Annotated in this window: 111 protein-coding genes, 1 tRNA gene and 2 pseudogenes (2 of these 114 cut by a window edge); 52 read left to right on the top strand and 62 right to left on the bottom strand. The window is 66.3% G+C overall.

The window, feature by feature from the left end; translation table 11 throughout:
- Positions 1-1,635: the 3' portion of a polyadenylate binding domain-containing protein gene (locus ACZLZQ_RS17945; protein ID WP_472950529.1), read on the top strand. 738 nt of this gene lie to the left of the window's left edge; the window shows 1,635 of its 2,373 coding nt (coding positions 739-2,373); the start codon falls outside the window, past its left edge; its stop codon occupies positions 1,633-1,635.
- A 316-nt stretch (positions 1,636-1,951) separates the two neighbouring features.
- On the opposite strand, the gene ACZLZQ_RS17950 is transcribed toward ACZLZQ_RS17945, so the two are convergent.
- Positions 1,952-2,308 carry a hypothetical protein gene (locus ACZLZQ_RS17950; protein ID WP_472950530.1) on the bottom strand — a complete coding sequence of 119 codons (357 nt, stop codon included), beginning with the start codon at positions 2,306-2,308 and terminating at the stop codon, positions 1,952-1,954.
- Between the two features lie 824 nt (positions 2,309-3,132).
- On the opposite strand from ACZLZQ_RS17950, the gene ACZLZQ_RS17955 reads away from it, so the two are divergent.
- Both ACZLZQ_RS17955 and ACZLZQ_RS17960 read left to right on the top strand, forming a co-directional pair.
- Positions 3,133-6,249: a helicase-related protein gene (locus ACZLZQ_RS17955; protein WP_472950531.1), complete on the top strand. Its 3,117-nt coding sequence runs from the start codon at positions 3,133-3,135 to the stop codon at positions 6,247-6,249.
- A gap of 197 nt (positions 6,250-6,446) precedes the next feature.
- On the top strand, positions 6,447-6,962 hold the full coding sequence (locus ACZLZQ_RS17960) for a LysR substrate-binding domain-containing protein (RefSeq protein WP_472950532.1): 516 nt from the start codon (positions 6,447-6,449) through the stop codon (positions 6,960-6,962).
- Positions 6,963-7,024: 62 nt separating this feature from the next.
- Here ACZLZQ_RS17960 and nagA read toward each other — a convergent pair whose 3' ends face one another.
- The 12 genes and pseudogenes from nagA to ACZLZQ_RS18020 all read right to left on the bottom strand — a co-directional run bounded on the left by nagA (position 7,025) and on the right by ACZLZQ_RS18020 (position 19,843).
- Positions 7,025-8,245, bottom strand: a complete 1,221-nt coding sequence (gene nagA / locus ACZLZQ_RS17965) for an N-acetylglucosamine-6-phosphate deacetylase (RefSeq protein WP_472950533.1) — start codon at positions 8,243-8,245, stop codon at positions 7,025-7,027.
- Positions 8,245-9,270 (bottom strand): annotated as a pseudogene (locus ACZLZQ_RS17970) (SIS domain-containing protein). The gene nagA and the pseudogene ACZLZQ_RS17970 overlap by 1 nt, the downstream one beginning before the upstream one ends.
- Positions 9,271-9,336: 66 nt before the next feature.
- Positions 9,337-10,431 (bottom strand): ABC transporter ATP-binding protein, encoded by a 1,095-nt coding sequence (locus tag ACZLZQ_RS17975; protein ID WP_472950534.1) that lies wholly within the window; start codon positions 10,429-10,431, stop codon positions 9,337-9,339.
- A 5-nt stretch (positions 10,432-10,436) separates the two neighbouring features.
- The gene (locus ACZLZQ_RS17980) at positions 10,437-11,249 is read right to left on the bottom strand and encodes a carbohydrate ABC transporter permease (protein WP_472950535.1); all 813 of its coding nucleotides are present in this window, start codon (positions 11,247-11,249) and stop codon (positions 10,437-10,439) included.
- Positions 11,249-12,121, bottom strand: a complete 873-nt coding sequence (locus tag ACZLZQ_RS17985) for a carbohydrate ABC transporter permease (protein WP_472950536.1) — start codon at positions 12,119-12,121, stop codon at positions 11,249-11,251. Before ACZLZQ_RS17985 ends, ACZLZQ_RS17980 begins: the two co-directional genes overlap by 1 nt.
- Before the next feature lie 67 nt (positions 12,122-12,188).
- Positions 12,189-13,484 (bottom strand): ABC transporter substrate-binding protein, encoded by a 1,296-nt coding sequence (locus tag ACZLZQ_RS17990; RefSeq protein WP_472950537.1) that lies wholly within the window; start codon positions 13,482-13,484, stop codon positions 12,189-12,191.
- Between the two features lie 41 nt (positions 13,485-13,525).
- A complete protein-coding gene (locus tag ACZLZQ_RS17995) occupies positions 13,526-14,539 on the bottom strand; it encodes a Gfo/Idh/MocA family protein (protein WP_472950538.1) in 1,014 nt (337 codons plus the stop codon).
- Positions 14,536-15,243, bottom strand: a complete 708-nt coding sequence (locus ACZLZQ_RS18000) for an N-acetylmannosamine-6-phosphate 2-epimerase (protein WP_472950539.1) — start codon at positions 15,241-15,243, stop codon at positions 14,536-14,538. Before ACZLZQ_RS18000 ends, ACZLZQ_RS17995 begins: the two co-directional genes overlap by 4 nt.
- Positions 15,244-15,342: 99 nt before the next feature.
- Positions 15,343-16,233, bottom strand: a complete 891-nt coding sequence (locus ACZLZQ_RS18005) for an N-acetylmannosamine kinase (RefSeq protein WP_472950540.1) — start codon at positions 16,231-16,233, stop codon at positions 15,343-15,345.
- The gene (locus ACZLZQ_RS18010; RefSeq protein ID WP_472950541.1) at positions 16,217-17,083 is read right to left on the bottom strand and encodes a MurR/RpiR family transcriptional regulator; all 867 of its coding nucleotides are present in this window, start codon (positions 17,081-17,083) and stop codon (positions 16,217-16,219) included. The genes ACZLZQ_RS18005 and ACZLZQ_RS18010 overlap by 17 nt, the downstream gene beginning before the upstream one ends.
- Positions 17,080-18,219 carry a GNAT family N-acetyltransferase gene (locus ACZLZQ_RS18015; protein ID WP_472950542.1) on the bottom strand — a complete coding sequence of 380 codons (1,140 nt, stop codon included), beginning with the start codon at positions 18,217-18,219 and terminating at the stop codon, positions 17,080-17,082. The genes ACZLZQ_RS18010 and ACZLZQ_RS18015 overlap by 4 nt, the downstream gene beginning before the upstream one ends.
- 364 nt (positions 18,220-18,583) lie before the next feature.
- Complete coding sequence (locus ACZLZQ_RS18020; RefSeq protein ID WP_472950543.1) at positions 18,584-19,843, bottom strand: DUF2254 domain-containing protein; 1,260 nt, start codon at positions 19,841-19,843, stop codon at positions 18,584-18,586.
- 203 nt (positions 19,844-20,046) lie between these two features.
- Here ACZLZQ_RS18020 and ACZLZQ_RS18025 point away from each other — a divergent pair, with 203 nt between their 5' ends.
- Positions 20,047-21,450 carry a chloride channel protein gene (locus tag ACZLZQ_RS18025; RefSeq protein ID WP_472950544.1) on the top strand — a complete coding sequence of 468 codons (1,404 nt, stop codon included), beginning with the start codon at positions 20,047-20,049 and terminating at the stop codon, positions 21,448-21,450.
- A 461-nt stretch (positions 21,451-21,911) separates the two neighbouring features.
- Here the strand turns inward: ACZLZQ_RS18025 and ACZLZQ_RS18030 are convergent.
- The 3 genes and pseudogenes from ACZLZQ_RS18030 to ACZLZQ_RS18040 all read right to left on the bottom strand — a co-directional run.
- Positions 21,912-22,157 (bottom strand): annotated as a pseudogene (locus ACZLZQ_RS18030) (tyrosine-type recombinase/integrase); the annotation flags it as partial.
- Positions 22,157-22,561 (bottom strand): hypothetical protein, encoded by a 405-nt coding sequence (locus ACZLZQ_RS18035; RefSeq protein ID WP_472950545.1) that lies wholly within the window; start codon positions 22,559-22,561, stop codon positions 22,157-22,159. The gene ACZLZQ_RS18035 and the pseudogene ACZLZQ_RS18030, both read right to left, overlap by 1 nt.
- 82 nt (positions 22,562-22,643) lie before the next feature.
- Positions 22,644-22,733: transfer RNA gene (locus ACZLZQ_RS18040), tRNA-Ser, on the bottom strand.
- 353 nt (positions 22,734-23,086) lie between these two features.
- Between ACZLZQ_RS18040 and rplU the strand changes: the two genes are divergently transcribed.
- The 14 genes from rplU to ACZLZQ_RS18110 all read left to right on the top strand — a co-directional run bounded on the left by rplU (position 23,087) and on the right by ACZLZQ_RS18110 (position 35,751).
- A complete protein-coding gene (rplU, locus tag ACZLZQ_RS18045; protein WP_472950546.1) occupies positions 23,087-23,560 on the top strand; it encodes a 50S ribosomal protein L21 in 474 nt (157 codons plus the stop codon).
- 192 nt (positions 23,561-23,752) lie between these two features.
- A complete protein-coding gene (gene rpmA / locus ACZLZQ_RS18050; RefSeq protein ID WP_472935590.1) occupies positions 23,753-24,022 on the top strand; it encodes a 50S ribosomal protein L27 in 270 nt (89 codons plus the stop codon).
- Between the two features lie 130 nt (positions 24,023-24,152).
- Positions 24,153-24,725, top strand: a complete 573-nt coding sequence (locus tag ACZLZQ_RS18055; protein ID WP_472950547.1) for a GNAT family N-acetyltransferase — start codon at positions 24,153-24,155, stop codon at positions 24,723-24,725.
- A 5-nt stretch (positions 24,726-24,730) separates the two neighbouring features.
- On the top strand, positions 24,731-25,315 hold the full coding sequence (locus ACZLZQ_RS18060) for a DUF3833 family protein (protein ID WP_472950548.1): 585 nt from the start codon (positions 24,731-24,733) through the stop codon (positions 25,313-25,315).
- A 151-nt stretch (positions 25,316-25,466) separates the two neighbouring features.
- Positions 25,467-26,522, top strand: a complete 1,056-nt coding sequence (gene obgE, locus ACZLZQ_RS18065; protein WP_472950549.1) for a GTPase ObgE — start codon at positions 25,467-25,469, stop codon at positions 26,520-26,522.
- Positions 26,519-27,667: a glutamate 5-kinase gene (proB, locus tag ACZLZQ_RS18070; RefSeq protein ID WP_472950550.1), complete on the top strand. Its 1,149-nt coding sequence runs from the start codon at positions 26,519-26,521 to the stop codon at positions 27,665-27,667. Before obgE ends, proB begins: the two co-directional genes overlap by 4 nt.
- A gap of 10 nt (positions 27,668-27,677) precedes the next feature.
- Positions 27,678-28,958 (top strand): glutamate-5-semialdehyde dehydrogenase, encoded by a 1,281-nt coding sequence (locus tag ACZLZQ_RS18075; protein WP_472950551.1) that lies wholly within the window; start codon positions 27,678-27,680, stop codon positions 28,956-28,958.
- 14 nt (positions 28,959-28,972) lie between these two features.
- Entirely contained in the window at positions 28,973-29,593 is a 621-nt protein-coding gene (locus tag ACZLZQ_RS18080) for a nicotinate-nucleotide adenylyltransferase (RefSeq protein ID WP_472950681.1), read from the top strand.
- 43 nt (positions 29,594-29,636) lie between these two features.
- On the top strand, positions 29,637-30,092 hold the full coding sequence (gene rsfS, locus ACZLZQ_RS18085; RefSeq protein ID WP_472935584.1) for a ribosome silencing factor: 456 nt from the start codon (positions 29,637-29,639) through the stop codon (positions 30,090-30,092).
- Positions 30,093-30,199: 107 nt separating this feature from the next.
- Positions 30,200-30,682: a 23S rRNA (pseudouridine(1915)-N(3))-methyltransferase RlmH gene (rlmH, locus tag ACZLZQ_RS18090; protein WP_472950552.1), complete on the top strand. Its 483-nt coding sequence runs from the start codon at positions 30,200-30,202 to the stop codon at positions 30,680-30,682.
- A gap of 262 nt (positions 30,683-30,944) precedes the next feature.
- Positions 30,945-32,501, top strand: a complete 1,557-nt coding sequence (locus tag ACZLZQ_RS18095; protein WP_472950553.1) for a murein hydrolase activator EnvC family protein — start codon at positions 30,945-30,947, stop codon at positions 32,499-32,501.
- Entirely contained in the window at positions 32,491-33,834 is a 1,344-nt protein-coding gene (locus ACZLZQ_RS18100; protein WP_472935581.1) for a S41 family peptidase, read from the top strand. Before ACZLZQ_RS18095 ends, ACZLZQ_RS18100 begins: the two co-directional genes overlap by 11 nt.
- A 147-nt stretch (positions 33,835-33,981) precedes the next feature.
- Positions 33,982-35,163 (top strand): divergent polysaccharide deacetylase family protein, encoded by a 1,182-nt coding sequence (locus ACZLZQ_RS18105; RefSeq protein ID WP_472950554.1) that lies wholly within the window; start codon positions 33,982-33,984, stop codon positions 35,161-35,163.
- A 72-nt stretch (positions 35,164-35,235) separates the two neighbouring features.
- Positions 35,236-35,751, top strand: coding sequence for an RNA pyrophosphohydrolase (locus ACZLZQ_RS18110; RefSeq protein WP_472935579.1), 516 nt, complete (start codon positions 35,236-35,238; stop codon positions 35,749-35,751).
- Between the two features lie 109 nt (positions 35,752-35,860).
- Here ACZLZQ_RS18110 and ACZLZQ_RS18115 read toward each other — a convergent pair whose 3' ends face one another.
- From ACZLZQ_RS18115 to ACZLZQ_RS18150, 8 genes are all read right to left on the bottom strand, one after another.
- A complete protein-coding gene (locus ACZLZQ_RS18115; protein WP_472935578.1) occupies positions 35,861-36,265 on the bottom strand; it encodes a F0F1 ATP synthase subunit epsilon in 405 nt (134 codons plus the stop codon).
- On the bottom strand, positions 36,258-36,467 hold the full coding sequence (locus ACZLZQ_RS18120; RefSeq protein WP_472950555.1) for a glutathione S-transferase: 210 nt from the start codon (positions 36,465-36,467) through the stop codon (positions 36,258-36,260). Before ACZLZQ_RS18120 ends, ACZLZQ_RS18115 begins: the two co-directional genes overlap by 8 nt.
- A complete protein-coding gene (gene atpD, locus ACZLZQ_RS18125; protein WP_472935577.1) occupies positions 36,467-37,924 on the bottom strand; it encodes a F0F1 ATP synthase subunit beta in 1,458 nt (485 codons plus the stop codon). The genes ACZLZQ_RS18120 and atpD overlap by 1 nt, the downstream gene beginning before the upstream one ends.
- A 28-nt stretch (positions 37,925-37,952) precedes the next feature.
- Positions 37,953-38,831, bottom strand: a complete 879-nt coding sequence (locus tag ACZLZQ_RS18130; protein ID WP_472935576.1) for a F0F1 ATP synthase subunit gamma — start codon at positions 38,829-38,831, stop codon at positions 37,953-37,955.
- 44 nt (positions 38,832-38,875) lie between these two features.
- The gene (gene atpA, locus ACZLZQ_RS18135; protein WP_472935575.1) at positions 38,876-40,405 is read right to left on the bottom strand and encodes a F0F1 ATP synthase subunit alpha; all 1,530 of its coding nucleotides are present in this window, start codon (positions 40,403-40,405) and stop codon (positions 38,876-38,878) included.
- On the bottom strand, positions 40,405-40,965 hold the full coding sequence (locus tag ACZLZQ_RS18140; RefSeq protein WP_472950556.1) for a F0F1 ATP synthase subunit delta: 561 nt from the start codon (positions 40,963-40,965) through the stop codon (positions 40,405-40,407). The genes atpA and ACZLZQ_RS18140 overlap by 1 nt, the downstream gene beginning before the upstream one ends.
- 244 nt (positions 40,966-41,209) lie before the next feature.
- Positions 41,210-41,611: an AGROH133_08824 family phage infection protein gene (locus ACZLZQ_RS18145; RefSeq protein ID WP_472935573.1), complete on the bottom strand. Its 402-nt coding sequence runs from the start codon at positions 41,609-41,611 to the stop codon at positions 41,210-41,212.
- A 148-nt stretch (positions 41,612-41,759) separates the two neighbouring features.
- Complete coding sequence (locus ACZLZQ_RS18150; RefSeq protein WP_472950557.1) at positions 41,760-43,970, bottom strand: primosomal protein N'; 2,211 nt, start codon at positions 43,968-43,970, stop codon at positions 41,760-41,762.
- Positions 43,971-44,161: 191 nt separating this feature from the next.
- Here ACZLZQ_RS18150 and fsa point away from each other — a divergent pair, with 191 nt between their 5' ends.
- Positions 44,162-44,812 (top strand): fructose-6-phosphate aldolase, encoded by a 651-nt coding sequence (fsa, locus tag ACZLZQ_RS18155; RefSeq protein ID WP_472935571.1) that lies wholly within the window; start codon positions 44,162-44,164, stop codon positions 44,810-44,812.
- 71 nt (positions 44,813-44,883) lie between these two features.
- On the opposite strand, the gene ACZLZQ_RS18160 is transcribed toward fsa, so the two are convergent.
- The 4 genes from ACZLZQ_RS18160 to ACZLZQ_RS18175 form a co-directional block, all read right to left on the bottom strand.
- A complete protein-coding gene (locus ACZLZQ_RS18160) occupies positions 44,884-45,993 on the bottom strand; it encodes an NAD(P)/FAD-dependent oxidoreductase (protein ID WP_472950558.1) in 1,110 nt (369 codons plus the stop codon).
- A gap of 90 nt (positions 45,994-46,083) precedes the next feature.
- Complete coding sequence (gene dps / locus ACZLZQ_RS18165) at positions 46,084-46,605, bottom strand: DNA starvation/stationary phase protection protein Dps (protein ID WP_472950559.1); 522 nt, start codon at positions 46,603-46,605, stop codon at positions 46,084-46,086.
- A 190-nt stretch (positions 46,606-46,795) separates the two neighbouring features.
- Positions 46,796-47,575 (bottom strand): succinate dehydrogenase iron-sulfur subunit, encoded by a 780-nt coding sequence (locus ACZLZQ_RS18170; RefSeq protein WP_472935568.1) that lies wholly within the window; start codon positions 47,573-47,575, stop codon positions 46,796-46,798.
- Positions 47,576-47,742: 167 nt separating this feature from the next.
- Positions 47,743-48,309 (bottom strand): hypothetical protein, encoded by a 567-nt coding sequence (locus ACZLZQ_RS18175; RefSeq protein ID WP_472950560.1) that lies wholly within the window; start codon positions 48,307-48,309, stop codon positions 47,743-47,745.
- 209 nt (positions 48,310-48,518) lie between these two features.
- On the opposite strand from ACZLZQ_RS18175, the gene ACZLZQ_RS18180 reads away from it, so the two are divergent.
- The gene (locus ACZLZQ_RS18180) at positions 48,519-49,373 is read left to right on the top strand and encodes a cycloisomerase (protein ID WP_472950561.1); all 855 of its coding nucleotides are present in this window, start codon (positions 48,519-48,521) and stop codon (positions 49,371-49,373) included.
- A 90-nt stretch (positions 49,374-49,463) separates the two neighbouring features.
- Here the strand turns inward: ACZLZQ_RS18180 and sdhA are convergent, their stop codons facing one another.
- The 5 genes from sdhA to leuC form a co-directional block, all read right to left on the bottom strand.
- Complete coding sequence (gene sdhA / locus ACZLZQ_RS18185; protein ID WP_472935565.1) at positions 49,464-51,329, bottom strand: succinate dehydrogenase flavoprotein subunit; 1,866 nt, start codon at positions 51,327-51,329, stop codon at positions 49,464-49,466.
- A gap of 3 nt (positions 51,330-51,332) precedes the next feature.
- Positions 51,333-51,710 carry a succinate dehydrogenase, hydrophobic membrane anchor protein gene (sdhD, locus tag ACZLZQ_RS18190; RefSeq protein WP_472935564.1) on the bottom strand — a complete coding sequence of 126 codons (378 nt, stop codon included), beginning with the start codon at positions 51,708-51,710 and terminating at the stop codon, positions 51,333-51,335.
- A gap of 11 nt (positions 51,711-51,721) precedes the next feature.
- Complete coding sequence (gene sdhC / locus ACZLZQ_RS18195) at positions 51,722-52,111, bottom strand: succinate dehydrogenase, cytochrome b556 subunit (protein ID WP_472935563.1); 390 nt, start codon at positions 52,109-52,111, stop codon at positions 51,722-51,724.
- A gap of 214 nt (positions 52,112-52,325) precedes the next feature.
- Positions 52,326-52,793, bottom strand: coding sequence for a GNAT family N-acetyltransferase (locus ACZLZQ_RS18200; RefSeq protein WP_472935562.1), 468 nt, complete (start codon positions 52,791-52,793; stop codon positions 52,326-52,328).
- A 222-nt stretch (positions 52,794-53,015) separates the two neighbouring features.
- Positions 53,016-54,425: a 3-isopropylmalate dehydratase large subunit gene (leuC, locus tag ACZLZQ_RS18205; RefSeq protein ID WP_472935561.1), complete on the bottom strand. Its 1,410-nt coding sequence runs from the start codon at positions 54,423-54,425 to the stop codon at positions 53,016-53,018.
- Between the two features lie 319 nt (positions 54,426-54,744).
- Here leuC and ACZLZQ_RS18210 point away from each other — a divergent pair, with 319 nt between their 5' ends.
- Positions 54,745-55,137: a GFA family protein gene (locus ACZLZQ_RS18210; RefSeq protein WP_472950562.1), complete on the top strand. Its 393-nt coding sequence runs from the start codon at positions 54,745-54,747 to the stop codon at positions 55,135-55,137.
- 225 nt (positions 55,138-55,362) lie between these two features.
- Positions 55,363-56,289, top strand: a complete 927-nt coding sequence (locus ACZLZQ_RS18215; protein ID WP_472935558.1) for a manganese catalase family protein — start codon at positions 55,363-55,365, stop codon at positions 56,287-56,289.
- A gap of 343 nt (positions 56,290-56,632) precedes the next feature.
- On the opposite strand, the gene ACZLZQ_RS18220 is transcribed toward ACZLZQ_RS18215, so the two are convergent.
- The 4 genes from ACZLZQ_RS18220 to rimM all read right to left on the bottom strand — a co-directional run bounded on the left by ACZLZQ_RS18220 (position 56,633) and on the right by rimM (position 59,514).
- Complete coding sequence (locus ACZLZQ_RS18220; protein ID WP_472950563.1) at positions 56,633-57,454, bottom strand: class I SAM-dependent methyltransferase; 822 nt, start codon at positions 57,452-57,454, stop codon at positions 56,633-56,635.
- Positions 57,455-57,532: 78 nt separating this feature from the next.
- The gene (rplS, locus tag ACZLZQ_RS18225) at positions 57,533-58,069 is read right to left on the bottom strand and encodes a 50S ribosomal protein L19 (protein ID WP_472935556.1); all 537 of its coding nucleotides are present in this window, start codon (positions 58,067-58,069) and stop codon (positions 57,533-57,535) included.
- 189 nt (positions 58,070-58,258) lie between these two features.
- Entirely contained in the window at positions 58,259-58,942 is a 684-nt protein-coding gene (trmD, locus tag ACZLZQ_RS18230; RefSeq protein WP_472950564.1) for a tRNA (guanosine(37)-N1)-methyltransferase TrmD, read from the bottom strand.
- A complete protein-coding gene (gene rimM, locus ACZLZQ_RS18235) occupies positions 58,939-59,514 on the bottom strand; it encodes a ribosome maturation factor RimM (protein WP_472950565.1) in 576 nt (191 codons plus the stop codon). Before rimM ends, trmD begins: the two co-directional genes overlap by 4 nt.
- Positions 59,515-59,710: 196 nt before the next feature.
- Between rimM and ACZLZQ_RS18240 the strand changes: the two genes are divergently transcribed.
- On the top strand, positions 59,711-60,019 hold the full coding sequence (locus tag ACZLZQ_RS18240; RefSeq protein WP_472950566.1) for a BrnA antitoxin family protein: 309 nt from the start codon (positions 59,711-59,713) through the stop codon (positions 60,017-60,019).
- A 110-nt stretch (positions 60,020-60,129) separates the two neighbouring features.
- Here the strand turns inward: ACZLZQ_RS18240 and rpsP are convergent, their stop codons facing one another.
- Together rpsP and ffh are read right to left on the bottom strand one after the other, a co-directional pair.
- Positions 60,130-60,597 (bottom strand): 30S ribosomal protein S16, encoded by a 468-nt coding sequence (gene rpsP / locus ACZLZQ_RS18245; protein ID WP_472940723.1) that lies wholly within the window; start codon positions 60,595-60,597, stop codon positions 60,130-60,132.
- Between the two features lie 60 nt (positions 60,598-60,657).
- Entirely contained in the window at positions 60,658-62,229 is a 1,572-nt protein-coding gene (gene ffh / locus ACZLZQ_RS18250; RefSeq protein WP_472950567.1) for a signal recognition particle protein, read from the bottom strand.
- Between the two features lie 398 nt (positions 62,230-62,627).
- On the opposite strand from ffh, the gene ACZLZQ_RS18255 reads away from it, so the two are divergent.
- Positions 62,628-62,945: a helix-turn-helix domain-containing protein gene (locus tag ACZLZQ_RS18255; protein ID WP_472950568.1), complete on the top strand. Its 318-nt coding sequence runs from the start codon at positions 62,628-62,630 to the stop codon at positions 62,943-62,945.
- Between the two features lie 47 nt (positions 62,946-62,992).
- Here the strand turns inward: ACZLZQ_RS18255 and ACZLZQ_RS18260 are convergent, their stop codons facing one another.
- Complete coding sequence (locus ACZLZQ_RS18260) at positions 62,993-63,862, bottom strand: LysR family transcriptional regulator (protein WP_472950569.1); 870 nt, start codon at positions 63,860-63,862, stop codon at positions 62,993-62,995.
- Between the two features lie 106 nt (positions 63,863-63,968).
- On the opposite strand from ACZLZQ_RS18260, the gene ACZLZQ_RS18265 reads away from it, so the two are divergent.
- The 5 genes from ACZLZQ_RS18265 (at position 63,969) to ftsY (ending at position 69,512) form a co-directional block, all read left to right on the top strand.
- Complete coding sequence (locus ACZLZQ_RS18265) at positions 63,969-64,193, top strand: hypothetical protein (RefSeq protein WP_472950570.1); 225 nt, start codon at positions 63,969-63,971, stop codon at positions 64,191-64,193.
- A gap of 82 nt (positions 64,194-64,275) precedes the next feature.
- Positions 64,276-65,361: an MBL fold metallo-hydrolase gene (locus ACZLZQ_RS18270; protein ID WP_472950571.1), complete on the top strand. Its 1,086-nt coding sequence runs from the start codon at positions 64,276-64,278 to the stop codon at positions 65,359-65,361.
- 82 nt (positions 65,362-65,443) lie between these two features.
- On the top strand, positions 65,444-66,346 hold the full coding sequence (gene dapF, locus ACZLZQ_RS18275; protein WP_472950572.1) for a diaminopimelate epimerase: 903 nt from the start codon (positions 65,444-65,446) through the stop codon (positions 66,344-66,346).
- A gap of 16 nt (positions 66,347-66,362) precedes the next feature.
- Positions 66,363-67,619, top strand: a complete 1,257-nt coding sequence (gene mtaB / locus ACZLZQ_RS18280) for a tRNA (N(6)-L-threonylcarbamoyladenosine(37)-C(2))-methylthiotransferase MtaB (RefSeq protein WP_472950573.1) — start codon at positions 66,363-66,365, stop codon at positions 67,617-67,619.
- Between the two features lie 102 nt (positions 67,620-67,721).
- Positions 67,722-69,512 (top strand): signal recognition particle-docking protein FtsY, encoded by a 1,791-nt coding sequence (gene ftsY / locus ACZLZQ_RS18285; RefSeq protein ID WP_472950574.1) that lies wholly within the window; start codon positions 67,722-67,724, stop codon positions 69,510-69,512.
- A 9-nt stretch (positions 69,513-69,521) separates the two neighbouring features.
- On the opposite strand, the gene ACZLZQ_RS18290 is transcribed toward ftsY, so the two are convergent.
- Positions 69,522-69,860 (bottom strand): addiction module antidote protein, encoded by a 339-nt coding sequence (locus tag ACZLZQ_RS18290; RefSeq protein ID WP_472950575.1) that lies wholly within the window; start codon positions 69,858-69,860, stop codon positions 69,522-69,524.
- A gap of 4 nt (positions 69,861-69,864) precedes the next feature.
- Entirely contained in the window at positions 69,865-70,164 is a 300-nt protein-coding gene (locus tag ACZLZQ_RS18295) for a type II toxin-antitoxin system RelE/ParE family toxin (RefSeq protein WP_472950576.1), read from the bottom strand.
- Between the two features lie 213 nt (positions 70,165-70,377).
- On the opposite strand from ACZLZQ_RS18295, the gene ACZLZQ_RS18300 reads away from it, so the two are divergent.
- Entirely contained in the window at positions 70,378-71,043 is a 666-nt protein-coding gene (locus ACZLZQ_RS18300) for a septation protein A (RefSeq protein ID WP_472950577.1), read from the top strand.
- A 122-nt stretch (positions 71,044-71,165) separates the two neighbouring features.
- Entirely contained in the window at positions 71,166-71,981 is an 816-nt protein-coding gene (locus ACZLZQ_RS18305) for a tellurite resistance TerB family protein (protein WP_472950578.1), read from the top strand.
- Positions 71,982-72,035: 54 nt separating this feature from the next.
- Here ACZLZQ_RS18305 and ACZLZQ_RS18310 read toward each other — a convergent pair whose 3' ends face one another.
- The 8 genes from ACZLZQ_RS18310 to ccmA all read right to left on the bottom strand — a co-directional run bounded on the left by ACZLZQ_RS18310 (position 72,036) and on the right by ccmA (position 76,291).
- The gene (locus ACZLZQ_RS18310) at positions 72,036-72,599 is read right to left on the bottom strand and encodes an NUDIX hydrolase (RefSeq protein ID WP_472950579.1); all 564 of its coding nucleotides are present in this window, start codon (positions 72,597-72,599) and stop codon (positions 72,036-72,038) included.
- 4 nt (positions 72,600-72,603) lie between these two features.
- A complete protein-coding gene (locus tag ACZLZQ_RS18315; RefSeq protein ID WP_472950580.1) occupies positions 72,604-72,897 on the bottom strand; it encodes a type II toxin-antitoxin system RelE/ParE family toxin in 294 nt (97 codons plus the stop codon).
- Positions 72,894-73,145, bottom strand: coding sequence for a type II toxin-antitoxin system ParD family antitoxin (locus ACZLZQ_RS18320; RefSeq protein WP_472935538.1), 252 nt, complete (start codon positions 73,143-73,145; stop codon positions 72,894-72,896). The genes ACZLZQ_RS18315 and ACZLZQ_RS18320 overlap by 4 nt, the downstream gene beginning before the upstream one ends.
- Positions 73,146-73,211: 66 nt before the next feature.
- Positions 73,212-73,826, bottom strand: coding sequence for a DsbE family thiol:disulfide interchange protein (locus tag ACZLZQ_RS18325; protein WP_472950581.1), 615 nt, complete (start codon positions 73,824-73,826; stop codon positions 73,212-73,214).
- Entirely contained in the window at positions 73,823-74,005 is a 183-nt protein-coding gene (ccmD, locus tag ACZLZQ_RS18330; RefSeq protein WP_472950582.1) for a heme exporter protein CcmD, read from the bottom strand. Before ccmD ends, ACZLZQ_RS18325 begins: the two co-directional genes overlap by 4 nt.
- A gap of 14 nt (positions 74,006-74,019) precedes the next feature.
- Positions 74,020-74,775, bottom strand: coding sequence for a heme ABC transporter permease (locus ACZLZQ_RS18335; RefSeq protein ID WP_472950583.1), 756 nt, complete (start codon positions 74,773-74,775; stop codon positions 74,020-74,022).
- 182 nt (positions 74,776-74,957) lie between these two features.
- Positions 74,958-75,617 (bottom strand): heme exporter protein CcmB, encoded by a 660-nt coding sequence (ccmB, locus tag ACZLZQ_RS18340; protein ID WP_472950584.1) that lies wholly within the window; start codon positions 75,615-75,617, stop codon positions 74,958-74,960.
- Positions 75,614-76,291: a heme ABC exporter ATP-binding protein CcmA gene (ccmA, locus tag ACZLZQ_RS18345; RefSeq protein WP_472950585.1), complete on the bottom strand. Its 678-nt coding sequence runs from the start codon at positions 76,289-76,291 to the stop codon at positions 75,614-75,616. The genes ccmB and ccmA overlap by 4 nt, the downstream gene beginning before the upstream one ends.
- 426 nt (positions 76,292-76,717) lie before the next feature.
- Here ccmA and acnA point away from each other — a divergent pair, with 426 nt between their 5' ends.
- From acnA to ACZLZQ_RS18360, 3 genes are all read left to right on the top strand, one after another.
- Entirely contained in the window at positions 76,718-79,468 is a 2,751-nt protein-coding gene (acnA, locus tag ACZLZQ_RS18350; protein WP_472950586.1) for an aconitate hydratase AcnA, read from the top strand.
- Positions 79,469-79,850: 382 nt separating this feature from the next.
- Positions 79,851-80,615: a DUF1223 domain-containing protein gene (locus tag ACZLZQ_RS18355; protein WP_472950587.1), complete on the top strand. Its 765-nt coding sequence runs from the start codon at positions 79,851-79,853 to the stop codon at positions 80,613-80,615.
- A gap of 343 nt (positions 80,616-80,958) precedes the next feature.
- Positions 80,959-81,282 carry a DUF2794 domain-containing protein gene (locus ACZLZQ_RS18360; protein WP_472935606.1) on the top strand — a complete coding sequence of 108 codons (324 nt, stop codon included), beginning with the start codon at positions 80,959-80,961 and terminating at the stop codon, positions 81,280-81,282.
- 48 nt (positions 81,283-81,330) lie between these two features.
- Here the strand turns inward: ACZLZQ_RS18360 and ACZLZQ_RS18365 are convergent, their stop codons facing one another.
- The 5 genes from ACZLZQ_RS18365 to ACZLZQ_RS18385 all read right to left on the bottom strand — a co-directional run bounded on the left by ACZLZQ_RS18365 (position 81,331) and on the right by ACZLZQ_RS18385 (position 88,458).
- Complete coding sequence (locus tag ACZLZQ_RS18365) at positions 81,331-81,903, bottom strand: GNAT family N-acetyltransferase (RefSeq protein WP_472950588.1); 573 nt, start codon at positions 81,901-81,903, stop codon at positions 81,331-81,333.
- Between the two features lie 107 nt (positions 81,904-82,010).
- Entirely contained in the window at positions 82,011-82,775 is a 765-nt protein-coding gene (locus ACZLZQ_RS18370; RefSeq protein ID WP_472935529.1) for a Bax inhibitor-1/YccA family protein, read from the bottom strand.
- A 251-nt stretch (positions 82,776-83,026) separates the two neighbouring features.
- A complete protein-coding gene (locus tag ACZLZQ_RS18375) occupies positions 83,027-84,949 on the bottom strand; it encodes a methyl-accepting chemotaxis protein (protein ID WP_472950589.1) in 1,923 nt (640 codons plus the stop codon).
- 177 nt (positions 84,950-85,126) lie between these two features.
- Positions 85,127-87,718 (bottom strand): ABC transporter permease, encoded by a 2,592-nt coding sequence (locus tag ACZLZQ_RS18380; protein ID WP_472950590.1) that lies wholly within the window; start codon positions 87,716-87,718, stop codon positions 85,127-85,129.
- Positions 87,715-88,458: an ABC transporter ATP-binding protein gene (locus ACZLZQ_RS18385; protein WP_472950591.1), complete on the bottom strand. Its 744-nt coding sequence runs from the start codon at positions 88,456-88,458 to the stop codon at positions 87,715-87,717. The genes ACZLZQ_RS18380 and ACZLZQ_RS18385 overlap by 4 nt, the downstream gene beginning before the upstream one ends.
- A gap of 81 nt (positions 88,459-88,539) precedes the next feature.
- Between ACZLZQ_RS18385 and ACZLZQ_RS18390 the strand changes: the two genes are divergently transcribed.
- Positions 88,540-89,199 carry an arylesterase gene (locus tag ACZLZQ_RS18390; protein WP_472950592.1) on the top strand — a complete coding sequence of 220 codons (660 nt, stop codon included), beginning with the start codon at positions 88,540-88,542 and terminating at the stop codon, positions 89,197-89,199.
- A 32-nt stretch (positions 89,200-89,231) separates the two neighbouring features.
- Here ACZLZQ_RS18390 and ACZLZQ_RS18395 read toward each other — a convergent pair whose 3' ends face one another.
- Positions 89,232-89,897 (bottom strand): GNAT family N-acetyltransferase, encoded by a 666-nt coding sequence (locus tag ACZLZQ_RS18395; protein WP_472950593.1) that lies wholly within the window; start codon positions 89,895-89,897, stop codon positions 89,232-89,234.
- A gap of 190 nt (positions 89,898-90,087) precedes the next feature.
- Between ACZLZQ_RS18395 and thpR the strand changes: the two genes are divergently transcribed.
- The 7 genes from thpR (at position 90,088) to ACZLZQ_RS18430 (ending at position 95,050) form a co-directional block, all read left to right on the top strand.
- Complete coding sequence (thpR, locus tag ACZLZQ_RS18400; RefSeq protein WP_472950594.1) at positions 90,088-90,681, top strand: RNA 2',3'-cyclic phosphodiesterase; 594 nt, start codon at positions 90,088-90,090, stop codon at positions 90,679-90,681.
- A gap of 128 nt (positions 90,682-90,809) precedes the next feature.
- Positions 90,810-91,193, top strand: coding sequence for a YkvA family protein (locus ACZLZQ_RS18405; protein WP_472935522.1), 384 nt, complete (start codon positions 90,810-90,812; stop codon positions 91,191-91,193).
- 327 nt (positions 91,194-91,520) lie between these two features.
- Positions 91,521-92,027, top strand: a complete 507-nt coding sequence (locus ACZLZQ_RS18410) for an invasion associated locus B family protein (RefSeq protein WP_472935521.1) — start codon at positions 91,521-91,523, stop codon at positions 92,025-92,027.
- A gap of 258 nt (positions 92,028-92,285) precedes the next feature.
- Positions 92,286-93,452 carry a dual-specificity RNA methyltransferase RlmN gene (rlmN, locus tag ACZLZQ_RS18415; RefSeq protein WP_472950682.1) on the top strand — a complete coding sequence of 389 codons (1,167 nt, stop codon included), beginning with the start codon at positions 92,286-92,288 and terminating at the stop codon, positions 93,450-93,452.
- Between the two features lie 25 nt (positions 93,453-93,477).
- Positions 93,478-93,951, top strand: coding sequence for a hypothetical protein (locus tag ACZLZQ_RS18420; RefSeq protein ID WP_472935520.1), 474 nt, complete (start codon positions 93,478-93,480; stop codon positions 93,949-93,951).
- Between the two features lie 55 nt (positions 93,952-94,006).
- Positions 94,007-94,252 carry a BrnA antitoxin family protein gene (locus tag ACZLZQ_RS18425; RefSeq protein WP_472950595.1) on the top strand — a complete coding sequence of 82 codons (246 nt, stop codon included), beginning with the start codon at positions 94,007-94,009 and terminating at the stop codon, positions 94,250-94,252.
- A gap of 141 nt (positions 94,253-94,393) precedes the next feature.
- Positions 94,394-95,050, top strand: a complete 657-nt coding sequence (locus ACZLZQ_RS18430) for a glutathione S-transferase family protein (protein ID WP_472950596.1) — start codon at positions 94,394-94,396, stop codon at positions 95,048-95,050.
- Between the two features lie 15 nt (positions 95,051-95,065).
- On the opposite strand, the gene ACZLZQ_RS18435 is transcribed toward ACZLZQ_RS18430, so the two are convergent.
- Positions 95,066-95,707, bottom strand: a complete 642-nt coding sequence (locus ACZLZQ_RS18435; RefSeq protein ID WP_472950597.1) for a LysE family translocator — start codon at positions 95,705-95,707, stop codon at positions 95,066-95,068.
- Between the two features lie 188 nt (positions 95,708-95,895).
- On the opposite strand from ACZLZQ_RS18435, the gene ACZLZQ_RS18440 reads away from it, so the two are divergent.
- From ACZLZQ_RS18440 to ACZLZQ_RS18455, 4 genes are all read left to right on the top strand, one after another.
- Entirely contained in the window at positions 95,896-96,828 is a 933-nt protein-coding gene (locus ACZLZQ_RS18440; RefSeq protein WP_472950598.1) for a phosphatase PAP2 family protein, read from the top strand.
- A gap of 155 nt (positions 96,829-96,983) precedes the next feature.
- Positions 96,984-98,204 carry an argininosuccinate synthase gene (locus ACZLZQ_RS18445; RefSeq protein ID WP_472950599.1) on the top strand — a complete coding sequence of 407 codons (1,221 nt, stop codon included), beginning with the start codon at positions 96,984-96,986 and terminating at the stop codon, positions 98,202-98,204.
- Positions 98,205-98,369: 165 nt separating this feature from the next.
- Positions 98,370-98,519: a lmo0937 family membrane protein gene (locus ACZLZQ_RS18450; protein ID WP_472935514.1), complete on the top strand. Its 150-nt coding sequence runs from the start codon at positions 98,370-98,372 to the stop codon at positions 98,517-98,519.
- Between the two features lie 205 nt (positions 98,520-98,724).
- A complete protein-coding gene (locus tag ACZLZQ_RS18455; RefSeq protein ID WP_472950600.1) occupies positions 98,725-99,735 on the top strand; it encodes an LLM class flavin-dependent oxidoreductase in 1,011 nt (336 codons plus the stop codon).
- 171 nt (positions 99,736-99,906) lie between these two features.
- Here ACZLZQ_RS18455 and ACZLZQ_RS18460 read toward each other — a convergent pair whose 3' ends face one another.
- Positions 99,907-100,407: a MarR family winged helix-turn-helix transcriptional regulator gene (locus tag ACZLZQ_RS18460; protein ID WP_472950601.1), complete on the bottom strand. Its 501-nt coding sequence runs from the start codon at positions 100,405-100,407 to the stop codon at positions 99,907-99,909.
- Between the two features lie 198 nt (positions 100,408-100,605).
- On the opposite strand from ACZLZQ_RS18460, the gene ACZLZQ_RS18465 reads away from it, so the two are divergent.
- Both ACZLZQ_RS18465 and typA read left to right on the top strand, forming a co-directional pair.
- Positions 100,606-102,639 carry a M3 family metallopeptidase gene (locus tag ACZLZQ_RS18465; RefSeq protein ID WP_472950683.1) on the top strand — a complete coding sequence of 678 codons (2,034 nt, stop codon included), beginning with the start codon at positions 100,606-100,608 and terminating at the stop codon, positions 102,637-102,639.
- 228 nt (positions 102,640-102,867) lie between these two features.
- Complete coding sequence (gene typA / locus ACZLZQ_RS18470) at positions 102,868-104,691, top strand: translational GTPase TypA (protein ID WP_472935511.1); 1,824 nt, start codon at positions 102,868-102,870, stop codon at positions 104,689-104,691.
- A 74-nt stretch (positions 104,692-104,765) separates the two neighbouring features.
- On the opposite strand, the gene ACZLZQ_RS18475 is transcribed toward typA, so the two are convergent.
- Positions 104,766-105,260, bottom strand: a complete 495-nt coding sequence (locus ACZLZQ_RS18475; protein WP_472950602.1) for a GNAT family N-acetyltransferase — start codon at positions 105,258-105,260, stop codon at positions 104,766-104,768.
- A 196-nt stretch (positions 105,261-105,456) separates the two neighbouring features.
- Here ACZLZQ_RS18475 and ACZLZQ_RS18480 point away from each other — a divergent pair, with 196 nt between their 5' ends.
- Together ACZLZQ_RS18480 and ACZLZQ_RS18485 are read left to right on the top strand one after the other, a co-directional pair.
- Complete coding sequence (locus tag ACZLZQ_RS18480) at positions 105,457-106,308, top strand: polysaccharide deacetylase family protein (protein WP_472950603.1); 852 nt, start codon at positions 105,457-105,459, stop codon at positions 106,306-106,308.
- A 194-nt stretch (positions 106,309-106,502) separates the two neighbouring features.
- Positions 106,503-106,964 (top strand): DUF3828 domain-containing protein, encoded by a 462-nt coding sequence (locus tag ACZLZQ_RS18485; protein WP_472935508.1) that lies wholly within the window; start codon positions 106,503-106,505, stop codon positions 106,962-106,964.
- A gap of 305 nt (positions 106,965-107,269) precedes the next feature.
- On the opposite strand, the gene ACZLZQ_RS18490 is transcribed toward ACZLZQ_RS18485, so the two are convergent.
- Complete coding sequence (locus ACZLZQ_RS18490) at positions 107,270-108,919, bottom strand: flavin monoamine oxidase family protein (protein WP_472950604.1); 1,650 nt, start codon at positions 108,917-108,919, stop codon at positions 107,270-107,272.
- A gap of 134 nt (positions 108,920-109,053) precedes the next feature.
- On the opposite strand from ACZLZQ_RS18490, the gene ACZLZQ_RS18495 reads away from it, so the two are divergent.
- Together ACZLZQ_RS18495 and ACZLZQ_RS18500 are read left to right on the top strand one after the other, a co-directional pair.
- On the top strand, positions 109,054-109,437 hold the full coding sequence (locus ACZLZQ_RS18495; protein WP_472950605.1) for a PH domain-containing protein: 384 nt from the start codon (positions 109,054-109,056) through the stop codon (positions 109,435-109,437).
- 144 nt (positions 109,438-109,581) lie between these two features.
- A complete protein-coding gene (locus ACZLZQ_RS18500; RefSeq protein ID WP_472935505.1) occupies positions 109,582-110,088 on the top strand; it encodes a GNAT family N-acetyltransferase in 507 nt (168 codons plus the stop codon).
- 93 nt (positions 110,089-110,181) lie between these two features.
- Here ACZLZQ_RS18500 and ACZLZQ_RS18505 read toward each other — a convergent pair whose 3' ends face one another.
- Entirely contained in the window at positions 110,182-110,754 is a 573-nt protein-coding gene (locus ACZLZQ_RS18505) for a DUF2585 domain-containing protein (protein ID WP_472950606.1), read from the bottom strand.
- A gap of 136 nt (positions 110,755-110,890) precedes the next feature.
- Positions 110,891-111,093 carry the 3' portion of an L-serine ammonia-lyase gene (locus tag ACZLZQ_RS18510; RefSeq protein WP_472950608.1) on the bottom strand. Its footprint extends 1,168 nt past the window's final position, so the window shows 203 of its 1,371 coding nt (coding positions 1,169-1,371); the start codon falls outside the window, past its right edge; the stop codon is at positions 110,891-110,893.

The following is a 111,093-nucleotide window of genomic DNA, read 5'->3' on the forward strand; positions in this document are numbered from 1 at the left end:
CTCGACGCCTACCGCTACATCCTAACCAGTTGCGACAATTCCGGCGAGCGGCTGGCGACGATGCAGATGGCGGTCCAGCGCCTGACGCGGCCGGCGGTCGGAACCCTTCTGGCGCTGGAGCGAACGGGCCCTGACGGCATCGGCGAGTTCGCTTCCGTGCGTTCCGACGTCGCCCGGCAGGCGGTGACATTGGCCGCCGACGATGCGACGTTGGTGACCGATCCGAGTGATCTCGCGGCGCTTGAGAAGCTCGCCTCCGAGGGTGGGCTCGCGGCGGACCAGATGCTGCTCGGCTGGTATTTCTTGAAGCGCGCCGATCCGAAGGTGGCCGAGGGTTGGTTTCGCAAGGCGCTTGCCCATGAGCCCTCGGCCGAAGCCTCGCAAGGACTGGCGCTGGCCCTGTTGGCACTGAAGCAGCCGGCAGAGGCGGAAACGCTGATGCGGCCCTTTGCGTCCACCTCGGACGATGCGCGGTCGATCTATCTCGCGGCGGGCACCAATCTTCTGGCTGTGCAGCCGCAGGTGATGCTCGCGCCGACGGTCATCGCCGAGATCGTCAATCAGGCGGCGGCGGCAAAGGCGCCTGATGCCGCGCAACTGCTCGGCTGGTACTCCTACAATCTCAATCAGTTCGTCACTGCCGGCCAGTGGTTTGCGACGGCCCTGGCGTGGAAGCCGGACGAGGAAATGTCGGCCTTCGGACTGGCGCTGACCCGCCAACGGCTTGGCAATGCCGCCGGCCTCCGCCAGCTGCAAGCGGCCTGGGAGGGACGCTCACCGCGCATCGCCATGGTCGGCCGCGAGGCGGCACCGGGTACGGTGGTGGCAGAACAGCAGGCGATGGTGCTGCAGCGGAATGGGCAAATGCAGGCCATGGGTCAGCCGCAGACCAAGCCGGCCCCCTCGACGATACAGCGCCAGCCGGCTTCACAGATGAACACGGATCAGCCGGCGGGCCAGCCGGCCCCCGTCCAGCCGCTGTCCCAGCCCGCGCACCGGACGCCCGCAAGGCAGCTGTTGCCCTCCGCCGGCGCGCGGGAGCCACGGGAAGAGCGCTACGGGCAGCCTTCGCCCCGCGTCGCTTCGGCCCGCTCCGGCGGGTCATCGACCGTCGGCTGCCGTATCCCCGTCTCGCCGACCACGCTGTCGGCACAGTCGGCCCTGGACCGTGGCTGGTGCCTCATGGGTCTTAACCGACCGCTGGAAGCAGCCCCGGCTTTCGAAGTTGCGCTTCAGGGCGGCACGGCGGCGATACAGAAGGAGGCCGCCTACGGGCAAAGCCTCGCCTATCTGCGCGTTGGCCTGAACAACAAGGCCGCCGTTTCCGCTGCGCGATCGCCGCAGCCGCGGGCACGCCGGGTCGAAATCAGCACCGCGCTCCTCAGCGCGCAGGCCACCACCGCCTTCGAGGCGAAGCGCCCGGTGGAGACGCTGATGGCCCTCGATCAACTCGCGCAACTGGCGCCCGAGCGTCTCGACCTGATGGTGCTGCGTGGATACGCCTACATGGAGCTACGCCGGTATGGCGATGCTCAGCGGGTCTTTTCCGCAGCGGCGGCCGCCGGTAGTTCCGCCGGCCTTAAAGGCCTCAACGACCTGCGCTTGGCCACGGGACAGTTCAAGAGCGACGGTTAGAGCCGTGACACGCCCAAGTCGCTACACGACTACACACGATCATCGGCAGTTAGTTTGAGCGTAGCTCCATCAGCGTATCGGGCGGGTGCTGCAAAACCACTTTGAACGATTTATGACCAGACGAACTCGTGGGTAGGCTCGATTGCTTCGTCCGCTTTCAGATGAAGGCGAGCTTTACTTGGAACGTTAGGATTTGGTGGGTAGCTGCCTGTCCGCTTCGGACAAAGCTGGTGAGTAAGCAGACATCCCGACACTGCGAAAATGTCTGCCGTACATGGGTTGCATCCTCTTCGCGTACCCCTGCTGACTACGCGCCCTAAGAACATTGGCAAGTTTGGGCAATTGCAACGATGTCCGCGGCCACGGCTTCGCCTTGCATAAAGATTGCGCTTTCCTCAAATCCTACGACATCGACTTTTTGCGGCGCCGTAGCACCAAACCACTCGATCATCCGATCGACGGCCTCGGCTGGAAGGGGATCGCTGACGATCGTGTCAGGGGGTCCGAGAGCCACCGCTCGCATACCCAAGTCAGATATCTGTTGATCAATGCCGTTGATAAATATGGTTGCGTCTTCCCGACGCTCGACCTTCAGGCGCTCCCGCCCGCCTGGCAGTTCAGTCACCATAACGAGATGAAGACGTTGGTCCGACGCGCAGACAAGCGACAGCATGCTTCTTCTCCAAAGCCACCCGTCACCAGCTAACTCAAGCCTGGTTTTCGCGGCGAAGGGCATATTCTTGGCATCGCTCCAGTCAACTTCACCGCACCCCGAAACAGCGAGGCAACTGAGGATCCAGGTTGGAACATGCCAGAGCCGCACTGGTGCCATCGAAACCATTCTCTCATTCGTCGACATGGATTCTGTACAATATCACCGCCGGATCCGCGCATAACCCCGACAACATTGGCCGGAAATCCAAAGCTTCATGCTCGGCCCGCGTCAGATGCCACTATTGCCGGAGAAATGTCCGGTCATGAGCAGTCGGTATCAAGGCGTAGACGTCCGCACCGGGTCGAATGCGGAATGGCAGCTATTCGCGAGGTCGCCCCGGAAGAGGAAGGGCCGCTTTCGACCCGCTTCGGACTTCCAGCGACCTTCAACAACAATAGTTTAGCGGACGTTTAACCGACGGCGTCGACCTGTACAGGCCGAGAGCAGCATCTTGGTTATTGAGGTCAACGGCACCCAGAACCTCGATCACGGTGTCGAGGATGCGGCAGAGATGTATGATGTGTCGATCCGGTTGAAGAAGTGGTTCGTTGATAAGCTGGATCGCGCTGAACCACTTATCCGCTGCCCGACGCCGCTCAGCATAATCTCCGCGCTAAACGGTACGGCTCGGTACGCTTGCGATCGGGGAACCGGGTACTGGCATCCAGCTTATTCGGGTCGGATCGCAGAACTTCCCGGACATTCCGTCCTATCTGCCGCGGCGAACTCCACTGCCGCAGGATGACGGTTCATGTTGAGGGCATTGGAAGGCCGACATACGCATGGGTCTAGCATTGATAAATGGTCTTCTCGCGATCGCCGATGTGATCGGGAAAGGGCCTGTGCTCTATATCGCTGCGACCGAACAAAGCGCTGAACGCCTCAGCCGACTGGCCCGCGCCGCTTTTTCAGACGTAACCGTGCTGTTCTGTCCCTCACCCGATGCGATCCCGGGTGAAGTCGCACCGTCCTCGGCAGCCAATGTCGGCGCGCGGGTTGCCGCTTTGAGGGCGCTTGCCGTGGCCTCGAACAAGACGTCCGTGCTGATCGCTTCGGCAGAAGCAACCGTCTACCGCTACGCACCCCCATCGACCTTTACGGCGAAACCGCCCGAGGTAAACGTCGGCGCAAAAGTCGATCTCGAGGCGTTACAGCAGGAACTTCTCGCGGTCGGCTACCACATCGACGAGCGTATCGACGAACCTGGGGAAGTCGGCGTTCCTGGGAGCGTGCTTGATGTCTTTCCGGCAGACGCCGATCGCCCCGTGCGGATCGAGGCAGAGGAAGGCAGGATTCGCTCGATCCGCAGCTTCGATCCGATCTCACAACGCAGCAGGGGCGAGATTGAACATTTGGCGCTCGGCCGTGCCACCGAACCCGAATTCGGCGATGCCGGCGTCTCACTGCTTTCCCACATTCCAGATGCCGTCGTGTTCATGGAAGCCGACGCCGCCGCTCGACGCGAGCGGACGGTCAAGCTGATCGTCAGCCTGCAAGATCGCAAACGACGCCTCGACCCCAAGCATTTTGTGGACTTGACGGTGTGGGAACGCGAGCTGGCAACGCGGTCGGTTATGACCCCGCAGGCGTTTCCGGCCGTACCCCGATTCATAACGGAGCGGCAGCCCAGCCGCGCGTTTGCCCGCTTTCTCGACGAGCAGGGCCAGGACAAGAGGTCGGTGCTGATCGCCGGAAGCGAACGCGATACCCGCTTTCTCTCGCGCCGGCTCGCCCGCGACATGAAGCGAGACGGAATGGTCCATCGCGATCTGCGCACTGCGTTGGCCGAAAAGGCCGCGCTCTCTTTCGTCACCATTCCGCTCGATGCGGGAGCGAGCACGGAGGATGTTGCGATCATCGCCGCAGCTGATCTGATGGGTGGACGGGCCGATCGCGACGATCGCTTCAATGTCAGTATCGGCAGCGATCTCCTCAATGCCGAGCTCCGGGTCGGCGATGCCGTCGTGCACGAGGACCATGGCGTCGCGGTCCTGAAGGGACTGCGCGCCTTGGCAACGCCGGACGGCGGTTCGGGTGAGACGATCGAACTCGAATATGCCAAGGGCGGGATCCGGCAGGTACCGCTGGCCGACGCTGCGAAGCTCTGGCGCTATGGCGGCGAACCCGATGCCGTGCGTCTCGACACGCTCGACGGCAAGAGTTGGGCGAAGCGCCGTCCGGCGATCGACGCCGCGATCGTTGAGACGGGACGCGCCATCCGCGCTCTGGCGCGCGAGAAGGCAAAGGCCGAAGCCCCGGTTCTCGAGGTACCCGCTGCCGACATGGAGCGGTTCGTTGAAGGATTCCCCTTTCAGGAGACCGCAGACCAGTGGAAAGCCTTCGAGGCTGCACGCAGCGATCTCAATTCCGGCAAGCCGATGGACAGGCTCGTGGTGGGCGACGTCGGCTTCGGCAAGACCGAAGTGGCGCTGCGCGCGGCCGCGCAGGCGGTGCTTGCCGGCAAGCAGGTGGCGCTGATCGCGCCAACAACGCTTCTGGCTCGGCAGCACTTCGAAACGTTCGGCCAACGCTTCAAGTCGCTTGGGATCAAGGTCGCCATGCTCAGCCGGCTTACCAGTACAGCCGAGACCAAAACGACGAAGGCGGGGCTCGCGGACGGAACGCTGCGTCTTGTCGTCGGCACGTCGGCACTCGCCTCGCCGAGCGTGACCTTCAAGGATCTGGCCCTTGTCATCATCGACGAAGAACAGCGGTTTGGCGGCGCGCAGAAGGACAAGCTGGCGCGCATGGGCGCCGGTCACGTGATGCGGTTGTCGGCCACACCGATCCCGCGCACGCTCCAGACGGCCCTTATCGGCCTCAACGAAATATCGGTCATCGCGACGCCGCCGGCGCGGCGGATGCCAGTGCGTACGAGCCTCGGGATCTTTGACGAGGCTACGATCCGCGCCGCGCTTCTGCGCGAGCACGGCCGCAGCGGACAATCCTTCGTCGTCGTTCCACGGATCGAGGATGTCGATGGCACGCAGGCCATTCTGGCTCGCCTCGTACCCGGTCTGACGGTCGTTACCGTCCATGGCAAGATGAAAGGCGACGAAGCCGAAGCGGCACTAGTGGCCTTTGCGCGGGGCGATGGCGACGTGCTGCTCGCCACCAGCATCATCGAAACGGGCCTCGACGTTCCGCGTGCGAACACGATGATCGTTCTCGATGCGCAGCGCTTCGGCATCGGACAGCTCCATCAGCTTCGCGGGCGTGTCGGACGATCCAGCCGCCGCGCGGCGCTCCTGTTGATGACCCCCGCCGACCAAGAACTGCCAAACCGAACCAGAACCCGCCTCCAACACATGAGCGCGCTCGATTCGCTGGGTGCCGGCTTTGCCGTCAGCGCCCGCGATCTTGACATGCGCGGGGCGGGCGATCTCGTCAGCAACGACCAGTCCGGCCATATGAAGCTGGTTGGGATCGAGCTCTACCAGCATCTTCTCACCTACGTGTTGCGGGAACTCGCTGGCGAGACGCCGCCGTCGCAGCTTCCCCGGATCGAGGGAGCCGCGGGCGGCTGTTTCCCGGCGGAGTGGATCGTCGACGCGGATCTGCGTATTGCCGCTTATATCCGCCTTGCACGGGCCGCTTCGGCTGACGATCTCGACATGCTGTGCGACGAACTGGAGGATCGCTACGGCGCGCTGCCCAACGCCGCCGCAACCTTGATAGAGGACCGGCGCATGGGGCTTCGCGCACGTGCCCTTGGGATCGAGCGGGTGCAGGTTGGCCCCGGCGGCGTAGCACTTACTCCGGTCAAGGGAACAAAGCTGCCTGACGCCGCACCGCTCGAAGTCAGCGGGGATCGATGGTTGCTGAAATTCGATCCCGTCAGCGAAGCTGACGCACGCGCGAAGGCCGGGGACCTCTTGGAAGAAATGCTGGCGCTCTGAACGACAGAGGCTTCTTGGTCGCTTGAGACGAGAGAATGTTCGTGACGAGGGCACTGCCGTCCGTTTGGGGGGCAATGTTGACTCGCCAGCAGATCTAAAGTCATGGCGCCTCGGCAAAAAACACGACGCCGCTTTTCATTCCGCTTTCCAAATGCGGCACATGTGGACACGGCGTCGGCCAAGAACTTTCGAATAACATGTTGCGTGGCGCATCGATGGGCGCGAGACCAACACTCGTCGCGTCGCCTGATTATCTTCGCGAGCGACCGAAACCGCGTCTTCCTGTCGATCTGCTCGACCACCGCGCGGTAGTGTGCCGTAGTGAGATCACGGGCCTTGTCCTGCCGTGGAACCTGCATTCCGGCGATGAGATCATGCAGATCGTCCCGCCTGGAGCAACGATAGTCCACGATCTCGCGTCTCAAATTGATCTCACCGTCAGAGGACTTGGGATCGTCAGCGCGCCAGCGGCATCCGTGTCCAGCCTCGTCGGCGCAGGCAAGCTAGAACGTGTTCTTCCCTCATGGTTTTCTTCGATAGAGCCGGTCTTCCTCTATTTCCCGAGCAGCCGTCATCAATCAGCGGCGTTGCGTGCATTCGTCGCGTACCTGAAAGCGTCTTCTGCCCCTTCGTTGATGAATGGCAACGGCCAAGCCAAACCCACCGCTCGAAAGCCGGCACAGGCTATCATGATGGGACAAAACTTATACTAGGTCGATATGATCGTTAGATCAGAATATATTCTATTAAAACATTGTATAGGCGTTATATTAATTTAGTTTTTCCGTGCGCTACCTAAATATTCGGCAATTATATTGCTTTGATTGCCAGACTTTCTTTTTACCAATCCCAAGATTGACCGCCCGGCAACCCAGACATCGTGAAGCAGCAGATTTTCCGGATCGATCCAGACCATGTCGGCTTGGCTTCCAGCACAGATGATACCGCGGATTCCCGAAGACCGCAGAAAAGTCGCGGGATAGAGCGAGCACGTCCGCAAGGCCTCCTCCAGATCGAAGCCTACCTTGCGCACGAGAAAGCGAAGCGCATCCATCATATTCAAATCGGAGCCTGCGAGCGTTCCGTCGGATAGAGTGAGAAGACCATCACGCCGCGTCACGGTACGTCCGTTCAGTTCGAAGGTATCTTCGGGACTGCCGACGGTCGGCATGGCATCGGTTACGGCGATCAGCTTGCCAGTCCCGTCCTTGGAACGGCGTGCGGTATCGATCAAGGCCGGGTGGACATGATGGCCGTCCGGTATGATGCCGCACCAGATGTCGCGGCGGAAAAGAGCGGCCCCGGCGACGCCCGGATCGCGGGGACCGATCTGGCTCATTGCGTTGAAGAGATGCGTGGCGCCCCGAGCCCCCGCTTCGAACAAAGCGTCTGCGGCTTCGAAGGAAGCGTTGCTGTGCCCGATCGACACGCTGATGCCCGCCTCGACGAGGGCTGCCACCTGTGCGCCGTCGACGCTCTCCGGTGCCACGGTCAGAAGAAAGGGTCTGACCGTCGATCCGCAGATCAACCGAAGGTCGTCGTCGCCCATCCGGCGGATGAGAGCCGGATCATGCGCGCCTTTGCGGGAGGGCGAGATGAACGGGCCTTCGACATGGATGCCAAGACATCCGGGCACCCTGGCAGCCAATGCCTGCTCGGCAGCGCGAATGGCGGCCCATGTGACCTCTGGACGATCGGTAATCACCGTCGGCAGCAGTGCGGTAGATCCGAAATGGGAATGCGCAGCGCAGATGCGGCGTATCCCTTCGACAGTCGGATCATCGTTGAAGAGCGTGCCCCCGCCACCATTGACCTGAATGTCGACAAATCCCGGCGCGAGCAGACCGCCGTCCAGCACGATCGTTTCCAGCCCGTTGGGCAGATCACCAACCGGACGGATATCTGCCACGAGCGTGTCTTCAACGATCACGGCCATGCCGGACCGACGCAGCGTGCCGTCGAAGACGTCGGCTCCGGTCAAGGCGAAGCGAGCCATCAGGTCGTCTCCGTCACCTTCAGCAGTCCGCGCGGGCGATCCGGATCATGGCCCCGGGCGATGGAAACGGATTCAACGAAGCGGTAGAACGACACCAGCATCGACAGAGGCTCCGTCAACGGATGGCCTGTCGCGGTGTGCGGCAGTTCGATCCCGTGTCCGGTTCTGCCCACACTGAAGAGCACCGCGCCAGACTCGACCAACCTGCCGCAAATGGCGGAGAGGCCCGGGAGAGCGGCGTCCGCCGGCGCGAAGGCCAGCACCGGAAATCCCTTCTCGACGAGCGAGACCGGCCCGTGCGGGACTTCGGCGCCGAATTAGGCTTCGGCATGCAGGACCGAGGTCTCCTTCAACTTCAGGGCAGCCTCCGCCGCCACCGCGAACGACGGACCGCGGCCAAGGGTAAAGAGCGAGCGGGCCCCTTGGCAGGTGGCCAGAGCCGACGACCAGTCGTGTTGGAGGGCACCACGCGCATGTTCGGGAAAGGCGGCGAGTGCCTGCCGGAGTTCCCGGTCTTCCGTCCAGCCAGCAAGAACGGCTAGGGCAGCCAGCACCGAACAGACGAAGCTCTTCGTCGCAGCAACGCTGAGTTCCGGCCCGGCCGACAAAGTGATCGGCCACTGCGCGGCTGTCAGCAACGGCGATCCTTCGACATTTCCGACGGCGATCGTTTCCGACCCGCCGGCCCGCGCAGCAGTCAGCAGGGCGACGATGTCAGGGCTTTGCCCGGACTGCGAGATGGCCAATGTTGCCTGCCCGGCCAACCGCAAGCGCGTTCCGTAGACCGAAACGACCGAGGGTCCGAGCGAGGCGACCGGACGCCCGGTGGCGAGTTCTGCCGCGTACTTGAAGTAGGTCGCGACGTGGTCGGACGACCCTCGGGCGACCGTCGTCACGACCTTCGGGTCCAACTCGCGCAATCGGGCTCCGACTGACGCCGCCGCATCGAAAGAGGCGTCAAGAAAACGCGCTGCGGCTTCGGGAATATCGTCGATTTCCCGGCGCATTTGGCTTTGGGACCGCATCGGATACCTCGTGTCGGTGGAAGAAAATGCCGCTCGCGAAGTCGGCTGGAAAAGCGAGAGGGCTGGTCAGAGCAGCCTGGTTCCCGTGCCGGGCTCGAAGAGCATTGCCTTGCCCGCATCAAGGGACAGACCCAGCCGACCGCCCTCCTTCACCTCGCCGGCCGGACGCCGGACGATCACCGGCTGGCCGCCGATCTTCAAAGTGACGATGTCCTCGGGGCCCGTCGGTTCGACAAGATCGACCTCAGCGACGACCGACGCCTCCGACACGGGGACGATCCGCCAATTCTCGGGTCGCACGGCCAGGAGGAGTTCGTCGGAGTTGGCGGACCCCGCTCTACCCTTACCCGAAAGCCCGATTTCGCCAGGCGGGCTGGCGTCGCCGCCGTCGATGACGAAGCGCTCCGACGGCCCGCTCGAGACGATCCGTCCGCGCAGCAGCGACATCGCGGGCGACCCGATAAATTTCGCCACGAAGAGGTTGATCGGATCGTGATAGATTTCCGAAGGCGTTCCGACCTGCTGAACGACGCCCCGGCTCATGATTACGATCTTTGTCGCCAGCGTCATGGCCTCGATCTGGTCGTGCGTGACATAAAGCATCGTTCGGCGGATCGTCTGGTGCAGCCGCTTGATCTCGGTGCGCAGGTCGGTGCGAAGCGCGGCGTCGAGATTGGAGAGCGGTTCGTCGAACAGGAAGAGCTTCGGGTCGCGGACAAGCGCTCTGCCGATCGCAACCCGCTGCCGCTGCCCGCCCGACAGCTCGCGCGGACGGCGCGCTAGCAGCGGCTCGATCTGCAGCAGTTTCGCGACGTCGTCGACCTGGCGTGCCGCTTCGGCCTTGCCCAGTCCCCGCATCTTCAGCGGGAAGGCGATGTTTTCGGCAACCGTCATCGTCGGGTAGAGGGCGTAGGACTGGAACACCATCGAAACGTCGCGCTCTCGGGCCGGAAGCGTCGACACGTCCCGCCCGCCGATCACAATGCTGCCCGTATCGATCGGATGAAGACCCGCCACGGCGTGCAGCAGGGTCGACTTTCCGCAGCCGGACGGTCCGAGGAGGACGACGAACGCGCCCTCCTCCACCTCGATGGAGATATCGTCGAGGACACGGATCGCCCCGTAGGATTTTGAGACCGATCTGATCGAGAGCTGTGCCATGTCCGTCATCCCTTCACGCTGCCGAGTGTCATGCCGCGGACGATCTGCCCCTGGACCATGAGGCCGAGCACGATCATCGGAAGCATGATGAGACTGGCCGCCGCCGTCAGCGCCCCCCATTGAATGCCCTGAAATGTCAGGAAGGACGTGATGCTGACCGGAAGCGTCTGCGTGTTCCTGCCGGTCAAGACCAGGGCGACAAAGAACTCGTTCCAAGTGAAGAGGACGCAGAAGATCATCGTGGCGACGATGCCGCCCTTGGCCGCCGGAAGGAAAATCCGGGCAAAGACCTGGAACTCGCGTGCGCCGTCGACACGCGCCGCATCGCGCAGCTCCCGGGGGATATCGCCGAAGAAGGTGATCAGCAGGGATATCGCGAAGGGAATGTTGATGAAGGCGTAGACGACGATCAGCAGCCAATGCTGGTTCAACGCGCCGAGGCGCGTCGCCAGGAAATAGACAGGGATGACGAAGAGCAGCGCCGGCGCGATGCGGAGGGAGAGGATGAACTTCTCCTGCGAGCGGCGGTAGGGCGCCTCCTGGGCCGCCAGGCCGTAAGCCGCTACCGCACCAATCGCGACGGCTATAGCACTGGAGAGGATGGAGACGATGAAGCTATTGGCGAAGGCGCTGAGGAAGGTGCGGTTCGCCAGGACCTTCCGGTAGTTGTCGAGCGTGGGCTCGAAGAACCAGACGGGCGGGATCGCAAAGGCATCGCGGGTCGTCTTGAACGACGTGACCACCACCCAATAGAGCGGAAAGAGCACCGCGAGCATCAAGGCAATGAGCGCGGTGTAGAACAGAATGCGCCGCACCATCACCGGTCTCCCGACTTGGGAAACAGGACGCCGTACATGGCCAGCAGCGCGACGTTCGTGAAGACCGTCAGGAGAATCGCGATCGTAAGGGCGTAGGAGATGTCGAAGTTGGTAAAGGCTGCGACATAGCCGTAGAAATTCAACGTCTCGGTCGAGAGCGCCGGACCGCCGCGCGTCATGATGTAGAAGAGGTCGAAGGCCTTGATGCTATCGATGGTGCGGATCAGCGCGACCACGGCTAGCGCCCGCCGGAGCATCGGCAGCAGCACGTACCAGGTCACCTGCCACTCGCGCGCCCCATCAATGCGGGCGGCATCCATCGGATCAGTCGGCGCTGATTCCAGTGCCGCCATCACGAGCAGGATGACGAAGGGCGTCCACTGCCAGACGTCGGCGATGAGCACAGAAAAGAAGGCGACCTGCGTACTGCCGAGCCAGTCGATCTGAGCGAATCCAAGAAGGGACATCAGGTAGTTCGCCATGCCGGACGCCGGATCGAAGATGAAGCGCCATGTCAGCCCCACCACCACCGGCGTCATGATGATCGGCACGAGCAGCAGCGTGCGCACCAGACGCTTCAGCACGAAACTACGGTCGAGGAAGAGAACGATCGCCAGGCCAAGGCCCACTTCGATGGCGGTGGCTAGACAGGTGAAGGCGATCGTGCGCCACAGCGCCGCCATTGCCCGGGGATCGGAAAAGAAACGGGTGTAGTTGTCGGTGCCGACGAAGACGTCGCGCCCGGCGCGCATCAGCGAGAGGTCGCGGAACGACAGCCAGACGACATAGGCCGTCAGGATCACCGAGGTCGCGCCGAGGGCGGCGACAATCGGCCGGTGGAACAGGCGGGTCGGGTCGGCAAGCGATGTCACGGTATCGGCTCCGGTGGGAGGGTGGAGCCCTGCGGCGGGTGTTGCCTGCCGCAGGGCGACAAGGAGCCTAGCGTGCCAAGGCCGCGTTGTTGGCCGTGTCCGCCTCCTTCAGCGCTTCTTCAGCGCTTGCGGCGCCGGCGAGAGCCTTAGAGACCGCAATGCCGGTATTGTTGATGACCTCGTTCGCCTTCTCGATCGTGGGCAGGTATTGCGGGTTTCCGGCCTCGATGGCGGCGAGCATGGCGTCCTTGAAGGCGCCGTACCGGGAGACGAAGCTTTCGCCGTTGAGGGCGGTCAGCGACGTCACGCCCGAATTCGGATCGCTCTCCATCGACTTCAGCTGCTGCTCCTTGGCCGTCGCCCAGGCGACGAAGAGGGCCGACGCCTCCTGGTTCTGCGAGTCCGCCGAGACGTACAGGCTGTGGACGGCAAGCGACGACGAGCCGCCCTTCGGCGAGGAGGATTTCATGGGCACCGGGACGTAGCCGACCTTGCCGACGACCGACGAGACCGCGGGATCCTCGTTGTAGGCGCCGTTCACTGTGGCATCGAGCGTCATCGCCGCCTTCCCCTGCTGGAAGAGAAGACGGTTCTCCTCCCAGCCGAAATTGGCGACGCCAACCGGACCGTAGTCCTTGAGAATCTTGGCAAAGGATTCGAGCGACGCGATGCCCTCGGGCGTCGCCAAGGCGGACTTGCCCGCAGCGTCGAGGAAGGAACCGCCGAAGCCCCAGAGGTATGCGGCCCAGACATAGACGCCCTCGATCCCCTGCCGGCCCCGCATCGTAATGCCCGCCACCTGCTTGTCCGATTTCTCCGAGACCGTTCTAGCCGCTGTCTCGATGTCATCGAAACTCTTCGGCTCCGACAGCCCGTACTGCTCGAAGAGATCCTTGCGGTACATCAGGAACGTGCTCTCGCCGTAGACCGGCAGACCGTAGGTCTTCCCGTCGAGGACGTTCGTGTTGAAGTAGCCAGGCACGAAGTCGGCCTTGTCGTAGTATTGGGCCTGCTTGGCGAGCCCCTCGTCCAGCGGCACGATGAAGCCCGAGGAGACGAAGCCAGGTACGTAGATGATGTTGTTTTCGACGATGTCGTAGCGCCCGGACTTGGACGAGAACTCCAAGAGAATCTTCGCGGTGATGTCCTGCTCTGGCACCACTTCGAGCGCGACGTCGATGCCGGTCGCCGCGGTGAAGTCGGGGAGCATTTTCTGGATGGCGTCCGTGGTCGGATGGCCCTCCATCAGCACGGACAGCTGTACGCCGTCAAAGGGCTTTTCCTGCGCCGCGGACGGCGCTGCGAACGTTGCTGCAATTCCGGCCAAGGCCGTGGCCGCGAGAAGGCTGCGTCTGCTGATCATGGTCACGCTCCGGAATGAGGCGGCATCGCCGCGGTTGAAGGTCATGCGAGCCGGACGACGTCTCCCGTCTCGGCCGATCGGATCATCGCCAGCGTCAACTCGAGCGAGGATATCGCCTCCTGCCCGCTGGCGATCGGAGATGGCCCCCCATCCAGCCAGTCGAGCACACCCTCGAGCTCCCGCTTGAGGTCGCCTTCGACCCGGCCGCCGATGGTCGGCCAATGCTGCGTATCGATCTCGCGGGAGGATCGGGCGTCGGCGAAATAAAGGCCGCTGTCGCCGCACTGGATCTCGAAGGATCCTTCCGTGCCGATCAGCTCCAGCCGTGCATCGATCATGTGCCGGGCACCGGAAGGCAGCGACCAGGCACTTTCGAAATTGACGACCGTGCCCCCGGAGAACCGCACAATGGCGGCAATGCTGTCCTGCGTGCCGGAGGCACCGAGCAGGAGGTCGGACTGCTGCGCATAGACCGAGACCGGTACCTGTCCCTTGAGCATCCAGAGCACGAGGTCGACATCGTGGACCGTGACGTGCAGCGCGAGCGGCAGCTTGCCGCCGTAGCGTTTTGGTCCTTCGGTGCGGGCGCTGTTACGGCGAGCGTAAAGGTAGGTCGGCGTACCCGTCTGCCCAGATTCGATCATTTCCTTGGCATGGCTGTAGCGCGGGTCGAACCGCAGGAGATAGCCGATGCCCAGCTTCGTTCCCGCCGCCTCGCATGCCGCGACGATGGCGCGGGCATCCTCGATGGTGGAGGCGATCGGCTTCTCGATGAACAGGTGGATGCCCTTCTGTGCCACGGCGAGCGCCGGCGCGCGATGAAGGTTGTCGGGCGTGCAGATGCTGACGAGGTCGAGCCGCTCGTGCGCCAGGAGCTCCTCGTGGCTGGCATATACCGCGCAGCCGCCGAGATCCGCCGCCAGCTTTTCGGCCAGAGTGGTGTTGGGATCGACGATGGCTGCGAGCTCGCATCCTTTGAGCCTGGCGAAGATCGATGCGTGCATCGAGCCCATGAAGCCGGCGCCGATCACGGCAATGCGGGGATTGGCGGTCATCGGAAGCTCCTCCGGTCGATGTCTGGGGATGCGGTCTCGGCCATTGTCCGAAGGAAGCGCCGGGTGATGGCATCGGGCCGCGTAATGGCGCTGCCGACCACGACGAAGGTGGCGCCGAGATCGAGGCATCGGCGTGCGTCGTCGGCTGTCCAGACCCGCCCCTCAGCGACAAAGGGGACGCCGGCCTTCGCCAGCTCGGACATCATTTCGAAATCGGGCCCTTCGAGCTGCCGGGAATAGGGGGTGTAGCCGGACATGGTCGTGCTGACGATGTCAGCACCGGAGGCGATGGCCGCCTCGCCTTCCCTTGCCGTGCTGACATCGGCCATCGAGAGCCGTCCGGCCCGCCCAACTGCCGCAGCGAGCGTCGCGACCTCGTCGGGTCGGGGCCGATCGGTCCCGTCGAAGGCCACGATGTCAGCGCCGGAAGCGATGACGGCTTCGACGTCAGCCAAGGTCGCGGTGATGTACACGTCGCTTCCGGGCACGGCCTTCTTGATGAGGCCGATCACCGGACGGTCGGTAATCGGCCGGACCGCCCGAAGATTTGCTTCACCTTCAATACGAAGGCCGGCGGCGCCGCCCAGGAGAACGGACTTCGCAAGGGCCTCGATGTGCGAGGGATGGTCGAGTGGCAGACCGCTTTCGGCCTGACAGGACACCACCACGGCGCCGGCGAGGAGGGAAATGATGGAGGAGGTCACGTCGGCCTTCGATCTTGAAGCGGCCACGGGGCGCGCATGAATCAAAATTAGGCTTGAAGAAATAATCTGTCAATTATTTTATGGTGAAGAAATAATCCTTCATATTGTGTGCGAAGCAAAATCCGCCACCCCGAGCAGGCCGGCGTCCGGACCTGCCGACGCCGTGACAAGACCGCATCGGAACTTCGACGGCAGCGCTTCCATCGCTAAACCAACCCGCTCGATGAAGCCGACCGCCAGACCAACGCCACCGCCAATCGTCACGGTGTCGACGTCGATGATCGCTTTCAGGTTTCCCAGGGAAAGCGCGAGGTGTCGCGCACTGTCGCCAATGAGCCGTTCCGCCTCTGGGGCGCCCGCTGCAGCCATCGCGAAAACGTCCTGGGACGTCATAGGCCGCCCAAACAGAACCGTGCCTATCCGCGCGATTGCGCTCCCAGAGGCGACCGCTTCGAGGCACCCGCGCCGACCGCAGCCGCAGGCGGGACCGGATGGATCGGTGACGGCATGACCGAGGTGGCCTGCAAGCCCCTGCTGGCCGACCAAAAGCGTGCCGTCGGCGACGATTCCCGCCCCAACACCGGTAGAGATGGTGACGAAGGCGAAGTTTCTGGATCCGCGACCGGAACCCAGACGGTATTCGCCCCAGGCTGCGGCTTGCGCGTCGTTGATCAGAAGGGGCCGCTTGCCGATAGCGTTCTCGATGGCAAGCGAAAGGGGAAATCGGTCTTCGATCGGCAGGGTTTGCGGATTGAGTGCCGTCAGGCATCCGTCGAGCACGATGCCGGTGGTGGCCACAGCGACGCGGGGGGCGACCGGGAGCCCACTCGCCGCCTGGGCAATCGCCAGGACGAGATCTTCGCCCCTCCCCGTGCGCGGTGTCGCGAACTGACGCCGATCTCTGAGGACACCCCGTTCGACAATCCCGAGCGAAACTTTTGTGCCGCCGATGTCGATCGCGAGCACAGAGCCCTCAGAAACTTCGGTCACTGACCACCTCCGCCGTTTGCGCGGCCATCTCCAGACAAGCCGGGTCCTGACGTCCCATCTCCCCGACCAGCGCGTCGATGATCAACAGCTGGCTGATCTTTGAGGGGAAGGCACCTCCGGTCAGCGGGGTTTCGGGCCAGGAAGCAATCAGCGTGACGTCGCAGGCGGCCACGAGCGGGCTCTTCGCGCGGTTGCTGATGCCGATCACGAAACTGCCGCGCGATTTCGCAAGCTCCGCCACGCGCACGGCATCGATCGTTGATCCCGAGCTTGAGATGACGACGAGGGCCGATCCGGGACGGGCGGTCCCTGCCGCCATCGCCGCAAGATGGGCGTCGCTAAAGGCGCGGGACGTCTGCCCGATCCGGGTCAGTTTGTAGGCAAGGTACTCAGCCGTGACGAAGGAGGCGGCGACGCCGAAGCAATCCACCATGCCGGACGCCAGCAGGCGTCGGGCCACCGTTTCGACGTCCTTGCGAACGATCAGTTGCTCGGTTTCGCGAAGCGCGATGACGGCCGTCTCCACCAGCCGCTGGATCTCGTCGGTCGGCAACCCCGACCCCGCACCGCGCTCGTCCGTCGCCAATTCCTTCGCCAGCGAGAGCTTGAAGTCCTGGAAACCGGTGAAACCCAGATCCCTGCAAAACCGCATGACACTTGCTTCGGAGGAGCCGGAAACTTCCGCCAGCTCGGTCACGCTCTGGTAGATCGTCGCGTCCGGCTGCGCGAGAACTGTCTCGGCGACTTTGGCAAGAGCCGGCGTCATGTCGCTGGCCAGCGAACGAAGGTTCGCGATGAGGTTCTGTTTCAAGGCCGTCCTGTCTCCCTGCACCATCTTCGCGATGCTCATACGTGTTCCGCGAGCCAGGGGGGAGGTCCGCAGAAAAGGAGATCGCCCCGACGAACGGCTTCGGCATCGCCTTCCACGAGGCCCTGCCGGGAGAGGCGCGAGATGCTGCGGAACCCTGTGAAGGCGGTCGCGAACGTCGACCGGTCGAGGCGGAGCGTCGGCAGATCCTCCACCCCCCCGTCCCGGACCGTTGGAACACCCGCGGCGACATCAAGAACGAGGTCCGACACCTGCCCGTCCGGATCAGCGATCGACAGGCCGAGCGACGCGTCCGCTTTCGGGTAGCCCCGCGCGGCGAGCGCCTTTGCCGGAGCGACGATCCGCGCCAGCCACTCCTCCTGGTGGAAGAGCCGCCAGCCCTTGTCTGGCATGGCAGAGACGAGTTCGTCGTGCGGCCCGCCATGCCAACGGACAACCGGAAAGACGCTCCGGAAGCGGCCGAGGAACGCAAGGATACCTCGGGCCGCCTTGGCGGTCGGCGCAAACCAGTCACGAACGACAAGGCAGGTCTCGTCCGAGGTGTCGACGACGACGTAGGCCGCGAGTTTGCTGTCGCCAACGCCATAGGCCGCAAGTCCATGCCGTGGATCGCGCAGGAGTTCCCGCCACAATCCGTCTGAACGGTCGAGGAGCCCGGCCTCAACCAGGGTTTTGGCGTCATAGGCTTCACGGATACGGTGATCTTCCAAGGCAATCCGACCGAAGTCGAGGTCGGTCCTGACCGGCAGAGCGGATGTCTGCGCCTCGTACACCATCTCGCTGCCCGCCAGTTCGAATCCTGCCTTCCGATAGACGGGGCGCGCCGAGGCGAAGAGGGTAACCATGGCGGCGCCACGGGAAAGGGCTTTGGAGCAGAGGCTGTCGACGAGCGGGATCGCTAGACCTCGCCCCCGCGCCTCGGGTGCGACGGCCACATGTGCGATCGCGGCCGACGGAATCCAGGCGCCGCCGAAACGCTGTCGGGTCTCGAGCAATGACGCACATGCCGCCAGCTTCGAACCCTCGCGAACAACGAACAAAGACGGCAAGCCAACGTTCGCCAAGTACTCTGATGCACGACCAAAGTTAAAGCCGAAAGCCAGGGCAAGCAGTTCCCTCACCTCCTCCAGATCCCGGATATCAGCGGCTTCCAGCATTTGGTCCCCTAAAGTTTTATTTCACTGATTATGAATCTATGAAATTTCACTTCACATCTTTTGCGCCTGCTGGTCAACGTGTCTCGTGATCTGAACGGACGAGACGCACTGCGCGATACCCTTCACCGGCAACGCTTTCGAACTTGGTCGGCCTTAAACGGACGGCCCTAATGCGGGACGCTGTCGCAGATAAACTGCCGTTCTGCTCATGACCGAACGTAGACGCAGATCGGGCCATTGGCTGAACTGCAATCGGACATTCGAGCTTTCAAAGCGCTAATTTGCCAGCAAGTCCCCGAGCAAGCCGATGGGAGAGTTTAGGCTGGTCTCACGTCCGTGGCGGACGAGGTTGGTGCAGAAAGATTTATGGACCGCCCAGCAATGGCTTGGCAGCCTCGCGAACCTTGGCCTTATCGCTTTCGAGAGCGAGGCCAATCTCGAACCTTTCGAGTGATCGCCGGGAGTGAAGGGCCGCCTGTTCGGCAAAGCCGCCGGCATCAAGACGAGCCAGCGTCGCCAGTGCCTTTTGCAAACGAACGCCGATTTCCACCAGTGTGGCACCATCCCGTGCGATCGGGATGTACAGATCGTCGAAGAGATCGCCGAGGTTGAGGCCTGGAACGAAGACGCGGGAGTGTTCTCCCTCGGCATCTTCCTCGACGGGCTCCGCCAGCACAGCGAGGACGCGGACGGTCCGACCGATGACGTCGATGGCGGTCCCAAGGTCGTTGGTCGCCGGCGAGAGTGCGCGGCTGGCAATCTCGGCCAGCACAGAAACTCCGAAACGCGGATCCTGGTCGAAGGAGCGGACATCTCCGATCGTGAAGCATTCGCGGACTCGATCAGCGAGACCCTCACCACTCAGTCCCGTGAACTGTGCGATCGGAGACGTCGGGTCGACAAAATCACCCGGAACGGCCCGAACATAGATACGCCCCACATCGCCCGCGAGCGTCGAGAGCTCGTCCACGTCGACATGCTGCACGTAGCCGATTTTCGACGTCGAAACTGAACGAGCGTCTGCTGTGATTTGAGTGTCGGGGTCGACCAATGCCTGACCGCCAAGGAAGGGGTTTTGGTGTCGATCTCGAAGCGCGCTGGAAGCAGCCTCTTCCACGCGCTGCGTGGTTTCGGTGACGCGGCCGAGGCGCGAAAGGTGGTCGATCCAGCGCAGCAACGTCGCCACGATGAACATGATCACGAGGATCGTCACCCCGAACAGCACAACCCGTCCGCTCTCCCCGTACAGCCCGGTGGAAAGGGCGATGATCCCGACGAGACTGAACAGGAAGGACCCGATGAAGGTCGCAAGGACGTTCTGTGTGGTGGTGTCCTCCATCACCAGCTTCGTCGCCCGGGGCGTGACGTTGCTCGTCGCAGCCGAATAAGCACCGACCATGGTCGACAAAGAGAAGGTCGTGACGGTCAGCATCGACGAGGCAATAATGCCAAGGATGTTGTCGACCGCATTGGCGCCGATCTGCGTGGGGAGATCGTTAGGGATGTAGGGGCTTACGACAACCGCAACCAAAGCCGTTGCCACAGCGGCCAGCGAGAACAAGGTCGCCCGGAACCAGATACGGCGTGTGAGCTGTCGAAGCCGCCAGACCACGCGCGACGTCATTGCGATGCTCCTGACGGCCGCTGGCAGGCGTAGCACAGAGCGGGTGAGATCATGACATCTGACATGAGGGATGGCCCTTCCGGCGGGAGGGATCGTCCTCGCGAACCCTGCGTGTTAGGTGGTGAACTCTCAAGCGAGACGCCCACAGGGCTGCCTCGTTCCAGGCGGGCAACCGTAAATCGGCGGGGCGCTGGCCCCTGGGAATGAACCGGATGCAAAAGCCCACCTTCTCCGGCACCCGAACCCGCCTCCGCAATACCCGGATGCTCCGCCGTTCCCGAAAGGTCTGGGCATCGCCAAAGTCATGGCGCCCCCGCCTGGTCTTCTGGGCAGGGGCTCTCGCGATCGGCCTCGTCAGCGTCGCCTTCGCCTTCCTGGCGGACGAGGCGCAGCAGGCTTTTGCGTCGCTCCGCTCGACGAGCGGTTTTGGCCTTGCCGCAATGCTGATGCTACCGCCGGCGGGTTTTGCCCTGTCGGCCTATCTTGCCCTCACTTTTTTCCCGAACGCGCAGGGCAGCGGGATCCCTCAGGCGATCGCGGCACGTCACCTGTCGGAGGACACTGATCGGGGCCTTCTCCTGTCGCTCCGGATCGCCGCCGGGAAGATCCTGCTGACATTGCTCGGCCTCCTGTCCGGTGCCTCGATCGGCAGGGAGGGACCGACGGTACAAGTGGGCGCGGCGATCATGCTGGCGGCCGGGCGCTTGGGTGGCATGGCGCAGGCCCGCGGGCTTATCCTGGCAGGATCGGCGGCCGGGATCGCGGCAGCCTTCAACACGCCGCTGGCCGGGATCGTCTTCGCCATCGAGGAGATGGGACGGGCCTACGAGGCGCGCACAAATGGCCTGGTTCTGTCCGCCGTGGTGCTCGCCGGCCTGGCCTCGGTCGGGCTGACTGGCAACTACACCTACTTCGGTGAGAGCGATGCCGTCGCCTCCACCCCGATGCAGTGGATCCTGGTTTTCGCTTGCGGGATCGTCGGCGGAGCCCTCGGGGCCGTCTTCAGTGCCGCGGCGCTCCGCCTGCTGCGTCGGATCAAGCGCTGGTCGGTGATAGCGCCGCGTCGCCGTGCGGTGGCGGCCGCGGCTTTCTGCGGCATGGTGGTCGCCCTGATCGGGATCATGAGCGATGGCGCCACCTACGGTACGGGCTACGAGCAAGCGAGGAGTGCCATCGAAGGATCACCGCTGCCGATATGGTTCTTCGCCGAGAAGTTCGCTGCCAGCCTGGTCTCTATGGTGTCAGGTATCCCCGGCGGGATTTTCGCCCCCTCGCTAGCGGTTGGGGCCGGCCTTGGCTCGACGATCGGCTTGCTCTTCGGCACCGGCTCGGGTCTTGCGGCGACGCTTGGCATGGCTGGCTATTTCGCCGGGGTCGTCCAGGCCCCCATGACAGCCTTCGTGATCATCCTCGAGATGACCGGAAACCACGACAATATCATTCCGCTGATGCTTGCATCGCTTCTCGGTTTCGGCACGGCGCGTCTCGTTTCGGGCGAGGCGCTGTACCACAGCCTGTCGCGCAACTTTGTCGCCGACGTCCTCCGGGTTCGGAGAGCACAGGACTCTCAGCGAACGAATGCAGCACGCACTGAGGCCCGCTCTTAAGGGCCATCATTTCTTTCGCTTCCGGATGGTCGGGTGTCGAATGACGGACATTGGTCTTAGGTTCTGTCAAAGCCGTGTGCAGCGGTCGCTGCTGGGCCTCCCCGGAGCGCCGACGGGCAGGTTTCGAGCCCAACGCGGCAATGGGCGACGGCGAAACCCGGCCGCGGCAAGCTGCCACCCGTCTACCAGAACCTCTGATTATGTTCCCTATGCGCTCCCTTCAGGTGGATGGAACACCTACAATCACTGCAAGTAGGTAGCGCAAACCTGCCTTTTACGGGGGGTCCTGACAGGTCCGATGATCCTTTTGCAGGGTAGGCATGAAACCTAACATTGAACGGCAGCTACCGACGACAGTCCGCCCAAAGCTGCCTGACGGCTTCCCACCCCGCCTTGCTGTTGGAACGGCCGCTAGGGATGCTCCGAAGCGGCCGTTCCTGTGGATGCGCAGGAGGCTGCTGCTACACCCCAGTGCCCTCAGCGAGTGCCAAGTCATCCTCTACATCAACACCGAGGTAGCGCACCGTGCTCTCAATCTTGGTGTGTCCGAGCAGGATCTGCACGGCCCGAAGGTTGCCAGTTGCCTTGTAAATGATCGACGCCTTTGTCCGTCGAAGCGAATGGGTGCCGTAGTCCTCCTTGCGAAGACCGATTGCCGTTACCCATTCATCGACAAGCCGGGCGTACTGGCGCGTGCTCAGATGAGCTAAAGGGTCCATGCGTCGCCGGAAAAGAGCGGTTCGACGTCGACGCTGCCATCGGCGTTCGCCGCCCCTGGCTTGTCGGTCCTGTCGCCACTCATCGAGCGCCTGCCGATCTCGTCAAAACGCGTGCGGGCGGCTGCCGCCAGCAGGTCAGCGATACGCCGGGCGTCTGCCGCAGGGCGGGCCCCGATGCCGAGCCGCACGAGCGAAGAGCCGCGCCCACCGCCGAGCGTCTTTGGAATGCGGATCTGGAAAAGATAGCTCGTTCCGGTCCGGACGAGATGCGGCCCCGCCCCGCGGGGACGATCGCCCGTGCGATTCGATCCGGTGCTGGCGAACGCGGCCGGAGGCTCTCCGAACGATACACCACGCGATACACCACCCAATTCACGGTCGAAACTTTCCATTCCCAGACACCCGCTTGGGGCGCTCCGAGCCTAGAATACCGGAAAACATGGGGTTTGAAATTGGCGGAGTGTGCCAGTCAACTGGCGGAGAAGGGGGGATTCGAACCCCCGATACGGTCACCCGTATGCCGCATTTCGAGTGCGGTGCATTCGACCACTCTGCCACCTCTCCGGGGCGGACCATATCGTGGAAAGCGGGCGGCTTGTCTAGGGATTTTATCGCGCGGTGTGCAGGTTTTTGCCGCCGCCTCGCACCGTGACGATGCAGATCGCCTGTCGGCAAGGACTTTGCGGCCTGGTTAGTGCCGCCTCCGGAAAGGCAGACCCGGCCCTGCCGCCTTGACGTTTTGCCCCTTCTCGTTTAAGGACGCGCCCGATGGACGTGGGTTACCACGTTCTCTCGGCGGCATGTCCGGCTTCGGCCACGGCATCGCCGGACAGACCCGGTCCAACGACCGGCACGACCCAAGAACAACAAGAAGACGGCCCGGCAGCGTCCGAGGCTCGATCGCAGAAGGAAAATCCATGTTCGCAGTGATCAAGACCGGCGGCAAGCAGTACCGCGTCGTCGCCAACGACGAATTCGAGATCGAGCGCGTCCCCGGCGTCGCCGGTGATTCCGTCACCTTTGCCGAGGTGCTCATGCTCGGCACGACGATCGGCGCGCCCTTCGTGGCCGGCGCCACCGTCACCGGCGAGATCGTCGAGCAGACGCGCGGCCCGAAGGTCATCTCGTTCAAGAAGCGCCGTCGCCAGAACTCCAAGCGCACCCGCGGCCACCGCCAGGACCTGACGCTGATCCGCATCGGCGAGATCCTCGCCGCGGGCCAGACCGCATCGGAAAAGCCGGCCCGCGCCGAGACGCAGGTCTCGTCGGAAAAGCCTGCCCAGGCCGAGACCGCAGCGACCGGCGACGAGAGCGCCGAGGCGCCGAAGAAGGCGAAGGCCCCGGCCAAGCCGCGCGCCAAGAAGGCCGCCGAGGACACCTCGGCCGAGTAATCCCGATCGGCCCCTTTGGTTCGCGCCGTGGCATGGCCACGCAGTCGGATCATCGGGGCCGGCAGATTGATCGTCGCACGGCCCCTTGAGGGATGGCAGAAGCCTGAAGACTTTCGGGCCGGCACCGTGCAAGACTAGAACAAAAAGCCCGAGCAGCCCGAAGCGGCGGCGAAAGGCGACAGGAGAAGTTCCATGGCACATAAGAAAGCAGGCGGCTCGTCCCGCAACGGTCGCGACTCCGAGTCGAAGCGCCTCGGCGTGAAGAAGTCCGGTGGCCAGGCGGTCATCCCTGGCAACATCATCGTGCGTCAGCGCGGCACCCAGTGGCACCCGGGCGCCGGCGTCGGCATCGGCCGCGACCACACGATCTTCGCGACCGTCGACGGCATCGTCACCTTCCAGACCAAGGCCCAGGGCCGCGCCTATATTTCGGTCATGCCGAAAGCCATCGCCGCAGAATGACCGGAGCCGATCGCGCGCCGGTGTCCCACGACCCCGGCGCTGCGATCCGACCTTGACGGTCGAAGGTCCTAGCGAGATCAGGGGAGATGGGCCGCCATCTTCCCTTTTTTCGTTCGCAAGGACCGATGCCGTGGACCACCCGCTGGACAGCCTGCTGGAAGAACCCCTCGAACCGATCGTCACCCCGCGCCTGCGCCTGCGCCGCCCGGTGATGACGGATGCGCCCGAGATGGCGCGGCTTGCCGACGATCCGGCGCTCGCGCGCATGATGGCGCGTCTGCCGCATCCCTATACGATCGAGCATGCGCACGCCTTTCTGGAGAACGTGGCGGGCGAGATGGTGTTCGCCGTCACCGACGGCGCGACCGGCGCCTTCCTCGGCCTCTGCGGCCTCCGGCCGACGCGGCGGCTGCGCGCGGTCGACCTCGGCTACTGGATCGGCCAGCCGCACTGGGGCCAGGGCTTCTGCACCGAAGCCGTCCAGGCGATGGTGGACCTTGCCTTCACCCGGCTCGATATCGATCAGGTGTGTGCCGACTGCCGGGTCATCAACTTGGCATCGCGGCGGGTGCTGGAGAAATGCGGCTTCCAGCACCGCGGCACCGGCACCTTTGTCTCGGTCTCGGCCGGGCGGGTGGCGAGCGAGGATTTCCACCTCGATCGCCGGGCGTGGAAAGCCTTGAAGGCATGGGGACGGGCATGACGGCAATGAGACGCAATCGCCTGGCGAAATCGCTGCTGGTGCTGGTCGTGCTCGGGCTCGGCTGGCTTGGGCTGAAGGCCGTGGCTGGCGGCGCTTTCGCCGAGCCGCCCGCGGCCGATCCAGGCGGCAGCTTTGCCCTCGAGCAGTTTTTCGACGGATCGAGCCAGAGCCAAGGCGAGATCGATACCGCCTATGTCTCGGCCGAGCCGTTCACCGCGGGCTTCACCGGCACCGCGACGGAAGAGAGCCTCGCCCTCGACGAGCGGTTCCATTTCGCCAAGGGCGACCGGCTGCAGCGCTGGACCCTCGCCGTCCGTCCCGGCGGCCGCTATGAGGGAACAGTCGAGACCGAGAGCGGCAAGGGCGTCTTGAACGCGCCGGTGCCGGTCAGCGGCTACAAGACGGCGGACGGCGTCGTGCTGGACTATGACGGCTACGCGCCGGGCGGCGGATCGCTCGTCCTGCATTTCCGGCACGTCATGCAGGCGCAGCCGGACGGCACGGTGCTGAACAAGGTGCAGGTGTCGAAGGCCGGGATCCCGGTCGCCGGCGCCCGCGTCGTCTTCTCCAAGCCGCCGACCGCGCCCTGATCGGCGGCAGACACCGGTCGGTGCACTGCGCCACTCGCGGGGCGCCAATACGAGTTTCATGAGGACGGGCCTTCGCGCCGGCCCTCGTTTTCAGTAGAATAAAGCCGGCCCGGTGACCTCACCCCTGCCGGGACGCGCGGAAAGACATGCCATGAAGTTCCTCGACCAGGCCAAGGTCTACATCCGATCGGGCGACGGCGGCGCCGGCGCCGTCTCGTTCAAGCGCGAGAAGTTCATCGAGTTCGGCGGGCCGGACGGCGGCGATGGCGGCAAAGGCGGCGACGTCTTCGTCGAGGCCGTCTCCGGGCTCAACACCCTCATCGACTATCGCTACCAGCAGCATTTCCGGGCGAAGACTGGCGTTCACGGCATGGGTCGCGACCGCGCCGGCGGCAAGGGCGACAGCGTGACGCTGAAGGTGCCGATCGGCACCCAGGTCTTTGCCGAGGACGGCGAGACGCTGCTCTGCGACCTCACCTTCATCGGTCAGAAGCACCGCATCGCCGCCGGCGGCAATGGCGGCTTCGGCAATGCCTATTTCAAGACCTCGGTGAACCAGGCGCCGCGCCGCGCCAATCCCGGCATCGAGGGCGAGGAACTGACGATCTGGCTGAAGCTGAAGCTGATCGCCGATGCCGGCGTCGTCGGCCTGCCGAATGCCGGCAAGTCGACCTTCCTCGCCAGCGTCACCGCGGCCCGGCCGAAGATCGCCGACTATCCGTTCACGACGCTGCACCCGAACTTGGGCGTCGCGACCGTCGACGGCGCCGAGTTCATCCTCGCCGACATTCCCGGACTGATCGAGGGCGCGCATGAGGGCGTCGGCATCGGCGACCGCTTCCTCAGCCATGTCGAGCGCACCCGCGTGCTCTTGCACCTCGTCTCGGCCACCGAGGACGATGTAGGCTACGCCTACAAGACCGTCCGCGCCGAGCTCGAGGCCTATGGCGGCGGCCTCACCGACAAGCCAGAGATTGTTGCGCTGTCGAAGATCGACGCGCTGACGCCCGAGGACAAGAAGGCCAAGCTGAAGCAGCTGGCCAAGGCCTGCGGCCGTCCGCCGCTGCAGATCTCCGCCGTCAGCCGCGAGGGCATGACCGAGGTGCTGCGCCAGCTGCGGCGCGAGATCGTCGGCATGGACGAGGAAGAGGAAGAGGTCGACGAGACCCGCTGGGACAGCCTGCCCGAGGGCGCCGACCCCAGATGACCGCTGCCTTAACGCTCGATGCTTCCCGCCGGCTCGTCGTCAAGATCGGCTCGGCCCTCCTCGTCGACCGCCAGACGGGCCTGCGGCAGGATTGGCTGACGGCGCTCGTCGCCGACGTGGCAGCCCTTGCCGCCGGGGGCCGCGAGGTGCTGATCGTCTCGTCCGGCGCCATTGCGCTCGGCCGCAAGATCCTGAAGCTGCCGCCGGGCACGCTGAAGCTCGAGGAGAGCCAGGCGGCCGCCGCCGTCGGGCAGATCGCGCTGGCGCGGGCTTATGCCGAGCGGCTCGGCGACCACGGGCTCGAGGCCGGACAGATCCTCCTGACGCTCGGCGATACCGAGGAGCGGCGCCGCTACCTCAATGCGCGCGCGACCGTCGGCACGCTGCTGCAGTTCGGCGCCGTGCCGGTGATCAACGAGAACGACACGGTGGCCACCGCCGAGATCCGCTACGGCGACAATGACCGGCTGGCGGCGCGCGTCGCCACCATGATGTCCGCCGATCTCCTGGTGCTGCTCTCCGACATCGACGGGCTCTACACCGCGCCCCCCGCCCTCGACCCTGAGGCCCGGCACATCCCGCTGGTCGAGCGCATCACGCCGGCGATCGAGGCGATGGCCGGGGTCGCCGCGTCGGAATATTCGCGCGGCGGCATGAAGACCAAGATCGACGCCGGCAAGATCGCGACCGCCGCGGGTGCCGCCATGATCATCACCGCCGGCGACCGGCTGAACCCGCTGGCGGCGATTGCCCGCGGCGAGCCGGCGACGCTGTTCCTGCCGACCGCCAACCCCGTCACCGCCCGCAAGCGCTGGATCGCCGGGCATCTCAATACCTCCGGCCGGCTGATTGTCGACGACGGCGCCGTCCGCGCGCTGATGTCGGGCAAGAGCCTGCTGCCGGCGGGCGTCAAGGCGGTCGAGGGTGATTTCGGCCGCGGCGATACCATCGTCGTGGCGGCAGAGGATGGCAGCGAGGTCGCACGCGGCCTCGTCGCCTATGACGGCGCCGAGGCGCGCCTCGTGGCGGGGCTCCGGTCCTCGGCGATCGAGGCGGCGCTCGGCTACGCCCCGCGCACGGCGATGATCCACCGCGACGATCTCGTCCTGGAACGCCAGTTCCGCGACGCCGGCGAAATCGCCTGAGGAAGAAGACATGCTGGACACGGTCCATTCCAACGACATCGAGACGCTGATGCTGGACATCGGCGCGCGTTCCCGCCGGGCGGCGCGCACGCTCGCGCTCGCCCCGACTGCGCAGAAGAACGCCGCGCTCGACGCGATGGCAAAGGCGGTGGAAGCCCGCGCCGACGCGATCCTTGCGGCCAATGCGCAGGATTTGGCGAGAGCGGAAGCGGCCGGCATGAGCGGCGCGCTGGTCGACCGGCTGACGCTCGACGCCGCCCGCGTCGCCGGCATTGCCAGCGCGATCCGCGACATCGCGGCGCTCGCCGATCCCGTCGGCGCAGTGATCGCCGAATGGGAGCGGCCGAACGGCCTGCACATTTCCCGCGTGCGCACCCCGCTCGGCGTCATCGGCGTCATCTACGAGAGCCGCCCGAACGTCACCGCCGATGCCGGTGCGCTCTGCCTCAAGGCCGGCAACGCCGTCATCCTGCGCGGCGGCTCGGACTCGGCGGCGTCGTCCGCCGCGATCCATGCCGCCCTCGTCGAAGGCCTCGAAGCCGCCGGCCTTCCCGCCGGCGCCATCCAGATCGTCCCGACGCCCGACCGGGCGGCGGTCGGCGAGATGCTGACCGGCCTTGACGGCGCCATTGACGTCATCGTGCCCCGCGGCGGCCGTTCGCTCGTCGCCCGCGTCCAGAAAGAGGCGCGCGTGCCGGTCTTCGCCCATCTCGAGGGCCTCTGCCACGTCTATGTCGACGGCGCGGCCGATCTTGCCATGGCCGAGGCGATCGTCGCCAACGCCAAGATGCGGCGCACCGGCGTCTGCGGCTCGGCCGAGACGCTGCTCGTCGACCGCGCCGTCGCCTCGACGCATCTGGTGCCGCTGCTGACGGCACTCACTGCGGCCGGCTGCGAGATCCGCGCCGACGAGGCCGCGCGGGCGCTGTTCCCGGCCGCCCGCCCGGCGACCGCCGAGGACTGGGACACCGAATATCTCGATGCGATCATCACGGTCGCGCTCGTCGACGGCATCGACGGCGCCATCGCTCACATCGAGCGCCATTCCTCGCACCACACCGAGGCGATCGTCACGGACGACGCGGCGACGGCGGCGCGCTTCCTGTCCAGCCTCGATTCGGCGATCCTGCTGCACAACGCCTCGACGCAGTTCGCCGATGGCGGCGAGTTCGGCATGGGGGCCGAGATCGGCATCGCCACCGGCAAGATGCACGCCCGCGGCCCGGTCGGGGTCGAGCAGCTGACGAGCTTCAACTACCGCGTCTCCGGTACCGGCCAGATCAGGCCGTGACCTTCACTGAGGGCATGCCGGCGGTGCCGCCCGCGGCGCTGCGCCTGCCGCACACCGAGCGCGGCATGCGGATCGGCTTGTTCGGCGGATCGTTCAACCCGCCGCATGACGGCCACCTCCTGGTGGCGGAAACCGCGATGCGCCGCCTAAAGCTCGACCGTCTCTGGTGGATCGTCACCCCCGGCAATCCGCTGAAGCATCCGGGCATCCTGAAGCCCCTGGCCGAGCGCATCGCCGCCTCGGAGCGGCTGGCGCGCGATCCGCGGATCGACGTCACCGCCTTCGAGGCCGCCCACCATCTGCGCTATACCGCTGATACCCTGGCTCTGGTCCGGCGGCTGAAACCCGGCGTGCGCTTCGTCTGGATCATGGGCGCCGACAGCCTCGCCTCCTTCCACCGCTGGCAGGCCTGGCGGCGGATCGCCGCGACCTATCCGATCGCCGTGGTCGACCGCCCCGGCGCGACGCTCGCGCTCCTCTCCTCGCCGATGGCGAAGACCTTCGCGCCGATGCGGCTGGCCGAGGAGAACGCCGCCGCGCTGCCCTTCTGCGAGGCTCCAGCCTGGGTCTTCCTTCATGGACCACGCTCGTCGCTGTCCTCCAGCGCGCTCCGCGCCGGAGGACCTGCGTCTTGAAACTGCCACCGAACCCTGCCTATCTTCAAAGAGGCGCCGGGACATGACGTCCCCTCCCCGCCCAGACAAAGGAACAACGACGCTGACACCTGCCCCAAAGACGGAGGACGCCCTCGCGAGCGCTCCTGCCGAGGCTGCCACGAGCGAAACCAAGCTCGGCCGGACCGCCATCGACGTCGTGATTTCGAGCCTTGAGGACTCGAAGGGCGAGAACATCCTGAGCATCGACCTGAAGGGCAAGTCCGCCCTTGCCGACCATCTGGTGATCGTTTCCGGTCGCTCGAACCGCCACGTCTCGGCCGTCGCCGACCACGTGCTGCGCGACCTGAAAGAGGCCGGCCACGGCATGTGCAAGGTCGAAGGCCTGCAGAATGGCGACTGGGTCCTGATCGACGCCGGCGACATCATCGTCCACATCTTCCGCCCGGAAGTGCGTGCCTTCTACAATCTCGAAAAGATGTGGTCGGTCGGCGATGCCGGAGATGCGACGGTCCATTGACCGTCGCAGAAGCGCTCCGTGCCGATCGCTGGCCGCGGCCAGCCGGCAAGGCGTAGACCATTGAACGCGTTCAACTATTCAAGCCCGCCAACCTGGCGGTTGCTGCCGTGCGCCTGACGATCGCGGCGATCGGCCGGATGAAATCCGGATCGGAACGCGAACTCGCGAACCGTTATCTCGAGCGCCTCGCCAAGAGCGGCGCGCCGCTGGGGCTCGACTATGCTGGCCTTGGCGAGCATGCGGAATCGCGGGCCGCAGGGGTCGCCGAGCGTAAGCGCGACGAGGCCGCTCGGCTTGTCGCGCCCTTGCCCGACAAGACCGTCCTGATCGCCCTCGACGAGACCGGCAAGGCGCTGTCGTCGGAAGAGTTCGCGGCCGAACTCGGACGGCTGCGGGACGAGGGGATCCGCGATATAGCCCTTCTGATCGGCGGACCGGACGGGCTCGACCCCGACTTGCGCGGCCGCGCGCGGCTCGTCCTGTCGCTCGGCCGGATGACCTGGCCACACCAGATCGCGCGCATGCTCCTCGCCGAGCAGATCTACCGCGCCACGACGATCCTCGCCGGACACCCCTACCACCGGTCCTGATCCGGTCCGCCATTCCCGCGACATATCGGCAACAACGCTTAGCAGAAATTGATAGCCTGGCATTTATTCGCGTTGAGACGTTTGTCCGCCACGACCTTGCCGTGGTCGGGGGTGAGCCTCTGCACGGACAGGGCGACCTCGCCATGGTTGATGCATTGTTAAGGAGGCGGCGCTATCGTGCCGCGTCCTCTGGCCGAAAGGTCGAGGATGCCGACCCCGGCCGTGCCGGTCCACGCAGTCTCTCAGGCGATCAAGGACGCTCTTGCAGGCCAAAGCCGCACACGACAGGCGACCGCATGCATCCCGCCGGCTTCTGGCCGCCGCGGCGCTTTGCCTGACGCTGGTCGCGCCGGGGCTGAGCCTTGCCGAGAGCGAGCCGCCGGCGCCGACGGGCGACATCGTCGGCAGCATCAGCCGCGTGCTGATCCTCGAAGGCGAGCGCAAGAAGAATGCCGAGGAACTCGCCGGCATTTCCAACAGCATCCAGCTGAGCCAGCAGAGCGTGCAGTCGCTCGATGCTGAGATCGCCGCCCTCGCCGAGGACCGCGGCCGTATCCGCGATGCCATGATCGCTGCTGCCGCCCAGCAGCAGGCCATCGAGAAGGAAATCGCCGCCACTGAGAAGCGCATCGACGCCCTGGCCGGCGACGAGGCAAGCCTGAAAGCCTCGCTCCGCGAGCGCCGCGGCCTTCTGGCGGAAGTCCTCGGTGCTCTCGAGCGGATGGGCCGCAAGCCGCCGCCGGCGCTGCTGGTGAAACCGGACGATGCCCTCGGCTCCGTGCGCAGCGCGATCCTCCTCGGCGCCGTCGTCCCGGGCATCCGCAAGGAGACCGAGAAGCTTGCCGGCGACCTGAAACAGCTTGCCGCCGTCAAGCGCGACATCGCCACCGAGAAGCAGCGCTTCGTCGACGGGCGCACCCGGCAGAAGGAAGAAGAGGCGCGGCTCGCCCGGCTGTTCGAGGAGAAGCAGCGGCTGGAGACTGACAACCGCAGCCGGCGCGAGGCCGAACGCGCCCATGCGGCCGAGCTGGCCGCCAAGGCGAACAGCCTGCAGGAGCTGATCGCCTCGCTGGAGAACGAGACGGCCAGCGCCCGCGCGGCGGAGGCGGCGTCCCAGAAGGTGGCGGCCGCCAAACGCGCCGCGGAGGCGGAAGCCGCCCGCATCGCCGAGGTGGAGCGCGAGAAGGCCGTGCGCGAAGCCGCCCGCGCCGTCCCCGAGACCGAGGGACCCGCCCAGCCGGACCAGCCAGCCTCGACCCCGCCTGCTCCTGTCGTGGCCGAACAGACGCCAACCTCAATGCCGGAAACCGAGAAGAGCTATGACATAGCGTCACTTCGCCGTGACATGGCGCACATCGAACCGGTCGCCGCATTTTCGACAATGAAAGGCCGTCTGACAGCACCTGTATCCGGTGCCCTTCAAGTGGCCTATGGCGGCAGCGACGGCATCGGACGGCCTTCGTCGGGGGTCTCCTTCTCGGCGCGTCCGGGTGACCTCGTAACTGCCCCTGCGGATGGCCGCGTGCTCTATTCCGGACCCTTCCGGTCCTATGGACAGCTCTTGATACTTGACGCTGGCGATGGCTATCATGTTGTCCTTGCGGGCATGAACGAGATCGACGTCGAAGTCGGCCAATTCGTGCTATCGGGAGAGCCCGTCGCGGTCATGGGTGCGCGAAGACTGGCCAGTGCGGCCGGAGCGGAGTTCGGCGCAGAAGAGCCGGCGCTCTATGTGGAATTTCGCAAGAACGGGAAACCGGTCGATCCGACTCCTTGGTGGACGGTGGGACCTTCTGGAAGGACGAGGAATGATTCGTAAGCTCTCGATACTCTTCGCCGGCGCGCTCATGGGTGCGACCGCGATGACCGTGTTCGTCGGCCAGCAGTCGGGTGTCGCCAATGCGGCGGGCTCGGATACCTATCGCCAGCTGGCGATCTTCGGTGACGTGTTCGAGCGCGTCCGCGCCCAGTATGTCGACGTTCCCGACGACCAGAAGCTGATCGAGACCGCCATCAACGGCATGCTGACCCAGCTCGACCCGCATTCGAGCTACATGAACGCCAAGGAAGCGGCTGACATGCGCACCGAGACGCGCGGCCAGTTCGGCGGCCTCGGCATCGAGGTCACCATGGAGAACGAGCTGGTCAAGGTCGTCTCGCCGTTCGAGGGCACGCCCGCCGACAAGGCCGGCGTTCTCGCCGGCGACCTGATCGCCGAGATCAACGGCGAGCAGGTGCGCGGCCTGACGCTCGCCCAGGCGGTCGAGAAGATGAAGGGCGACATCGGCACCTCCGTCGCCCTCACCATCGTGCGCGAAGGCGCGGCCAAGCCCGTCCGCCTGTCGATCAAGCGCGACGAGATCAAGGTCCCCTCGGTCCGCCACACGGTCGAGAACGACGTCGGCTACATCAAGCTGTTGAAGTTCAACGAGCAGACCACGGTCGGCATGGAAGAGGCGATCGCCGACATCGAGGCGAAGATCCCCGCCGACAAGCTGAAGGGCTTCGTGCTCGACCTGCGCCGCAACCCGGGCGGCCTGCTCGACGAGGCCGTCAGCGTCTCCGACGCCTTCCTCGAGAATGGCGAAATCGTCTCCACCCGCGGCCGCAACGCCGAGGAAACCCGCCGCTACAACGCGCGCGGCGGTGACGACATCAAGGGCAAGCCGCTGGTCGTGCTCGTCAATGGCGGGTCCGCCTCGGCGTCCGAGATCGTCGCCGGCGCGCTGCAGGACCAGCGCCGCGCCACCGTCGTCGGCTCGCGCTCGTTCGGCAAGGGCTCGGTACAGACCATCATCCCGCTCGGCGCCAACGGCGCGCTGCGCCTGACGACGGCGCTCTACTACACGCCGTCGGGCCGCTCCATCCAGGGCCGCGGCATCGACCCCGACATCACCGTCGCCCAGCCGCTGCCGGACGACATCAAGAAGCAGATGGGCCTCGACACCGAGGACGAGGTCGTGCGCGGCGAGTCCGGCCTGCGCGGCCACATCACCGGCAACGAGGAAAACGCCGAGGGCTCCGGCTCGCTCGACTACGTCCCGCCGGAGGCCAAGGACGACTTGCAGCTGAACTACGCCTACGAGCTGCTGCGCGGCACCAAGACCGACGCCAACTTCCCGCCGAAGGGCGACAAGCGCGCCGCCAAGTAGCGCCCGCTTCCACCCGGCGACTAGACCCACCCCGGCGCCCCAGGCGCCGGGGTTTTTCTTTGCCTGGCCGCCGCCCGCCTCCCCCGCAGCCCGCCCGCCCGCGGGGCCAAGCGAGCCCCGGTCCAGCTTGCCGCGCTAGGTCCGGCTATGTTCGACGATCTCGACCGGCCGCTCGGGCGCGACAGGCCTCCGCGCAAGACATTGAGGCGCCCTGCCCGGCGCACGGTTCTCTGCGCCGCCGGGTTCCTTCTCCTCGCGGGCGCCTCGGCCGCCACCGTCCTCACCCAGCCACGCCTGCGCCAGGTCGACGTCTTCGCCGAGCGCGAAGCCCGGCAAGCGGCCGAGGCGGAGCGCCTTGCCACCGCCGCCCCGGCGCCGCTGATGCCGCTGCCGCGCACGCCGAAGATCATTGCCGCACCCCTCGCCGATCCCACCTTGCCGACCATCACCTATCCGCCGGACGAAACCGGAATGGCCGGCCAGCTGATCACCGTCGATGCCGCGGGCTCGCTGCGCCAGCCGGCGACCATGGCAGCAAACCCCGACGACGCGCTCCTTGAGCCGAGCGATGCCGGCCCGCTGCCCGTGCGCGGTCCCGACGGACGGCGGCCCTTCGACGTCTATGCCGCCACCCCCAGCAGCGACGTCGGCGTGCGCATCGTCCTCGTCGTCGGCGGCCTCGGCATCAGCCAGACCGGCACCCAGGCCGCCATCCGCACGCTGCCCGCGGGCGTCACTTTCGGCTTTGCCGCGGCCGGCAACAGTCTTAACCGCTGGATGCAGGATGCGCGCCGCGGCGGCCACGAGCTGGTCCTGCAGGTGCCGATGGAGCCTTTCGGCTATCCCCAGACGACGCCCGGCCCGCATACCGTCACCGCCGAGGACGCCAGCGCCGGTCGCTTCGACGCGCTGCTCTGGTCGCTCGGGCGCACCACCAACTATGTCGGCGTGATGAACTACATGGGCGCCCGGCTCAGCGCCGATCCCGCCGCCATCAGCGGGCTGCTCGGCGAACTCTCCCGCCGCGGCCTGATGTATCTCGACGACGCGAGCTCGCCCCGCAGTCTCGCCAAGGACGCCGCCCGCGAAGCCGGTACGCCGTTCGCCGCGGCCAGCATTCTCCTCGACGCCGTGCAGCAGCGGGGTGCCGTCGAGAAGCAGCTTGCCGCCCTCGAGCGCATTGCCCGTGCCGACGGCAGCGCCATCGGCATCGCCTCGGCCTTCGACGTCTCGACCGCCGCGATCGCGGCCTGGATCGCGGAAGCCGAGACCCGCGGCGTCCGGATCGTCCCGCTCTCGGCCCTCGCTGTCGACCCCGAGAGGCGATGAGGCTCGGTTTCCCCTTGCCTCATCAGCCCTGCGCCCGATAACCCGGTCAGAGATCTCTGCCGGAGCGCTGCCATGAAGCCGATCGACTTCCACAACCTTCCCTATCGCCCTTGCGTCGGCATCATGGTGCTGAACGCCGCCGGCCACGTCTGGGTCGGCCGCCGCCTGGTCGAGGACCAAGGGGAGATGGAAGGTGCCACCGCACTCTGGCAGATGCCGCAAGGCGGCATCGACGAGGGCGAGGAGCCGCTGGATGCAGCCCGCCGCGAACTCTACGAGGAGACCGGGATCCGCTCCGCTGAACTGCTCGGCGAGTCCGAGGGCTGGATCGACTACGACCTGCCGCCGGCCCTCGTCGGTATCGCCCTCAAGGGCCGCTACCGCGGGCAGACGCAGAAATGGTTCGCCTTCCGCTTCACCGGCGAAGAGAGCGAAATCGCGATCAACCCGCCGCCCGGCGGCCACTCCGCCGAGTTCGACGAATGGGCCTGGAAGCCGATGGACGAGGTGCTGTCGCTGGTCGTGCCCTTCAAGCGCGGTGTCTACGATCAGGTCGTGGCGGGTTTTCGCAATTTCGAGCTGGTGTAGGCGAAGGGCGAGCACCGAGCGCTCGCTCATCCCATTGGCCGGCCATCTCGGCCCCAGACAGAAAAAAAGCCGGCTCGCGCCGGCTTTCGTCATTCAAGGGGCGTGAAGCCTACATGCCGAGCGCCGACCGCGCATCCTTCAGCGCGGAGAGCTGCTGCTCGGCCTTGGAGCGGGCGTCCGGAGTCTTGGCGTCGGCGACGTCTTCCTCGGCATTGCGGATCTTGCTGTCGAGATCGGCAGCGTTCAGCTCTGCCACCGGCAGCGCGTGCTCGGCCAGGAGGATCATCGAGTCATTGGTGATGTCGGCAAAGCCGCCCTGCACGTAGAAGCGTTGGTCGGCGCCGCCCGCGGTCGTCACGGTCACGACGCCCGGCTTCAGCGTCGTCATCGCCGGCGCGTGGCCGCTCATGATGGTCATGTAGCCATCGGTGCCCGGCGCCAGAACCGCGGTGACGACTTCCGACACCAGGAGACGCTCCGGGGACACGAGTTCGAACTGGAAGCTCTCAGCCATGGTCAGCCTGCTTGTTGAGGGCTGCCTCGAAAGCGAGGACGGCCTTGTCGAATTTGTCTCGGCAGCCGGTGTTGCAGAACCCGACCACCGCACCCTTGTAGAGTGTCAGGGAATCCGGCGAAACCGGATCCCCCGACCAGGGGCATGTCTCGTTTACGGCATCCTCGATCCGCAGTGCGGACGAAGCGCTGCCCGTCGTCATCAGGCGGCTTCAGCCGCCAGACGCTGGGCCTTCTCGATGGCCATGTCGATCGAGCCGACCATGTAGAAGGCGGCTTCCGGCAGGTGATCGTACTCGCCGTTGACGAGGCCCTTGAACGAGCGGATCGTGTCTTCCAGCGGCACCAGCTGGCCCGGTGCACCGGTGAACACCTGCGCCACGAAGAAGGGCTGCGACAGGAAGCGCTCGATCTTGCGGGCGCGGGCAACCGCAACCTTGTCCTCTTCGGACAGCTCGTCCATGCCGAGAATGGCGATGATGTCCTGCAGCGACTTGTAGCGCTGCAGCGTCTCCTGCACCTGGCGGGCAACAGTGTAGTGCTCTTCGCCAAGGATCATCGGCGACAGCATGCGCGAGGTCGAGTCCAGCGGATCCACCGCGGGATAGATGCCCTTCTCGGAGATCGCGCGGTTCAGAACCGTCGTCGCATCAAGATGCGCGAAGGAGGTCGCCGGCGCCGGGTCGGTCAGATCGTCCGCGGGAACGTAGATCGCCTGCACCGAGGTGATCGAACCCTTGGTCGTCGTGGTGATGCGCTCCTGCATCGCGCCCATGTCGGTCGCGAGCGTCGGCTGGTAGCCCACCGCCGACGGGATACGGCCGAGGAGAGCCGACACTTCCGAGCCGGCCTGGGTGAAGCGGAAGATGTTGTCGACGAAGAACAGAACGTCCTGGCCCTGGTCGCGGAAATGCTCGGCGATGGTGAGGCCGGTCAGCGCGACGCGGGCACGGGCGCCCGGCGGCTCGTTCATCTGGCCGTAGACGAGGGCGGCCTTGGAGCCCTCGGTGTTGCCGTTGTTCTCGGCCGGGTCCTTGTTCACGCCGGACTCGATCATCTCGTAGTAGAGATCGTTGCCCTCGCGGGTGCGCTCGCCGACGCCGGCGAACACCGAGTAACCGCCGTGGGCGCGGGCGATGTTGTTGATCAGTTCCTGGATCAGAACGGTCTTGCCGACGCCGGCGCCGCCGAACAGGCCGATCTTGCCGCCGCGGGCATAAGGCGCGAGCAGGTCGATGACCTTGATGCCGGTGACCAGGATCTGGCTCTCTGGCGACTGGTCGACATAGGCCGGGGCCGGCTGATGGATGCCACGCTTCGACTCGAACGGGATCGGGCCGGCGTCGTCGATCGGCTCGCCGATGACGTTCATGATGCGGCCGAGCGTGCCAGCGCCGACCGGAACCTGGATCGGCTCGCCGGTGTCGGTCACGGGCTGGCCGCGCACGAGGCCTTCGGTCAGATCCATCGCGATGGTGCGAACGGTGTTCTCGCCGAGGTGCTGGGCCACTTCCAGCACCAGACGGTTGCCGTTGTTGGTGGTCTCGAGCGCGTTCAGAATGGCCGGCAGCGGTCCGTCGAACGAAACGTCGACGACGGCGCCGATGACCTGCGCGACGCGCCCGGTGGCCTGTCCTGTGATGTCAGCCATCGATGGCATCCTTCTCTTAAAGGTCGTCAAAAGGTCGTCAGAGCGCTTCGGCGCCCGCGATGATTTCGATCAGTTCGGTCGTGATCTTCGCCTGACGCTGGCGGTTGTAGACGAGCGTCAGCTTCTTGATCATGTCGCCGGCATTGCGCGTCGCGTTGTCCATCGCCGTCATGCGCGCGCCCTGTTCGGACGCGGCGTTCTCCAGCAAGGCCCTAAAAATCTGGACCTTGATGTTGCGCGGGATAAGGTCGGCGAGGATGTCGGCCGGATCGGGTTCGTATTCGTAGACGCCACCGCCGGCGGCGGTGAGCTGGGCACCGTCCTTCTCGACCGCGGCCGGTATGACCCGGCGTGCCGTCGGAACCTGGGTGATGACGTTCTGGAACTCAGAGAAGAAGATCGTGCAGACATCGAACTCGCCGGCCTCGAACATGCCGAGGACCTTGTCGCCGATCGACTCCGCATTGGAGAAGCCGAGCTGCTTGACGTCGCGCAGTTCAATCCGGTCGACGATGCGGCTGCCGAGGTCACGGCGCATCGCGTCGTAGCCCTTCTTGCCGACGGCGATGATCTTGACCGTCTTGCCTTCGGCGTCGAGCTCGCGGACGTGCTGGCGAACCAGCCGCACGATCTGCGCGTTGAAGCCGCCGGCGAGACCACGGTCGGAGGCAAACACGACGAGGAGGTGCGTGTCCTCCTTGCCCGTCCCGGTCATCAGGGCCGGCGCGTCGCCTTCCATCGCATTGGCGATGTTGGCGAGCACCGCGGCCATCCGCTCCGAATAGGGGCGGGCAGCCTCGGCAGCCTCCTGCGCGCGGCGAAGCTTCGCCGCCGCGACCATCTGCATGGCCTTGGTGATCTTCTGCGTTGCCTTGACCGAGGCGATGCGATTACGCAGGTCTTTCAGCGAAGCCATTGTCCGAAACCGTCTCCCGCTACCTTACCGTTATTCCCGAGGCTTTAAGCGAAGCTCTTCGAGAACTGGTCGAGTGCCGCCTTCAGCTTTCCACGGGTATCGTCCGTGATCTGCTTGTCGTCGCGAATGGCGTCGAGAACGGCCTTGTGCTCGGTGCGCATCGAGGAGAGCAGGCCCTCTTCGAACGGACCGACGTCGGAAACCTTCAGCTTGTCGAGATAGCCCTGGGTACCGGCGAAGATCACGACGACCTGCTCTTCCGTCTTCAGCGGCGAGAACTGCTGCTGCTTCAGAAGCTCGGTCAGGCGCGCGCCGCGATTGAGGAGGCGCTGGGTCGAAGCGTCGAGGTCGGAGCCGAACTGCGCGAACGCCGCCATTTCGCGGTACTGCGCGAGCTCGCCCTTGATCGAACCTGCGACCTGCTTCATCGCCTTGATCTGCGCCGACGAGCCGACGCGGCTGACGGAGAGGCCGACGTTCACCGCCGGGCGGATGCCCTGGTAGAACAGGTTGGTCTCGAGGAAGATCTGGCCGTCGGTGATCGAGATCACGTTGGTCGGGATGTAGGCGGACACGTCGTTCGCCTGGGTCTCGATGACCGGCAGCGCGGTGAGCGAGCCCGAGCCATTGGCTTCGTTCAGCTTCGCCGCACGCTCGAGCAGGCGCGAGTGCAGGTAGAACACGTCGCCCGGATAGGCTTCGCGGCCCGGCGGACGACGCAGCAGCAGCGACATCTGGCGGTAGGCGACGGCCTGCTTGGACAGATCGTCATAACCGATCACGGCATGCATGCCGTTGTCGCGGAAGTACTCGCCCATGGCGCAACCGGCGAACGGCGCGATGTACTGCATCGGGGCCGGGTCGGAAGCGGTCGCCGCGATGACGATCGAGTACTGCATGGCGCCGCGCTCTTCGAGCACGCGCACGAACTGCGCGACGGTCGAGCGCTTCTGGCCGATCGCGACGTAGACGCAGTAGAGCTTGTCCTTCTCCACGCCGGCGTCGTGGCCCGGCTTCTGGTTCAAGAAGGTGTCGAGCAGGATCGCGGTCTTGCCGGTCTGGCGATCGCCGATGACCAGCTCGCGCTGGCCGCGGCCGACCGGGATCAGCGCGTCGATGGCCTTGAGGCCGGTCGACATCGGCTCGTGCACCGATTTGCGGGGCATGATGCCGGGCGCCTTGACGTCGACGCGGCGACGCTCGGTGTGCTCGATCGGGCCCTTGCCGTCGATCGGGTTGCCGAGACCGTCCACGACGCGGCCGAGCAGGCCCATGCCGACGGGAACGTCCACGATGGCGCCGGTGCGCTTGACGACGTCGCCTTCCTTGATGTCGCGGTCGGAGCCGAAGAGCACGACGCCGACATTGTCGCTTTCAAGGTTCAGCGCCATGCCGCGCACGCCGCCCGGGAATTCGACCATCTCGCCGGCCTGGCAATTGTCGAGGCCGTAGACGCGGGCGATACCGTCACCGACGGACAGAACTTGGCCGACTTCCGAGACTTCCGCCTCGTTGCCGAAGTTCTTGATCTGGTTTTTCAGGATTGCGGAAATTTCCGCGGCGCGGATGTCCATCAGCCGACCTCTTTCAGCGCTAGCTTAAGCGAATTGAGTTTGGTGCGAAGCGACGTGTCGATCTGGCGGGAGCCGATCTTCACGATCAACCCACCGAGGATCGACGGATCGACGCTCTCGTGCATCGTCACCGTCTTGCCGGCATAGGCGCCGAGCGTCTGCGACAGTTCGCGGCGCTGGTCGTCGCCGAGGGGATGCGCACTGATCACCTCCGCTTCGACTTCGCCGCGCTCGTCTGCCGCCATGGCGCGGAAGCTGCGAACGATGCCCGGCAGCACGAAGAGCCGGCGGTTCGAGGCGACCACTTTCAGGAAATTGGCAGTGAGCTGGCTGGCCCTCACATCCGCGACGATCGCGGAGATGGCGGCGAGCTGTTCGTCGGAAGTGAAGGCCGGGCTTTCCACCAGACGCCGGAAGTCGGCATTCTGGTCGATCAGGCCTTGGAACTCGTTCAGTTCGGACTCGACCACCGAGATCGAACCCTCCTCACGAGCAAGCTCGAACAAGGACAGAGCGTAGCGTTCTGCGACTCCCGAGACGGGAGAGGATGATGTTGCCACGGACGACCGTTTCTCTTCCTGGGGTTCAAGCATATTGGGCATTCTCGGCAGCGAGAACGCCCCAAACACTTAGAACCGTTAGATTATTTCCATCGGAGCGACATCTTGACGCCGCTGGCCCGAGGGAGGCAAGGACCGTCTAGCATAGCGATTTGCCATCGACAACGCCGGAACCGGACTCAGCGCCCGAGTTTTGCTGCTTTTTGGGACAGAGGCTACGGGCTTTGGCTAGCCGGCGACCAGCTCAGCTCTGGACGAGGCCGAAGGCAGCCGCCAGCGGCAGGCCGGCGAGGACGAGATCGAGCAGAAGGAAGGCGAGGTTGTAGAAGGTCGATCCCTTGTCCGAGAGGATCGAGACCAGCCGGCCGAAGGCTGCAAACAGCCAGGCGACGCCGAGCATCAGCGGCATGGTCCACTGCTCGAAGAACATCAGCACCATCAGCCCAATGCCGAGATAGAAGCCGCCGATCGTCGAGCGCGCCTCCGACACCGCCTCCGGGTAGGCGTGGTGCGTGGTCAGCCGCAAGGCCCGCAGCAGCGTCACCGGCGCAAACAGCGCGAACAGGCCGAAAAGCGCGGTAAAGACGCCGACGCCGTAGGTCATCAGGTCGGCATTGGTCTGTGGCAAGGGAAAAGCGAGTTCCACGGGGACATCCTCGGCAAAGGCGGCGCCTCGGCACGGCGCGGTAGCGGAGTGCTACCGGCTCGCGCCGGCGGCGGCAAGGACGGGGGCCATCGCGAGCGCCATCGCCGCCGGTCACCGGTCGCCGGTTACCGGTCGCCGTTGACGATGTTCAGAGAAAGCTCTGCGGATCGACGTCGATCTGCACCTGCACCGTGCCCCGCGGCTTCGGCGCCCGCTCGATCATCGCCCGGAGATAGTCCTGCAACGGTGCGCGGCGCCCGCCTTGCAACAGCAGCCGGAAGCGGTGGCGGCCGCGCAGCACCGCGAGCGGCGCCTCGGCCGGACCCAGCACCTCGATCGAATCATCCTCGGGCGCAGCCCGCCGCAGCTCGCGGCCATGATCCTCGGCAGCCTTGCGCGTCTCGGCGGAGATGATGACACTCGCGAGCCTGCCGAAAGGCGGCAGGCCCGCCCGCTCCCGCTCGCCGATCTCGCGGTCGTAGAAGCGCTCGGCGGTGCCCGAGGCGATCGCCTGCATCACCGGGTGCTCCGGCTGATAGGTCTGGATCAGCCCGCGGCTCGCCCGCCCGCTCCGCCCGGCCCGTCCGGTCACCTGGTGCAACAGCTGGAAGGTCCGCTCGGCGGCGCGCGGATCGCCATTGGCGAGGCCGAGATCGGCGTCGACGGCGCCCACCAGTGTCATCAGCGGAAAATGATGCCCCTTGGCGACGAGCTGCGTGCCGATGATGATGTCCGCCTCCCCTTCCGCAATGGCATCGAGCTCTCTCCGCAGCCGCCGCGGGCCGCCGGCAAGGTCGGAGGAGAGGAGAATGGTGCGCGCGTCCGGAAAGGCGCCGAGCATTTCTTCCGCGATCCGCTCGACGCCCGGGCCGCAAGGCACGAGATGGTCGAACACGCCGCATTCCGGACAGGATTCCGGCCGCGGCCGGGTGAAGCCGCAGTGATGGCATTGCAGCTGCCCGCGCAGCCGGTGGTCGACCAGCCAGGTCGAGCAGTCCGGGCACTGGAAGCGGTGGCCGCAGGCGCGGCAGAGCGTCAGCGGCGCATAACCCCGCCGGTTGAGGAAGAGCAGCGCCTGCTCGCCGCGTGCCACGGTCTCCTCGATCGCCTTCAGCAGCACCGGCGAGACGAAGCGGCCCCGCGCCGGCGGATGGCGCTTCATGTCGACGAGCTGCAGCGTCGGCAGCGCCGCCTCGCGGTAGCGGGCCGACAAGACGACATGGCCGTAGCGCTGCGTCGCCGCGTTCACCCGGCTCTCGATCGAGGGCGTCGCCGAGGCGAGGATCACCGGGAACTTGCCGATCGAGGCGCGCACCACCGCCATGTCGCGGGCGTGGTAGAAGGTGCGCTCCTCCTGCTTGTAGGCGGGGTCGTGCTCCTCGTCGACGATGACGAGCCCAAGATCCTGGAACGGCAGGAAGAGCGACGAGCGCGCCCCCGCCACCACCTTCACCCGGCCCTCTGCCACCTGCCGCCAGACCTTTTCGCGCATGCGCGGGGTGACGTCGGAATGCCATTCCGCCGGCGGCGCGCCGAAACGGGCGTGGAAGCGGTCGATGAAGCTCTGCGTCAACGCGATCTCCGGCAGGAGAATCAGCACCTGCCGCCCCGCAGCCAGCGCCTCGGCCACCGCCTCGAAATAGACCTCGGTCTTGCCCGAGCCGGTGACACCCTCGAGCAGCGTCGCCGAAAAGCCCCCTGCCTTGACGGTCTCGACGAGGGTCTTGGCCGCAGCAACCTGGTCGCCGCCGAGATCGGCACGGCCGAAGCCGAGGTCCGGCTCGGCCACTGCAGGCGGTGGCGGCAGCCGCACGGTCTCGAACGCCCCGAGCTTCATCAGCCCCTCGACGACCGAGACCGAGACGCCGGCGGCATGCGCAAGCCCTGAGCGCGACCAGGCCGGCGCGTCCCCGGCCGCATCCAGCACCCGCTGGCGGGCGCCGGTCATCCGCTCCGGCACGGTGCCGGTCAGCGCCATGCCCTCGATCCAGGGCTCGGGGTCGAAGGCCGCCGGCGCCCGAAGCGCCATGCGCGCCACCAAGCCCGGCGGTGACAGCGTATAGTCCGCCACCCAGTCGATGAACTGGCGCATGGCGGCATCGAGCGGCGGGCAGTCGAAGACGTGGGTGATCGCCCTGAGCTTGCCGGGGTCGACGGTCGCCGAATCTGGCGCGTCGTCCCAGACGATCCCGGCGACCTGCCGCGGCCCGAGCGGCACCTGCACGATCGAGCCCGGCACCACCAGCATTCCCTCCGGCACGGCGTAGGAATAGGGCCGCGGCGTCGGCAGCGGCACCAGAACCGGCACCGACCGGATGTCGAACAGCTGGCCGGTCAGGGGGGAACTCGCTCGGGACATGGATCCGATTCGGCTGGGTGGGGTTCTGACATAGACGGGTCGCGCCGAAGGCGGTAGCAGGCGCTGGCCATGGGCGGGCCTACGGGCCGGAAGCCGGGCAATGGAAAGCCTTACGTGGTGACCCGGTCCCCGAGTTGCGATATCACCACGCCAGAGGCGGGGCACCGCCGGCGCAAGGAAGGACAAAAGCGATGAAATTCTTCGTGGACACGGCCGATATTGGCGAAATCCGGGAAATGAACGAAGCTGGCCTGATCGATGGCGTGACCACCAACCCCTCTTTGGTGCTGAAGGCCGGTCGGCCGATGATGGACCTCATCGCCGAGATCTGCGATGCCGTCGACGGCCCGGTCTCGGCCGAGGTATCGGCCCTCACCGCCGACGAAATGATCCGCGAAGGCAAGATCCTCGCCGGCATCGCCAACAATGTCTGCATCAAGCTTCCGCTGACGCTCGACGGCCTGAAGGCCTGCAAGCACCTGACCGACGAAGGTTTTGAGACCAACGTCACGCTCTGCTTCTCCGCCACCCAGGCGCTGCTCGCCGCCAAGGCAGGTGCGACCTACGTCTCGCCGTTCATCGGCCGCCTCGACGACATCAACATCAACGGCATGGAGCTGATCGCCGACATCCGGCGCATCTTCGACAATTACGACTTCGACACGCAGATCCTCGCCGCCTCGATCCGGACGCTGAACCATGTCCGCGAAGCCGCGCTGATCGGCGCCGACGTCGCGACCGTGCCGACCTCGACGCTGAAGGCGCTGGTCAAGCATCCGCTGACCGACAAGGGCCTCGAGACCTTCGTCGCCGACTGGAAGAAGACCGGCCAGACCATCTGAGGCGCCCTGCTCTCACGTCAGACACAAAGGCCCGGCCGGCGACGGTCGGGCCTTTTTCATGCTGGGGCTTTTTAGGTCGGGGCCGCGCTTTCGTAGAGCCGGCGGTAGCGGCTGAGGAAGCGCTGGTCCAGCCAGTGCTTCAGCGACAGGGCAGATCGCCCGCGCCATCCAAGGCCACCCCGCATCGCGAGCCCCTGGCCATCCGCCAGATCGACGATCGACAGCGCCCGTCGCTGCGGCCGGTAGTGCGAGAGCGCCTTGCCTTCGGCGGCGGCGAGGAGGTTTTCCGCCAGCACGGCCCCGGCGCGCACGCCGTAGACGCCGAGCTTCGGCCGGGGACAGCCGACGATCCCGGCACAGTCACCGGCGGCAAAAATTCGGGGGTCGCCGACCGACTGCAGCGTCGGTTCGACCAGAAGGCCATCGCCCACGGGAAGGCCCAGCATCCCCGTCAGAGGATGCGCGACGAGCCCTGTCGCCAGGATCAGCCGATCGAAGCCGAGCACCACGCCCGAAGCAAGGCGCAGCGATCCCGCCGACGCCTCTGCGACGGCGCTGCCGCGATGGACGACGGCCCCCCGCCTCTCGAGGCTCGCCAGCGCCGCCCGACCGAGAAAGCCTGGCGCCTGCGGCAGGAGGCTCGCCTCTGCCGTGACCAGCGTCACCGACAGCCTGATCCCACGGGTGGCGGCGAGGTGGAGAAGGTTGCCGGCGATCTCGCAGCCTGTCGCGCCCCCGCCGACCACGAGCACCCGCGACGCGCCAAGTGCGGCCGCAATCTCCTCGCGCAGTGCTGGCAAGCCGCCGATCGGCTTCACTGCGGCTGTGGCGACTCCCTCGAAGGACGAGGGCATACGGACCGTGCTGCCGATGGCGAAGGAAACGAAGTCGTAGGGGACGGGCGGAGAGGCCGCTAGAAGCAACGTCCGGGCCGCACGATCGAGCCCGACGACACGGTCCGCGATGAGGTCCGCCCCACAAGCCTTTGCCAGGCGGAAAGGATCGAGGCTGGCGGCTTCGGCGTCGAAACGCCCGCCGAGAATGCCGCTGCCGCGGCCGGAGTACCAGAACCGGCCGGGATCGATCAGCACCAGCTCGATCCCGCGCGCCCTGAACGCCTTTACCCGGTTGAGGACGACGAGATGGGCATGGCCACAACCGACGAGAACAATTCGCGTCATACGCCCCTGCTGCCGGTCATCGCATCCCCCTCAAACGCAGAAAGGGCGACGCTGTCGCGCCGCCCTCTCAAAACTAGACTGCCGAAAGGCTCAGGTCGAATGACCGGCATCCTCGACCTGGAAATGGCTTTCTAGGAAGTAGAGACCGGTGTTGATGCCACGGCCGATCTCGGTCAGCAGGTCGGCGGTCAGGTCGTCGCCGGCCTCGTCTGCCTCGCTGATGCCCTCCTGCAGCGCCGCGCTCCAGGCGGCGTAGGAATCCGACAAGCGGCGCAGGTGATCTTCCGACTTCACGATGTCCAGCGCGTAGGCTGGCAGGATCGTGTTGCTGGCTGCAGCCTGCACGGTGCCCTGGGCCTGGCCGCCCATGCCGGTGAGGCGCTCGGCGATGAGGTCGACATAGGCTTCGACCGCCTCATGCTGTTCATCGAACAGCTTGTGCACGGCGATGAAGTTCATGCCCTTCACGTTCCAGTGCGCCTGCTTGGCCTGGTAGGACAGGTCAATCGCGGTGCCAAGGTGCTTCTGCAGCAGCGCGACCATGGCGCCCCGGACGTTTTCTTTCTGCGGATTCTTGGTCGGGTGAAGCATGACGGTGGGAGACTTGGCCACGGTGGGTCCTTCCGGATGATGGATCTGAGCGCCAGTGCCGTCGGTCTTGCCGATGCCGGGCGCCTTCCCCCGCTAAACCGATCAACCCTCTGCTGGTTCCTCACCCACCCGGGAGCCAGCCATGCAAAGCCGCCTCCCCTCGTGCCAGATGCACCCCGCTCCCACGGGAACGGGACGCTCGCCGCGGCGATCAGACGCGGCGCTCGACCATCATCTTCTTGATCTCGGCGATGGCCTTCGCCGGGTTCAGCCCCTTCGGGCAGGACTGCGTGCAGTTCATGATGGTGTGGCAGCGGTAGAGCCGGAACGGGTCCTCCAGCTCGTCGAGCCGGGCGCCGGTCGCCTCGTCACGGCTGTCGATCAGCCAGCGATAGGCCTGCAGCAGCACGGCCGGACCGAGATAGCGCTCGCCGTTCCACCAGTAGGACGGGCACGAGGTCTGGCAGCAGAAGCAGAGGATGCACTCGTAGAGACCGTCGAGCTTGGCGCGGTCGTCGTGGCTCTGCTTCCACTCCTTCTCGGGCTCCGGCGTCTCGGTCTGCAGCCAGGGCTCGATCGAGCGGAGCTGCGCATAGGGCACAGAGAGATCCGGCACGAGGTCCTTGATCACCGGCATGTGCGGCAGCGGGTAGACCTTGATGGCGCCCTTCACCTCGTCCATGCCCTTGGTGCAGGCGAGCGTGTTGGAGCCGTCGATGTTCATCGCGCAGGAGCCGCAAATGCCCTCGCGGCACGAGCGGCGCAGCGTCAGCGTCGAATCGACCTTGTTCTTGATCCACAACAGCGCGTCGAGCACCATCGGGCCGCAATCGTCGAGATCGACGTAGAACGTATCGAGCCGCGGGTTCTCGCCGTCGTCCGGCGACCAGCGGTAGATGCCGAACTCGCGGACGTTCTTCGTCCCTTCCGGTTTCGGCCAGACCTTGCCCTTGGAGATCCGGGAATTCTTCGGGAGGGTGAGCTCGACCATGACGGGATCCGGTGCCAGTTTGGAATCGATGCAGATATAAGAGCGTGCACTGCAAAACACCAGCAAGGAATCCACTGTAAGGCCCTTACGGCCATGGGCTTTTCCGGAGCCCATGGCGCGATCCGCGTGCGAACCGATTTAATCGGGGGCGGCCGATCGCCTCCCCGTTACGGCGCGGGTTTGACGGGGACGGCCGGGGTTGCCGGCGTCATCGGCACGGCTGGCGCCGCCGGCATCGCGGGCTTGGCGGCCGCATCCGGCTTGGCGACGAACTTGCCTGTGGCGCAGGAATCGGCCGTCTTGCTGATAAAATCGAAGATGACGCCCTGGTCCGGCTGGCCGACGCGGCCATCCGCCAGCATGCGGTCGGCGACCGGCGGCGCGACGACGGTGGCGATGAGATAGTCGCGCTGCGGATCGGACAGTCCGGTCAGCGTCTGCTCGGCGAGGCAGTGGCAAGCCTCCTTCGACATCTCCTTCATCTGGATGCCGCACAGCCCGGTGATCAGCTCGATCTGCGTCGCTTTGTCGCCCGCCCGCGGGATCTCGAACTGTTTTGCCGGCGCGGCGCCTGGGGTCGCTGGCGCAGCTCCCGGGGTTGCTGGCGCGGCGCCGGGGGTCGCGGGCGCGGCGGCCGGCGCCATCGGTGCCGTCGGAGCGGTCTGCGCCAGGGCCGGCATGGCCAGCCCGAGAGCGAAAAGGGCCGGCAGTCCGGCGCGGATGAATGAAGGCATGAAATTCTCCCAAGGATATCGTCGGCTGCTTGAAGAGCCGTTTGGCCGGTGTCCCGTCACGAGACCTAGCGCCATGGGAGCGGCTTGGCGAGGTCCCACGTATAGGTCCCGCGCCCTGAAGACTGCGGCATACCGCGCTGCCTGTCACGGGCGCTTCATCGCGCAGGCCTAGACAGTCAGGCTTACCGATCCCGCCCCGGAGTGCCGACATGACCCCCGCTTGCCTTCGCACCCTCGCCTGTGTCGCCATCGTCGCCCTCACCGGCGCGGCCTTCGCCGCCGGCGAACCGCCACAAATGCGTTCGGAAAGCATCGCCTCCTACGTCGTGCCGGAAGCCAACCAGGCGGTCGCCGTCGATGCCGACTTCTTCTATGCGATCGACAACCGCAAGATCGCCAAATACGACAAGCGGACGCAGAAGCTGGTGAAGACCTGGGAACGGCCGAAAGGCGGCCCGATCCAGCATTTCGACAGCGCGACGGTGGTCGACGGCCGGATCTACCTCGCCCATTCCAATTATCCGGAATGGCCGATGGCGAGTTCGCTCGAGATCTTCGACGCCGCAACCTTGACCCACGTCGCGACCCATTCCTTCGGCATCCAGATCGGCTCGTTCACCTGGGTCGACAAGGGACCGGATGGCCGGTGGTACGGCGGCTTTGCCAACTACAACCGCGTCTTCGGCAAGAGCCCGATCGCCTACGGCAACAAGTACAACACCCAGATCGTCCGCTTCGACGCCGACTGGCAGCCGGTGGAGCAGTGGACCATCCCCGAGGCCGTCGTCGAGAAGTTCGAGGACATGTCGAACTCCGGCGGCTCGTGGGGCCCGGACGGCAGGCTCTACCTCTCCGGCCACGACCCCGCGGAAGCCTATGTCATGCAACTGCCGGAAATGGGTCCCGTGCTCGACTGGGTCGCCACCGTCCCGCTCGACAACCACGGCCAGGGCATTGCCTGGGACCGGTCGCAGAAGGACGTGATCTACGCCATCATCCGCGGCAAGGGCGACGAGCCGAACCGTGTGACCGTCAACCGCGTGCTGTTCGACGCGGTCCCGTAAGGCCTGAAACGCAAAGGGCGATTGCACACAATCATTGTGTACAATCGCCCCGCACTTTTCACCCGTCCTGTGCTGCCCTTGGCTGGGCGCTTAGTAAACCCGCTTCTTCGGCTGGATGTACTCGATCTCGTTCGACATCGTGTAGGTATGCACCGGCCGGTCTTCCAGCGAGACGGTCTTCGCCTCGGTGTCGCAGAACGACAGCGTGTGCTTCATCCAGTTGGCGTCGTCGCGGTCCGGGAAATCCTCGCGGGCATGGGCGCCGCGCGATTCCTGGCGGGCAAGGGCCGAGTCCATGGTGACGACCGCCTGGCTGATCAGGTTGTCGTATTCCATGGTCTCGATGAGGTCGGTGTTCCAGATCAGCGAGCGGTCGGTGATCTTGACGTCGTCGGAGGCATTCCAGACCTGGTGGATCTTCTGGTGGCCCTCTTCGAGGATCTCGCCGGTGCGGAACACGGCGCAGTTCGACTGCATCGTGCGCTGCATCTCGTCGCGGAGGTCCGCCGTCGAGGTCGAGCCCTTGGCGTAGCGGAAGCGGTCGAGCCGGGCGAGCGAGTTCTCGCCGGCATTGGCCGGCAGCGGCGCCTGGGAGGCGCCGGCCTGCACGGTCTCGGCGCAGCGCAGGCCCGCCGCGCGGCCGAACACCACGAGGTCGATCAGCGAGTTGGAGCCGAGCCGGTTGGCGCCGTGCACCGAGACGCAAGCCGCCTCGCCCACCGCCATCAGGCCCTGGACCACGGTGTCGGCATTGCCGTCCTTCTTGGTGAGCACCTCGCCGTGATAGTTCGTCGGGATGCCGCCCATGTTGTAGTGGACGGTCGGCAGCACCGGGATCGGCTCCTTGGTCACGTCGACGCCGGCGAAGATCCGTGCCGATTCCGAGATGCCCGGCAGGCGCTCGTGCAGGATCTTCGGATCGAGATGGTCGAGGTGCAGGAAGATGTGGTCCTTGTTTTTGCCGACGCCGCGGCCGTCGCGGATTTCCATCGTCATCGAGCGGGAGACGACGTCGCGCGAGGCGAGATCCTTGGCCGAGGGGGCATAGCGCTCCATGAAGCGCTCGCCTTCGGAATTGGTGAGGTAGCCGCCCTCGCCGCGCGCGCCCTCGGTGATCAGGCAGCCGGCGCCGTAGATGCCGGTCGGGTGGAACTGCACGAACTCCATGTCCTGCAGCGGCAGGCCGGCGCGCAGCACCATGGCGTTGCCGTCACCGGTGCAGGTGTGGGCGGAGGTCGCCGAGAAGTAGGCGCGGCCGTAGCCGCCGGTGGCGAGGATCGTCTTCTTGGCGCGGAAGCGGTGCAGCGTGCCGTCGTCGAGGCAGAGCGCGACGACGCCGACGCAGGCGCCCTCCTCGTCCATGATCAGGTCGATCGCGAAATACTCGATGAAGAATTCCGAGGAATAGCGCAGCGACTGGCCGTAGAGCGTGTGCAGGATCGCGTGGCCGGTCCGGTCGGCGGCAGCGCAGGTGCGCTGGGCCGGTGGGCCGTTGCCGAAATCGGTGGTCATGCCGCCGAAAGGCCGCTGGTAGATCTTGCCGTCTTCGGTGCGCGAGAACGGCACGCCGAAATGCTCGAGCTCGTAGACCGCCTTCGGCGCTTCCCGCACCAAGTATTCGATGGCGTCCTGGTCGCCCAGCCAGTCCGATCCCTTGACGGTGTCGTACATGTGCCAGCGCCAGTTGTCGGCGCCCATGTTGCCGAGCGAGGCGGCAACGCCGCCCTGGGCCGCGACGGTGTGCGAGCGGGTCGGGAAGACCTTGGTGATGCAGGCGGTCTTGAGGCCGGCCTGGGCGGCGCCGAGCGTCGCGCGCAGGCCCGCGCCACCGGCGCCGACGACGACGACGTCGAAGCTGTGGTCGGTGAAGGTGTAGGCCTTGCCGTTGATGCCTGGGCCGGCACCGCGGTGCGGCTGGCCTTCAGGGGCGGGGGCGTTCTTGTGGGTCTCGGCCATGGGTCAGGCTCCAAAGCTCAGCTTGACGATCGCGAACAGGCTGGCGGCCGCCACGAGGATCGCGAAGAAGGTGTTGAGGATCTGCAGAATGACCCGCAGGCCGCCATGCACGTAGTCCTCGATGATCACCTGCATGCCGATGCGCATGTGCACGGCACCGGAGACGACGACCAGCGCCATGATCAGCCCGACCAGCGGGTTGGTGAAGGCGATGCGCACGTCGGCATAGGTGCCGTTGTGCAAGGCGATCAGCAAGATGACGAAAGCGGTGATGAGGAAGAGGTTGGCGATGCCGGTCAGGCGCTGGGTGAAGAAATGCCCGGTGCCTTCCTTGGCGGAGCCGAGGCCGCGGACGCGGCCGAGATCGGTGCGCATTTTCATCGGTGTACCCCTCAGATAACGATGACGGCGATCCAGAGGATCGCGGTGAGGACGAGGGAGAAACCGAGCGTCGCCAGCGCGAGCTTGGTCGAGGTTTCCTTGTCGAGACCGTGGCCGGTATCCCAGATGAAGTGGCGGATGCCGCCGGCCATGTGCTGCAGCAGCGCCCAGCTGTAGCCGAAGAGGATGAGACGGCCGAGGAAGGAGCCGAAGAACCAGGAGGCCGTGGCGAAATGTTCCGGGCCGCTCGCGGCGGCGACCAGCCACCAGACCACCAGCAGCGTGCCGACATAGAGCGCCGCGCCAGTGATGCGGTGCAATATCGACATCGCCATGGTCGGCCGGAACCGGTAGATCGACAGATGCGGCGACAGCGGCCTTGCGGATTTCAACTCGGACAAATCTGCCTCCTGTCCGGCCGCCCGTCGGTGTCTCACGTGAAACAATGTCCCGGGCGCCGGTAATGTATAGGTCGTAAAAGGCGTATCGCACTTGCGAAAGCAAGAGCCATTCTAATCAAGAATGCCGGCGGTATCGACCTGAATCGATTTACCCGCCTTTGGGCTGCCTTCCCGTCCGGGAGGGCGTCAAGATGTCGCCTGCCGGCGCCGGCCGTCAGCGGTCGTCGAAGCGGATGACGTAGCTCGACCAGTCCGCCGGCTCGGCGATGCGCTCGTAGAGCTGGCGGCCGTTTTCCGGGTTGCGCGGCGCGTGCAGCACGAGCTTCGACCAGCCGCGGGTGTCCGAGGCCTCGGCGAGGAGATCGACCATCGCCTTGGCGATGCCCTTCCGGCGGTGCTTGTGGTGGACGAAGATGTGGTCGGCAAGGCCGGAGCGCATGCCGGTCCAGGGGTCCGGCAGGTCGTAGAAGACGAGAAAGCCGACGAGCTCGCCGTCGAGCCGCGCGCCGAGAATCTCCGCCGTCCGGTCCTGCAGCAGCTGCTCGGCATAGACCTTGTCGGGCGCGCCGGGCGCGCCGCGAAACACCGCCTGCACATAGTCCGCGAGCAGTGGCGCGAGATCGCGCGCATCCTTCAAGCGGAGGAGCTGGATGTCGATGTCCGGGAGCGGCAAGGTTTCCATGCGAGCGATCTCGCCCGGATCGCCTTGGGGGTCAAGCGCGAAGCGTCGATCGGCCGCATCGAAGCAGCGCCGGAAAGGTGGCGGCGCTGGGGCCGCCGTAGAGGCCGTAAGGGGTGGCGGCGCTGGTGCGCCGCCGTAAAGGCCGTCAGGGGCGGCGGCGCTGGTGCGCCGCCGTGAAGGCCCTAAAGGGTGGCGGCGCTGGCGCGCCGCCACTGGGATCGGCTACTTCCAGCCGCGCACGTCGACGAAGTGGCCGGCGATCGCCGCCGCCGCCGCCATGGCGGGCGAGACGAGGTGGGTGCGGCCCTTAAAGCCCTGGCGGCCCTCGAAGTTGCGGTTCGAGGTCGAGGCGCAGCGCTCCTCCGGCGAGAGGCGGTCCTCGTTCATCCCGAGGCACATCGAGCAGCCCGGCTCGCGCCAGTCGAAGCCGGCGGCGATGAAGATCCGGTCGAGACCTTCTTTCTCCGCTTGCTCCTTCACGAGGCCCGAGCCCGGCACGATCATCGCCGAGACGGTCGAGGCCACGGTGCGGCCCTCGACGATGCCGGCGACGGCTCTCAGATCCTCGATGCGGCCATTGGTGCAGGAGCCGATGAAGACGCGGTCGACGGCAATGTCGGTCATCTTCGTGCCGGGGGTGAGCCCCATATACTCCAGCGCGCGGTGCTTGGAGGCGCGCTTGTTCTCGTCCTCGATGGCCTCGGGATCGGGCACCACGCCGTCGACGCTGACGACGTCCTCGGGCGAGGAGCCCCAGGAGACGATCGGCGGCAGGTTCGCCGCATCGAGCCGCACGACGGCGTCGAAATGAGCGCCCTCGTCGCTCGCGAGCGTCTTCCAGTACTCCACGGCCTTCGTCCAGTTCTCGCCCTTCGGCGCGCGCGGACGGCCTTCCACGTAGTCGAACGTCGTCTGGTCCGGCGCGATCAGGCCGGCGCGGGCGCCCGCCTCGATCGACATGTTGCAGATGGTCATCCGCCCTTCCATCGACAGCGCGCGGATCGCCTCGCCGGCATATTCGATGACGTAGCCGGTGCCGCCGGCCGTGCCGATCTGGCCGATAATGGCGAGGATGATGTCCTTGGCGGTGACGCCGGGCGGCAGCACGCCATCGACCACCACCTGCATGTTCTTCGCCTTCGCCTGGATCAGCGTCTGGGTGGCCAGCACGTGCTCGACCTCGGACGTCCCGATGCCATGCGCCAGCGCCCCGAAAGCGCCGTGCGTCGAGGTATGGCTGTCGCCGCAGACGATGGTCATGCCGGGCAGCGTAAAACCTTGCTCGGGGCCGATGATGTGGACGATGCCCTGTCGCCTGTCGGTCTGCGCGTAATACTCGATCCCGAAGGCCTCGGTGTTCATCGCCAGCGTCTCGACCTGCAGCCGGCTCTCGGGGTTCTTGATGCCGAGCGAGCGGTCGGGGGCGGTCGAGACGTTGTGGTCGACCACGGCCAGCGTCTTCTCGGGATGGCGGACCTTGCGCCCGGTCATGCGCAGCCCCTCGAAGGCCTGCGGGCTCGTCACCTCGTGCACGAGATGGCGGTCGATGTAGATCAGCGCGCTGCCGTCGCGCTCGTCGACGAGGTGGTCGTCCCAGATCTTGTCATAGAGGGTGCGGGGTTTGGCGGTCATGGAAATATCCTGGAGAGCCGGCGCGCCGGCGAGGCCTATCGGGTGAAGACGCGGGCTTTGACGCCCGCGGGACGCGTTCAGACCCGTAGGCCGATGCCGTCGATCAACCGATAGAAGAACCGGCCGGGCAGCCGCGTGCGGTCGTCGAGCGGGGAAAAGCCCAGCGTCGTCGGCAGAACAGCGGAAGTGGAGCGGACCGGATGCATGGCGCCAAAATAGCAATCTGCCGACGCCAAGACAATGGAGCCATTCCAGGCTGGTCCGGCCGGGTGGCTGGCTTAATTGTGGTACCGATGGTGGTGGCGGGAGGAAACGCAGCATGAATCAGGTCACCGGCGGATGTCTCTGCGGCAACGTGCGCCTCACGGCAACGGGAGAGCCCTACCGCGTCGGCCTTTGCCACTGCCTCGACTGCCGCAAGCAGTCCGGCTCGCTGTTCAACGCCTCGGCCATCTTCCCGGCGGACGCGGTGACGATTACAGGCGAAACGCGAACATTCATGGGGAGATCATTCTGCTCGAACTGCGGTTCGTCCGTGTTCGGGCGCAGCGGCGACGAGGTCGAGGTCAGTCTTGGAGCACTGAATAAGACGGACCAGTTCGCGCCGACATATGAGCTTTGGATGATCAGGCGGGAGGGATGGCTACCGGCTTTCACAAGCCTGCATGCGTATGACATGGACAGGGAATCAACCGCGCGGTCCGAAACGTAAATTGAGCGAGCGAACGCTTCCGACAACAAATGTTACTCAGCACCGACTACGGAGATGGTTATGTCATCGCGACGCGATGCGGTCGCGATCTCAGACAAACTCAAGCACAACAACGGATGAGATACTTTGTGCGATAACGCTCGTTAGCCTGAACCGCGCCGTTATTTGGGAACGGCCGCTCCAAGCTGGGATTGATTTTAGTCATTCCCAACCCGGAGATCTCCCATGTTCATGCGCATTGATAAGCTACAGGCCGAACTGCCGGCGCCGAAGCGGGCGGATCCGAATGCGGCAGCAGCGCTGCAGGAACTGCTCGGCGGCAAGTACGGCGAGATGTCGACGCTCGGCAACTACATGTTCCAGAGCTTCAACTTCCGTTCCAAGGACAAGCTGAAGCCGTTCTACAGCCTCGTCGCCTCGATCACCGCCGAAGAGCTCGGCCATGTTGAGCTGGTGTCGAACGGTGTCGCCATGCTGAACAACGGGCCGGACAAGAAGGACGGCGACATGGGCGATGGCGGCGATATTTCCGGCGCTCCCTTCGAGGACATGAAGGACATCCGCCTCGCCGCCGCCTTCCTCTCCGGCGCCGGCGGCGCGATGCCCGTCAATTCGAACGGCGCGTCGTGGAACAACGACTTCATCACCACCACCGGCAATGTCGTGGTCGATCTCCTGCACAACTTCCACCTCGAATGCGGCGCGCGTCTGCACAAGCTCAGGGTCTACGAGACGCTGACCGACCCAACCGGCCGCGAGGTCTGCGGCTATCTCCTGGTGCGCGGCTCGGTACACGCACATGCCTACGCGCTGGCGCTGGAGAAGATCACCGGCGTGAAGATCAAGGATTTCCTGCCGACGCCGAACATCGACCTGTCGAAGATCCCGGAATGCCAGAAGTACCTCGACGAGGGCTCGCACCGCCGCCTCTACACGTTCTCGCCGAACGACTACAAGGACATGGCGGGCATCTGGGGCAATGGCGAAATGGCACTGCCAGGCGACCCCCAGGGCGAGCTTGAGGTTGTCGAGGGCCATCCGGAAGGCGGAAAGATCCACCAGCTGACCGGCGTTCCCTCGGCCTTCACCCCGGACTACGCGCCGGAGGAAATGTTCGAGATCGCCTCGAAGCTCTACAAGAAGTCGCGCTAACCTCGCTTCGGGTGCAACAGAGACCGGTCGCCGAAAGGCGGCCGGTTTTTTCATGCCTGACGCTTCGATGAACTGGTGAACTGGAGCGGGTCGAAGAGATCCTGATGCTGTCACAGCCCCAAAAATTCGTCATCCTCGCGCGAAGCGCGGGGACCCATGCCGAGGCCTGAAAGAGGGTTCGGCGGTGAAGGAAAGTTCTTCCTCATCTGAAGCAGAGCCGATAGCGCGGCGGCATGGATCCCCGGCCGCGGCCGAGGATGACGATCGTTGAGGCTTGCGACACTCAGAGGCGGCGAAAATGGGACATCAGCCCGCTGCTGAAACCCGCCGGTCTTACGGTGCTTCAGGCGGGCTTTGTCGCCTGCAGCGAGAAGGCGAGCGGAATTTTCGGCATGCCGTCGGGGAGGCTGAAGAGGTCCTCGCCGGTCTCGATCATGCCGGGGAAGGCGCGCCAGGCGATCTGGTCGTGCTCATGCAGGAAATCCAGCCGAAGCCCCGCGCCGAGCACGCTGCCGACGACGTCGCCGAGCGGATGCAGCCACTCATAGTTGCGGGTGTTCTGGATCTGGCGCGTGTCGCCGGTATAGGTGGTGACTTCGTCGAAGGCGAGCGGTGCCTCCGGCGGCGTCTGCCAGTCGAAGCCGATGGACAGCCGCCCGTCTTCGGCCACCATCTGGTTCATCACCGGATGGCTCTCGAGCAGATAGAGTTTGCCGCCCGGCCGCAGCAGAGCCGAAACGACGCGCGCCCACGCGCCGAGATCAGGCAGCCAGTTGATCGCGCCCCAGGTAACAAAGGCGATGTCGTACTGCGCGGCGCCCAGGACCTCGACCGCCGCATCGACCGATGCCTCGACGAACCGCGCCTCGGTGCCCGCTTGCGCGGCAAAATCGCGGGCGGCGGCGATCGCGGCCGGCGAGAAGTCGAGGCCAGTGACGGAGGCGGCGCCAAGATGCTTCAGCGACAGCGTGTCGAGGCCGATATGGCATTGCAGGTGCACGACGTCGCGGTTTGCGAGATCGCCGATCTCGGCCGCCTCGATGGCGTGGAGGCTCGACCCGCCGGCCAGCACCGCGGCAATGCGGTAGGAGCCGGTGGTGTCGCTGGCGTGGAGACCCGCCCGCTCGTCCCAGTTCTTCAGATTGGCCGCAGCGAACGCATCCATGTCGATCCTCCCCAGAACCCGGCATAAAAAAAGCGGCCCGGAGGCCGCTTTTCAAGGTGGTTTCGAGCCGTACCGATCTTACTCGGCGGCGCTGTCCTTGGCGGCAGCAGCCTCGGCGGCAGCGGCTTCCTTGGCGTTGGCCTCGGCGGCGGCGGCATCGAGCGTCGCCTGGCGGGCTTCGGCCTTCACGGCGTCGGCCTTGGCCTTCTCGTTGATGACGATCTGGCGGGCGTCGTCGTTCAGCTTGCGGGCGCGAACGTTGGTGGCCTCGACGATACGGGCCGACTTGCCGCGGCGATCGCGCAGGTAATAGAGCTTGGCGCGGCGGACGCGGCCGCGGCGGACCACTTCGACGCTCTCGAGCATCGGCGAGTACATCGGGAAGACGCGCTCGACGCCCTCGCCGTAGGAGATCTTGCGGACGGTGAAGTTTTCCTGGATGCCGGCGCCGGCGCGGCCGATGCAGACGCCCTCGTAGGCCTGCACGCGGGTGCGGGTGCCTTCCGTGACGCGAACGTTGACGCGCAGCGTGTCGCCAGGGGAGAAGGTCGGGATGGTGCGGACTGCCGCAATGCGCGCGACCTCAGCAGCTTCCAGTTCAGCAATGATGTTCATGGGCGTGAGCCTCTCTTTGTTTCATGCCGGGTGTCCCGGTCATGGCCGTCGATACGGTCAAGTTATTCTGAGGAACGCGCGTGCCTTACACGGAAGGGGGCGGTTTGTCGAGTTGGGAAGGGCGCGATTCCGCGGACGTTCTGACAGCGCGCTGAGAGAGGGGTGCGATCCGCCGGAGAAAGCGCGGCGTCAGCCCTTCAGGAGGTCCGGTCGGCGCTCGGCCGTCAGCTGCTCGGCTTGCGCCCGGCGCCAGCGCTCGACCGCGCCGTGGTCGCCCGAGGTCAGCACCGCGGGAATGCTGCGCCCTTCCCATTCCGCCGGGCGGGTGTAGTGGGGGTGCTCCAGCATGCCGGTCTCGAAACTCTCGGTCTCGCCGGACTGGGCGTTGCCCATGACGCCCGGCAGCAGCCGCACGACGGCATCGAGCAGCACCAGCGCGCCGAGTTCGCCGCCGGAGAGGATGTAATCGCCGATCGAAACCTCCCGAAGGCCCCGCCCCTCGATCACCCGCTCGTCGACGCCCTCGAAGCGCCCGCAGACGATCACCGCGCCCGGGCCGGCGGAGAGCTCGCGGACAAAACCTTGCGTCAGCGGCCGGCCGCGCGGGCTCATCAGGAGCCGCGGGCGCTCGTCACCCTCGGGAGCGGCATGGTCGATCGCCCGGCCGAGCACGTCGGCACGCAGCACCATGCCGGCGCCGCCGCCGGACGGCGTGTCGTCGACCATGCGGTTGCGACCGACCGAGAAGTCGCGGATCTGCACGGTCTCGAGCGTCACGTCGCCGCGCTCCAGCGCCCGCCCGGCGAGCGAGACGCCGAGCGGCCCCGGGAACATCTCGGGGTAGAGCGTCAGGACGGTGGCGCGAAAGCTCACTTCTCCTCCTGCTCCGCCGCCGCGCGCGCTTCCGCCTCGTCCTCGTCCGGGGTGGAGACGAGGCCGGCCGCCAGCGGCTCGACGATCATCACCCGGCGCTCAACGTCGATCTCGGGCACGGCGGCCTCCGAGAACGGGATCATCACCGAAGAGCCGCGCTCCGGCTTGATCTCGACCACCTCGCCGGCGCCGAAATCATGGAAGGCGATGACGGTGCCGACCGGCTGCCCGTCCGTCGTCTCGACGGTCATGCCGACCATGTCGGACTGGTAGAACGCGTCCGCGTCGTCCTCCGGCAGCGCGCTGCGGTCGACGAAGAGCTCGGTGCCGTTCAGGAGTTCCGCGCCGTTGCGGTCGGAGATCTCGTTGATCGTCACCACCACCACGTTCTTCTGGATGCGCGCGGAGCGGATCGTATAGGTGTTGCCCTTGGCGTCGACGAGCGGGCCATAGGCCTTGATGTCGGTAGGATTCTCGGTGAAGGACTTGATCCGCACCTCCCCCTTGATCCCGTGCGCCCCGCCGACGACGCCGAGCAGGATGGGGTTTTTCGGGAACTTGGCGTCTGGCACGGGGCAATCCGATCGAGGATGACGGGGCTTGTAAGGCGAGAGCGAACGTCTGCGAGGAGTTGTCCGGCTCGTCAAGTCGGCGTTGCCACCGAGGGCCGGAAATTAGCATGATCGTGCTGCCTGAGCTGCGCCGGCCGCGCCGGGAAAACGAGGATCATCTCGTTGCGCAAGGACAATGCCAGGGAGAAAAGGCGCTATGTCGACCACCCCGCGTCACGCTGATGCCCGCGCACTGGCCCAGCAGACGGCAAGTCGGCAGCTGGACGAGATCAGCTGGGCGGAAGATCTCGGCATGACCGTGGTGGCGCTGACGGACCCCGACAACCCGCCGATGGAATTCGACGAGAGCCGCGAGGTTCGGCTCGCCCGCCCCAAGCGGCGCGTGGAACTCGCCCTCGACGTCGATCTGCTTGATCATCTGGCGGAAAGCCCGGACTGGGAAGAGCGGGTGAACGAGATCCTGCGGCTGGCCGCACGGATGGATGCCGCGTCCTCGGGCGACTAAGCACCCAAACGCAAACGGCGCCCGAAGGCGCCGCTCACTCATTGTTCACTTGGCCGGGTGGTTCACCCAGCCGGTTTTATTCAGCCGAAAGAATCTTCCGGCAAAGCCGATCAGGCAGCCGGGGTCTCGTCCTCGGCAGCAGCCTCTTCGGCCGGGGCGTTCTTGGCTTCCTCGGCGGCAGCTTCGGCAGCGGCAGCAGCCTCGGCGGCGGCGGCGGCGTCAGCCTCGGCCTTCTCGCGGGCGTCGATCACCTTCTGCTCGCGCTCGGCAATGCGCTCCTGCGCCTTCTTGCCCGGCAGGCCCTTAGTCTCGTTCTTGCGCTCGGGACGGTTGGCGATGCCCGCCTGGTCGAGGAAGCGCAGCACGCGGTCGGTCGGCTGGGCGCCTTCGCCGAGCCAATGCTTGATGCGGTCTTCCTTCAAGGTGACGCGGGCGGCGTCCTTCGGCAGCATCGGGTTCCACGAGCCGAGGGTCTCGACGAAGCGGCCATCGCGCGGCGAGCGGGCGTCGGCGACGACGATGTGGTAGTAGGGGCGCTTCTTGGAGCCGGCACGGGCGAGACGCATCTTCAGGGGCATTTTAGGTTCCTTGCGTTGAGTTCTTGAGTGTCAGAGGTTCTGCAAACCGGGAAAGACCGGCTATTTCTTCTTGCCGGGAAGGCCCGGAAGTCCTGGGAAGCCGCTGGGCAGGCCGGGAAGACCGCCACCGCCGCCGAAGCCGGGGGGCAAGCCCTTCGGCAGGCCCGGCATACCGCCGGGCATGCCACCCGACTGGGCCATCTTGGCCATGGCCTCGAGCTGTTTCGGGTCCATCTTGGAGAGGTCCGGCATGCCCGCCATGCCGCCGGCACCACCGCCGAGGCCGAGCTTGGCGCCGAGGCCGCCCATCAGCTGGCCCATCATGCCGCCCTTGCCCTTGTTCATCGACTTCATGACGTCGGCCATCTGCCGGTGCATCTTGAGAAGCTTGTTGATGTCGGCGGAGGAGGTGCCGGAGCCGGCCGCGATGCGCTTCTTGCGGCTGTGCTTGAGAAGGTCGGGATTGCCGCGCTCGGCCGCGGTCATCGACGAGATGATCGCCAGCTGGCGCTTCAGGAGCTTGTCGTCGATGCCGGCGGCGGCGACCTGGTCCTTGATCTTTCCCATGCCGGGCATCAGGCCCATCATGCCGCCCATGCCGCCCATCTTCTGCATCTGGCGGATCTGGTCGGCGAGGTCGTTCAGGTCGAACTTGCCCGACTGCATCTTCTTGGCCATCGCCGCGGCCTTTTCCGCGTCGATGTTCTCGGCCGCCCGCTCGACGAGGGAGACGATGTCGCCCATGCCGAGGATGCGGTCGGCGATGCGGGAGGGATGGAAATCCTCCAGCGCGTCCATCTTCTCGCCGGTGCCGATCAGCTTGATCGGCTTGCCGGTGACTGCGCGCATCGACAGCGCCGCACCGCCGCGGCCATCGCCGTCGATGCGGGTGAGGACGATGCCGGTGATGCCGACGCGCTCGTCGAAGGAACGCGCAAGGTTCACCGCGTCCTGGCCGGTCAGGCTGTCGGCGACGAGCAGGATCTCGTGCGGCGCTGAGCGGGCCTTGATCTCGGCCATCTCGAGCATCAGCGGCTCGTCGATATGGGTGCGGCCGGCGGTGTCGAGGATCAGGACGTCGTAGCCGCCGAGGCGCGCGGCCTGCGCGGCGCGGCTGGCGATCTCGACCGGGTCCTGCCCGGCGATGATCGGCAGCGTCGCAACGCCGGTCTGCTCGCCGAGGATGCGCAGCTGCTCCTGCGCGGCGGGGCGCCGCGTGTCGAGCGAGGCCATCAGCACCTTCTTGCGCTGCTTCTCGGTCAGGCGCTTGGCGAGCTTGCCCGACGTCGTCGTCTTGCCCGAGCCCTGCAGGCCGACCATCATGATCGTCACCGGCGACGGCGCGTTGAGATCGACCGGGACCTGGTCCTGGCCGAGCATGGCGATCAGCTCGTCATGGACGATCTTGACGACCATCTGCCCGGGCTTGATCGACTTCAGGATCTCGGCGCCGACGGCCTTCTCGCGTACCTTGTCGGTGAAGGAGCGGACCACCTCGAGCGCGACGTCGGCCTCGAGCAGCGCCCGGCGCACCTCGCGCAGCGCCGCCGACACATCGTCGTTGGACAGGGCGCCGCGGCCGGTGAGGCCGTTCAGGATCGAACCGAGCCGGTTCTGCAATGAGTCGAACATGTCTTCCCTTCCGTCCTCTTCGCAAGCCGGCATCCTGGGGAGCCGGTGATGCTTGCGAAATGTGGTGACGGACCAGCAACCGCAACGTCCGCGACAGCCCAAAGCAAAGCGTCATCCGCGGGCGACACTCGCTGGCGGATGGTGACCTCCGTGCGGCTCGTCGGGGTCGACGGGAGGGGCACGGTCGGCGGCTCGCGGACGGACAGTCGCGGATTTGGGAGACGTAAAGCACGCTTGGGCGGAAGGGTCAAGAAAAGCGCGGGCGTGGTACGGCGACATCTTGGCCTCCATAGGACGCAGTGCTATACAACTCTATGGGGCCGCGCATCTTTATGGCAACCTGGTTCCCCTTCAGGTTCAGCAACTGATCGACAGCGGCCACTGGAAGGAAATCGAAAATGGCCACGAAGTTTAAGTCGGACGCCTTCGAGGCCATCCATGCGTCCGCCACGGCGCTGCATGCGGTCGGGGCCATGGACAAGGCCACGCTTCGCAGCTTCGACGCCACTTGCATCGATGTGCCCCCGACCTTCGAGCCGGACGAGATCAAGGCGCTTCGGGAAAGCCAGAACGTCAGCCAACCGATCTTCGCGCGCTACCTCAACACCAGCGCGTCGACGGTCCAGAAATGGGAGAACGGTGCCAAGAAGCCAAGCGGCCCGGCGGTCAAGCTCTTGGCGATCGTGCAGAAGCATGGGTTACAGCTGCTAGCCTGACCAATACCCTCGCGGCCGCAATGGTCAAACTTGCCCACGCGTGGACCTCAGGACAGCCCCAGCTTCAAAGTAAACGCATCGCGGACTGCGTCGGCCATGCCAGAGACGGCAGAAGCGCGAGAGTTGGCATTCTGCAGCAGGCCGACACTCGATGCATCAATGACGTCGAACCCCTCCTCCAGCGTCAACTCGCGGCACTGATGCGGAATATGACTTCGTGACAGCGGTGCGATCGCCAGGCCGCAGGTCGCGGCAGCCTGCAGCGCACCACTGGTGTCGGCGGTGTAGGCGATGCGGAACGGCACCGCCAACTTCTGCAGCGAGGCGAGCGCCGCAGCCCGGCACCAGCCTTGCGTGTCGTTGAGAGCCACAGGCAAGGGGCGGTTCTCGTGGACACAATGCACCGATGACGTCACCCAGACGGTAGGGTCGATCATCAACGGCTCGGCCATGACGCTGCCTGAGGGCTCGAACACCACGGCAAGATCGAGATCGCCCGCCTCGAAAGCCAGCCGGTGGGCCGCAGACTGGCCGTACTTGACCGTCACCTCGACCAGTGGATGCAGCTTGGCAAACACGCCAAGCGCCTTCGGTAGGAGGGTGTGACTATACTCTTCCGGGACCCCGATCCGAACGGGGCCGTTCAGCGGCCGAAGCGGCATCGCCGCAGCGGTCTCGTCGATCAGGGCAATGATCCGCCGCGCATTGGCGAGCAGCATTTCGGCTTGCGCCGTCAGGGCCACACCTCGGGGTCCGCGATCGAACAGCACAGACCCCACGACATCTTCCAGCCGCTTGATCTGCAAGCTGACGGCAGACTGGCTCCGCCCAACGATCTCGCCGGCACGGGTGAAATTCAGCGTGTCGGCAACCGCAACGAAGGTGCGCAGGAGGTCGCTGTCGAGTCCGTTGGCCATCTGTCGCATCCCTCCCCCGGTATTCGTATTCGTCATGACTAGGCCGCCTGGAACTCGTTGGTCAAATGCCTTCACGGCTCCGAGGATGACGGCCGGAGGATCGACAATGGCATGGTACAGCAGCATTTTCGGGTTGCGGCGGCGGGTGGCGCTTTGGCGCGACGCACTATTTTTACGGGTGGATGCGGAGGCGCGAGCGCTGGAGGACGTTCTCGACAAGCTCGATGACCGCCTGCTGAACGATGTCGGCCTTGATCGCGCCGAACTCGAGCGGCATCGACGCAGACCGAAACGAAGGGCCGTGCGCGAATGGGATCGGTGGCAAATCTGAAGCCCCCTGCGGATCGCACCGCGCGGCACCATCTGTCATGACGTCTCGCACGATGTTCAGCAGGCGATCCCTAAGGCCATCCATGAAACCCTTCGCCAATCCCTATTACCGCGGCCTGATCTCCGACCATTTCGACGGCACCCGCTTCTTCAACCCCGGCGGCGAGATGCCGGCCTCGCTCAAGGCGATCTGGGAGTGGCAGCGCTCGGGGCAGCGGGAGCGCTGGCCGCCGAGCGTGCCGAGCCCCTTGCCGCTCGATGTGCCGCCGGCCCGCGTCGGCGGCGATGCCGCGCGGATGGTGGCGGTCGGGCATGCGAGCTTCCTGCTGCAGGTCGGCGGGCTGAACATCCTCATCGACCCCGTCTGGTCGGAGCGCTGCGCGGCGCCTTTCGGGCCAAAACGGTTCAACCCGCCGGCGGTCCGCTTCGAGGACCTGCCGGAGATCGACGTCGTCTGTGTCTCGCATTCGCACTACGACCACATGGACAGCGCGACGCTGCAGCGGCTCTTCGACGTGCACCGGCCGCGCTTCATCGCGCCGCTCGGCTGCGACACGCTGATCCGCGGCTTTCGGCGGGGCGCCGACGTCTCGGCGCACGACTGGCACGACCGCGTGGTGCTGAACGACGCGGTCGCGGTGACGCTCGACCCGACGCATCATTGGTCGGCGCGCGGGGCGCTCGACCGGCGAATGACGCTCTGGGCCTCATTCGCCTTCGAGACCCCGGCCGGGCTGATCTACTGCGTCGGCGACAGCGGCTTCCATGGCGGGATCAACTACCGCGCCGCGCGGCAAAAGTTCGGGCCGCCGGCGCTCGCGGTGCTGCCGATCGGCGCCTACAAGCCGCGCACCGTCATGCGCCCCCAGCACCAGGACCCGGACGAGGCCGTGCGCGGCGCACGGTTCCTGGAAGCAGAGCTGACGCTCGGCAGCCATTTCGGCACGTTCCAGCTGACCGACGAGGCGGAGGAGGACCCGGTGCTGCGCCTGTCCCAGGCGCTGGCGCGGTGGGATCTGCCGGCGGAGCGCTTCGTCGCGGGCTGGCCGGGGCAAGTCGTGCAGTTGCCGCACGGATTGGGATCGCCCCTGCCGGGACCGCTCGCCGTTACCGCGGCGACAACGACGCCGACGGACTTCGGCGAGGATGAAAGTGCGGCGACCATCTGATCGAAGTCAAGGCGCAGGATGCGCGTCCTTCCCGTCGTTTCGAAAACTGGTAATCGGCCGCCGTTTCCGCCATATAGCCGGCATGACAGACGCCTCTGATCCCGGGACCTCGGTCCCCTTTGCGCGCATGAACGGGCTCGGCAACGAGATCCTCGTCGCGGACCTGCGCGGGCGCAGCGGGCGGATATTGCCGGCGGCCGCGATCGCGCTGGCGGGCCGGGCGGAGACGAAGTTCGACCAGATCATGGCGATCCACGATCCCGTCACCGACGGCACCGATGCGCTCGTGCGGATCATCAATGCAGATGGCTCGGAAGCGGGCGCCTGCGGCAACGGCATGCGCTGCGTGGTGCAGGCGATGGCGGCCGAGCTGGGCAAGCCGACATTCACCTTCGAGACCAAGGCCGGCATCCTGTTTGCGGAAGAACATGCCGATGGGCTGATCTCCGTCGACATGGGCACGCCGAAATTCGGCTGGCATGACATTCCGCTCGCGGAGGAGTTTCATGACACCCGCGCCATCGAGTTGCAGATCGGACCGATCGACGCGCCGATCCTGCACTCGCCTTCGGTCGCGTCGATGGGCAATCCGCATGCGATCTTCTGGGTAACCGATGACGTCTGGTCCTATGCGCTCGACCGTTTCGGCCCGATCCTCGAGAACCACCCGATCTTTCCCGAGCGGGCCAACATCTCGATCGCCCGCGTCACCGCAAATGATGCGATGACCATCCGCACCTGGGAGCGCGGCGTCGGGCTGACCCGGGCCTGCGGCTCGGCCGCTTGCGCCGCCGCGGTCTCCGGCGCCCGTACCGGCCGGACGGGACGGCGCGTGACCGTCACGGTCCCGTGCGGCGATCTCCTGATCGACTGGCGCGACGACGACCGCGTGGTGATGACCGGGCCCGCAGAGTGGGAATGGTCCGGCCGCCTCGACCCTGCGACCGGCGCCTTCGCGCGCGATGCCGAGACCGTTTCGGCGTGAGGCTTGGCGGGCGGTCATGAGCGTCGAGGTCCATTCCTTCGGCTGCCGGCTCAACACCTATGAGGGCGAGGTCATGCGCCGCGAGGCGGTGGCCGCCGGGGCGACCGACACCATTTTGATGAACACCTGCGCCGTGACTTCCGAGGCCGTGCGGCAGGCGAAGAAGGCGATCCGCAAGATCCGCCGCGAGCGGCCGGAAGCGCGCATCGTCGTCACCGGCTGCGCGGCGCAGACGGATCCCGCGGGTTTCGCAGATATGGCCGAGGTCGATGCCGTCCTCGGCAATGCCGAGAAGCTGCAGCGGACGAGCTATGCCGCCCTCCCCGATTTCGGCGTGTCGGCGTCGGAGAAGATCCGCGTCAACGACATCATGAGCGTGACGGAGACCGCCGGCCACATGGTCGACGCGATCGAGGGCCGCGCGCGGGCGATCGTCGAGGTGCAGAACGGCTGCGACCACCGCTGCACCTTCTGCATCATCCCCTTCGGCCGCGGCAATTCGCGCTCGGTGCCGATGGGCGCGGTGGTCGACCAGGTCCGGCGGCTGGTCGATGCCGGCACGAACGAAGTGGTGCTGTCGGGCGTCGACCTGACCAGCTATGGCGCCGACCTGCCGGGCGCGCCGCGGCTCGGAACGCTGGTCGCCGCCCTCCTGAAGCGCGTGCCGGATCTCGCGCGGCTGCGACTCTCGTCGATCGACAGCGTCGAGGCGGACTCGGAACTGGTGCAGGCGATCGGCAGCGAGACCCGGCTGATGCCGCATCTCCATCTCTCGCTGCAGGCGGGCGACGACATGATCCTGAAGCGGATGAAGCGCCGGCACACCCGCGCCGACGCCATCGGCTTCTGCGCGGACATTCGCGCGAGCCGGCCGGACATCGTCTTCGGCGCCGACATCATCGCCGGCTTCCCGACCGAAACCGAGGCGATGTTCGAGAACTCGCTGGCGCTGGTGGCCGAGTGTGGGCTGACCTATCTCCACATCTTCCCGTTCTCGCCGCGTGAGGGGACGCCCGCCGCCCGCATGCCGCAGCTGCCGCAGAAGGTGGTCGCCGAGCGCGCTTCGCGGCTTCGGGCGCTGGGGACGGACGCGCTCAACCGGCACCTCGACGCCAAGGTCGGGCAGCATGGCAGCGTTCTCGTGGAGCGCGGGAACAGGGGGCGGCTGCCGGACTTCACCCCCTGCAGCCTCGACTTCGGCACCCCCGGCGAGATCGTCGAGGCCAAATTCATGGCGCATGACGGCGTTCGCCTGACGGCGCTGCCGGCCTGAAGGGCTGCCAAGCCGGCCGGCATGCTGTAGTGCGTTCTGCACAGCAGCGGTGACATCGACCGCAAGCGCGCCCCCGGGCGCAGGATGGGACTTCGAGACGATATGCTAGAGAAAAAAGGCTTCTTCCGGCGCGTCTTCTCCTTCGGCAGCGAGGCCGATCGGGCGGGGGCGGCCGCCGCCCCGGCGCCGGTCCCGGCCGCCGAAGAAGCATCGGCCCGTCTGCCGGACGAGCTGGCACCAACGGAGACTGGCCCCAGCACGGCTCTTGAACAGGCAAGCGACGGTAGTGCACCGCGGTCCGCCTCGGACATGCTGCCGGCGGCAGCGCAGGCCGCCACGCCGTCCCCTGAACTGACCCCTGAGCCAGCCCCAGAGACGGCCGCAAGCCCTACGCCGGAGGATATTGCCGAGCCCGTGCCGGCCGCGGCGCCCATTTCGGCCGCCGAGGCGGACGAGGCTGTCGTTCTCCCAGCGGACGAGCCGGAATGGCTGTCGGCCGATGCGCCGGAGCCGGAAGCGGACTTCTCCTGGCTCGATGCCGACGCGCCCGTGGTCGATGCCGATGCGAGCGCCCCTGAAGCCGGGACCGATGTCGTCGCCGCCAACGCCGCGGCCTTGGATGTCGACGGCCGTGCGACGGCGGAGGACATTCCCGCTGCCAGCACCCTCGCCGGCGAAACCGCCCTTGACGCGGCGCCGGAGACCGCGAGCGAGATCGCCGGGGACCTGACCGCCGCCCGACCGGCACCGTCTTCGGATGAGGATTTCTCCTTCCTCGCGCCGGATGCGCCGCTGCCGGAGGCCGAGGAAGAGGCCGACTTTTCCTGGCTGGAGCCCGACGCTCCCCTGCCGGATGCGCCCGACGACACGTTGCCGGCCGCCATCGGCACCGGGGCGGCCCGCGTGGTGGCGCCCGACGCCGGCTTCCGGCTACGCGAGGCGGCAGCGACCGCCCCTGTCACGCCAGCCGTCCGCGTTCCCTGGTTCGAGAAGCTGCGCGAGGGCCTCGCGCGCTCGTCGAGTCAGCTGTCCGGCTCGATCACCGCGCTCTTCACCAAGCGCCGGCTCGACGAGGAGACGTTGCAGGATTTCGAGGACGTGCTGATCCAGGCCGATCTCGGCGTCGAGACGGCGCTGCGCATCACCGATCGCCTTTCAGAGGGGCGCTTCGGCAAGGAGATTTCGGGCGACGAGGTCCGTTCGATTCTCGCCGACGAGGTCGAGGCAACGCTGCGACCGGTCGCCGTGCCGCTGGAGCTCGACCTCGAGAAGAAGCCGCACGTCATCCTGGTGGTCGGCGTCAACGGCACCGGCAAGACGACGACGATCGGCAAGCTCGCCGCCAAGCTGACGCGCGGCGGCCTGAAGGTGACGCTCTGCGCCGGCGACACGTTCCGCGCCGCGGCGGTCGAGCAGCTGAAAATCTGGGGCGAGCGCACCGGCTCGACCGTCATCGCCAAGGCGATCGGCGCCGACGCCGCTGGTCTGGCTTACGAAGCCTACGATGCGGCGGTCGAGAACGGCTCGGACGTCCTCATCATCGACACCGCCGGCCGGCTGCAGAACCGCACCGAGCTGATGGCAGAGCTCGAGAAGATCGTCCGCGTCCTACAGCGTCGCGAGCCGGATGCGCCGCATACCGTGCTGCAGACGCTCGATGCCACCACCGGCCAGAACGCTCTCAACCAGGTCGAGATCTTCCGCAATGTCGCGGGCGTCAACGGGCTGGTGATGACCAAGCTCGACGGCACCGCCCGCGGCGGCATCCTCGTCGCCATCGCGGCGAAGTTCAAACTGCCGGTCTACTTCATCGGCGTCGGCGAGGGCATCGACGACCTCGAGCCGTTTAAGGCGCGGGATTTCGCGACGGCGATCGCGGGGCGGACCGCCTGACGAGGGGCGTCAACGCGTGCCAAAGTCTTCCTCAACGGGACTTGATGCGTCGCTGGTCTTAGCCGACAAGGTCATTCCAAGTGACCGGATCACCTTCAGGATGGTCTGGAAAGCGGGATTGCCGTCCTTGCCGAGGGACGCATAGAGGCTCTGGCGGTTGATATCGCAGTCGTCGGCGACCTGCGCCATGCCCCGCGCCCGGGCGATGGCGCTCAAGGCTGCCCGGATCTCGCCGGCATCGCCGTCTTCCATGACCATGGACAGGTACTCGGCCTGCGCTTCCGGCGTAGCCAGATAATCGGCAGCGTCCCATTTCGGCAGGTCGTCCACCCGGATCTTGTCTGCCATGGCGTTACTCCTCGATGTCCCGTGCCAGCAGTCTGGCGCGCAGGATGTCCTGCTGCTGCGTGCTCTTGTCACCACCGCACAGCAGGATGATGAGAATGCTTCCCCGCCGTGCGAAGTACAGGCGGTAGCCAGGTCCGTGATCGATCCGCACCTCCATCAGGCCGTCGCCGACGGCTTTCACGTCGCCGAGAAGCCCTTGTTCAAGACGCGCGATCCGGCGGGTGATCCTCAGCACGGCGGTACTGTCTCGGAGCCTCGATATCCAGCGATCGAACTCTGCAAGCCGCCTGACTTCCATTGCCATTTGTCGCGCAGACACGACATGGGGTCAAGCACACCGCGCCTTGCTTCAAAGTTGGGTTGGAAGTTCGAAATACCCGTGCGCCGTCTTCGTTCGAAGGCAAGACAAGACCGACGCAGACTGGCATGAGACATCCGAGAAACGCGACACGGAGGGGGCAGAAGCCTCACATCCGTCGTCTTCCGGCTCTAGCGGCAGGACAAAGAGGAATTTTCCATGGCCGACCATCTGATCGAAGGCTCCCCGAACGCGCCGGAGGAGAAGCAGATCAACCCGCTGCTGAAGTTCGCACTCGAGCTTGGGCCCCTGGTGGTGTTCTTCTTCGCCAATTCGCGCGGCGAGTGGCTGGCCGGGCATTTTCCGGCGCTGGCCGAGCTCGGCGGGCCGCTGTTCATCGCCACCGCTCTGTTCATGGCCGCCACGATCATCGCGCTGTCGGTGTCCTGGGCGCTGACGCGCACGCTGCCGATCATGCCGCTGGTCTCCGGCTTCTTCGTCGTGGTGTTCGGTGGGCTGACGCTCTGGCTGCAGAACGAGACCTTCATCAAGATGAAGCCGACCATCGTCAACACGCTGTTTGCGGTGATCCTGCTCGGCGGCCTTCTCTTCGGGCGCCCATTGCTCGGCTACGTCTTCAACCAGGCGTTCAAGCTCGACGATGCCGGCTGGCGCAAGCTGACGCTGCGCTGGGGCATCTTCTTCCTGGCGATGGCTGTCATCAACGAAATCGTCTGGCGCAATTTCTCGACGGACTTTTGGGCCGGTTTCAAGGTCTGGGCGACCATGCCGATCACCATGGCCTTCATGCTGTTCCAGATCCCGCTGCTGCAGCGGCACGCGACCGAGCCGCTGGTCAAGGAATACGTCAAACCGAAGAAATGACCGGCGAGACCGGCGATCCGGTGACCGCGTCGTTTTGGCGCAGGAAGCCGGGTCCCGACCATTGCGAAGCGGTGGAGGCGTCCCGATATCGGATCCAATCGCCCTCATCGCAAGGATTCTCGATGTTCGACGTGCAGAAGCTTCTCGGCCAGTTCCTCGGCACCCCCGGCGCGCCGGGCCAAGGCGGCAACCCGGACAACCGGCAGAGCCAAGGCGGTCCGCTCTCAGGCGTCGGCGGCCTGCTGGGCGGCGGCGGCGGCTCCGGCGGCGGCTCCCTCCAGGATACGATCGGCGGGCTGATCCGCACCCATGGCGCCTCGGCGCTGTCGGGGGGCCTTGCTGGCGGCCTTGCCTCACAGCTGTTCCGCGGCAAGGGCGTCGCCAAGATGGGCGGCACCGCGCTGAAGCTCGGCGGCGCCGCCGTCGTCGCAGGCCTCGCCTATAAGGCCTACCAGACCTATCAGGCCAACAATGCCCGCCCGGCCCTGCCCGGCGCCTCGCCGCTGCCGCAGATCGCGGCGCCGACGGCCGCCGGCGAACTGCCGGCTCCCTCCGGCACTGCCTTCCTTCCCGAAGGCCAGGAGGATGCCCGCGCGCGGTTGATGCTCTCGGCGATGATCGCGGCTTCGAAGGCCGACGGCTATATCGATGCCGGCGAGCAGGAGGCGATCTTCGGGCGGATCGACGATCTCGGCCTCGACGCGGAGGAGAAGGGCTTCGTCATGGACGAGATGCGCAAGCCGCTGTCGATCGATGATCTCGTCGCCGGCGCGACGACGCCGGAAGCGGCGATCGAGATCTACACCGCCTCGCTGCTCGCCATCGATCCCGATCATCCAGCCGAAAAGGCCTATCTCGACCAGCTGGCCACCAAGTTGAACCTGCCGGCAGAGCTTACGGCGCAGGTTCGCCGCACCACGGAAGAAGCCGTCGCCTGACGGCTGACGCCCGGCATCTTGCACCGCGCTTGGTGCAAGATGCCGGAGAGTGCCCTAGAACTCGCCGGTCGGCAGCAGCCGGCCGTCGGGCATGCGGTCTCCGGTGGCGTCATCCGGATTGCCGAAAGGCACCGGCGACGCGCCCTCCTCCGCCGCGATGTCGTGGCGCAGCGCCCAGTGCACCGAGGGGAAGGCGAGATCGTCCCACGGGATGTCATTCGGCTCGAACAGCGCCACCTCGAGGCTTTCGACGCCGGCGGCGATTCCGGGCGTCTCCAGCGTCGCGCGATAGATCAGCTGGACTTGGCTGATGCGCGGCACCGAATAGACCGCCAGCAGCCGCTCGATCCGCAGTTGCGCTGTCGCCTCCTCGAAGGCCTCGCGGCGTGCGCCATCCTCCGGCGTCTCGTTCAGCTCCATGTAGCCGGCCGGGATCGTCCAGAACCCCTCTCGCGGCGCGATCGCCCGGCGGCAGAGGAGGATCTTGCCCTCATGCCTGACGACCGAGCCGACGACGATCTTCGGGTTCTCGTAGGCGGTGAAGCCGCAATGATCGCAGATCTTCCGCGGCTGGTTGTCGCCGTCGGGGATGCGGGTGGTGAAGGCGGGATCAAGCATGCGGCTACAGATGGTCCTCGAAATTCATGGCGTCGTGAAGAATGCAGACGACGATCAGTCCGCCATCCGGTCCCCGGCGAAAGAACGCTCGGTGCGCCCGCACACGGTGTGAGAAGAGACCCGGCTGCGTTGCCGACTCGTTCCGTGAACCGGGATAGCCGTCGGAGATCAGAGAGCAGATCTGCGAAATATGGGTGACGTAGACATCGGCCTGCGCTGGGCCAAAATGGCGTCGCGGGAAACGGTGGAGGTCCTGGAGATCGGCGCGCGCCTCGGGCAGGAACTGGACCGGGCTCACGGCGCGTCCTTCGTCTCCAGTTCCATCTCCGCCAGAAACTCATCGAGATCGAAGGGCACCGCCGGGCCGCTGGCCTCGCCCTTGGCAATCTCTTGGCGGAGCCAATCCAGCTTCGCTTCCTCCCGCTCCAGAAGACGGAGCGCCGCAACGAGAACGTCGCGTGCATTCTCGTAGCGGCCGGATTCGGTTTGCCGGTCGATGAAGCTTTCGAAATGGGCGCCCAGCCCGATCGCCTGCATGTCTCCCATGGAAGTCTCCTTCGCCAAACATCGCCAGAATAGCAAAGATGGATGGCAGAGACACCGGACAATCGCTCAGCCGGCCGCGCCCTTGCCGCCCGCCGCCAGCACCTTCTGCAGCGCCGGGTAGAGCTTTTCCGACACATCCTCCGGGCTGAACGGGCCCGTCTGCTTCCAGAGGATCTTGCCATCGGCGGAGACCAGGAAGGTTTCGGGCACGCCATAGACGCCCCAGTCGATGCCGGTGCGGCCGGAGACGTCGGTGCCGATGGCGGCATAGGGATTGCCGAGGCCGCCGAGGAAGCGGCGGGCGTTATCGGGCTGGTCCTTGTAGTTGATGCCGACCAGCCGGAAGCGCTTGTCCTTGGCGAGCTCCATCAGCACCGGGTGCTCCTGCCGGCACGGCCCGCACCAGGAGGCGAAGATGTTGACGAGCATCGGCCGCCCGTCGCTGTTGGCGAGATTGAGGCCGGGCACCGGCGCGCCGTCGGCGAGCGTCATGCCGTCGAGCGGCGGCAGGTCGGTCGGCGGCGCGGGTGACCCGATCAGTGCTGAGGGAATCTCCTGCGGATCATGGCCGGAGACCAGCTGGAACAGGAACAGGCCGGCAAGGCCCGTGAACAGGAGGAACGGCAGGAGGACGAGGAGCGAGGGACGCCGGCGGCGGACCGGCAGCGCGTCGCCGCTCATGCCGAGGGCCCGTTCGATGGCCCGCGCGACGAACGCCGGCGCAGCCCGCTCGCCTCGAGCGCTGCGATCTCTGTGCGGCGGGCGCGGGCGTCGAGGAACACCCAAGCGGCAAGGCCGATCAGCGCCAGCGCGGATATGCCGTAAGCCGAGGCGATGAAGCCGAAATAGTCGTTCTGCATGGGATAAGATCCGTTCAGGCGTCGGCGGCGCGCAGCGACAGTTTCGTCAGCGCGCGAACGCGGCGGCGCAGGATTTCCGTGCGCATCGCTGTGAGGTGGAGCGCGAAGAACAGCAGCGTGAAGCCGATGGCCGAGAACAACAGCGGCCACAGGAAGACTGCCGGCATCGACGGCCCGCCCGCGCGCATGACGCTTGCCGGCTGGTGCAGCGTGTTCCACCAGTCGACCGAGAACTTGATGATGGGGATGTTGACGAAGCCGACCAGCACCAGGATCGCCGCCGCGCGCGCCGAGCGGCCGGGATCGTCCAGCGCCCGGGTCAGCGCGATCAGCCCGAGATACATCAGGAACAGGATGAAGACCGAGGTCAGCCGGGCGTCCCACACCCACCAGGTGCCCCACATAGGACGGCCCCAGATCGAGCCGGTGATCAGCGCGAGCGCCGTGAACACGGCACCGATCGGCGCTGCCGCCTTCACCGCGACGTCGGCCAGCGGATGGCGCCAGACCAACGTGCCGAGCGCCGAGACCGACATCACCGTCCAGGCCATCATCGAGAGCCAGGCGAAGGGCACGTGGATGAACATGATCTTCACCGTCGCGCCTTGCTGGTAGTCGTCGGGCGCGGTGAGGCCGAGATAGAGACCGGCCGCGAGCGCCGCCACCGTCAGGCCGTACAGCCAAGGCTGCACCGCCCCGGACAAAGCCAGGAAGCGCGTCGGATTGGCAAGGAGGGCGAAGCGGCCGGGGGTCGCGGAGAGGTCGGTCATGCCGTTACTTTAGAAGCAGTGCAAATGCCGCGCAAATAGACATTTGGGTGAACGCGCGGGGATCTCGCCTGTGCCGGGAGACCACGGACCCGGCGACTCGCCGGACGATGCCGGCTGCCGCGGTGGCCCCGTCGCCGCGGTGACGCGAGTCGATCGCCGCTGTTCCCCTCGCCACAGTAAGGTCAGTCGCCCCCGTGCTTCAGGGCCGCGGCCGCCGCGATAGGGCCCAGCACGGCGAAGAACAGCGTCAGCGCGCCGAGGATCATCAGCGGCGGCAGGAAGGGATCGGGCTCGTTGACGGCGGCATAGCTCGCCGAGACGCCGAAGATCAGCACCGGGATCGCCAGCGGCAGCACCAGCACCGAGACGAGAAGCCCCCCGCGCGGCAGGGCGACCGCGACCGCCGCGCCGACGGCGCCGATCAGCGTGATCGCGGGGGTGCCGACGAGGAGGGTCAGCATCACCGCGCCCATGGCAAGCGGCTCCTGCGCCAGGAACAGGCCGAGCACCGGCGTCGCCAGCACCAGCGGCAAGCCGCTCGCCGCCCAGTGCGCCAGGCATTTGGCCAGAACCACCAGCGGCAGCGGCGTGTCGCCCATCACGAGAAGGTCGAGCGTGCCGTCCTCGCGATCGGCCTGGAACAGTCGGTCGAGCGTCAGCAGCGCCGAGAGCAGCGCGCCGATCCAGAGGATGGCGGGGCCGATGCGCGCGAGGAGGTTCAAGTCGGGGCCGATGCCGAAAGGCACCGTGGCGATAACCGCAAGGAAGAAGATGACGCCGGTAGTCGCGCCGCCGCCGCCGGCGAAGGCGAGCCGCAGGTCGTGGCGGAAGAGCGCGATCACAGCCAGCCCTCGGCGGCGGCAAGGTCGGCCGGGCTGAGCACGGCCCCGGCGGGCAGCGGAACCCTCGGTGCAAGATGCAGTTCGCGCATGCCCGCGCCGAGCGGCTGGTGCGTCGCGGCGATCGCCATGCCGCCGCCGGCGACATGGGCGGCGAGGAGTTCGGCGAACAGTTCTTGCGAAACCGCATCGAGCGCCGCCGTCGGCTCGTCGAGGATCCACAGCGGCCGGCGCACCGCCAAGAGACGCGCCAGCGAGGCCCGCCGCTGCTGGCCTGCGGAGAGGTAGCCAAAGGGGAGACCCGAGACGTCGGGCAAGCCGACTGCGGAAAGCGACGCGGGGATCGACAGCGCGGGGCCGCCGAGAAAACGCTGCCAGAAGCGGAGGTTGGCGCCGACCGAGAGCGTCGGCTTCATCGCGTTGCGGTGGCCGAGGAAATGCGCGACCTCGCCGGTGCGCCTAGCCGCCTCCCCGTCGGAGGTCGCCATCCCCTCGACCGTCAGCGTGCCGCCGGCGAGCGGCAAGAGGCCGGCGAGCGTGCGCAGGAGCGTCGACTTGCCCGCCCCGTTCGCTCCGGTCACCAGCAGCGCCTCTCCGGCGGCGAGGGTGAAATCGAGCGGCCCGACGATCACCGTGCCGCCGCGCGCGGCCGAAAGGGTTGTGGCGACGAGCCTCACGAAACCCTGGCCTCGATCAGCGGGGCGACGCAGCGATTCGGACGGAAGCGATCTCCGGCGCGGGCGGCCGCGGAACGGTGGGGGTCGTGCGACATCGAAGGGAAGCAGCCAGCGATCATGCCCGATGCTTTGCCGCAATCGCGCCGGGGCGTCCAGCATGGCGCGGGGCTTTCGCTATCGGCCGGGCCCTGCGGATAATCGCCTATTCCGCGGTGCAACGCCCTTTATAGCCGTTACAAACTTGCCTATAAGGGCCGCAACCACACCAGCGACCGGGGTGGAACGTTAGCGCCGAAGAGAGAATCCCCATCTGGCACCGGTGGGTTTCGGGGCGGACATGCGGAAATGGTCGTACCCGCACCTTCAGGCGCATCTTTGGCGCGAGCAGGCGTTCGCCTTTCGGACAATCATCCAGTTCGGGAAGGAATGACGCCCGTGTCGCACCCAGACAGCTTCAAATGCCGCAAGACGCTCCACGTCGACGGCAAGCCCTACATCTACTTCGATCTGCAGGAAGCCGAGCGCAACGGCCTCACCGGCGCCTCCCGCCTGCCGTTCTCGATGAAGGTCATCCTCGAGAACCTCCTGCGCAACGAAGACGGCCGCACCGTCAAGGCCGATGACATCCGCGCCTGCGCCAACTGGGTCGACGACCGCGGCAAGGCTGGGCACGAGATCGCCTACCGCCCCGCCCGCGTGCTGATGCAGGACTTCACCGGCGTGCCCGCCGTGGTCGATCTCGCGGCGATGCGCGATGCCACCCGCCAGCTCGGCGCCGACCCCAAGAAGGTCAACCCGCTGGTGCCGGTCGACCTCGTCATCGACCACTCCGTGATGGTCGACTTCTTCGGCCAGGCCGACTCGTTCAAGAAGAACGTCGACGTCGAGTACGACCGCAACGGCGAGCGCTACACCTTCCTGCGCTGGGGTTCGGAAGCCTTCCAGAACTTCCGCGTCGTGCCGCCCGGCACCGGCATCTGCCATCAGGTGAACCTCGAATATCTCGCGCAGACCGTCTGGATCAAGGAAGAGAACGGCGAGACCATCGCCTATCCCGACACCCTCGTCGGCACCGATTCGCACACCACCATGGTCAACGGCCTCTCGGTCCTCGGCTGGGGCGTCGGCGGCATCGAGGCGGAAGCGGCCATGCTCGGCCAGCCCGTCTCCATGCTGATCCCGGAAGTCATCGGCTTCCGCGTCGAGGGCAAGCTGCCGGAAGGCACGACGGCGACCGATCTCGTCCTCACCGTCACGCAGATGCTGCGCAAGAAGGGCGTCGTCGGCAAGTTCGTCGAGTTCTTCGGCCCGGGCCTCTCGAACCTCACCCTGGAAGACCAGGCGACGATCGCCAACATGGCACCGGAATACGGCGCCACCTGCGGCTTCTTCCCGGTCGACAAGGACACCATCGGCTATCTCGAGGCGACCGGCCGCGACAAGCACCGTATCGCGCTGGTCGAAGCCTATTCGCGCGCCCAGGGCATGTACCGCGACGAGACCAGCACCGACCCGGTCTTCACCGACTTCCTCGAGCTCGATCTTTCCACCGTCGTGCCCTCGCTCGCCGGCCCGAAGCGCCCGCAGGACCGCGTCGCGCTGACCGATGCCGCGTCATCCTTCAAGACCGCGCTCGTCGAACTGCAGGGCGACAAGAAGAAGATCTCGGCCGACGAGGCCCGCTTCGTCTCCGAAGGGGCCACCGGTGCCTTCGACAGCCCGGCCGTCTCCCGCTACGACGTCGAGGGCGCGACGCACGGCATCGCCGACGGCGACGTGGTGATCGCCGCGATCACCTCCTGCACCAACACGTCCAACCCGAACGTCTTGGTCGCCGCCGGCCTCGTCGCCCGCAAGGCGCACGCCAAGGGCCTCACCGTGAAGCCCTGGGTGAAGACCTCGCTCGCGCCCGGCTCGCAGGTCGTCACCGAATATCTCGAGAAGGCCGACCTGCAGAAGGACCTCGACGCGATGGGGTTCAACCTCGTCGGCTATGGCTGCACCACCTGCATCGGCAATTCCGGCCCGCTGCCGGAGGCGATCTCCGAGGCGATCACCCAGAACGACCTCGTCGCCTGCTCCGTCCTGTCGGGCAACCGCAACTTCGAGGGCCGGGTCAATCCGGACGTGCGCGCCAACTACCTGGCCTCGCCGCCGCTGGTCGTCGCCTACGCCATCGCCGGCTCGATGTTCGTCGACATCACGACGGAATCGCTCGGCAAGGATCATGACGGCAACGACGTCTTCCTGAAGGACATCTGGCCGACGACGCAGGAGATCGCCGAGATCGTCCGCGCCACCGTCACCCGCGACATGTTCGAGACCCGCTATGCCGACGTCTTCAAGGGCGACGAGCACTGGCAGAAGATCGCCGTCTCCGGCGGCCTGACCTACGACTGGGACGACCGCTCGACCTACGTCCAGAACCCGCCCTACTTCGAGGGCATGACCATGGAGCCGGTGCCCGTCACCGACATCCACGACGCCCGCATCCTCTCGCTCTTCCTCGACTCGATCACCACCGACCACATTTCCCCGGCCGGCTCGATCAAGGCGAACGGCCCGGCCGGCGACTATCTCGTCAGCCACCAGGTCCGCCCGGTCGACTTCAACTCCTACGGCGCCCGCCGCGGCAACCACCAGGTGATGATGCGCGGCACCTTCGCCAACATCCGCATCAAGAACCAGATGGTGCCGGGCATCGAAGGCGGCATGACCAAGCACGAGCCCTCGGGCGAGGTCATGGCGATGTACGACGCCGCCATGAAGTACAAGGAAGAGGGCGTTCCGCTGATCGTCTTCGCCGGCAAGGAATACGGCACCGGCTCGTCGCGCGACTGGGCGGCCAAGGGCACCAACCTTCTCGGCGTCCGCGCCGTGATCGCGCAATCCTTCGAGCGTATCCACCGTTCGAACCTCGTCGGCATGGGCATCGCGCCCTTCGTCTTCGAAGAAGGCACGTCCTGGCAGACGCTGGGGCTGACCGGCAACGAGAAGATCACCATCGAGGGCCTGACCACGGTCAAGCCGCGCCAGAAGATGGAGGCGGTGATCACCCGCGCCGACGGCAGCACCGAGCGGGTCACGCTGCTCTGCCGCATCGATACGCTGGACGAGCTCGAATACTTCAACAATGGCGGCATCCTGCAGTACGTGCTGCGCCGCCTCGCCGCCTGAACCGCGGCGAAGGCCCGATGGCCTGAACAATGACGCCGCCGGAGAGATCCGGCGGCGTTTTGCATCGGCGGAAAGCCGCCGGGTGCCTCATTTCCTTTCGGACATCCCCGCACCAATGCCTTTTCCGTCATCGTTTTGCCCGGGCGGGAGAGCATCTCTTCCCCGGCTCATCACGGAATGGCCGAGGAGCGGGACCAATCTTTCACTGCCAATTGACTGGTGGATCGGCCGCGGCCACCCTAGGGTGCAGCCGAACATCCAGACGGCGCGAGCTGTTTCCCGCGCCTCTTCGCGGCGGATCATCGCCAGCGCGACGGACACTCCGTCGGACCATCGGCCAAGCGGAGCAGACGAGCGTCTTGTCGCGAAAAAGTAGAACCACATGACCGGCCGGGCGATCGCCTTTGCCGCCCTGATCGGCTTCGGCATGCTGGCCGCCGCTCCCGCGAGCGGCCAGGGCATGTCCGCCGACAGCCGCTCCGTGCGGGGCGTGGTCGAGCTCTTCACCAGCCAGGGCTGCGCCTCCTGCCCGCCGGCCGAGGAAATCCTCAGCAAGCTCGCGGCCGATCCCGGCATCATCGCCCTCGCCTACCACGTCGACTACTGGGACTATATGGGCTGGACCGATCCGCATGGGTCGCGCACCAACACCGAGCGGCAGCGCGCCTACGCGAAAGCGTTCAACGCCGGCACGATCTATACGCCGCAGGCGATCGTCAACGGTAGCCGCGACGTCGTCGGCTCGCGCGCCGGCGAGATCGACAAGGCGGTGAGCGAAACGGCGCTGACCGACGGCAAGGCCTCGGTCTCGCTGGTGCTGCAAGGCGACCGGCTGCACATCACCGCGGACGGCCCCCTGACCGTTCCCGGCGGCAAGACCCCGGTCTTGATGCTGATCACCTATAACCGGGCGACGCGGACGGTGGTCGACACCGGCGAGAACAAGGGCATGACCCTCGTCAACTCGCATGCGGTGCGGGACTGGCGCATCCTCGGCATGCTCGACGGCAAGCCGCTGGCGGTGGACATCCCCGTCTCCATGCTAAAGCCGGAGGACGGCGAAAACGGCTATGCCGCGGTGCTGCAGGCGCTCGGCGACAAGGGCGGTCCCGGCCCGATCCTCGCCGCAGCGGCGCTGGAGTTCTAGCGAAACGCGCATCCGAAAGGATGCAGGAATGGCTGTCTGTCCGCTTGAGGCCTGAGCGTCTTTCCCCAACGGGGTCAGCGCCACTTCTTGGCAGCATGCGCGGGTATCCGCGGCTCATCCCCGGCCATGCTAGAGGCGCATCGAGAAGCAGCCGAGACCTTGCTCCGGCGCACGCAGCGCGTCCCGGGCTTGAAAATCTTTTGCCGGGTTCGATGTTTCATGCGACCATCCGGGGACTGAAAGGGGATGCTCTAGCATCCTGGTCGGCCCGGCAAGGTCGATCATCGGAAAGGGATCTGATTTGGCTGACGCCGCTTCGAACAGCGAGAGCACCGCGACGCTCATCGACTTCAACGCCGCCCGTAGCCCCGCCCCGATCGTATCCTTCGACCGTCGCGAGCTCTCCGAGATCCTCAACGTCTACGGCCGCATGGTCGCCGCCGGCGAGTGGCGCGACTATGCCATCGACATGCTGAAGGACCGCGCGGTATTCTCGATCTTCCGCCGCACCAGCGAGATGCCGCTGTTCCGGATCGAAAAGAACCCGAAGCTCGCCCGCCGCCAGGGCGCGTTCAGTGTGGTCGCCGCCGGCGGCCTGGTGATGAAGCGCGGCCACGAGCTCGGAACCGTGCTGAAGGTCTTCGACAAGGCGCTGAAGCTGGTCTGAGGCGCTCGCCGCCGGGTTATCCCGGAGCGACAGGCCGCTCCGCCGCCGTCAGCTGCCGGCCGGGGTGTAGAGGCTGCCGGGATAGGCCGCCTCGTCGGGCAGGCTCCTGGCGCCCTCGCCAAGCTGCAGCTGCATCAGCACGGTGTCGATCCACTTGCCGAACTTGAAGCCCGACGCCTGGAAGATGCCGATGGTGCGAAAGCCCGCGCGCTCGTGCAGCCGGATCGAGGCGACATGGTCCGAACCGCCGATCACCGCGACCATCTGGCGGAAATCCTTGGCGGTGCATTCCTCGACCAGGCGCAGCAGCAGCGAGCGGCCAACGCCGTGGCCGTGCACCTCGGGCGCGATGTAGATCGCGTCCTCTACCGACCAGCGATAGGCTGGCCGCGTCCGGAACGGACCGGCATAGGCGTAGCCGACGACCCGGCCCGCGCCGTTGGCGGCGACGAGATACGGGTAGCCTTGCGTCTTCAGGCTGTCGAAGCGCGCCAACATCTCGGCCTCGGTCGGCGGATCCAGCTCATAGGACGCGGTACCGTTCAGCACCGCATGCGCGTAGATCTCCGTCAGGCGTGGGACGTCGGCTCGAACAGCCTCCCGCAGGGCATGGGCACTCATCGGCGATCCTTGATCTGGCATCTGTCAGGCGGTCATTTGGCAAGAACCCGGGCAAAAGAAAAGGGCGACCCGAGGGCCGCCCTTTCTGATGTCCATCCGGATGCGGCTTAGCGGCGGTCGCCGAACAGCTGCAGCAGGAACATGAACATGTTGAGGAAGTCGAGGTAGAGACGCAGCGCGCCCATGATCGCCTTGCGGCCCATCACGGCGGTGCCGTCGCCCTCGTAGTACATTTCCTTAATCTGCTGCGTGTCGTAGGCGGTGAGGCCGGCGAAGACCAGGACGCCGATCGCCGAGATGGCGAAGGACAGCGCGCTCGACGCCAGGAAGATGTTCACCACCGAGGCGATCAGGATGCCGATGACGCCCATGAACAGGAACGAGCCCCAGGCCGAGATGTCCCGCTTGGTCGTGTAGCCGAACAGCGACAGCGCGCCGAAGGAAGCGGCGGTCACGAAGAACACCTGGACGATGGATTCCTGCGTGTAGACCATGAAGATCGTCGCGAGCGACAGGCCGACGAGACCGGCATAGGCCCAGAACGTCATCTGCGCGGCCGGTACGCTCATCTTGTCCACCCGGAACGAGAGGAACATCACGAGGCCAAGCGGCGCGAACATCAGCACCCACTTCAGCGGCGAGCCGAATACGGCCTGGCCGAGCGGCGTCAGCGCTGTGATGTCGCCGGCGCCGTTGGTCACCACCGAGAGCGAAAACATCGCGTAGGCGGCGACACCGGTGATGGCGAGACCCAGCGCCATCAGGTTGTAAACCTTCAGCATGTAGGTCCGCAGGCCCTGGTCGATGGTGACATCGACCCTCGAACCGGCGGTGGGGACGCTGCGCGCGCCCTGATTCCAGTTGTCAGCCATGGAAAACTCCTTTTCTGCGTGTCCCGTCGGGTGTCGGCCCGGCCCATGCAAAGGGAGGCCGAGGCGCCGCTGGCGGGACCGCCCAGCTTGCCTTCGAACAATATGCGGCCTTGACCCCGCCCGCACAAGGCCAGCCGCGGTGGCAAGGCCCGCTAAACCGGCGGGAAGCGGGTTAAATCTCCGTTAGCCGCGGTCCGGCGCAAAGCCTCTGGTCGAGGCAACGGGTAAAGCTGCCGCCGAGAACCTTGCGGTCAGAACTCTTCCCAGCTGTCGGCGGCGTTCTGCGGCTCGGCGCGTTGCGGTGCGGTCTGGCGCAGCTGCACGACGGGCGCGCTCGGCCTTGCGGTGCGCACCGGGCTGGAAGGCGCAGCCTTCGGCCTTGCAGAGGCGACCGAGAGCTTGAAGCGGCCGATCAGCGCCGCCAGATCCTCGGTCTCGTGCGACAGGCTCTGGGCGGCCGCGGTGGTCTGCTCGACCATGGCGGCGTTCTGCTGGGTGACCTTGTCCATCTGGTCCGCTGCCACCGAGACCTCGCGCAGGCTGGTCGCCTGATGGCGGGCACTGCTGGCGATCTGGCCGACGACGCTCGACATGGCGGCCACCTGGGTGACGATCTCCTCCAGCGAATGGCCGGAGGCCGTGACCAGCTCGACGCCCTCGCCAACCTGCCGGCTCGACGTCGAGATGAGGTTCTTGATCTCCTTGGCGGCCTCGGCAGAGCGCTGGGCGAGCCCACGCACTTCCTGCGCGACGACCGCAAAGCCCCTGCCCGCCTCGCCCGCCCGCGCCGCCTCGACGCCGGCGTTCAAGGCAAGGAGATTGGTCTGGAAGGCGATCTCGTCGATGACGCCGATGATCTTGCCGATCTTGTCGGAGGAGTCGGAGATTTCCTGCATGGCCGCCACCGCCTGCCCGACAATGCTGCCACCCTTTTCGGCATTCTGCTGCGCATCGGCGGCGCCGACCTGCGCCTTGGCGGCGCCTTCCGCCGTCTGGTTCACGCCGCGCGTCACCTCGGTGAGTGCCGCCACCGTCTCCTCAAGACTGGCCGCCTGCTGCTCGGTACGGTGGGAGAGATCGTTCGAGGCGACGGTGATTTCGCCAAGACCGGTCCGGATCGCTTCGATCGACTGCACGACCGCCGCCATCGCCTGCTCCAGCGAAGCGACACTGTCGTTGAACAGCGAGCGGATGCCCTCGTAATCGGGCGAGAACGGGTGGTTTAGCCGCGCCAGGAGATCACCAGCGGCGAGACGCTCGAAGCCGGTCTGCACCTCGCGCATGAAAAACTCATGCGCCCGCACATAGCCCTCTGCCTCCTCGGCGGACTGAACCGCCCGCTGCTCGTCCGACTGGCGGGTCTGTTCCGCCGCCGCCTCCAGCCGCTCGTGCTCGAGGGACACCTGCTTCAGCTTGTCGAAGGCGCCGGCCATCTGGCCGACCTCGTCCTTGCGGCCGAGCGCGGGCACCTCGATGCTGCTGTCGCCATCGGCCAGCCGCTGCATGGCGTCGCGCATGGCAATGACGGGGCGACCGATGCCGCGCGAGAGCATCACGGCCAGAGCTGCTGCTGCCGCGATCAGCAGGCCCATGCCGGCGAACAGCGTGGTCTGTGCCGTCGAGAAGGCGGCGAGTTGCGCGGCTGTCTCTTCCGCGATCGACGCGCGCTTCTGTTCCTTCAGGCCGTCGAGCGCCTCCTCGACAGGGTCGATGTAGCCCGACGCCGTGTCCGAACCGAGCAGCGCCACGGCCTGCGGATAGGTCGCCGGCTTGGCGGCGAGGGCAATGGCCGGCTCGGCGATGTTGGCGTGCCAGGCGGCGAGATCGGTGTTGATCTTGGCGACCGTGGCGGTCAGCTCCGGCGTGATGCCGGGCGATGCCGTCATGTCCGACAGGTATTTCTCGAAGGTCGCCCGGTGCTTCTTCAGCCGGTCGGCATAATAAGTGTCGCGGGTGACGAGGAAGCCGCGCAGCGAGTTCTCCTGCCGAGTCAGGGCGCCCCGCGCCTCGAGCGTCGTCGCGATGACGGTATTGTCGAATTCAGCGCGCGTGCGTGCGGCCTCAATGCTTTGCATGTTCGAGCGCATCGCGGCGCCCATCGCCGCAGAACCGAGGATCATCACGGCGAAGGCGACGCCGATCTTCTTGGCGATGGACAGATTGGCAAACCGCATCAAAAACTCGACCTCCCAGGCTTCAGGGGAAGAAGGTCTTGCTTCGACCGCACCCCCGCCTCTTGAAAAGACAAGTTTAGAGTAGCCGGCTAAAAATTCCCTTAAGTCGGACAGCAAAGGATAGGAACTGCTACCCCAAACTTACCATCGCCCTTTACTTCGCCAAGCTTACGGATGTCAGAGAGTCCGAAGTACCGGCGCCGCCTTCTGCCCCAGCACCCGCCACGTGCCCGCAAGACCGAAACCGACGGTCAGGACCAGCGAGGCAATGAGCGTCGTCAACGCGACCGTCCAGTCGAAGGTGAACGGCAGCTTCATGATCGAGGACACCACGAACCAGGCAGCCAGAGCGCCGGCGCCAATCGCAAACGCTGCGGTCGCAAGGCCGAGCAGCAGGTACTCGGTGGTGAAGGCGCCGATCAGCACCCGGCGCGTCGCCCCCAGCATCTTCAGGACCACCGCGTCGTGGATGCGGTTGCGGTTGCCGGCGGCGAGCGCCCCCGACAGGACCAGCACCGAGGCGACGAGGGCGACGGCGGCAGCCGCCCGGATCGCCAGCGCCAGCTGGGCGATCAGCCCGTTGATGGTGTCGAGCGCCTCCTTCACCCGGACGGTGGTCACCGCCGGATAGGCATTAGTGATGCCGTTCATCACCGCCGCCTCGATCGCCGGCGTCGCGCCGGGGATCGACAGCGTTGCCAGCCAGGCATGCGGCGCCCCGGCGAAGGTGTTGGGCGAGAACACCATGACGAAGTTGATCGACAGCGATTCCCACTCGACGGTGCGGAAGTTTGCGATCTTGACGGTGACGTCGCGGCCGAGAACGTTGACCGTCATTTCCTCGCCGATCTTCAGGCCGAGCTCGCCGGCCTCCTCGGCCGAGAACGAGACCAGCGGCACGCCGCTATAGTCGGCCGGCCACCATTCACCGGCCGTGAGGTTGGAGTTTTCCGGCTTGGTCGCGGCATAGGTGACGCCGCGGTCGCCGCGCAGCACCCAGCCGCCCTCGGCCGGGATCTCCATCTTGGCGACCTCCTGCCCGTTGATCCGGGTGATCCGGCCGCGCAGCATGGGTGCGGCGTCGAGCTTCGCGCCCGGCGCCAGCTTCTCGATCTCGGCCCGGAACGGCGCGATCTCGGCATTCTGGATGTCGACGAAGAAGAAGTTCGGCGCGCGGTCGGCAAGGCCCGTCGAGATTTCCTTGCGCAGGCCGGTGTCGATGATCGCGAGCGTCACGAGCAGCGTCAGGCCGAGGCCGAGCGACAGCACCACCGAGGGCGTCAGCGCGCCCGGCCGGTGAATGTTGCCGATGGCGAGGCGCAGCGGCGTCGAGCGCACGCGCGGCGCCCGCCGGGCGAGCGCCTGGATCGCCCAGGCGACGCCCCGCAGGATCAGGAAGGCGACGGCCGTGGCAACGAGGAAGATCGCGGCCACCTTGCGGTCGCTCGCCATCAGCAGCGCCAGCGCCGCGATGACGACGGCAAGGCCGATCGCGCCGCCGAGATAGGCCCAGCGCATGCGCACGCCCGAGACGGCGGTGGCATCGCGGAACAGCGCCGTCGCCGGCACGTCGCGGGTGCGGCCGAGCGGCAGGAGGGCGAAGGCGAGCGCGGTGAGGAGGCCGAACACCGCCGCCAGCGCCAGCGCGCCGGGATACACCGAGGCATTGGCGGCGACCGGCAGCACGCTTTCGAGGAAACGCGCGGTGACGAAGGGGGCGATGGCGCCGAGCACCATGCCGCAGACAACGCCGACCACGGCGAGCAGCATGATCTGGATGAGATAGATGGTAACGACGAAGCTGCCGCCGGCGCCGAGGCTCTTGAAGGTCGCGATCACCGCCCGCTTGGAATCGAGATAGGCGTTCACCGCATTGGCGACGCCGACGCCGCCGACGATCAGCGCCGTCAGCCCGACCAGCGTCAGGAACTGCGAGAACCGCTCGATGTTGCGCTGGAGCGAGGGCGCGGCGCGGTCCGAGGTGCGGATGCTCCAGCCGGCCGAAGGAAACCGATCGTTCGCCGCCGCCGACGCGGTCTTGGCGTTCCCGGTCGAAAGCTTCACCTTGTAGGCGTTCTCGATCAGGCTGCCGGGCTGGATCAGGCCGGTCGCGGCAAGGCCGGCTTCCGACAGCATCAGCCTCGGCGCGAAGTTGAAGCCGTCCGACAGCAAATCCGGCTCGCGGGCGATGGTGCCGCGGATCTCCACCTCGGCGGTGCCGAGCTTCAGCACGGCGCCGGGCTGGATCTTCAGCCGTTCCAGGAGCTCGGGTGCGGCCAACGCGCCGAGGCGACCGTCGCGCGGCGCGAGGAGGTCGGCGATCGGCGCGGCGGGGACGGTCTCCAGCGTGCCGTAGAGCGGATAGGCGGCGTCGATCGCCTTGACCTCGACCAGCGACTGGTCGCTGCCGTCGGCAAGCCGCGCCATCGAGCGCATCGAGGTCGCCTTCGACACCGCGCCGAGGCCCTCGATAAAGGCGCGCTCGTCGCCGGAGGGCTCGCGCTGGACGAAGGTAAAGCGCATGTCGCCGCCGAGGATGGAGCGGCCTTCGCGCTCAATGCCCGAGGTCATCATTGACGACACCGAATTCACCGCCGCGATCGAGGCGACGCCGAGGGTGATGCAGCCGAGGAAGATGTAGAAGCCGGACAGCCCGCCGCGCATCTCGCGCAGCGCGAAGCGCCAGGCCAGCTTTAGCCGCGCGCGGCGGGCGCCCGGCGCGACGCTGCGGGCCGCCGCCGGCGCCGCGGCCGCATCGACCGCCGTCATCGCAGCGGCACCCCGGTGGAGCCATTCGATGGCGCGGACGGATTTCGGGCCGGGAGTTCTACTACTGCCGGCGCCTCGATGTTGCCGCTGCGCACCGCGACCTCGCGGCCGCAGCGGGCGGCGAGGCGCTTGTCGTGGGTGACGAGCACCAGCGTCATCTGCCGCCGTGCCTGCTCGGCGAACAAAAGGTCGGCGATGGCGACACCCGTCGTCTCGTCGAGATTGCCGGTGGGCTCGTCGGCGATGAGGATCGCCGGCTCCGGCGCCAAGGCCCGCGCCATCGCCACGCGCTGCTGCTCGCCGCCGGACAGCTCGCCCGGATAATGCGTGACGCGGTCCTTCAGCCCGACATTGGCAAGCTCGCGCGCCGCCCGCTCGAAGGCGTCGGGATGCCCGGCGAGCTCCAGCGGCACGGCGACGTTTTCCAGCGCCGTCATGTTCGGGATGAGGTGGAAGGACTGGAAGACGATACCGATATTGCGGCCGCGGAAGGTCGCGAGCTGATCCTCGGAGAGCGTGCCCAGCGCCTGCCCGGCGATCTCGACGAGGCCGCTATCGGCCCGCTCGAGGCCCGCCAGCACCATCAGGAGCGTCGACTTGCCGGAACCGGACGGGCCGACGATGCCGACGGATTCGCCCCGCGCGACGTTGAGGTCGATGCCCTTCAGCACATGCACCGAGGTGCGGCCGGTGCCCAGCGTCAGATGAACGTTCTGTAATCGGATCGCCGGTTCTGTCACGCGGATCTGTTCCTATATCTCTGGAGAGGACGTCGAGAGGCCGCGGCACCGGGGCCGAACGTTTCGCAATATGGGACCGCCATGCCACGCTTCCAACCGCTCGCCCTGATCCTGACGGCATTGTCATTGGCGTTGAGCCCAGCCGCCGCCGTGGCGCAGACCGCGCCGAAGGCGGCGACCGAGGTCGTCGCCTTCGGCGACAGCCTCTCGGCGGGCTTCGGCGTCGGGCCGGGCGAGTCCTTTCCGGAGCAGCTGCAGGCGGCGCTGGTCGCCAAGGGCTATGCCGTCACCGTCGCCAATGCCGGCGTCTCCGGCGACACCACCACGGGGGGCCTTGCCCGTCTCGACTGGTCGGTGCCGGACACGGCCAAGCTCGTGATCCTCGAGCTCGGCGCCAACGACGCGCTGCGCGGCATCGCGCCGGCGATCTCCGAGCGCAATCTCGACGCCATGCTGAAGCGGCTGAAGGAGCGCCGGATCCCCGTGCTGCTCGCTGGCATGATCGCCCCGCCGAACATGGGACCGGACTATGCCGCCGCCTTTAACCCGATCTATGCCCGGCTGGCCGCGACTTACGGTGTCTCCCTCTATCCCTTCTTCCTCGACGGGTCGGCGGGCGAGGCGGCGCTGACGCAGGCCGACGGCATGCACCCCAATCCGAAAGGCGTCGCGGTCATCGTCGAGCGGATCCTGCCCGCGGTGATCAACGAACTCGATGCGCTGGCGAAGCCGGCGGACTGACGCCGACCATGGAAGCCGGAAGCCCTCGTCGCTCAAACGCCGCCGCGCGCGAGCCGGCGGACGGACACCCCGAGGGCGCCAAAACGCTGCCGCCATTCCAGCCGCGCGACGACGAAGGCATCGCCCCTTCCCTCTGCGGCAAGGCTCCCTGCGTCGGCATAGGGCCGGCGGATATCAGCCGTGACGTCGCCCTCGACGAAGGACAGCTCGGCGCCGTGGCGGCGGGCGATACGCTGCATCCGCCGGTTCTCGCTGAGACAGGTCAGATAGAGGCGGCGGACGCCGCGGTTGCGGGCGAGCGCGATGGTGCGGCCGAACAGCGCGGCGCCGAAGCCAAAACCCTGGAAATCCGGCTCGAGGCTGAACGCGCCCTCGGCCTCCCGGCGCCCATCGTCGAGAAAGCGCAGTTCGGCCACACCCCGCATCGTCCCGCGAATGAAGCAGCCGGACACGACGGCGTCCTCGCCGAGCGCCAGCGCGGCGTAGCGCTCGAGGAAGGCATCGTTCACCGGATTGCCGAAGCGCAGCCGGCGTGTTTCCGGGTCGAGACGCTTCAGGTGGTCCGCGATCACCGCGTGTTCGGGCGGGTGCATGCGGCGGATGGCAAAGCTTGGCGCCGTGGCACGCCGCGGCGGTGGCACGGCCGGGGCAAGGTCGTCGGTGGAGGATGGCGGCGCGGCGGGCATCGGGACATCCATGGTCTGTCGCTCCTCCCGCAAGGCGGCCTGCCGGCGTCAAGGCGAACTGGCCGGTGTGGGGTGAAAGTAATTGTGCATTGCACCCGCGGCAAGCCATCGCCGGGGCGCTTCTGCCGCCGGGGTGCTTGAATCGCCGGGTTCAAGGTGAAAGGCTCGCCGCGAAGGCCAACTGATTTGCGGAGAAGTTCTCATGCCGCGTCTGTTCACCGCCATCGAGATCCCGCGCGATGCGGCCTTGGCCCTGTCGCTCCTGCGCGGCGGCATGCCGTCGGCCCGCTGGATCGACGTCGAGAACTACCACATCACCTTGCGCTTCATCGGTGACGTCGACGCCCGCTTCGCCGACGAGATGGTGGCAGCCCTCGACCGAATCGAGCGCGCACCGTTCCAGCTGGCGCTCGACGGCGTCGGCGCCTTCGGCTCCAAGAAGCCGCATTCGCTCTATGCCGGCGTCAAGGTCTCGCCGCCGCTGGAGGCGTTGCAGGCCGACATCGACCGCATCTGCCGCCGCCTCGGCATGCCGGCCGACCCGCGCCGCTTCGTGCCGCATGTGACGCTGGCCCGGCTGCGCCAGCCGAAGATCGACGACGTCGCGCATTATCTCGCTTGTCGCGGTCCTTTCGGCACCCCGCTTTTTCCGGTGAGCCGCTTCGTGCTCCTGTCCTCGCGCGACTCCGTCGGCGGCGGCCCCTATGTGCGCGAGGAGAGCTTCCCGCTGCTTGCACCCGCCGCCCACCGGCAGGGCGAGGACAGCCGGATGCGCGGCCTTGCCGAATGCCGTTGACGAAGGTCTCGCCGCAGCGCCGGACAGGCCGTTTCGCCAAAACCCGTGCATCGGCAATGCCCTAACTCTTGAGCCGTCATCTCTCAGCGCCATCTGAAGGTCAGAGGAAGCGGAGAGACGAGAGACGCATGACCATCGCGAAGACCCAGATCGATGAAATCCTGTTGCCGGCGACGGTCGAGAAGCAGGCCGAGCAGGAGACGAAAGTTCGCCGCTCGTTCTTCAGCACGCTGCGCCGCGCCGCGCGGCACGTGCCGTTCATGGACGACGTCGTCGCCTCCTATTACTGCGCAATCGATCCCGAGACGCCATCGTCGAGCAAGGGCATCCTTCTCGCCGCCCTCGCCTATTTCGTCCTGCCGATCGACATCGTGCCGGACTTCCTCTTCGGCCTCGGCTTCACCGACGACATCGCCGTTCTCTGGGCGGCTTTCGGCGCGGTCCGTCACAACATCAAGCCGGAACACTATCTCCGCGCGGCCGAAACCCTTGGAGAGATGAAGGAAGGCTGATCAAGCCTTCGTGTGCTCCGATGGGGTGGACACTGGCTCCATCCCGCGCGCGCGCGGCGACCGGAGGACAACCAGCGCGCGCTGAGCGGACATCGCCAAATTGTCGCCAATATTCTTGGCTCACTCGTGATGGCGCGCGACGGGATCGGAAAGCCGGAGGTTTGCGAAGCGGGCGCCCCGGCCGATCAGAACCTCATCCACGTTTGCCGCCAGTCTCGGTTCGTTTACCCGACATCAAGACCTTTTAAGGCAAACTGAACGTAAGTCGCGTCCAGAAACTGGCCGGGCAGCTTTGCCTATGGCCAATCACCAGACGAGCGGGGAGCCATGTCTTTGAAGAATGTCCTGACCACGGCGGCAGCCATCCTGGTCTTGTCGAGCGCTGCCGCTACGGCGCAGACACCGACCCGGATCAAGCAGTTCAACGCCTGGGGGAGCTACTCCTACACCGCCTCGGGCGGCAAGGTCTGCTACATCCTCTCCACGCCGACGGCGATGGAGCCGGCGAGCGTCGACCACGGCGACATTTTCTTCCTGATTTCCCAGAAGCCAGGCCAGGGCGTCTCCTACGAGCCGCAGGTGGTGATGGGCTACAAGATGCAGGACGGCTCGAAGGTCGTCGTCGACATCGACGGCCGGAAGTACACGCTGTTCACCCGCGGCGAGTCCGCCTGGATGGAAAACGCCGCCGAGGAGCCGCAGCTCGTCGCCTCGCTCCGCAAAGGTACCAACATGAAGGTCGACGCGAAGTCGCAGCGCGGGACCGCTACGCACTACACCTACTCGCTGTCGGGCGTCACCGCCGCCCTCCAGTCGATCGGCACCTGCAAGTAGGCAGGAGACGAATGATCTCGCGAAAGCCGGGCCCTTGGGTCCGGCTTTCGTCGTTTTGAGCCAGCTTTCCCCGCGCAAAACCGCGTGAGATCGCCGCGCCCTTGCGAAAAAGCCGCAAAGGCGTCATTTGAAGGGGATCCTGACATCATGACGCCCGCGGCCGCCTATGGTCCTCGGAACGAAGGCAACCCCATGGCCGTACTGCTCGATCTCGCACCGACGCCGCCTGCGCACGGCGAAGCGCTCGTGCCCGTCGCCATGGTGCGGCCGCAGGCGGTGACCACCGAGGCGAAGCCCCATCTCGTCGGCATGAGCCGCGAACAGCTGGGCGAGGCGCTCCGCCGTGCCGGCGTGCCGGACAAGCAGGTGCGCATGCGCACCGCGCAGCTCTGGCACTGGCTTTATGTGCGCGGCGTCTCCGACTTCAGTCAGATGGCCAACATCTCCCGCGACCTCCGCCAGAAGCTGTCCGAGACCGCCGACATCGCGCGGCCGGAGATCGTCGACGAGCAGATCTCGGTCGACGGCACCCGCAAATGGCTGTTCCGCTTCGCCGCCAAGGGCGCCGGCCGGCCGGTCGAGATCGAGACCGTCTACATCCCCGAGGAAGGCCGCGGCACGCTCTGCGTCTCCTCCCAGGTCGGCTGCACCCTCACCTGCACCTTCTGCCACACCGGCACCCAGCGCTTGGTGCGCAACCTGACGCCGGACGAGATCGTCGGCCAGATCATGGTCGCCCGCGACCGGCTCGGCGACTTCCCCGATGCCGATACGCCGGAAGGCGGCATCCTGCCCTCCGAGGGCCGCCTCGTCTCGAATGTCGTGATGATGGGCATGGGCGAGCCGCTCTATAATTTCGACCATGTCCGCCAGGCGCTGGCCGTCGTCTCCGACGGCGAGGGCCTCGCTTTGTCGAAGCGCCGCATTACGCTCTCGACCTCCGGCGTCGTGCCGATGATCGCGCGCACCGGCGAGGAGATGGGCGTCGGCCTTGCCATATCGCTGCATGCCGTCCGCGACGAACTGCGCGACGTGCTGGTGCCGATCAACAAGAAGTACCCGCTGGCCGAGCTGCTCGAGGCCTGCCGGACCTATCCCGGCGTTTCCAATGCCCGCCGCATCACCTTCGAATACGTCATGCTGAAGGGCGTCAACGACAGCCTCGGCGACGCCCGGGAGCTGGTGCGGCTGCTCTCCGGCATTCCCGCCAAGATCAACCTCATCCCGTTCAACCCTTGGCCGGGCACCGACTACGAATGCTCGGACTGGGACCAGATCGAGCGCTTTGCCGACGTCGTCAACCAGGCCGGCTACGCCTCGCCGATCCGCACGCCGCGCGGCCGCGACATCTTTGCCGCTTGCGGCCAGCTGAAGTCGGAGAGCGAGCGCATGCGCAAGACCGAACGGCTGGCAGCGGGCCAGTGACACCGGCCCTGCGGGATCGCCGGACGTGATCGCGGTGCTGCGCTTCCTGTTCGTGATTCCGGTCGCCTTCATCTTCGCGTGCCTCACCGCCGGCTTCGCGCTGCTCTGGCCCTTCATCGATCTGACCGGGGCGGATGGTGATCCGCTGTTCTGGGTGCAGGCGGTTTTCGGCTTCCTCGCGCAGTCCGCCCAGGTCGGCGCCGCGGTGCTGATCCCCTGGGGGCTGTTCATGGTGGTGACCGAGAGCCTCGGCTGGCGGTCGCTGATCCTGCATATGGCCGCCGGCATCATCGGCGGCTTCGCCATCATGCGCTCGGCCTATGGCGAGGCCATGCCGCATGCGAGCGTGCAGACGGCGATGATTGTCGCGGGCCTTGCCTTCGCCATGGTCTACTGGATCGTTGCCGGACGGGCTGCCGGCCGCTGGCGCAGCCCCCGCCGGACGGCCGTGGCGCGACCTCCCGAGGCGCAAGCGGTGGATACCGCCCCGACGCCCTGACGGCAGCGTGGCCAGCCGTGCTAGCATCATCGCATTCAACCCAAGAGGACATTCCATGAGACCGCCGGAAAGAACCAGGCGTCCGAGCGACCCGCGCAGCGCCGCCGAGGCCGCCTTCAAGCAGGTGACGAAGAAGCCGGAGCGGATCGACGAGCGCACGCTCGGCCTGCCCGCCGCGCCCGGCGCGCGCGAACTCGTCTCGCTGCGCATCGACACCGACGTGCTCGAGCATTTTCAGGCCGAGGGTCCGGGCTGGCAGGATCGCATCAACGTCGCGCTGCGCCGGGCCGCCGGCAAGTAGCCAGCTGCCGGCGGGCACACGGGCATGCCCGCATGACAGCGACATGAGAGGATGCCCCGTGATGCCGCATGACCCCGTCATGCCCGGGTGTCCTCGTCCGTATGATCTTGCCATTGGCGCCAGACGCGTCACTTAGGCCGGATGATCATCCTTCATCACCTGAACAACAGCCGCTCGCAGCGCATCCTCTGGCTGCTCGAAGAGCTCGGCACGCCCTACGAGATCAAGCGCTACCAGCGCGATCCGAAGACCATGCGGGCGCCGGCGGAGCTTCGCGCCGTGCACCCGCTCGGCAAGTCGCCCGTGATCACCGAGGACGGGCTGACGCTTGCCGAAACCGGCGCCATCGTCGACTATCTCACCGAGACGCGCGGCGGCTTCGGCCCGCCGGCGGTCGGGCCGAACCGCTGGCAGTACCGGCATTTCCTGCACTATGCCGAGGGCTCGGCGATGCCGCCGCTGGTGATGAAGCTGGTCTTCTCCCGCATCCCCTCCGGCCTGCCGAAACTGCTGCGGCCGCTGATGAAGCCGGTCTTCGCCAAGCTCGATGGCGCCTTCCTGGAGCCGCAACTGCAGGCGCATGCCGACTACTGGGAGCAGTCGCTCGCCGAGACCGGCTGGTTTGCCGGGCCGGAGTTTTCGGCCGCCGACATCATGATGAGTTTTCCGCTGGAGACCGGCAAGGACCGCATTGGCTTCGATGCCCGGCCGAACTGCCGCGCCTTCCTCGAGCGCAACCACGCCCGCCCGGCCTACATCAGGGCGCTCGAGGCCGGCGGTCCCTACGCCTACGCGTGACCGCTTCCGAGGCTCTCAGCGACCGGGCGTCAGCAGGATCTTGACGGCAAAGGCTGAGAAGACCGAGGCGAACAGCCAGTCGATGCCGCGCATGACTTTGGGCCGGCGCTTCAGCGCGGCGGCGAAACGGTCGGCGGCGAGGATCATGGCAAGGCTCATCGGCACCGCCAGCACAATGAAATAGACGCCGAAGAAGAACAGCTTGCCGGTCGCGTGCGGGTCCCCCGCCGACACGAAGCTCGGCAGGAAGGTCACGAAGAACAGGATGATCTTGGGGTTCAGGAGGTTGATGCCGACCCCGGTCAGCCAGTTGGCGGTGAGCGAGCGCTGTTTGCCGGCCACCGCCTCCAGCTGCAGCGACGAGCCGCTGCGGATCGCCTGCACCGCGAGGAAGATGAGGTAGCCGGCGCCCGCGAACTTCAGGAGGCCGAAGGCTTCCGGCGAGGCGGCGACCAGCGCCGACAGGCCGAAGGCCGCCAGTGTGGTGTGGACGAGGACGCCGCTGGAGGCGCCGAGCATGGTGGCGATGCCCGCCATGCGGCCCTGGCTCAAGGTCCGCCCGATGAACAGCGTCATGTCCGGACCCGGCGTGATGGTCAGGACGAAGGCGGCGAGCGTGAAGGCGAGAAGCGGCCCGAAGGCGGGAATGAAATCCATGCGTCGCGATCCCTGCAGTAGAGCGGTGAGACCGGTCTAACCCGGCCCCTCCGGCACGGCCACCCGAAACCGTGAAACGCGCGCGGAACCTCTCCTTATTCGGCAACGTCATGGCGCGGTAACGCGGAAGTCATCTCCCTGTCGCCCGTCCCGGCCATGGTTCGGCGTCGATCGGGGGGGAAAGACGCATGGACAGGACCACAGGCGACACCGCGGTGCGGACGGCGGCATCGGCCGTTGGAACTGCGCTGCGGGACGGCGCGCGCGCCGTGCCGCTTCTGATGCGCGGCGCTGCCGCAAGGTTCGCTGAGAGGGCCGAGACGGGACCGATCGGCCTCCTCGCCCAGCTCCTCCTCACCTTCAGCTTCCTGTTCATGGCCGTTCCCGCGATTGATCTCGGCGTCGCCCGCTGGTTCGCCGTCGCCGGCCAAGGGTTCCCGCTGCAGGACGATCCGGCATTGATGGGGCTGCGCGAGTTGCACCGGCTGTCCACGCTGGCGCTGCTGGCCGCCGCCGTGGCGAGTCTCTTCGTCGCCGCCGCCAGCCTGCCGTCGCGCTGGGTGATGCGGCCGCACAAGGCGGTGTTTGTCCTGTCCGTCTATGCCCTCGGTCCGGGCCTCCTGGTGAACCTCGTCCTTAAGAACCTGTTCGGCCGGGCGCGCCCGCGCGAATTGGCCGAGTTCGGCGGCCAGCTGGACTTCAGCGCGCCCTGGCAGTTCGCCGGTGCCTGCAGCGGCAACTGCTCCTTCACCTCCGGCGAAGCCGCCTCGGCAGCGGCCATGCTCGCGGTCGCACTGATCGTGCCGCGGGCGATGCGGGCACGGGTGCTGCTCGCCCTCGGCGTCCCCGCGGTGCTCTTCTCGCTGAACCGCATCGCCTTCGGCGGCCATTTCCTGTCGGACGTCGTCTTGTCCTGGCTCGTCGTCGGCCTCGTCATGCTGCTCGTCCGCCGGCCGCTCATTGCGGCGGCCGCGCGGATCGACGGGGTCGTGGCGGGCAGCGGCGTTCCGGCCTGGCACGCGGCGGCCACCTGGCTCGCCCGGCTGCGGGCTGTGGCCTGGCGCCTCGTCCCCGACAGGCGACGGGCAATGCCAAGGCCCGCCGGCGCACCGTCGGCTTGAACACTCTGCCCTGAGGGACTTCTAATTCGGTCGAAACGGCGAGGAGACGGCATCGGAAGGCCCGGCAGCGCCGCCGATGTCGCGGGGGCGGCTTTCTTCCCCGCCATCTCTTGCTATAGAGCCCCCACCGAATTCGTTTCTCGTGGGACAAGAGCATGGCAAACCAGCGCGACGTCAAAAAGGTCGTCCTCGCCTATTCCGGCGGCCTCGACACCTCGATCATCCTGAAATGGCTGCAGACCGAGTATGGCGCGGAGGTCGTCACCTTCACCGCCGACCTCGGCCAGGGCGAGGAGCTGGAGCCGGCGCGCCGCAAGGCCGAGATGCTCGGCATCAAGGAAATCTACATCGAGGACGTGCGCGAGGAGTTCTGCCGCGACTTCGTCTTCCCGATGTTCCGCGCCAACGCCGTCTACGAGGGCGTCTACCTCCTCGGCACCTCGATCGCCCGGCCGCTGATCTCCAAGCGCCTCGTCGAGATCGCGCGCGAAACCGGCGCAGACGCCATCGCGCACGGCGCCACTGGCAAGGGCAATGACCAGGTCCGGTTCGAGCTCTCCGCCTACGCGCTGAACCCCGACATCAAGATCATCGCGCCCTGGCGCGAATGGAGCTTCAAGTCGCGCACCGACCTCATCAACTTCGCCGAACAGCACCAGATCCCGGTGTCGAAGGACAAGGTCGGCGAGGCGCCGTTCTCGGTCGACGCCAACCTTCTGCACTCGTCCTCCGAGGGCAAGGTGCTGGAAGACCCGGCCGAGGAGGCGCCGGACTACGTCTACCAGCGCACCATCAGCCCGGAGGAAGCTCCGGACCGTGCGACCACGATCGAGATCGGCTTCCTCAAGGGCGACGCCGTCTCGCTCGACGGCAAGGCGCTGCGCCCGCACGAGTTGCTCGCCGCGCTGAACGATCTAGGCCGCGACAACGGCATCGGCCGGCTCGATCTCGTCGAGAACCGCTTCGTCGGCATGAAGTCGCGCGGCATCTACGAGACGCCCGGCGGCACCATCCTCCTCGCCGCCCACCGCGCGGTGGAGAGCCTGACGCTCGACCGGGGCGCCGCGCACCTCAAGGACGAGCTGATGCCTAGATATGCCGAGCTGATCTACAACGGCTTCTGGTTCTCGCCCGAGCGCGAGATGCTGCAGGCGCTGATCGACAAGAGCCAGGAGCATGTCGAGGGCACGGTCACGCTGAAGCTCTACAAGGGCAATGTCATCGTCACCGGCCGCGCCAGCCCGAAATCGCTGTACTCCGACGCCCTTGTCACCTTCGAGGACGATCACGGCGCCTACGACCAGAAGGACGCGGCGGGCTTCATCAAGCTCAACGCCCTGCGCCTGCGCACCCTCGGTAAGCGCGACCGGCTCTAGCCGGGGCACGGCAGCCACACGGTTGAAACTGCGGGTTGCCGCTTCTCCCGATAGCGTGGCCCCATGGCCCGCCGTGATTTGCTGTGGCACGGACGGAACGGCTTTCGGCTGTGGCCATTATGGGGCGAGGCGGCCCGTGGGACTGCCAGATCAGGAGACGGCTCGATGCTTTGGACCCTTGCAGTAATTTTGGTGATCGCCTGGATTCTCGGCGGCTTCGTGTTCCACGTCGCCGGCGGACTGATCCACCTCCTGCTCGTGATCGCCGTGATCGTCGTCGTCGTGCAGATCATCCAGGGCCGTCGCCGCATCTGAGGCCAGGCCAGCGCCTCCTCTTCTTCGAAAAAGCCCTGCCGGTGACCGGTGGGGCTTTTTTTCTACCGATCGGTCGCAGCCCCAGTCCGCAGGGCTTTCGGGGCTATCAGACCTCGCTCCACCGGTGCCCGCACCGCCCGCCATGCTGGACAGCGACGCCGGCCGTTCCCATCTCATGGTCTCACGCATGAGATGGACAGACCCGATGCTTCCCTATTCCGTTCTCGACCTCTCGCCGATCCCCGAAGGCGGCACCGCTGCCGACGCGCTGGCGAATTCGCTGGCCCTGGCGCAGCACGCCGAGACGCTGGGCTACAACCGCTTCTGGCTCGCCGAGCATCACAACATGACCGGCATCGCCAGCGCGGCGACGGCCGTGGTGATCGGCCATGTCGCTGCCGGCACCAAGACGATCCGCGTCGGCTCCGGCGGCATCATGCTGCCGAACCACGCCCCGCTGGTGATCGCCGAGCAGTTCGGAACGCTGGCGACGCTCTACCCCGACCGGATCGACCTTGGCCTCGGCCGGGCGCCCGGCACCGACATGAACACGGCGCGCGCGCTGCGCCGCAGCCTCGACAACAGCGACAACTTCCCGCAGGACGTGATGGAGCTGCTCGCCTATTTCGCCGAGGCGGGTCCCAACCAGCGCGTGCGCGCCGTGCCGGGCATGGGCACCAACGTCCCCGTCTGGATTCTCGGCTCCAGCCTCTACGGCGCGCAGCTCGCCGCCCATTTCGGTCTGCCCTATGCCTTCGCCTCGCATTTCGCCCCGGCAGCGCTGGAGCAGGCGATCGAGGTCTACCGCGACACTTTCCGGCCGTCGGAATATCTGGACAAGCCATATTTCATGCTGGCTATGAACGTCTTTGCCGGTGAGACGGATGCCGAGGGGCGCCGCCTTCGCAGCTCGATGGAGCAGGCCTTCGCCAATCTGCGGACGGGCCATCCGGGGCCGCTACCGCGGCCGGTGGACGACATCGACGCGGTGCTGGATCCCATGGTGAAGCACGGCGTCGACGAGGCTCTCTCCGTTTCCGCCACCGGATCGCCCGAGACGGTCAGGCGCGAGATTGCGGCGCTAGTCGCCCGCTACGCGCCGGACGAAATTATCATCACCGGCCAGATCCACGGACAGGCCGATCGGCTGCGGTCCTTCGCCATCGCGGCTGAAGCGGTGCAAGCCACCTACGCCCAGCGGGTCGCCGCGGAATAGCGGAGACTAGCTGGATCAGGCGTCCTGAAGGGCGCCTGATCCAGTGAATGGTCCCCTATGGGTGACGCAAACGACCAAAGATCGGCAACGACCGCGACGCTGCTGAAGGCGTGACCTCAGCCGTATGGGACGTTTTTGATACGTCAGACGGTCTTCAGCTCTGCTGTTTCGTCAGGCGATCTTGGCGACAACGGCCGGGATATGCATCGCCGGCTTCGGACCGCCGGATTCCAGCTCGCTGACAAGGTTTGCCCGCATCTTGATCAGCGCGCTGTCGACGATGCGCAATTCCGCCTCGTCAATTCCGGCAGTCATCTCGGCATAGATCTGCGTGGCCAGGGGCCGCACGCGCTGGAAGACCAGCTCGGCTGCGGGCGTCGGGCTGATCACCTTGGCGCGCCGATCGGTCGGATCGGTCGTCCGGGCGATCAGGCCATGGGCCTCCAGCCGGTCTAGATAGGCCGACAGTGTCATCGGCTCGACGCCCATGAGCTCTGCCAGCACGGCTTGCCGGGCGCCGCTGTTGCGCGCGACCTGGGCCAAGGCGCGGATTTCACCGGGCGTCAGTTCGAGCCCGGCACCGCCGACGACCCTCTCGAACGCCTGGCGAAACAGGCGCGATAGATCGGTGAGAAGGAAGCCGAGGGAATTTCCGGGAATGAGCTGGGTCATCGTTCTCTTCTCGAAAAAAGTGTAACCTCGACGAAGTCAGTGACGGGCCTTGCTGAATGTCCTCCGGCCTGCCTGTCATGTCGGTTTATCTTCAGACTCCGTAGCCGTTTAAGGCTCACAGAACTTGTAACGCAGTTTGCTAAGGTTGCAAAGATTATGGCAGCAAATCTCATCGACATCACCGCCGATTCTGTTGGGATGACTGAGGGGCAAGATGCTTTCAGCGGGGAATGGCCCGACTTTTCAAAGCTTAAGCCAACCGACTTCGCGCCGGCATTTGAAATGGCGATGGGTCTTCACCGGGCCGAAATAGATGCGATTGTTGCCGATCCGGCGGCGCCGAGCTTCGCCAACACCATTGGCGCAATGGAAAAGGCCGGCCGCCGGCTGTCGCGCGTCGCCTCCGCCTTCTACACGCTGGCCGGCGCCCACACCGACGAGGCGCTGCAGGCGGTGGAGCGAGAGATCTCGCCGAAACTGTCGCGGCACGGCTCGGCGATTTCGCTCGACGCCGGTCTCTTCGCCCGCATCGAGGCGGTGTTCGCGCAGCGCGAGAGCCTCGCCACGGTCGAGGACCTGTCGGCCGAGGACCTGCGCCTGCTCGACCGCGTGCATCTCGGCTTCGTGCGCGGCGGCGCCCGGCTGCAAGGCGCCGACCGCGAGCGCCTCGCCGAGGTCGACGCGACGCTGTCCGAGCTTGGTACGGCCTTCTCGCAGAACATCCTCGCCGACGAGCGCGACTTCGTCCTGCCCCTCACCGAAGCCGACCTTTCGGGACTGCCGGACTTCGCGCGATCGGCGATGGCCGAGGCGGCCCGCGAGCGCGGCATCGAGGGCTATGCACTGACGCTGTCGCGCTCCATCGTGACGCCGTTCCTGACCTTCTCCAGCCGTAGAGACCTCCGCGAAAAAGCCTTTGGCGCCTGGATCGCACGCGGCGAGAACCCCGGCCCGACCGACAACCGCACCTTGATCGCCCAAATCCTCGCGCTGCGGGCCGAGAAGGCGAAGCTCTTGGGCTTCCCGTCCTTCGCCGCCTACAAGCTCGACGACGCCATGGCCAAGACGCCCGGCGCCGTGCGCGCGCTGCTGGAAGAGGTCTGGGTCAAGGCCCGCGAGCGCGCGCTCGGCGACGCCGCAGCGCTCCAGACGCTCGCCGCCGCCGAGGGCGACAATGCCCGGCTGGAGCCCTGGGACTGGCGCTATTTCGCCGAGAAGCGCCGGCAGGCCGAGTTCGATTTCGACGAGGCGGAGCTGAAGCCGTATTTCGAGCTCGACCGGATGATCGAGGCGGCCTTCGACGTCGCGTCCCGCCTGTTCGGCCTGTCCTTCGAGCGGCGGCCAGAGGCGACCGCCTGGCATCCCGACGTCCGGATCTGGCGGGTCCGCAATGCCGACGGCGCCGAGATCGGCACCTTCCTCGGCGACTATTTCGCCCGTGCCTCCAAGCGGTCCGGCGCCTGGATGAGCAGCCTGCGCCGCCAGCACAAGCTCGACGGCGGCCAGAAGCCGGTGATCTACAACGTCATGAACTTCGCTAAGCCCGCCCCCGGCGAACCGGCACTGCTGTCGATCGACGACGCCCGCACGCTGTTCCACGAGTTCGGCCATGCGCTGCACGGCATGCTGTCCGACGTCACCTGGCCGAGCCTGTCCGGCACTTCGGTCGCCCGCGATTTTGTCGAGCTACCCTCGCAGCTCTACGAGCACTGGCTGACCGTGCCCTCGGTGCTCGAGCGCCATGCCCGCCACGTCGAGACCGGCGAGACGCTGCCGCAGGCGCTGGTCGACAAGATGAAGGCCGCCCGCACTTTCGACGAGGGCTTTGCCACCGTCGAATACACTTCTTCGGCGCTGGTCGACCTCGCCTTGCACGAGAGCGGCATGGCCCCGGCCGATCCGATGGCGCGCGAGGCGGAAATCCTCGCGGGGCTCGGCATGCCGCGCGAGATCGTCATGCGCCACCGATCCCCTCACTTCGCCCACATCTTCTCGGGCGACGGCTATTCCGCCGGCTACTACTCCTACATGTGGTCGGAAGTGCTCGATGCCGACGCCTTCGAGGCATTCACCGAGACCGGCGACGCGTTCGACACGGCGACCGGCGCGAAATTGCTGAAATACATCTACTCGGCCGGCGACACGCGCGAGGCCGCCGAGCTCTACACCGCCTTCCGCGGCCGCATGCCGACGACGCAGGCGCTCCTGCGCAAGCGCGGCTTCGCGGCCTGACTGGTCTTGCCGGCCGGTGCGTCGAGGGTCGACGCTCGGGCCGGCATACGGCCCTCACCCGGTGTCGGGGATGGCAATCGGCGACGCCCGACCCCATCTCCCAGACAGACGCTTTGCCTCAGACCTTTCGCATCTGCGGAAAATCATGTAAGGCAGCGCGCATGCAAGCTTTGCGACTTTGTTTCACGTGAAACACCGCGACGCGCCAATCTTTTCCGGTGGTATTGAATGAAGCTCCGCAACATCGCGATCATCGCGCACGTCGACCATGGCAAGACGACCCTGGTCGACAAGCTGCTCTCCCAGTCCGGCTCGTTCCGCGAGAACCAGCGCCAGGAAGAGCGGGCGATGGATTCCAACGACCTTGAAAAGGAGCGTGGCATCACGATCCTGGCCAAGGCGACCTCGGTCGAGTGGAAGGATGTCCGCATCAACATCGTCGACACGCCAGGCCACGCCGACTTCGGCGGCGAGGTCGAGCGCATCCTGAACATGGTGGACGGCGCGGTCATCCTCGTCGACGCGTCGGAAGGCCCGATGCCGCAGACCAAGTTCGTGCTCGGCAAGGCGCTCAAGGTCGGCCTGAAGCCGATCGTGGCGATCAACAAGATCGACCGCCACGACGAGCGTCACCAGGAAGTGCTGAACGAGATCTTCGACCTCTTCGTCGCGCTCGACGCAACCGAAGAGCAGCTCGACTTCCCCGTCCTCTACGGCTCGGGCCGCGGCGGCTGGATGGCCGAAGCCCCCGAGGGTCCGCAGGACAAGGGCCTCGAGCCGCTGTTCGACCTCATCGTCAAGCACGTGCCGGAGCCGGACACCGCCGGCAAGGACGAGCCGTTCAAGATGATCGGCACCATCCTCGAGGCCAACCCCTTCCTCGGCCGCATCATCACCGGCCGCATCCAGTCGGGCTCGATCAAGCCGAACCAGGCCGTCAAGGTCCTGCACGGCGACGGTACGCAGCTGGAAACCGGCCGCATCACCAAGATCCTGTCGTTCCGCGGCCTCGAGCGCGTTCCGGTTGAGTATGCCGAGGCGGGCGACATCGTCGCCATCGCCGGCCTCTCGAAGGGCACCGTCGCCGACACCTTCTGCGACCCGCAGGTCACCGAGCCGCTGGTCGCCCAGCCGATCGATCCGCCGACCGTGACGATGTCCTTCATCGTCAACAACTCGCCGCTCGCCGGCACCGAGGGTGACAAGGTCACCAGCCGCGTCATCCGCGACCGCCTGCTCAAGGAGGCCGAGGGCAACGTCGCGCTGAAGATCGAGGAAGCCGAGGACAAGGATTCGTTCTACGTCTCCGGCCGCGGCGAATTGCAGCTCGCGGTGCTGATCGAGACCATGCGCCGCGAAGGCTTCGAGATCGGCATCTCGCGTCCGCGCGTCATCATGCAGACCGGCGAGAACGGCGAGAAGCTCGAGCCGATCGAAGAGGTCGTGGTCGACGTCGACGAGGAGCATGCCGGCATCGTCGTGCAGAAGATGAGCGAGCGCAAAGCCGAGATGGTCGAGCTTCGCCCGTCTGGCGGCGGTCGCCAGCGCCTGGTCTTCCACGCCCCGACCCGCGGCCTCATCGGCTACCAGTCGGAACTGATGACCGACACCCGCGGCACGGCGATCATGAACCGCCTGTTCCACTCCTATGCGCCGTACAAGGGCGAGCTCGCCGGCCGCAACACCGGCGTCCTGATCTCAAACGACGCCGGCGAGAGCGTCGCCTTCGCGATGTTCCACCTGGAAGACCGCGGCCCGATGGTGATCGAGTCCGGCACCAAGGTCTATGAGGGCATGATCATCGGCATCCACACCCGCGAGAACGATCTCGAGGTGAACGTGCTGAAGGGCAAGAAGCTGACCAACATGCGCGCGTCCGGCAAGGACGAGGCGATCAAGCTGACGCCGCCGATCCGCATGACGCTCGACCGCGCGCTCTCCTGGATCCAGGACGACGAGCTGGTGGAAGTGACGCCGAAGACCATCCGTCTTCGCAAGCTCTACCTCGACCCGAACGAGCGCAAGCGGCACTCGAAGTCGAAGGCGGCCTGAGGCTCCCTCGGCGATCGGTATCATTTGAAAAGGCGGGGCTTCGGCTCCGCCTTTTTTTCGTTCGGGCCGGCGTCTCAGAGCCGTTTCTGCAGGAACGTCCGCGGCTGGCCGGCAGTGAAGTCGGCGATCTCGCCGCAGACCTCGAAACCCTCGCGCTCGTAGAGGCGTCGGGCGGCCGGGTTGAAGGTGTCGAGGAAGATACCCTGGCAAAGGCGGCGTCGCGCCTCGGCCTCGGCGGCAGCGAGCAGCCGGGCGGCGAAGCCTTGACCGCGCAGCGTCTCGTCGACCCAGACCTTCTCGATATAGAGCCAGCCCCAGGCGGTGTAGCCGATCACCCCGCCGACGACGCCCTCCCCGCTGCGCAGAAGCGCCGCGAGCGTCTGCCGGTTCGACGGGCCAACCGTCGCCGCGTTAAAGCCAACGAGGCCGGCCACCACGAAGGCGGCATCCTCGGCGGCGGGGGCGTCGGTTACTTCGATCCCGATCGCTGTCGCGAATGGAGCCTGCTCCGCGGGCTCTCCGGCAGAGGTGTCCGCCTTTGGGTCCATCGCGTCTGTGTCGCGGGTCATGCACGTCCTCCCCCACCGCTCCCGGCACTCTCCCAAGGGAGATCGACGTCGGCGGGCTTCCAGCCGGGCCATGGCGCGACGGCGATAGCCAACCTGCAGCAGACCTTACCACGCTGCCGGTCGGCGGCGAGCGGCGTAGGAGACTGTTAACCATGATTGCGTAAACCGCGGAGGCATTAAGAAAAAAGAGATTTGCATGATCAGGTCGTTTTCCACCCTCGCCGCCGCCTGTTGCCTGATCTTGAGCGCCGGTTGTGCCAATCTGCCGAAGAACACCGCGGGCATGCTGGCGCCGAAGCCGTTGGCCTTCGCCGATGCCGCCACAGAAGGCGTGCCGCTGCGGATGGCCGGGCCGTTTCTCGGCGACCGAAAGACGGCGCTGACCGGGAGGACGATCCTCGTCAAGTCGGTCAAGGACCTCGCGCTCCAGAAGGGCGAGGTCGTCCTCACCTTCGACGATGGCCCCTCGCCGAAATACACCGACCGCATTCTCGACACGCTCGACACCAACGGCGTCAAGGCGACGTTCCTGATGGTCGGCAGCATGGCGCGCGCCTACCCGTCGATGGTGCGCAAGGTCGCCGCCCGGGGTCACACCATCGGCTCGCACACCCAGCACCATGCCGATCTCGCGAAACTCTCGACCGAAAAGGCGCTCGGCGAAATCCGCGAGGGGCAGGAGAGCATTGCGGCGGCGCTGACGCCGATGCGGGTGCAAGCCGCGCCGTTCTTCCGCTTTCCCTATCTCTCCGACACCAAGGCGCTCCGCCACGCGCTGGCCGCGGGCGGTACCGTCGTCATCGATGCCGACGTCGATTCGAAGGACTATTTCGTCAGCACGCCGGACGAGGTCGCGAGCCGCAGCATCGCCCGCCTCGACCAGCGGGGATCCGGCATCATCCTGTTCCACGACATCCACGGCCGAACGGCGGCGATGCTGCCGGAGTTTCTGGCGGGGCTGAAGCGCCGCGGCTACACCGTGGTGAACATCGTCCCCTCGAACTCGCACCAGTCGCTGCAGAACCTTCTGATCGGCGCCGGCACCTGATCCCGTAAGCTACCCTCCCCACGGGCATCGCACCGCAGAAGGTTGGGGATGCCGGTCGGCGACCGCGCCGCCGTCAGGATCCGCAACGGTTCCCGGCGGCCCGCAGTCGCGACTGAAAGCCGCTCACGGCGTCTCTGTCCGCCGGCGATCGGCTCTGTTAATCCTCGGCGTCACCGTTCGGCGAGGATGATCCGATGCGCCTGCCTGTCCTTCTCTTCCTGTTTCTCTCCGCCCTCCTGTCGAGCCCGGCACGGGCCGAGCCCTTCGCCAGCCCGGAGGCGGTGCTGACCGCGCTCTACGCTCCCTATCTCGAGGATATCAGCGTCGAGGACTACAAGCCGTTCTTCTCGGACCGGCTGAACGGGCTCTATGCCGCCGACGAGGCGAAGACGCCGGAGGGCGAGATCGGCGCACTGGACTTCGATCCGGTGATCGCCGGCCAGGATTTCAAGATCACCAACCTCAAGATCGGCACGCCGAAGATTTCAGGCTCCGGCGCCAGCGTCACCGTCGGCTTCGACAACATGGACGACCCGACGGTGCTCTACTACAGCCTGGTCAAGGAGCACGGCGGCTGGAAGGTCGACGACATCGAGTCGCGGGGCAAGGATTTTCCCTGGAAACTCAGCACCTTGTTCGAAGAGGCCGGCGAGTAAGGTTTCGCTTGCAGCAGCTGGTGGCCTTCGGAGTTGCTCGTCGGACAGTCCGGTGCGTTGATCGACAGGATCGCCTCAGGTCCTGACGGCACAATTACTGGAACACTTTGGCAAAGCGCAGACCTTTACGATCGTCATCCTCGCGCGCAGCGCGGGGACCCATGCCTTTCCGCTTCATCCATCGTTTCGGCGAAGAACAAGCGCTGCAAGGCAGAGCGAAATTGCTTCCGAGGTCTCGGCATGGGTCCCCGCGCTGCGCGCGAGGATGACGAAATTCTACTGGTTGCGCCAATACCGCCTGCTGATCAGTCGCTAAGCCGCACCGGCTTCAGCTCGTTCCAGACGTCGCCGGGGCCCGGATTGTCGGCGGGCGACTTGCCACCGAACTGCGCCATCACGCCCCAGACGGCGTTGAGCGCGGTCTGCACGGCGCCCTCGACCCAACCGGGGGTGAACGAGACGTCGTCGCCGGCGAGGAAGATGCCGCGCTCGACCGGCGGCAGCGCCGCCTGCATGAAGTGCTCGTACATGCGGTCGTTGTAGCGGTAGTGGCCCGGCAGCGCGCCCTTGAAGGCGCCGAGGAAGTTCGGGTCCGATTCCCAGGAGACGGTGATGGGATCGCCGATGATGTGGCCGGCGATGTCCACCGTCGGATAGATCTTCGCCAGCGCGTCGAGCGCCAGCTCGACCCGCCGCTCGGCGGTGAAGGGCAGCATCTTCAGCGCGTCCGACATCCAGGAATAGGTGAGGCAGATCACCCCCGGCTGGCCTGGACCGTTGTCGAAGAGATAGGTGCCGCGGGTCAGCCGGTCGGTCAGCGTCATCGACATCACGTCGTGGCCGGTGAGCGGGTCCTTGTCCTTCCAGAACGGCCGGTCGACCATCACGAAAGTCTTCGATGACTGCATGTAGCGGGTGCGGTCGAGCGCCATCCAGAGCTTCTGGCTGAACAGGCTCTCCTCGGTCTTGATCGCGGTGGTCAAGAGCCAGCTCTGGCAAGTCGCGAGCACGGCATCATAGCCGTTGCGCCGGCCCCAGCGGTCGATCACCTCGAGATGCCCACCCGGCAGCCGGTTGATCGCCACCGCCGCCGGGCGCGTCGCGCCGTGGTTGAGGTCGGCAAGGCTCGTGCCGGCCGGCCAGTGCGCGATCTTCTCCGGCACCTTGCGCCAGATGCCCTGCGGCACCTGCTCGGCGCCGCCGACGATGTAGTGCTGGTCGTCGTCGAAGCCGAGCGCGTTGACGCGCAGGATCTCCAGCATCGAATTCGGAAAGTCCGAATCCCAGCCGCCGGTGCCGAAGCCGACCTGGCCGAACACCTCGCGGTGGCGGAAGGTGAGTTTTTGGAACGGCTTCGACGTCGTGACGAAGTCGTAGAAGGTCCGCTCGTCCCAGAGCGAGACAAGGGGGTTCCAGATCGCCTTCACCGCCGCAGCGTCGCGGGCGGCGATCGCGGCCTTCAGCGAGGCATAGCCGAACCCTTCCTCCAGCGCGTCGGCATAGGCGGCGGCGACTTCCTGGAACAGCGGCGGCAGGTCGGCGAGGGTCTCGGCGTAGAAGTGCTCGCTTTCGAGATCGACCACGGTCGAGCCGGCGGCGGCCGTCAGCGGATTGGGAAAGGGCCGGGTCGCGAGGCCGAGGTCGTCGACATAGTGGAAGAAGGCGCTGGATGTGCGGGGAAAGCGCATGGCGCCGAGCTCGGCGACGATGCCAGCGGCGCCCTCGAAGGCCTGTGAGCGCAAACGGCCGCCGAGCTGGCCGGATTCGTAGACCACCGGCTTCAGCCCGAGCTTCATCAGCTCGTGCGCCGCGACAAGCCCTGCCATGCCGGCGCCGATGATCGCGACCTCCGCGCCGTGCTTCTCGGCCGGGATCTCGCCGAGGCCCGACGGATGCTTCAGCCAGCTGTCGAAGGCGAAGGGAAAGTCCGGCCCGAAACTCGACGCGCCGCTCATCGCAGAACCAACCGACTGTTCATGGCGTCCACCCCCGCGCCCCGGCGGCGCCGTCGACTGATAGCCGCCCCGACCTATATGCGGCAAGCACGGCAGCTGCCGCGGCGCGGCGTCATTCGATGGAGAGAATGCACATGGGACTCTTGTCCGGACTGCTCGGCCTTGCCAGCGACGTCGATGTCGAAGGCGTCCGTCGCGACCTCGAACCGATCCTGGTGCCGGATGAGGAGATCGACCTCGCCTTCTCCATCGTTCGCGACCTGATGGTGTTCACCAGCCACCGGCTGATCCTCGTCGACAAGCAAGGCGTCACCGGCCGCAAGCGCGAGATCCATTCCATCCCCTACCGCTCGATCACCATGTTCTCGCTGGAAACCGCCGGCAGCTTCGATACGGATGCAGAACTGACGGTCTGGATTTCCTCGCAAGGCACCCCGATAACCCGGCAATTGTCGCGTTCTTCCAATGTTGCCGGTATTCAGCGCGCCCTTGCCACAGGTGTGCTGCAGCGCAAATAACGGTGCAAAGCAGCGGACTATGTCAATCCGTCGTTGACCATGACCGGCCGGTACGATTCCTTAGGCACAGGATCACTTCGCAGTGATTTGAAGTAAATGGATGGAACAGGCGGATCGAACCTTCGCCCTTATGGTTACCAAAGCATGAAGACGATAGCCGCCGAAGTAAGATTTGCTGAAGAAGGTGACGCAGCCGACCTGGCTTCGGTGCACGCAGCGTCGTGGCAAGGCGCCTATCGCGGGATCATTCCCTATTCGTCGCTGACGCGGATGCTGCAGCGGCGCGGGCCGGACTGGTGGCGGCAGGCGATCGGCAACCGGGCCGCGATCCTCGTCATCGAGTTCGACGGCGAGATCGCCGGCTATGCCACGCTCGGCCGCAATCGCACCAAGGCGCTGCTCGCCGACGGCGAGATCTACGAGCTCTATCTGCAGCCGAAGTTCCAAGGCCTCGGCTTCGGCCGGCGGCTGTTCGCGGCGGCGCGCGACCTGCTGCGCACCCGCGGCATGAACGGCATTGCCGTCTGGGCGCTCGCCGACAACGACAATGCGATGGAATTTTATGGCGCCCTCGGCGGCGCCGACGTTGCCGAGGGTGAAGAGACTTTTGAAGAGACGACGTTGCGCAAGGTCGCCTTCGTCTGGCGCTAGGCTGACCGCGTTCACACGCGCCCTCCTCGTACCGCGCTTTCAGGCCGCTCGTTGATGCCGCACGATCCGGGCTTGTGAGCCCCTCCCTGACGATCAGAGCGCGCCTTGCCAGTCCTTCACCGCCTGCAGCGGCCAGACGAGCATCAGGACGTTGAGCGTCAGGTTGTCCCGGACCATGACCGCGGCGAATATCTCGAAAAACAACGCGATCGCCACCGTCACCCACACCGGCAGACGTGCGGCGAGGACCAAGCCGAGCATCATGAAGCCGATGTCGCTCATCGAGTTCAGCACGCTGTCGCCAGTATAGTCGAGCGCGATCGTCGCCGCGCGGTAGCGGCTGATGACCAGCTGGCTGTTCTCGAGAATCTCCCAGGCGGCCTCCAGCGCCACGGCCATCGCCAGCCGCAGTCCCAGCGGCTGGCCGCGGGCGATCCACCGGAACAGCGCGAAGAACAGGAAGCCGTGGATCAGGTGCGAGGGCGAGTACCAGTCGGAAAGCTGCTGCGAATTTTCCGGGCTGTTCACCGCGCCGTTCCACAGCGAGACGGTCCCGCAAGGACAGATCGCCACCCGGCCCATCAAGAGAAGGACCGCAGCGGTCGCGGCCATCAGCGCCAGCACGAGGACGATGTGCCACGGGGCAAAGCGGGCGTTGCTGGGCATTCAGGCTCCGAGAAAAAGGGCGGCCTCCGGGAAACAAGGCGGGCGAACCGGCGGGCTTCGGCTCTCGGTTACATGTCGACCGGATGCGAGTCCGCCGTTTCGGCTCGGCAGCCGAGGAGGTGCGAAGCGAGGCTTCTCAGCACTCCGGAAAATTCACGGCAAGGCCCCCTTGCGAGGTCTCCTTGTATTTCGACTGCATGTCCCGCCCGGTCTCGCGCATGGTGTGGATCACCTTGTCGAGCGAGACGACATGGCGCCCGTCGCCGCGCAGCGCCAGCGACGCCGCCTGGATGGCGCTGACGGCACCGAAGGCGTTGCGCTCGATGCACGGGATCTGCA

Source organism: Mesocryomonas lacus (assembly GCF_055730105.2).

Bases quoted from the DNA above. Each gene is read 5' to 3' on its own strand.
- ACZLZQ_RS17950 (WP_472950530.1), bottom strand. From the start codon at position 2,308: ATGCTGTCGCTTGTCTGCGCGTCGGACCAACGTCTTCATCTCGTTATG.
- ACZLZQ_RS17955 (WP_472950531.1), top strand. From the start codon at position 3,133: ATGGGTCTAGCATTGATAAATGGTCTTCTCGCGATCGCCGATGTGATC.
- ACZLZQ_RS17960 (WP_472950532.1), top strand. From the start codon at position 6,447: ATGTTGCGTGGCGCATCGATGGGCGCGAGACCAACACTCGTCGCGTCG.
- nagA (WP_472950533.1), bottom strand. From the start codon at position 8,245: ATGGCTCGCTTCGCCTTGACCGGAGCCGACGTCTTCGACGGCACGCTG.
- ACZLZQ_RS17975 (WP_472950534.1), bottom strand. From the start codon at position 10,431: ATGGCACAGCTCTCGATCAGATCGGTCTCAAAATCCTACGGGGCGATC.
- ACZLZQ_RS17980 (WP_472950535.1), bottom strand. From the start codon at position 11,249: ATGGTGCGGCGCATTCTGTTCTACACCGCGCTCATTGCCTTGATGCTC.
- ACZLZQ_RS17990 (WP_472950537.1), bottom strand. From the start codon at position 13,484: ATGATCAGCAGACGCAGCCTTCTCGCGGCCACGGCCTTGGCCGGAATT.
- ACZLZQ_RS17995 (WP_472950538.1), bottom strand. From the start codon at position 14,539: ATGACCGCCAATCCCCGCATTGCCGTGATCGGCGCCGGCTTCATGGGC.
- ACZLZQ_RS18010 (WP_472950541.1), bottom strand. From the start codon at position 17,083: ATGAGCATCGCGAAGATGGTGCAGGGAGACAGGACGGCCTTGAAACAG.
- ACZLZQ_RS18015 (WP_472950542.1), bottom strand. From the start codon at position 18,219: ATGCTGGAAGCCGCTGATATCCGGGATCTGGAGGAGGTGAGGGAACTG.
- ACZLZQ_RS18020 (WP_472950543.1), bottom strand. From the start codon at position 19,843: ATGACGTCGCGCGTGGTCTGGCGGCTTCGACAGCTCACACGCCGTATC.
- ACZLZQ_RS18025 (WP_472950544.1), top strand. From the start codon at position 20,047: ATGAACCGGATGCAAAAGCCCACCTTCTCCGGCACCCGAACCCGCCTC.
- ACZLZQ_RS18035 (WP_472950545.1), bottom strand. From the start codon at position 22,561: ATGGAAAGTTTCGACCGTGAATTGGGTGGTGTATCGCGTGGTGTATCG.
- rplU (WP_472950546.1), top strand. From the start codon at position 23,087: ATGTTCGCAGTGATCAAGACCGGCGGCAAGCAGTACCGCGTCGTCGCC.
- rpmA (WP_472935590.1), top strand. From the start codon at position 23,753: ATGGCACATAAGAAAGCAGGCGGCTCGTCCCGCAACGGTCGCGACTCC.
- ACZLZQ_RS18060 (WP_472950548.1), top strand. From the start codon at position 24,731: ATGAGACGCAATCGCCTGGCGAAATCGCTGCTGGTGCTGGTCGTGCTC.
- obgE (WP_472950549.1), top strand. From the start codon at position 25,467: ATGAAGTTCCTCGACCAGGCCAAGGTCTACATCCGATCGGGCGACGGC.
- proB (WP_472950550.1), top strand. From the start codon at position 26,519: ATGACCGCTGCCTTAACGCTCGATGCTTCCCGCCGGCTCGTCGTCAAG.
- ACZLZQ_RS18075 (WP_472950551.1), top strand. From the start codon at position 27,678: ATGCTGGACACGGTCCATTCCAACGACATCGAGACGCTGATGCTGGAC.
- ACZLZQ_RS18080 (WP_472950681.1), top strand. From the start codon at position 28,973: ATGCCGGCGGTGCCGCCCGCGGCGCTGCGCCTGCCGCACACCGAGCGC.
- rsfS (WP_472935584.1), top strand. From the start codon at position 29,637: ATGACGTCCCCTCCCCGCCCAGACAAAGGAACAACGACGCTGACACCT.
- ACZLZQ_RS18100 (WP_472935581.1), top strand. From the start codon at position 32,491: ATGATTCGTAAGCTCTCGATACTCTTCGCCGGCGCGCTCATGGGTGCG.
- ACZLZQ_RS18105 (WP_472950554.1), top strand. From the start codon at position 33,982: ATGTTCGACGATCTCGACCGGCCGCTCGGGCGCGACAGGCCTCCGCGC.
- ACZLZQ_RS18110 (WP_472935579.1), top strand. From the start codon at position 35,236: ATGAAGCCGATCGACTTCCACAACCTTCCCTATCGCCCTTGCGTCGGC.
- ACZLZQ_RS18115 (WP_472935578.1), bottom strand. From the start codon at position 36,265: ATGGCTGAGAGCTTCCAGTTCGAACTCGTGTCCCCGGAGCGTCTCCTG.
- ACZLZQ_RS18120 (WP_472950555.1), bottom strand. From the start codon at position 36,467: ATGACGACGGGCAGCGCTTCGTCCGCACTGCGGATCGAGGATGCCGTA.
- atpD (WP_472935577.1), bottom strand. From the start codon at position 37,924: ATGCCATCGATGGCTGACATCACAGGACAGGCCACCGGGCGCGTCGCG.
- ACZLZQ_RS18130 (WP_472935576.1), bottom strand. From the start codon at position 38,831: ATGGCTTCGCTGAAAGACCTGCGTAATCGCATCGCCTCGGTCAAGGCA.
- atpA (WP_472935575.1), bottom strand. From the start codon at position 40,405: ATGGACATCCGCGCCGCGGAAATTTCCGCAATCCTGAAAAACCAGATC.
- ACZLZQ_RS18150 (WP_472950557.1), bottom strand. From the start codon at position 43,970: ATGTCCCGAGCGAGTTCCCCCCTGACCGGCCAGCTGTTCGACATCCGG.
- fsa (WP_472935571.1), top strand. From the start codon at position 44,162: ATGAAATTCTTCGTGGACACGGCCGATATTGGCGAAATCCGGGAAATG.
- ACZLZQ_RS18160 (WP_472950558.1), bottom strand. From the start codon at position 45,993: ATGACGCGAATTGTTCTCGTCGGTTGTGGCCATGCCCATCTCGTCGTC.
- ACZLZQ_RS18170 (WP_472935568.1), bottom strand. From the start codon at position 47,575: ATGGTCGAGCTCACCCTCCCGAAGAATTCCCGGATCTCCAAGGGCAAG.
- ACZLZQ_RS18175 (WP_472950560.1), bottom strand. From the start codon at position 48,309: ATGCCTTCATTCATCCGCGCCGGACTGCCGGCCCTTTTCGCTCTCGGG.
- ACZLZQ_RS18180 (WP_472950561.1), top strand. From the start codon at position 48,519: ATGACCCCCGCTTGCCTTCGCACCCTCGCCTGTGTCGCCATCGTCGCC.
- sdhA (WP_472935565.1), bottom strand. From the start codon at position 51,329: ATGGCCGAGACCCACAAGAACGCCCCCGCCCCTGAAGGCCAGCCGCAC.
- sdhD (WP_472935564.1), bottom strand. From the start codon at position 51,710: ATGAAAATGCGCACCGATCTCGGCCGCGTCCGCGGCCTCGGCTCCGCC.
- ACZLZQ_RS18200 (WP_472935562.1), bottom strand. From the start codon at position 52,793: ATGGAAACCTTGCCGCTCCCGGACATCGACATCCAGCTCCTCCGCTTG.
- leuC (WP_472935561.1), bottom strand. From the start codon at position 54,425: ATGACCGCCAAACCCCGCACCCTCTATGACAAGATCTGGGACGACCAC.
- ACZLZQ_RS18210 (WP_472950562.1), top strand. From the start codon at position 54,745: ATGAATCAGGTCACCGGCGGATGTCTCTGCGGCAACGTGCGCCTCACG.
- ACZLZQ_RS18215 (WP_472935558.1), top strand. From the start codon at position 55,363: ATGTTCATGCGCATTGATAAGCTACAGGCCGAACTGCCGGCGCCGAAG.
- ACZLZQ_RS18220 (WP_472950563.1), bottom strand. From the start codon at position 57,454: ATGGATGCGTTCGCTGCGGCCAATCTGAAGAACTGGGACGAGCGGGCG.
- rplS (WP_472935556.1), bottom strand. From the start codon at position 58,069: ATGAACATCATTGCTGAACTGGAAGCTGCTGAGGTCGCGCGCATTGCG.
- ACZLZQ_RS18240 (WP_472950566.1), top strand. From the start codon at position 59,711: ATGTCGACCACCCCGCGTCACGCTGATGCCCGCGCACTGGCCCAGCAG.
- rpsP (WP_472940723.1), bottom strand. From the start codon at position 60,597: ATGCCCCTGAAGATGCGTCTCGCCCGTGCCGGCTCCAAGAAGCGCCCC.
- ffh (WP_472950567.1), bottom strand. From the start codon at position 62,229: ATGTTCGACTCATTGCAGAACCGGCTCGGTTCGATCCTGAACGGCCTC.
- ACZLZQ_RS18255 (WP_472950568.1), top strand. From the start codon at position 62,628: ATGGCCACGAAGTTTAAGTCGGACGCCTTCGAGGCCATCCATGCGTCC.
- ACZLZQ_RS18260 (WP_472950569.1), bottom strand. From the start codon at position 63,862: ATGGCCAACGGACTCGACAGCGACCTCCTGCGCACCTTCGTTGCGGTT.
- ACZLZQ_RS18265 (WP_472950570.1), top strand. From the start codon at position 63,969: ATGGCATGGTACAGCAGCATTTTCGGGTTGCGGCGGCGGGTGGCGCTT.
- ACZLZQ_RS18270 (WP_472950571.1), top strand. From the start codon at position 64,276: ATGAAACCCTTCGCCAATCCCTATTACCGCGGCCTGATCTCCGACCAT.
- dapF (WP_472950572.1), top strand. From the start codon at position 65,444: ATGACAGACGCCTCTGATCCCGGGACCTCGGTCCCCTTTGCGCGCATG.
- mtaB (WP_472950573.1), top strand. From the start codon at position 66,363: ATGAGCGTCGAGGTCCATTCCTTCGGCTGCCGGCTCAACACCTATGAG.
- ftsY (WP_472950574.1), top strand. From the start codon at position 67,722: ATGCTAGAGAAAAAAGGCTTCTTCCGGCGCGTCTTCTCCTTCGGCAGC.
- ACZLZQ_RS18290 (WP_472950575.1), bottom strand. From the start codon at position 69,860: ATGGCAGACAAGATCCGGGTGGACGACCTGCCGAAATGGGACGCTGCC.
- ACZLZQ_RS18295 (WP_472950576.1), bottom strand. From the start codon at position 70,164: ATGGCAATGGAAGTCAGGCGGCTTGCAGAGTTCGATCGCTGGATATCG.
- ACZLZQ_RS18300 (WP_472950577.1), top strand. From the start codon at position 70,378: ATGGCCGACCATCTGATCGAAGGCTCCCCGAACGCGCCGGAGGAGAAG.
- ACZLZQ_RS18305 (WP_472950578.1), top strand. From the start codon at position 71,166: ATGTTCGACGTGCAGAAGCTTCTCGGCCAGTTCCTCGGCACCCCCGGC.
- ACZLZQ_RS18310 (WP_472950579.1), bottom strand. From the start codon at position 72,599: ATGCTTGATCCCGCCTTCACCACCCGCATCCCCGACGGCGACAACCAG.
- ACZLZQ_RS18320 (WP_472935538.1), bottom strand. From the start codon at position 73,145: ATGGGAGACATGCAGGCGATCGGGCTGGGCGCCCATTTCGAAAGCTTC.
- ACZLZQ_RS18325 (WP_472950581.1), bottom strand. From the start codon at position 73,826: ATGAGCGGCGACGCGCTGCCGGTCCGCCGCCGGCGTCCCTCGCTCCTC.
- ccmD (WP_472950582.1), bottom strand. From the start codon at position 74,005: ATGCAGAACGACTATTTCGGCTTCATCGCCTCGGCTTACGGCATATCC.
- ACZLZQ_RS18335 (WP_472950583.1), bottom strand. From the start codon at position 74,775: ATGACCGACCTCTCCGCGACCCCCGGCCGCTTCGCCCTCCTTGCCAAT.
- acnA (WP_472950586.1), top strand. From the start codon at position 76,718: ATGACGCCCGTGTCGCACCCAGACAGCTTCAAATGCCGCAAGACGCTC.
- ACZLZQ_RS18355 (WP_472950587.1), top strand. From the start codon at position 79,851: ATGACCGGCCGGGCGATCGCCTTTGCCGCCCTGATCGGCTTCGGCATG.
- ACZLZQ_RS18365 (WP_472950588.1), bottom strand. From the start codon at position 81,903: ATGAGTGCCCATGCCCTGCGGGAGGCTGTTCGAGCCGACGTCCCACGC.
- ACZLZQ_RS18370 (WP_472935529.1), bottom strand. From the start codon at position 82,775: ATGGCTGACAACTGGAATCAGGGCGCGCGCAGCGTCCCCACCGCCGGT.
- ACZLZQ_RS18375 (WP_472950589.1), bottom strand. From the start codon at position 84,949: ATGCGGTTTGCCAATCTGTCCATCGCCAAGAAGATCGGCGTCGCCTTC.
- ACZLZQ_RS18380 (WP_472950590.1), bottom strand. From the start codon at position 87,718: ATGACGGCGGTCGATGCGGCCGCGGCGCCGGCGGCGGCCCGCAGCGTC.
- ACZLZQ_RS18390 (WP_472950592.1), top strand. From the start codon at position 88,540: ATGCCACGCTTCCAACCGCTCGCCCTGATCCTGACGGCATTGTCATTG.
- ACZLZQ_RS18395 (WP_472950593.1), bottom strand. From the start codon at position 89,897: ATGGATGTCCCGATGCCCGCCGCGCCGCCATCCTCCACCGACGACCTT.
- thpR (WP_472950594.1), top strand. From the start codon at position 90,088: ATGCCGCGTCTGTTCACCGCCATCGAGATCCCGCGCGATGCGGCCTTG.
- ACZLZQ_RS18405 (WP_472935522.1), top strand. From the start codon at position 90,810: ATGACCATCGCGAAGACCCAGATCGATGAAATCCTGTTGCCGGCGACG.
- ACZLZQ_RS18410 (WP_472935521.1), top strand. From the start codon at position 91,521: ATGTCTTTGAAGAATGTCCTGACCACGGCGGCAGCCATCCTGGTCTTG.
- rlmN (WP_472950682.1), top strand. From the start codon at position 92,286: ATGGTGCGGCCGCAGGCGGTGACCACCGAGGCGAAGCCCCATCTCGTC.
- ACZLZQ_RS18425 (WP_472950595.1), top strand. From the start codon at position 94,007: ATGAGACCGCCGGAAAGAACCAGGCGTCCGAGCGACCCGCGCAGCGCC.
- ACZLZQ_RS18430 (WP_472950596.1), top strand. From the start codon at position 94,394: ATGATCATCCTTCATCACCTGAACAACAGCCGCTCGCAGCGCATCCTC.
- ACZLZQ_RS18435 (WP_472950597.1), bottom strand. From the start codon at position 95,707: ATGGATTTCATTCCCGCCTTCGGGCCGCTTCTCGCCTTCACGCTCGCC.
- ACZLZQ_RS18440 (WP_472950598.1), top strand. From the start codon at position 95,896: ATGGACAGGACCACAGGCGACACCGCGGTGCGGACGGCGGCATCGGCC.
- ACZLZQ_RS18445 (WP_472950599.1), top strand. From the start codon at position 96,984: ATGGCAAACCAGCGCGACGTCAAAAAGGTCGTCCTCGCCTATTCCGGC.
- ACZLZQ_RS18450 (WP_472935514.1), top strand. From the start codon at position 98,370: ATGCTTTGGACCCTTGCAGTAATTTTGGTGATCGCCTGGATTCTCGGC.
- ACZLZQ_RS18455 (WP_472950600.1), top strand. From the start codon at position 98,725: ATGCTTCCCTATTCCGTTCTCGACCTCTCGCCGATCCCCGAAGGCGGC.
- ACZLZQ_RS18460 (WP_472950601.1), bottom strand. From the start codon at position 100,407: ATGACCCAGCTCATTCCCGGAAATTCCCTCGGCTTCCTTCTCACCGAT.
- ACZLZQ_RS18465 (WP_472950683.1), top strand. From the start codon at position 100,606: ATGACTGAGGGGCAAGATGCTTTCAGCGGGGAATGGCCCGACTTTTCA.
- typA (WP_472935511.1), top strand. From the start codon at position 102,868: ATGAAGCTCCGCAACATCGCGATCATCGCGCACGTCGACCATGGCAAG.
- ACZLZQ_RS18475 (WP_472950602.1), bottom strand. From the start codon at position 105,260: ATGACCCGCGACACAGACGCGATGGACCCAAAGGCGGACACCTCTGCC.
- ACZLZQ_RS18480 (WP_472950603.1), top strand. From the start codon at position 105,457: ATGATCAGGTCGTTTTCCACCCTCGCCGCCGCCTGTTGCCTGATCTTG.
- ACZLZQ_RS18485 (WP_472935508.1), top strand. From the start codon at position 106,503: ATGCGCCTGCCTGTCCTTCTCTTCCTGTTTCTCTCCGCCCTCCTGTCG.
- ACZLZQ_RS18490 (WP_472950604.1), bottom strand. From the start codon at position 108,919: ATGAGCGGCGCGTCGAGTTTCGGGCCGGACTTTCCCTTCGCCTTCGAC.
- ACZLZQ_RS18495 (WP_472950605.1), top strand. From the start codon at position 109,054: ATGGGACTCTTGTCCGGACTGCTCGGCCTTGCCAGCGACGTCGATGTC.
- ACZLZQ_RS18500 (WP_472935505.1), top strand. From the start codon at position 109,582: ATGAAGACGATAGCCGCCGAAGTAAGATTTGCTGAAGAAGGTGACGCA.
- ACZLZQ_RS18505 (WP_472950606.1), bottom strand. From the start codon at position 110,754: ATGCCCAGCAACGCCCGCTTTGCCCCGTGGCACATCGTCCTCGTGCTG.